The sequence below is a fragment of the Mucilaginibacter robiniae genome, from assembly GCF_012849215.1.
In the GTDB taxonomy this organism is placed as follows: domain Bacteria; phylum Bacteroidota; class Bacteroidia; order Sphingobacteriales; family Sphingobacteriaceae; genus Mucilaginibacter; species Mucilaginibacter robiniae.
The window spans coordinates 1,787,024-1,902,366 of sequence record NZ_CP051682.1 but is presented as its reverse complement, the minus strand read 5'-3'; the positions used below and the strand labels follow the sequence as shown (position 1 = coordinate 1,902,366).

Sequence of the window (115,343 nt, the reverse complement as noted above, 5' to 3'; positions counted from 1 at the left end):
AAACCTGGCCGCGCGAGCAGGTGGGTACCGCCACTGCGCTATTTGGTTTGGGTGCGGTAGTAGGCCCAACAGTAGGGCCAACCATTGGTGGTTGGATTACCGATAACTACTCATGGCCCTGGATATTTTATGTAAACTTACCGGTAGGTGCTTTAGCAGCTTTCTTTACCTATACGTTTGTGAAGGCTACGCCTAAAACAGGTCGTGGGCAACCTATTGACTGGTGGGGCATCCTGCTGCTGGCCGTTGCGGTAGGGAGCTTACAAACCATTTTGGAAAAAGGTGAAGAAAAAGACTGGTTTGCCGAACCTTACATTGTAGTACTTACTGTTACTGCCATATTGGGTATCCTGCTGTTTATTTGGCGAGAGATGAGCACCGAGTTCCCTATTGTGAACTTTAGTATCATGCGGCACCGAAGTTTTTCGGTGGGGATGTTTACTTCGTTTGTATTAGGCTTTGGCTTGTACGGTTCGGTATTCGTATTCCCGATATTTTGCCAGAGCTTGCTAGGGTTTTCCGCACAGCAAACTGGTGAGTTATTGTTTCCAGGTGGTTTGTTTACCATATTCATGATGCCGTTTGTAGGTAAAATGCTGAACAAAGGCATACCGGCCCAGTTTATGGCTACCATTGGTATGTTCCTGTTCTTCGTATTTACCCACATGCTGGCTAATTCAACGCTGGAAACCGGTGAAAATGATTTCTTCTGGCCATTGGCTATCCGCGGTATTGGTATGGCCCTGTTGTTTATCCCGTTAACTACCTTAGCTATTGCCGACCTGAAAGGGCCTGAAGTAGGGCAAGGTACCGGTTTAAATAATATGATGCGCCAGTTGGGTGGTTCGTTTGGTATTGCGGCTTTAACTACGCTGATACACATTCGTGAAGGCGTACACCGTAATAACCTGCTTACTAATATAACGCAGTATAACCCGGTGTTAACCCAACGCATACAAGGCAGTATTGCTAACTTTATGGCCCATGGCCGCAGCATGCTGGATGCTACCCGAATGGCTTATGCCGCTGTAGAAGGTACTGTTGCCCGGCAAAGTATGTTGCTCACTTTTGATGACGCATATTGGCTTACCGGTTTAGTAATGCTGTTTTCCATACCCTTGCTATACCTGCAGCCTTTCCGTAAAAATATGAAAGTAGCAGCCGATGCACACTAAAATAAATAAAGCCGCTCCGGTTTGCCCGGAACGGCTTTCAAGTAAAAAATAACAATTAAAAACAAAAGTAACTTTTAAACTCAGCACCTAGTCACTACAAAAGGTGCTGTATGCCTGAAAGCGTGTTTAATCTTTGCTATAAAACTAATGTTTTTAAATTAAACAAGGTAAATAAATTTAATTTACGCCAAAAATAAAGGCCATTAACACGTGTTAATGGCCTTTTATGTTGATAACATTATTAGCTGAAAGCCTTAAAAAATAACTTTCCCGGTTGCTGTTACCAAGGAGGCAATACGTACAGCATCAAAAATACGTTCTTCGGTAGTGCCTAATTTAATCAGGGAATCTTCATGGGCATTTACGCACATTTCGCAACCATTTACGGCAGATATAGCCAGGCTCATCAACTCAAAAAACTCTTTACCGGTTACCGGTTTCATCATCAGCTGCATACGTATGCGGGCTGGTATTTGGGTATATTTTTCCTTCTGGGTAAAATGCCTGAAACGGTAAAATACGTTGTTGGAAGCCAATAAAGAAGCGCAGCCGGCAGCTTCAGCTATATCAGCAGCAGTAGCACCCTGTTGCTCGGCATATTGAGTATAATATTGCGTTAAGGGCTTGTTGTTGTTGTTAATAGCCGTAGTTAAGCCTAACAAAGCACATTCCTTTTCGCTTAAGTGGGCAGAAGTTAATGTACTAGAAAAATTCAATTTCAAATCGCGTAGGTAGCGTGATTCGCCTTTTTCCAGCAGGGTAAGGCTTTCAGTACGATAATTTTTATCAACGCCAACGCTTTCCAGTAGTTCTTGTATTATTTCGGTGCTTTCGCTCATGGTAATAGTCTGATTTTTATGAAAATTTAACAATAAAAAATCCCTGCAGAAAGATCTACAGGGATTATATATATAAAGAATAAATTAGGCGTTGATAGTTTCCTGACCTTTTTCCCAGTTACATGGACAAAGCTCATCGGTTTGCAAGCCGTCCAGTACACGTAAAACTTCTTTTACGTTACGACCTACGTTCAAATCATTAACGCAAACCCAACGTACTACACCTTGTGGGTCAATGATGAAAGTAGCGCGGTAAGCAATTTTTTCAGTTGGTTCCAGGATACCCAAATCTTCAGCTAATGATTTTGAAGTATCAGCCAGCATCGGGAATTTCAAATCACGCAGATCGTCATGATTTTTTCTCCAGGCAGCGTGTACAAACTCAGAATCGGTAGAAGCACCAATAAGGCGGGTATCACGATCACGGAATTCACCATAGTTTTTGTTGAACTCAGCAATTTCGGTAGGGCAAACAAAAGTGAAATCTTTTGGCCACCAAAACATAACCGTCCAAACGTTATCTTCATTTACCAGGAAGTCGGAAGTAATGTCTTCAAACTCTTTACCTTTCTCTATACTAACTACAGCTTTTTTATTAAAAGCCGGAAATTTTTCACCAACTGTTATCATAATGTTTTTTCTATTAGGATTATTACAAAGATAAGTATTCCGTTTAGGAATGTAAATCGAAAAAAGTGATAGTACATCAATAAAATCTATGATGTAAATCACAAAACGCAGTACGGTACTATAAGGAGATATGATTGGATGCTACACCAGTAATAATTATATTGCTAAAGTAGTTACTATTTAACAACCCCTCTGCTATTAAAGCAAAACACGAGTAAAACCGGATGCCACTATTTGTAGTTAATTAACTACTTAAAATGGAAATTACCGAATTAACTGCATTAAAGCAGCAATATAAGCCCGAACGTATTCAGCTTTTGTTTATAGCCGATGGCCGGCCTGTAAACAATAAATATTTTTATCTAAAAAATTCCAACATGTACAAGGCGGTAAAAGCGGCCTTTACACAGGTATTTGGCGAGTTTAATAATGATGAAGAATTTTTACAATTCTTCAAAGAGATGGGTTGCTACTTTGAAAACCTGAGTGCCGCACCTATCAAGAATTTACCTCCACCTGAGCAAAAAGCCGAGCGCACAAAAGGAGTTCAGCCTTTAGCGGAACGCATTGCTGAGCATCAGCCTCGTTTAGTGATTATATCCCTGAAAGTAATTGAAAAGTACGCCCGCGAAGCAATCAGTCTTTCCGGCGTATCCACCATTGAAAATGTAGTGGTTACCCCATTTCCGGTTAAAAGCTTAACCAACGTGAATAACTGTATTAACGGGATTGTAGCCGCATTACGGTCAATTGATTGGGGAATATAATAGGCTTACCACTTACAATATTCTATAAAATATTAAGTAAATCATGGTTAAGTTGAAACCTGCATGCGCCATCATAGCACCGAAAATAGAACCTGACTTTACCTTGCACGCATAAAATAATCGGCTACAAAGAAACATACTGAGTACCCACAAAATACTAGGTATGAAAAGAAACTTCCATACGCCTGCTATATACACAATACCAAAATGAGCCAGGTGTGTTAACCCAAAAGCTAAGCTATCATATATTGATGCTTTGTTTTCACCTTGTTCGGCAACAAAGCATTGATGAACAATACCGCGGTAAAACAACTCTTCCCCAATAGGACTGAAGGTCATGCTGGTTACTGCATAAATGATAAAGTATATTAACCTGTTGCTGGCATTTAGCTGACCGATTGTTGCGCTGTAAGATTTTGCAATATATACAAAACAGTTATGGTAAGTTTTTCCAAAGCTTATATCGCCAATAACAAAAAGAATAAAGCATGCGATAGCACCAATTAAAAACGAGTATAGCAAACTTAAGTAGCTACTCGGCTTTTTAATGCCGATGGTTCTCCGGCCTTGTTTGTTTAGTAGTAAAAAAGGAGCCAACCACATGCACAGAAACACAATAGAAACTGGCGAGTAATTGCCGGTTACATTAGCATGCAAAACAATAATAAACCTGGGTATGCCCAATAATAAAATCAGGACAATACCTAGTGTACTATTGAGTTTAGTTAGCTTGGCCCAGTAGGGTCTTAATAGCTGCGGCCCACTAACAACAGGAGTTTTTTTGAGCATGATAAGGATTATGGCTAAACAGGGTTGATTATTGCTTCAAGGTTTCTTCAAACAGTTTGTAAATACGTTTATACTCATCTGCCCAGCTGCTGGGTTGTACAAAGCCATGATCTTCTACCGGGTAGGAAGCCAGCGTCCAGTTATCTTTATGTAGCTCTATCAACTTCTGCTCTAAACGAACAATGTCCTGATAATTCACATTCTGGTCAACCATGCCGTGGCATAGCAACAGCTTGCCTTTTAAACCGTTGGCAAAATAGATAGGGGAGCTTAGTTTGTAAGCCTTCTCGTCATTATAAGGTTCATTCAAAATGTCGGATGTATAACCATGATTGTAGTGTGCCCAGTCGGTTACTGAGCGTAGGGCCGCACCAGCCGCAAATACATCAGGCGTGGTAAACATGGCCATCAGCGTCATGAAACCGCCGTATGAGCCACCATAAATACCGATATGCTTTGGGTTTACCCCATATTTTTCCACCAATAGTTTAGCGCCATCTACTTGGTCGTCCAAATCTTTGCCGCCCATGTGGCGGTAAATGCCGGTACGCCAGTTGCGGCCATAGCCTGCGCTACCTGTATAATCAATATCCAGTACGGTATAGCCTTTATCGGCCAGCAGGTTATGGAACATATACTCGTGCGAGTAGGAACTCCACCAGTAATGTACGTTTTGCAGGTAACCGGCACCATGTACAAATATTACAGCAGGTTTAGCCGGGTCGGCCTGCTTAGGCACGTACAAACGGGCATAAACTGTACTGCCGTAGCGGTTTTTAAAGGTAATTACCTCAGGTGCCCGCCAAGGGTACGATTCAAATTCGGCTGTAGTAGAATGTGTAATTTGAGTAGCACGAGCTTTGGCCTTGTTGGGTTGTAAATAAAGCTCCCAAGGCTTATTGGAATAGGAGTAACGTATAGCCAGCCATTTTTCATCGGACGATAAGCTTACCTCGTTACCGCCTTTCATACCCGTTAGTTGAACGGGTGTACCACCAGTAACCGGCAATCGGTAAAAATGAGTAATACCCGGATGCTCTAGGTTGGCGGTGAAGTAAAAGGTCTTTTTATCGTTAGATAGTTGCAACGTTTGTACTTCCCAATTGCCGCTGGTAATTTGCTTTTTAGCGCCCGTGGTTACATCGGCTACATAAATGTGCGAATAGCCACTGGCTTCGCTCTGGTAATAAAAGTGAGTGTTATCCAGCCAACCGATGTTGCCGCCGCTATAACCGCCGCCAATACCAGGGCCAGCAATCCAAGCTTCATCCCGTTGCCGGTCTAGTAAGGCTAACTGGCCGGTTTGTGCATCCAGGCGCATCATCCAACGGTCTTTATTATCTTGAGAAGATACTACAGCAACGGCATTCTTTCCATCTTCACTCCAATAAGGCCCTTGTACCACTACCTGGCGGTTTTCATTACGGTGGGTACGTTCTTCCAGTTGTTGCGGATAATCTTTTACATAGTCAGGCAAATCTTTAATGCCCTGAATATTAGCAGTTGTTATAGCATATACCGTATACCGTATCACGCTGCCTATCGAAAATAAATGTTTGTGAGGTGGTTTGCGGTCCGCCTACTTTAGCACGGTTTGCAATATCCTCCGTATAGCCCGATGCGGTTACATAATTGGGTACAATGGTCGATTTGGCTCCATCGGCTGGTTTAACTAACCGATAAGTTATATAGCGACCACTAGGGCTTAATTGCACAAAGCTTAAGTACTGGTCGCCAATGGCAATTTCTTTCAGGCGCTTGGGTTGTAATTCGCGGCGTTCAGTGGTATTCAGGCGTTCGTTTTTAGCTTGGTCGCGTATTACTTCAAATAATTCCGTTTGCTCGTTGCGCAACCAACGGTCTTGCGCATTGCCTCCACCTTGTGCTCCAGTGTTGCTGTTTTGCTGAGCATTACCCTGCCGACCGGCATTGCGGCCTCCACGCTGACCAGCACCCCCTGTTGCCACTGGCAAACTAATAGCTGACTGAGTAAAGTTAGTGAGCTGTGTAAGTTGCCCGTTGTTTAAACTGAGGGCGTATAAATTATCATTGCGTAGAAAAACAACCTGGGTTTCATTCCCACTAAACGCCGGATTACTTTCCCGTTCGGTAGTGCTCGTGAGTTGCGTTGTTCGGTGAGTATTTAGGTTAAATAGAAAAATATCACCATTGTGTTCAAATACTTTTATCGTATGCTTTTTATTCCAATCGCCGTTGCTAGGTAGGTTACGTCTTTCTTCCAACGTAGCTGGTTGCGGAACTGTACTGCCGGGTATAAGACTGTACAACGAGTTGCGCCCGGTATGCTGCGGATCCCAATCAAAATATACTTTTTTGCTATCATCGCTCCACCTAACGTTTTCGGGCGAGGTTCCCATCCATTTAGGGTCGCTCATTATTTTTTCAATCGTCAAGGTTTCCAGCTTTTGTGCCGATGCATAGCTGGCAGCGGTGATGAGGAGTAGCGTAAAAGTTTTTTTCATATCTTGTACAGGTAAGCGCGTGGCTATAAATATACCAGCATTTTATAGAACCCGATAGGCGAATACTATTTTAGCTACTTAACTCTTATCCTAATGAAAATTCAGGGATCAACTTTCACATTGCGTGAGTGGCACTGGGAAGATGCTTTGCCTTTGCAACATCATGCCAACAATTCTTTGATTACCGATTGCCTGACGGATCGGTTTCCAAACCCATACACCCTGGAAGATGCCGTAAAGTGGATTGCTGCCCGGCAGAACCAAGACCCCATGATAAATTTTGCTATAGCTGACCTGGATAGTGATAAAGTAATAGGCGGTATTGGCCTGGAACTACAACAAGATATTTACCGCCAAACGCCTTTACTAGGTTACTGGCTAGGCGAAGAGTATTGGGGGCGAGGTATTGTAACTGAAGCTACCCGGTTATTAACCGCTTATGCTTTTGATACCCTGGAGGCTATTTGTGTACAGGCGCGTGTATTAAGTAAAAACCCGGCTTCGATGCGGGTGCTTGAAAAAGCCGGTTACGTAAAGCAAGGCGTTTTGCAACACTCGGTTGTTAAAGCCGGTAAAATTTTAGATGAGCACTTGTATGCTATATGGAAATGAAAAAAGCATTCTTGTATGTAGAATGCTTTTATAAAAATGCTTAGCAGCTGAATGCTGCCTATAAGCTGCAGTAGTTAATTAAAACTGGTTAAGTTAATACTAAACACCAGCACAGAATTTGCCGGAATTTTAGTTTGAGCCACGTTGCCGTAACCATAGGCTGATGGAATAAATAAGATAATTTGACCACCAGAGTTTATATAAGGTACACCAATCTGCCATCCAGCAATAAGCCTGTTTAAAGGATTGTTGGTGATGGTGCCGCTATCAAAAGTGGTACCATCCAGCAGTTTGCCGGTATAAGTGGCGGTGATAGAGGAACTAAGGGTAGGGTAAGTGCCTGTTCCTTGCTTTACAATAGAGTAATATACGCCTGAAGGGTCTTTTGTAGCGGTGATGTTAGCTGCTTTAATGGCCGCTTGTATAAGAGCATCGTCGGTAGCGGCTTGTGCACTGGTATCGGTGCCCGTAGTATGGTCTTTCAGGCAACTGGTAAAGCTTACAATAATGGTAAATAGTAAAAGTACTAGCGAATATTTTTTCATGAATAAGGATGAGCAAATAGGTAGTTATGCAGCTAATGCTTAAAGCAAGCTGCATAACTAATAGGATATACATAAGGTTGTTAAACCTAAAAGCAGCTTTTATTTAAAGCCAATCAGATCGATGGTAAATACCAGTACCGAGTTGGCCGGTATATTATCTTGCTTGGCAGTGCCATAGCCAAGTGCTGAGGGTACCAGCAGTAAAATACGGCCACCTACATTAATGTGAGGAATACCAATTTGCCAGCCTTGTATCAAACCTGATAACGGTGAATAGCTTAAGCTACTGGTTTCAAAAACGGTACCATCCAGCAGTTTGCCGGTATAGTTTACGCTAACGTTCGAGTTAGAATTAGGGTAATTGCCCGTTCCCGGCGTAATTATCTGGTAATACAAGCCCGAGGCATCTTTGGTAGCCTTGATGTTGTTGGCTTTGATGTAAGCCTGGATTTTAGCATCATCATCGGTAGCTTGTTCTGTAGTACTTTCGTCTTTTTTACAGCCGGAAAAAATGAGCGTGATAAAGCAGCAAATTAGGGTGATTTGTTTCATATAACCGCTAAACGTTTTTTATGCTTAATTCTTGTAACTGAGCCTCAGAAATTTTTGAAGGCGAATCGATCATCACGTCACGGCCCGAATTGTTTTTTGGGAAAGCAATTACATCACGGATAGAATCCAGCCCGGCAAAGATGGAACACAAGCGGTCGAACCCTAAAGCAATACCTCCATGCGGTGGCGCGCCATATTCAAAAGCATCCATCAAAAAGCCAAATTGTTTTTGTGCTTCTTCTGGCGAAAAGCCTAGGTGCTGGAACATTAAAGCCTGCAATTTACGGTCGTGAATACGGATAGAGCCACCACCAACTTCAATACCGTTAATCACCATATCGTAAGCATTGGCGCGTACATCATCAGGGTTCGTGTCTAGCAAGGTAATATCTTCCGGTTTTGGTGAAGTAAACGGGTGGTGCATGGCATGATGGCGCTGTGTTTCTTCATTCCACTCCAGCAACGGAAAATCAAGTACCCATAATGGTGCAAACTGATCTTTGTTGCGCAGCCCTAAACGGGTACCCATTTCCAAGCGCAGTTCGTTCATCTGCTTGCGCACTTTATCTTTAGCACCAGCTAATACCAAAACTAAATCGCCTGGTTTGGTATCCATTGCTGCCGACCATTTTTTCAGTTCCTCTTCGTTGTAAAACTTATCAACCGACGATTTTAATGAGCCATCATCATTATGGCGTAGGTAAATTAAACCGGTAGCGCCAATTTGCGGACGTTTCAGCCACTCGGTTAATTCATCCAGTTGTTTACGGGTGTAGCCGGCGCTGCCTTTGGCATTGATAGCAACTATTAATTCGGCATTATCAAATACACCAAAGTTTTTGCCTTTTACAATGTCGTTCAGTTCTACAAACTCCATCCCGAAGCGTACATCTGGTTTATCAGAACCATACAAACGCATAGCATCAGCATATTGCATCCGCGGAAAGGTATCCAGCTCAATACCTTTAATGGTTTTGAACAAGTGGCGGGCCATACCTTCAAATATATTCAGAATGTCTTCTTGGGTAATAAACGACATCTCGCAGTCAATCTGCGTAAACTCCGGCTGACGGTCAGCCCGCAAGTCTTCATCTCTAAAACATTTAACAATCTGGAAATAACGGTCAAACCCACTTACCATCAGCAATTGCTTAAAGGTTTGCGGCGATTGCGGTAGTGCATAAAACTCACCCTGGTTCATGCGGCTGGGCACCACAAAGTCGCGGGCACCTTCCGGGGTCGATTTAATCAGCACCGGCGTTTCCACTTCAATAAAGTTTAGTTCGTCTAAGTACTTACGGATTTCCTGAGCTATTTTGTGACGCAGCAATAGGTTGTTGCGTATTGGGTTACGACGTAAATCCAGGTAGCGGTATTTGGCCCGCAGTTCCTCACCACCGTCAGTTTCGTCTTCAATCAAAAACGGCGGAATTTTGGCTTCGTTCAGTATTTCCAGGCTTTCTACGCCAATTTCAATATCGCCGGTAGGTATTTTAGGGTTCTTGTTAAAACGCTCCAGTACTTTGCCGCTTACTTTAATTACAAATTCGCGGCCCAGGTTACGGCCGGCTTCGCGCAAAGAGGCATCCGTGTCGGTGTTTAATACCAGTTGTGTCAGGCCATAGCGGTCGCGCACATCAATAAACGTAGTTCCGCCTAAGTCGCGTGATTTTTGTACCCATCCGCACAATGTAACCGACTGGCCTAAATGGCTCATATTTAATTCGCCGCAAGTATGTGTTCTTAACATAAGTACCCTTTATATAAATTCTGCAAAAGTAGGAATTTAGTCGGTAAGTGGTAAGTGGATAAGCCAGAAAGATGAGTGAATAACTAAATATGTTACAGGAATAAGGATTTTAAAGAATGAGCGTGCTAGCTGTTAACTTGCTTTTTACTTTAAAACATAGTATTTCACCACCTGTTATTAGCCCAGCGTCAAGCTTACAGGAATATGAAAATAAAAGGATTTTTGCTGTTGTTATTAACGGGTTTTGGAAGTTACCATACTACTCATGCGCAAACGAAACAGGCAGATGCACGCTTAGTGCAGGTGTATCAGTCAACCCTAATGTGGAACGGTATTGTTACTAGCCCTGATGGGCGGGCTTTTGTTTGCTTTCCGCATGTAGAAGGGGTGCCTGCTGTAAGTATTGCTGAAATAAAGCCCAGTAGTCAAACGGCTCCTTATCCTGACGTAGCTTGGAATGTTTGGAAAAAAGGAAGCAACGCTCAGCATGCTTTTGTAAGAACCAATTCACTTCGATTTGGCCCGGATGGTAACCTTTGGATTATTGATACAGGTCAGCCTAAACAAGGTGAATCCGTAGTAAAAGACGGACCTAAGCTGGTATCAATTAATACCAAGCTGAACAAAGTAGTTCGAATCATCCCATTAGGTGGCGTGGTAAAGCAGAAAAGCTTTCTGGATGATTTTCGTTTCAATGGCGAACACTTGTACATTACTGATGCTGGTGAACCGGGTTTGATTGTGCTTGATTTAAAAACCGGCAAAGGCCGGCGAGTATTGGATAATGACCGTTCTACCACCGATCAGCGACCGATGATGGCTGAGGGGAAAGTAATGGTAAAAGCCAACGGCAAACAAGAGCGCCTGCATGCCGACCAATTGGAGTTATCGCCTGACGGTCAGATATTATACTTTCAGCCGGCATCTGGACCTATGTGGCGCATTGAAACCCGTTTGCTGGATAACCCAGCTATGTTATCTGCTCAACTTGCTAAACAGGTAAAATTGTTTTATAATACACCTACCACCGGAGGTACTTGTATTGATGCTGAGGGTAACTTGTATGTAACGGATGCTAACCAATTACGCATTTTAAAAATTACACCTCAAGGTCAAGCCTCAACCTTGATACGCGATCCGCGTTTGCTGTGGGCTGATGCTTTATGGATTGACGATCAAGGATATTTGTGGATACCAACCAATCAGCAAAACCGTAGTGCTAATTACAAAACTTCTGTAAAAGCTAAATACCCGGTTTACATTTACAAAATGAAGCTAGGGGCAAAGCCTGTCAGAAGATAACGCGAAGCTATGAAGCGTAGGAGTTAAAACTGGTAATGCTTGCTCATAGCTTAGCTTTATAAAAGCAAGGTAAGGGAGATACTATTTCAAAAACTTTCCTGACTTTTACCGTGATGAATAACCTGCCGCCATTAGCCGAACGCATGCGCCCCAAAACGCTCGATGATTATGTAGGGCAAAAACATTTGGTGGGGCCGGGTGCCGTGTTGCGTAAAGCTATTGAATCAGGCAACTTACCTTCCATGATTTTTTGGGGACCGCCGGGTGTAGGTAAAACCACGCTGGCGTATATCATTTCACAAAGCCTGAACCGGCCGTTTTTTGCATTGAGCGCCATTAATTCGGGCGTGAAAGATGTGCGTGAGGTAATTGAACGGGCATCGTTGCTGAAACAAGGCGGACAAACATTGCCGGTGCTGTTTATTGATGAGATACATCGTTTCTCCAAATCACAGCAAGACTCGCTGCTGGGTGCGGTAGAGCGGGGCATTGTAACGCTGATTGGCGCCACTACCGAAAACCCATCATTTGAGGTAATTTCGGCTTTGCTGTCGCGATGCCAGGTCTATATTTTACAGCATTTGCATGAGGATGATTTGATTAACCTGCTGCAAAAAGCCATGCAAGATGATGAAGTGCTTCAGCAAAAAAATATTACCATCCGCGATTACGAAGCACTGCTGCGCCTATCAGGAGGTGATGCCCGCAAGCTGCTGAATATTTTTGAGTTGCTGATTAATGCCATAGATAGCCCCGAGATTATAGTAACCAACGAGGCCGTGCTGGAAAACGTGCAGCAAAATATGGCCTTGTACGATAAAGCCGGCGAGCAGCATTACGATATTATTTCGGCTTTCATTAAATCTATGCGGGGTAGTGACCCGAATGGGGCGGTGTACTGGCTGGCCCGAATGCTGGTTGGCGGCGAAGACCCGCTGTTTATTGCCCGGCGTATGCTCATCCTAGCCTCTGAAGATATTGGCAATGCCAACCCTAATGCCCTATTGCTGGCGCAAAGCTGCTTTGAAGCCGTTAATGTAATTGGTATGCCGGAGGCGCGTATTATTCTGTCGCAAACAGCCGTTTACCTGGCTACCTCAGCCAAAAGCAATGCTAGCTATATGGCTATTGATACAGCCATGGCTTTGGTAAAACAAACCGGCGATTTGCCCATACCGCTACATTTACGTAATGCGCCAACCAAGCTGATGAAAAACATAGGTTACGGTAAAGATTATAAATATGCCCATAGCTACGAAGGCAACTTTACCGATCAGGATTTTTTGCCCGATGCTATTAAAGGTACCCAGTTGTACGAACCAGGCAATAACGCCCGCGAAAATGAAGCTCGTGAAAAGCTGAAAAAACTGTGGGGCAACCGGTATAAGTACTAATTGCCGATAGGTTAATTACGAACGTTAGTTGTTCGCAATCGTACAGTTAAAGTTTTGGTTTGTGTGCTATTGTGCTGATAGTTAAGCCACTACTTGTATGGCATAGATTTCATGGTGGGTAAACGGACTTTTAATTTTTATCCTCATGATTAAAAATTACTTTAAAACCGCATGGCGCAGCTTGTGGAAGAACAAAGCCTTTTCAGCATTAAATATTGCGGGCCTGACTATAGGTATGGTTGGTGCCTTGTTGATATTTGCCTGGGTACAAAATGAGTTAAGCTACGATCAGTTTCATGCCAATAAGGCCACTTTGTACAAAGTATGGAACCGTACCAGGAAAACGGGCAATAACCCCATAGGTTGCTGGGATGTTACTACAGGTGCTATTGGACCAGCCTTACAACAGGAATTTCCGGAGGTGAAATCTGTTGCCCGGGTTTACTGGCCTACCAACCGGCTGTTTAACTATGCCGATAAAGCCATTATGGCTACAGGGCTTGATGTAGATAAGCCTTTCTTAACCATGTTCAGTTTTCCGCTACTAGAGGGAAATGCCAGTCATGTTTTAGACGATGTAAATGGTATTGTATTAACAGAAACACTAGCCAGAAAAATATTTGGCAGCGCCGACCCTGTTAATAAAATGGTAAAAATCAATAACCAGAGTAGTTACAAAGTTACCGGTGTTCTAAAAGATCTACCCAACAATACACAATTTGATTTTGAATACCTTGTATCGTCAGCCAGCAATCAGCAGTTTAAGTACGATGAAGCACGCTGGAACACGAACAGCTATAACACGTATGTGCAGTTACAGCCCGGTACAAACCTAAACCGCTTTAATGCTAAAATTAAAAACTTAGTAATCAAGCATGATTCCAGCACCAACACAGAACTGTTTTTGCATCCTATCAGCCAATGGCATTTGTATTCGCGTTTTGAGAATGGCAAAGTAGCCGGTGGACAGATTGAATCTGTAAGGCTTATATTTACCATTGCCTGCCTGATTCTGCTGATTGCTTGTATCAACTTTATGAACCTGAGTACGGCCCGAAGTGAGAAGCGGGCTAAAGAAGTAGGGGTGCGTAAAGTAATCGGAGCTAGCCGGATAGCCCTGATTAGGCAGTTTTTAGCAGAGTCTTGGTTAATTGCAGCAGTGGCGGGTGTAATGGCCTTGCTTTTAGTGCAACTTTGCCTGCCGGGCTTCAATCAACTTACTAATAAAAAGTTGTTTATCAATTATAGTAGTCCGGCATTGTGGCTGTTCTTGATGGGTTTTATTACCATTACCGGTTTGCTGGCGGGTAGTTACCCGGCTTTTTTCCTGTCTTCATTCCGGCCGGTGAAAGTACTTAAAGGTGCTTTTAAAGAGCATAATGCTATCTTTTCGCCTCGAAAGTTGCTGGTGGTTATCCAGTTTACGGTGGCCATTGTTTTAATCGTATCTACCTTGGTTATTTACCGGCAAGTAAAGTATGTACAGGAACGTGACAACGGCTACGCAGCAAATAACCTGGTTGAACATCCCATTAATGGTGATATTGGCAAAAACTACGAAGTCATAAAAAACGAATTAATCAATAGCGGTGCGGCAGTTGGGGTATGTAAAACCAGTTTATCAGTTACTGTTGATGGCAGTAGCACCAGCGGCATACAATGGGGCGATATGAGCCCCGACCACATGCAAGTCAACTTTAGTCAATTTGCCACCACAGGCGATTTCGTAAAAACTGTTGGTTTAAAATTATTAGCAGGACGCGATATCAACTTAACGCAGCACCCGGGCGATACGGCCAGTGTGGTTATCAATGAGGCTGCTGCTAAAGCAATAGGTTACAAGAACCCCATTGGCCAAGCTATATATTACAGTAAAGTGCCTGTTACAATAGTAGGTGTAATTAAAGATTTTATCATCAATTCACCTTATCAGCCTGTAGGGCCTATGCTGGTGTTCGGTTCAAAAACGTGGTGGTATAACACGGTTTCTTTCCGACTTAATCCGCATAAACCAGTGTCAAAAAGTTTGGATTTAGCCGGGCAGATTTTTAGAAAGTACAACCCGGCCTATCCTTTTCAGTACTACTTTGTGGATGAAGAGTACAACGAGAAGTTTAAAGATGCAGAACGCACTGGCGCATTAGCAGCTGTGTTTGCCGGTTTAACCATTGTGATATCTTGCTTGGGGTTGTTCGGGTTGGCTGCTTACATGGCCGAAAGCCGATCAAAAGAAATTGGTATACGCAAAGTTTTGGGTGCCAGTGTGCAAAGCATTATCCAACTGCTTACCCGTGAGTTTGCTATGCTGGTGATTATTGCCATTGTGATTGCAACACCAATTGGTTGGTATGCCATGAACAAGTGGCTGCAAGATTACCAATATCGTATCAGCATCAATTGGAGCCTATTTGCCCTAGCCGGATCAGTGGCTGTTGTTATTGCCATGATTACGGTAAGCTCACAGGCGCTTAAAGCAGCCATGATTAACCCGGTAAAAAGCATTAAGGCCGAGTGAAGCTAGGTAATGTTTGATATATTGCGTTAAGTTTAAAATGCAATGCATATCATTCAACAAGCTACACCTGCTGACGCGGCCACTATAGTACAATTAGCCGAGCAAATCTGGTGGCCTACGTATAGTGAAATACTATCGCCCGAGCAAATTGCTTATATGCTGAACTTTATTTATGATGAAGCAAAAATCAGCGAGCAGATAGCAACGGGTAGTCAAACTTATTTATTACTGATAGAAGATAACCAGCCGGTGGCTTTTGCGGCTTACTCACCGCGTGAAGAAGATGCGGCTATTTACAAACTGCATAAGCTATACTGCCTGCCGCAAACGCAAGGTAAAGGCTATGGCAAGTTGCTGATTGATACAGTGGCACAACAAATACAACAAGCGGGCCCTCATGCGTTGGAGCTGAATGTAAATCGATATAACAAAGCCCTGCATTTTTATGAAAAGCAGGGCTTTGCTGTTGTTTATGAAGAGAACATTGCTATCGGCCCTTACTGGATGAATGATTATGTGATGCGGAAGGAGTTGTGAAGCCCTTTTCCTATTATGCCGAATTTGTTTCGGCATGCACGTAGTTTGTCTGCCTATTGTAGTTGCCTTACAAACTCTTCCATGGCATAGCCAGGGTAGCGGTGCTTCATAAAGTTTTCACCAATCAGAAAACCATTAAAACCGGCAGCTTTTAATTCTTTAATCGTTTCCGGGTTGCTGATGGCACTTTCGGATACTTTCAAAAACTGATCGGGAATGTGTTCAACCAACCGGAAAGAAGTTTCTACCGAAGTAGTAAAATCAGCTAAATTACGGTTATTTACACCAACGGCATCCACGTTATCATCCAGGCTGCGTTCCAGCTCTTCCTGATTGTGCACTTCCAGCAATACATTCAAACCCACACTTTTGGCAGTAGTGGCAAAGTGTTTAATCTGTTCAGGCGTTAATATGGCGGCAATCAGCAGAATAACATCAGCACCCAGGGTTTTGGCTTCAACAATTTGATATTCATCAATCATGAAATCTTTGCGCAAAATCGGGATGTGGTTTACCTTGCGGGCTTCCAGTAAATCCATTTTACGGCCGCCAAAAAAATGCCGGTCGGTTAGTACCGATAGGGCAGAGGCTCCGGCCGAATTGTAACCCATAGTTACATCGGCAACTTTGGCCTCATCGTTAATTACACCTTTAGATGGCGACCTGCGTTTAAACTCGGCAATGATGCCGGTACGGGCAGGGTTTAGCAAAAAATCACGAAAGGAAAGCGTATCGCGCAAAAACATCTCGCGTTCTTCCAATTGGGTATAAGAAGTGACCATTTTGGCAGCAGCTACTTCTTTTTTCTTTTTTAATACAATGTTATCTAAAATCGTCATAAATCCCCCAGCCTCCTCATGGGGCATAGTTATCAAGTTCGTATATAGAATATACTGTTATCTCTCCACTTAGTTTGCTGATGGCATTTCACTATTGTCAGATCGGGCAGTCAGCCAGTTGTGTAGCATTTCTTTGCCGTACTCAGTTAATACTGATTCAGGGTGAAATTGTACACCGCGCACATCTAGCGTTTTGTGCCGCAAAGCCATAATGGAGTTATCCGCTTCATCAATAGCAGTAATAGTTAGTTCTTCCGGCAAACCATTTTCGGCTACTACCCACGAATGATAACGGCCTACTTTAATCTGTTCAGGCAAGCCGTTAAACAACGGTTCTGCGCTGTCGGTTACTTTTACCGGCGTAGCAATGCCATGCATCGGTCGGCTTAAGTTGTATAGTTGCCCGCCAAAAGCTTCGGCAATGGCCTGCTGACCCAAGCAAACACCAAATATACTTTTGGTAGGTGCATAGGTTTTAATAACATCCAGCAGCAAACCTGCTTCAGAAGGTATGCCCGGTCCTGGCGATAGAATAATTTTATCAAACTGTGCTACATCTTCCAGTTTGAACTGATCGTTTCGCCAAACTTCGCAGGTTAAGCCCAACTCATTCACCAGGTGTACCAGGTTGTACGTGAACGAATCGTAATTATCAATAATTAAAATTTTACCTTCCTGCTTTTGGGCTGGTGTACTTTCCATGCTGTTATGATTTCCCAAACTTTCCATCTCTCAAAACCTTCTTTAATGTTTTTCTATACTTTTCTCGCCGTTGTCTGTGTCTTCGCAGACAACACACCTATGTGCTATTTAAAAGTTGTTTGTGAAGACACAAACAACGGTGGTGAAATGATACAGACAAGGGTAATAATCAATAATAATTTACCTTTACCATTCACTACTCACCATTATATTTCTTCTGCCATTTCCATAGCCTTACGCAACGCAGCAATCTTGTTGTTTACTTCCTGCAACTCGCTTTCAGGTATCGAATCAGCCACAATACCTGCGCCAGCCTGGTAATGTAATACGTTGTTTTTACTTAAAAACGAACGAATCATGATGGCATGGTTAAAATCGCCGTTAAAGCCCAGGTAGCCAATAGCACCGCTGTAAAAGCTGCGCTTGATGTTCTCGTTCTCGTCAATAATTTCCATAGCCCGGTACTTGGGGGCGCCACTTAATGTACCAGCCGGGAAAGTATCAGCTACAATTTTAAATGAAGATACATCGGGCCTTAGCTTACCGCTTACATGCGATACCAAATGGATTAAATGCGAGTAGTACTGTACCTGCTTGAATGATTTTACCGCTACCTGCTCGCAATGGCGGCTCAGGTCATTACGGGCCAAATCAACCAGCATTACGTGTTCGGCCGATTCTTTCGGGTCGTTTTCCAATGCGCGTGCTGCCTCGGCATCTTTTTCATCATCACCGCTGCGCCTGAATGTGCCGGCAATCGGGTAAATGCTGGCTATGCGGTTTTTGATGGTAATCTGCGCTTCGGGCGAGGAGCCGAAAATGCGGAAACTGCCATAATCAAAATAAAACAAATAGGGCGATGGGTTAATGGAGCGTAGTGCCCGATATACATTAAATTCATCACCTAAAAAGCTGCGCGAAAAGGCTCTGGAAGGCACAATCTGGAATACATCACCCCGGTACACATGCTGTTTTACCTTTTCCACCAGGGCTATAAAACCTTCATCAGTCAGGTTGGATTGCTCATTACCCTGGCTTTGAAAATGGTACTCCGGAAAATCTTTGTTCTGAATCAGGTACTCAATTTTTTCAGTGCCTTTCACTTCAGTATCACCTTCAACCTGGTTATGGAAAATATACAGTTCGTTCTTGAAGTGGTCAATCGCTATGATGTAGCGGTAAATATGATACTGCATTTCGGGTATCTGCCGTATATCTTCAGCTACCTGTTTTAAGCGGATCGTTTCAAAATGCTCCACCGCTTCATGGGTAAAGTAGCCGAATAAACCGTTGGTTGGAATTTTAAGCGGCAGCGTATCAGTAGCAAAGCGTTTTAAAAATTCATCTATGCAATTAATCAGGCTAAACGTGCCGGGCTGGTCGGTTTCCTTGCTGCCATCGGGGTAGTAGCGGGTCAGTGTTCCCTTATTCAGCAGCAAGCCACTGATAGGTTCGCAGCAGATAAAACTCAGGCTGTTATCACGGCTATGGTAGTCCGAACTTTCCAGCAGCAGCGAGTTGGGGAAAACATCACGCAAACGCAGGTAAATACTTACTGGCGTGGTGGTATCGGCCAGTAGCTTTTTATACGTTGTAACCAGTTTGTAGGTGTGCATAGTCATATTCTTAAAACAAAAAAACCCGACGTAATTGGCGCCGGGTTCTCAAATCAGGTTTATAATTGTTTTAATCTTTACAAATCAATAAACTAACCGGCTGCCTGTTTAATCAGGTGCCACCAAGTTAGGTTATGTGCTTTAATTATCATATAACAAGAGCAAATATATAAAGAAATATGATAATGCAAATTATTTGTTAAATATATATTAACCCGTAATACCGAAAAATGGACGGTGGCTCATGGCAATAGCTGCAACCACTATTACAACGGCTAAAATATAGAAAATGGCAATAGCACGATGCTTTGCTTCGGGCAGTACGGCTTTCTTAGATTTGCTGTGACCAATGGTAATCAGGATGATCGCTACAATCATCATGGTAATATGTTCGGCAGTCCAGTAACGGGTGCTGGGTTCTTGCATAGCAGCATGGTTAAACTGCACAAATGGGCTCACAAAATATAACGCCAAACCAATCAACAACTGCACATGGGCCGAAATCATGGCGAATAGGTTTAGCTTGCGGTTGCCTTGGGTATAAGCTTTTTTGCCCATCCAGCCTGATATAGCTTGGATAATAGCTACTAAAATTAATACCAATACTACAAATCTGAAACCCGAATGCAAGTATTTAAGAATGCTGTATGAATTCATAAAACTAAATTTTTGCGAATATAAGTAAAAAAATATCCTTGGCTGCTATAACGCAACAGGTGTATTTCATAACAGATAAGCCCATAAGTAGGGAGTAAATGATGGAGTATTGAGGTGTTATTTCAGGTTAAGAGTGAGAAAAGCGGTGTAGTAAACGCTTTGTAAGGGTAAATTGTTGTAACAAATGCATTATTCTTAAAGATATTAAGCTGTTTAAACCGAATCTTTAAATATTTTAGGGCAAAACTTTAAAACTGCAAAATGAAAAAACTTTTACTTGCTTGTTTTGCCCTTGCTGTAACCCATTTTAGCCATGCACAGGAAACTTTTCCGGTAAATGGCGCTTGGGATGTGCGTCCGGGGCAGTATGCTTTCACCAATGCGACCATTGTGGTGAGTCCGGAGCAAACCATTACCAATGGTACGCTGCTGGTTAAAGATCGCGTAATTGAAGCCGTCGGTTCAGGCGTTAACGTGCGCAAAGGTTACGTAACGGTTGATTTGAAAGGGAAATACATTTACCCCGGCTTAATTGATGCCTTTACTACCTATGGTATGCCCGAAGCTCCGCGCCAAGCCATGACGCCTATGGCTTTCGGTGGTCGTTCATCTAACCCGGTATCTACCAAGCCTGGCGCTTATGGCTGGAACGAAGCCATCCGTGCCGATGTAAATGCTAAAAACTTGTTCCACGTTAACAGCGTTCGGGCCGAAGAGTATAAAAGAAACGGTTTCGGTACGGTGCAAACTCTGGTGCAGGATGGTATTGTGCGCGGTGTTTCGGCTGTAGTAAGTTTAGGTAACGAGCGTGATAACGAAGTTATGCTGAACGATCAGGCTGCAGCTAACTATTCTTTCAACAAAGGTACAGCAGCTACCAATTACCCTTCATCACTGATGGGTACCATAGCCCTGATACGCCAAACCTATTATGATGCGCAGTGGTACAAAACCCAGAAAAGCGAGTACAATATATCATTAGCCGAGTTTAACCGAACACAAACCCTGCCGCAAATTTTTGAAGTAAGCGACATGCAAAGCCTTTTGCGTGCTGATAAAATAGCCAAAGAGTTCGGCAAGCAGTACATCATGAAAACCAATGGTAAGGAATACCAGAACATTGCCGCCGTAAAAGCTACCGGCAGCAGCCTGATTGTACCGCTTGATTTTCCGGCTCCGTATGATGTAGAAGACCCATTGGATGCCCGCAGTGTAAGCTATGAACAACTGAAAGACTGGGAACTGGCACCCACTAACCCGGCAGCTTTAGAAAAAGCAGGTGTACGCTTTGCCATTACCTCTTTCGGTTTAGCTAATACCCGCGATTTCTGGATTAACCTGCGTAGTGCCATAACTAACGGCCTTACCGAAAAGCAAGCCTTAACGGCTTTAACCACCACACCTGCCGAAATGCTAGGCGTGGCTGATCGGGTAGGTACACTGACCAAAGGTAAAATGGCCAATTTTATCATTACCTCAAACGGTTTGTTTAAACCTGATAATATCATTTTTGAGAACTGGGTAGAAGGCCGGCCATTTGTGGTGACCAAAATGGACGTAGCTGACCTGCGCGGAACATACGCCTTTAACAGCAGTGTGTTAAGCGGTGCTACCTTGGCCATCAGTGGTACTACGGCTGTTTACTCGGTTAATGTAGGCCGTAGTGGTGCAGATAGTGTACGTGCTACCGGTACCATTACCCGCAATGGCGATTTGGTAAGTATTTACTTTACCTCACGCAACCAGCCTTCAGGCGTAATTCGTTTGAGTGGTTATGTTTCAGGTAGCTCACCTGCATCCCTAAGCGGTACAGGTACAGCGCCTGATGGCAGTGTATTTAACTGGACGGCTACCTACAGCGGACCAGCTCCGGCTGCTAATGCAGGTGGTCGTGGTGGTTTTGGAGGTATGGGCAATGGTATGGCTGGTACTAACGGCCAACGCCCGGCAAGCCCGGTTGGTCCGGTAGTGTACCCGTTTGCGGCTTATGGTTTTACCGAAGTGCCTAAAGCGCAAACCGTATTATTTAAAAACGCTACCGTTTGGACGAACGAGAAAGATGGCATCCTGAAAAATACGGATGTGCTGATTGAAAACGGTAAAATTAAAGCCGTAGGTAAAAACCTGTCGGCTGGCAATGCGCGTGTAATTGACGCCACCGGCAAACATATTTCGCCGGGAATTATTGACGAGCACTCGCACATTGCAGCTACTGGCGGCATTAACGAAGGTACTCAAGCCGTAACCTCAGAGGTGCGCATTGGCGATGTACTGGATGCTACTGATGTTGAATTATACCGGCAATTGGCTGGCGGAGTTACTATTTCGCATATTCTGCATGGTTCGGCTAATCCGGTGGGTGGCCAAACCTACATTATTAAACACCGTTGGGGCGTAACACCTGAGCAAATGAAGTTTGAAGGTGCGCCGCAATTTATCAAGTTTGCTTTAGGGGAAAACGTAAAACAAAGCAACTCGCCGCAGCAATTCGGCAATCCAAACACGCGTTTCCCGCAAACCCGTATGGGCGTTGAGGAAGTTTATGTTGATGCCTTTACCCGTGCTAAAGAATACAAAGCAGCTCGTGCGGTTAAAAACAACAACGTACGCCGTGATCTGGAACTGGAAGCGCTAGCCGAAATTCTAGATGATACCCGCCATATTACCTGCCACTCTTACGTACAATCAGAAATCAATATGCTGATGCACGTGGCCGATAGCCTGGGTTTCAAAATCAACACCTTTACCCACATTCTGGAAGGGTACAAAGTGGCTGATAAAATGAAAGCGCATGGTATTGCCGCTTCTACTTTCTCAGACTGGTGGGCTTACAAAATGGAAGTGCAAGATGCTATTCCATACAATGCCAACATCATGACCGAAGTAGGTATTCCGGTAGCTATCAACTCGGATGATGCCGAGATGGCCCGCCGCCTGAACCAGGAAGCTGGTAAATCAGTAACTTATGGTAAAATGAGCGAAGAGGAAGCCTTAAAAATGGTAACCTTGAACCCGGCCAAAATGCTGCACATTGACAATCGCGTAGGCAGTATCAAACCGGGTAAAGATGCCGACGTGGTACTATGGTCAGCAGATCCGCTTTCTATTTACGCCGTATGCGAAAAAACCTTTGTGGATGGCGTACCTTACTGGGAGTATGATAAAGATGCCCAACGTCAGAAAGAAATGAAAGCGGAAGAAGGCCGCATCATCCAAAAAATGATTCAGGCTAAAAATGCGGGTGCGGTTACGCAACGTGGTGCAATGCCACGTCGTCGCCAGTTGTACACCTGCGATGATATTGAAGATGCCGCTTATGTAGTTGCCGATGCTTACAACAACATGCAGCAGCTGGATAGAAACGGCAACATGGTTCAGGTTCAGCAGGCAGGTCAAGATAAAAAGTAATCCTTCATTCAATAATTACACATGAAAAAGAAATTCATATTAAGTATCGGGGGATTGCTGTTTAGTGCAGCCCTCACTTTCGGGCAGGCTACTATATCGCCAGGCAAACCACAGGCTGGCCCTATCGTTATTACAGGTGCAACTATACATATTGGCAATGGCCAGGTCATCAATAATGGCTATATAGCTTTCAATAAAGGTAAAATTACCGCTGTAGGCGAAGGCTCGGCACCAAATACTGCTGGCGCTACCGTGGTGGATGCTGCCGGCAAACAAGTATATCCGGGTTTTATTTGCCCCATTACCAGTTTAGGTTTGGTAGAGATTGAAGAAGGCGCACGCGGTACGGTAGATGATAGTGAAACCGGCGATCTGAACCCGCATGTGCGTTCACTGATTGCGTTCAATACCGATTCAAAGGTTATTCCTACTGTTCGGGCTAACGGTATTGTGCTGGCGCAGCCTACCCCTGAAGGTGGTCGCGTTTCAGGCGAATCATCTGTGATGATGCTGGATGGTTGGAACTGGGAAGATGCCGCTTATAAAAAAGACATCGGCATTCACCTTACCTGGCCGGTAGCCCGCGCGGCACGTGGCCGTCGTGGTGGGTTCCAGTTGCCGGGAGCTGGTCCGCAAGAATCGCCTGCCGAAATTGCACAACGCGCTATTGATGATTTAACCAGCTTGTTCACCCAGGCGCAAGGCTATGCTGCCGAAAGCCGGCATACTACTACCAACATCCGGTTGGAAGCTATGCGTGGCTTGTTTAACGGTACCAAAAAGCTGTTTATCAATGCCGATGGTGCTAAAGAGATAGCACAAGCCGTAAGCTTTGCCAAAAGGTTTAAGCTGCAAGCGGTTATTGTGGGCGGTAAAGATGCCTACCTGGTAGCTGATATTTTAAAACAGAACAACGTTCCGGTTATTCTGAAAGAAACCCAAACTTTACCCGAGCGTGATGACGATGATGTATATCAACCTTATAAAATGCCGTATTTATTACAGCAGGCCGGCGTATTGTACGGCTTAACGGGTATTGGTTTCTGGCGCCAGCGTAACTTGCCTTTTGAGGCGGGTGAGGCCGTAGGTTATGGTTTAACCAAAGAACAAGCCGTATCCATGATTACCTTGAACAACGCCAAAATTTTAGGTATCGATAAAACTACCGGTACGCTGGAAGTGGGCAAAGATGCCAACCTGTTCATCTCGAACGGAGATGCGCTGGATATGCTGACCCTGGATGTCACCAACGAATACATTCAAGGCCGTAGTGTAAACCTCGACACTTGGCACAAGCAGTTGTACAAAAAGTTCAGCGACAAGTATGGTGTACCTACCAAAATGTAATTACTTTTTTTAGAAGTTTGTTAAGCCGCTGGAGATTGTCCAGCGGCTTTTTTATTTGAGTAGGTAGAACATTAAGCAGGAAAGCTAAATTTCCCCATCAACACGGCCGGATTACTGCCAATAGTTATCGGCTCACCCACCAATGCTTCATTCGCCAGTAAAGCAAATAAGATGGCTTCTTTTGCATCGGCATCAATCCCGATGCTGTCAGTATTATCCAGTGCAATGCCGGGGAGGTGCTGTTGCAGGTAGTGCTGGATAAACTCATTTTTAGCTCCGCCGCCACTGAGTAATAGACGATGTATCGGAGCAGGAATATGATTACGAATAAACCGTACAATAGCTTCTGCCGTAAAGGCACTTAGGGCGCTAACTAAATCTTGCGGCGAAATGTTAGTGGCATTTACCTTTTGTTGGGCTTGTTCAACATAGGCTTGGCTAAACAATTCGGGGCCGGTGGTTTTAGGTGCCGGTTGCTGGAAAAATGGGTGACTTAGTAATTTGTTCAATAAAGACTGGTGCACCTGTCCGCTAAAGGCGATGCGTCCGCCATCATCATAAGGTTGGTTAAAGTAAGTCTGGCAAGCCGCATCAATCAACGTATTACCCGGACCCAAATCGGTGCAGATAATATTTCGTGCATCGGCAGGCAAATAGGTGAGGTTGGCTATGCCGCCAATGTTCAGTAAAATACGGTTTTCGGCAGGGTGGCTGCCCAGCAATACATCGCCATACAAAGCTAAAGGTGCGCCCTCACCACCTGCTGCAATGTGCTTTTGCCGGAAATCGCTGATGGTGATAATGCCGGTTTGTACCGCCAAGTGGTCAGCATCACCAATTTGCAGCGTAGCATTGGGGTAATCCGCTTGGCTATGCAAGCGTTGTGGTGCATGGTAAATGGTTTGCCCATGACTAGCTATCGCATCAATCTGCTGCGGTTGGTAACCCCATTGATTTAGTGCCTGCAATACCAGGCTGGCGTGTAAACGTCCAATCTGCGCATTCAATAAACACACCTTTTCTAAACTGGCTTGCTGGCGGGCAAATACCTGTTTAATTTCCTGCCGGAAAGTTTCTTCATAAGGCAAAGTTATAAACTCCAGTAAGGTAAAGCGGGTGTTAAAACCATGACCGGTAAAGCGGCAAAGTGCAATATCCAATCCATCTAACGAAGTGCCCGACATAAGGCCGATAATGAGCCGTTCGGGCTTTTGAGCAATGGTGAACAGTCGGCTTAAGTTGGTGTTGAATGCAGGCATGCGCTAAAAATAAAAAATCTTATAAAAACGTTTAGGATAATGGTACATCAATTATCTTTATAGGGTTCAACCTGACCGTATGTCTTCTAATACTTTACAGCGACGACTTCTATCACTTGATTTCTTTCGCGGCTTTACTGTAGCTGCCATGATACTGGTTAACAATCCCGGCGACTGGGGCCACATTTTCCCTCCGCTGGAACATGCAGCCTGGAACGGCTGCACCCTGGCCGATTTAATTTTTCCGTTTTTCCTGTTCATCATGGGCGTTTCGATAGTGTATGCCCTGGAAAGTAAAAAGGCTGATGCCACTAACCACAAGGCGTTAATGTTAAAAGTGCTTCGCCGAAGCTGCATTATATTGGCTATAGGGCTGTTCCGGTCTATTTACTGGTTTTGGGATATTCATACCGTACGTATTCCGGGCGTATTGCAGCGCATTGCGGTAGTGTATTTGGTAATTGGCTTTATCTACATCAAAACCAATTACCGGGTGCAAGCGGCTTTGCTGCTAATCATTCTGGTTGGTTATTATCTGCTTTTAACACAGGTGCCGGTTCCGGGCATAGGGCATGCCAGCTTGCAGGCCGAAACTAATTTGGGTGCCTGGTTAGATCGTACCCTGTTCGGTACGGCGCATTTATGGCAAGCCTCTAAAACCTGGGATCCGGAAGGTTTACTAAGTTCTTTACCTGCTGTTGGTACAGGTATGTTGGGCCTGCTGACTGGTACCTGGCTGAAACGATCAGATCAACCTAATACCATTAAAGTATATGCCTTACTAGTTGCAGGCTTGGTGCTGGTCATTGCCGGTTTGCTGTGGAATTATAGTTTTCCGCTGAATAAATCTATCTGGACCAGTTCGTTCGTGCTGTTTACCGGTGGCTTAGCTATGTGGAGCCTGACGCTTTGTTATTGGTTGATTGATATTCAAGGTTACCGGCGGTTTACCAAACCTATGGTGGTATATGGCGTGAATGCTATTTTAGTGTATGTATCTTCAGAACTGATAGCCCGTACGATGGATAGGCTAAAAGTAGATTACCAGGGTGAAAGCGTGAGCTTGAAAGAAGCTTTGTATGATGCTTTTTTTGATTCTTACTTTGTGCCGGGCGTGGCTTCCTTTTTATGGTCGTTGTGTTTTGTATTAGTATGGTTAATCATTTTGTGGACGATGTATAACCGGAAAATCTTTATCAAGATTTAATCTTTTTTAATCACGCTTAACTCGCCGCTGGTTTCCATGTAAATCTCTTTAATCTTATCTAAGTTGTTTACATGGCCTTTCAGGCGCAAATCGCCCATTACTTCTTTTTCGCTCAACAGGCTTTTGGCTATGTTTTCTTCATCCAGCTTGCCATTGCGGTACAGCGGAATGCTGTCACCTTTAAGTACGCGGCTGATAAATTCATTTTTTACACTGAGCCAAGCTAGTAAGCGGTGTAATAATACCAGTACCAGGCAGCTGACCACCGTAGGTACAAACGCTGAAGCGCCTACCACCGCCCGGCTTAAAATAGCGCCTAAAATGATGGCCAATGTATTATCAAAAGCTGAATGTTTACCAAACGTACGCCTGCCCGAAAGCCTTACCATAATGAGCGCAATAAAAAATATCACTACAGCCCGGCAGCACATTTGTAGGGTTGATAAGTCTTTGCCCTCACCAAATATTTGCAGAATAATTTCCATGCGTAATGTTTTGTTAACTTAACGTTAAACATTCCTTAACATGATGTACAGTTGCCGATAAAAAAGTGTTTACTGAAATGTCAGGAATTTTTCCACAAAAAAGACCTACAGTCAGCAGTTATAGCAAACATTTAAGTTGTAGCAAGAATAAAGAAGATAAATAAAATGGAAAACTTCAAGATAGGTTATAAGCACTAGTCTGCCATATAAAGCAGATAAGCTACAAGCCGTAAAAAAGTGATAATAAGTTTAGGTTTATAATTGGTGATGCAAATATAATAAGATTAATAATACAATCGATTGTATTAATAGGTTCATAGCAGGAATGTTACTTTAATGTGAAATTAAGGTAAACAATGAGAAATTGTCTCAATTGAACCTGATTAAAATTTCGAATTTATGTAATTGTAAAAGTTTGATTATCAGAAATTTATGAGAAGTAAGAATTATGCATTTTAACTAATATGATAAAAATATATTTCTCCTGAGTTTTACCCCACGTTTAGGTCATACAGCGCGTATTGGTAAGTAAAAGGTCTTGTCACACTTAGTTACCTGTACGCCATGAAATTATCTGTAAAAGCTTTAAAGAAAAAGTTTCCGGTTGATCAGTTCTTTTTCCGTAGGTCATATTCTCAAGAAGGGGAGGACATGATTTACCACTCATTTTTTGAAGGCCGTAAAAAATACAAAGGCTTTTACGTGGATGTAGGCGCTCATCACCCATTCCGATACTCCAATACGCTGCACTTTTATCAGCAAGGTTGGAAGGGCATTAATATTGAACCTACGCCTGGTGCCATCAAGCTTTTCCAAATGTTCCGTAAGCGGGATATTAACTTGAATGTAGGTATTCATACCCAGGAAGGGACTTTGCCTTTTTATTGTTTTAATGAACCGGCCTTAAACAGTTTTAACCAGGAAGCGTCGGAATATAAATCGGCCACCACGCGGTATTTTATCAAAAAAATTATACCTGTACCTACCGTGCCTTTAGCCCAGGTATTAGATCAGCATTTACCACCTGGACAAACCATTGATTTTTTAAACATTGATGCCGAGGGCGTTGACTTGGCGGTGCTGCAATCTAATGACTGGAGCCGCTATCAGCCCTTGTTTATTATGGTGGAAGCCAGCATCGACATTCAGCAGTTAACCAATGCCGACGTGTACCAGTTTTTAATGGCACGTGGTTATAAGCTGGTGGCTAAAACCATGCGTACGCTATTTTTTAAATTGCAACAGTAAGTTACTTAATGTTGTAACGTACCCCGATTTGAATAGTACGGTAACGCTGCTGATAGTTGCCCAAACCCGTATTTACTTTATAAGGCGTTAGGTTCTGCAACAATCGGCCATCTATATAAAAAGAACCACTTACACGCACACTAATGCCGGCTGCTATACCTACACTTACTTTATTGTTAAGCGAGTTGCGTTTAAAAGCCGAGTCAATGCTGCTGGTATGCCCCAAGGTATCCCGGCGGTTGGCAATAGTGCCCAGTTTAGTACTAACGCTGCCCTGATGGGTAACAAAGCTAAGTTGGGGTTCGGCATACAGGCTGATCCTGTCGGTGAGCTGATAAGTAAGCCGAACAGGAATCGATAAAGTAGTAATTTTCCGTGTGTCTGTTATGGTAAAGGCGGTAGAATCTTGAGTGCCATAGTTATAACTATGCTGGCCCGATAAGGCTCGCGCAGCATCCAGCCGCAAACCGGTACCAATAAGCCATTGTTTCCCAATTTGATAAGAGCCAAAAGCACCCGCGTAAAAGCTTTTGCCTAAACTGGCAGTATTTAATCCACCCTCCAAGCCAAAGTGGAAATTAGACTGACTGCTTTGCTTAGGTAGCTTATTCTTATCCGTTTTATTTTTTGTAGAGGAGGCAACGGTCTTAAGCTTTTTACTGTTTTCCCTTAATTGCGCGTCCGCTTTGCTATTCTGCTGAGCCGTTGTATTGTTAGTTAATGCAGAGCCTACCACTGCCATTGGTGCTGTATTATTTGTACCAGTAGGTTGCTGTGCGGTAGTATAATCAACCGAACTACCGGTTACACGCGGCTGTGTCTTATGGCTGCTGGCTGATGATGACATAAACAAAGCCGATGTAACCTGCGGCTGTACGTTGGCAGATGGTTTAAGCGTATGCTGATTATGGCTAAGCGAACCTGTAGTAGTACGGCCTGACAACCCGCTTCTTTTTCGCAACAAGGCGGATGGTGTATAAACCTGATTTGGGGTAGTGCCAACAGGAGCATTCATTCCTGCAATTGGATTTCCCTTAGGAGTGCCGGAAAGAGTAGGCAAACTATTGTTCTGAGGTGTAGTTATCGCATTTTCATCATTACCTGTCGCCCTAATCGAATCTGATTGTTGAGCTTGAAACATAGCCGAACTATCTGCCGGGTTAGTTAGTGTATCTTGAATGCTATTAATGCTATCGTTGCTGATGACCTCATGTGGTTTGTGCTGGTAATGCGTAGGCTTTACCTTGACAGGTTTGGTTTTGGATATGATGGTAGTGTGGCTGGCCAGGTAAGTACCGGCGCCTACCATAGCAGCTGCAGGTACAATATAGCCCAGTAAAGAAATTAGCTTGGTGCCGAAAGGCTTAACTAGTTTATTGCCGGCACCGGTATTTGCCGCAGGCAGGTGCTCATCCAGCAGCTTGCTCATGTCGGCCCAGGCTGAGTCAGCATTGTTCTGAACCGGCAGGCTATCCAGCTTTTTGCGCCAAAGTTTATGATACCATGCTGACTTTTTCATAAGGCCTCGTTAGGGTTTACAGTTGGATCATTGGTGCTGGGGTTAGCCGGTTGCAGCATATTACGCAGCAGTTTTTTAGCTTGCGATAAATGCCACCTTGAAGTACCCTCACTAATTTGAAGCTGTTCGCCAATTTCCTGGTGGTTATAGCCTTCAATTACCGAAAGGTTAAACACCAGTTGCGTAGCGGTTGGTAACTGGCGTATGGCCTTTACCAAATCCTGCACGTATAGTTTGTTTAGCACTTCGGGGGCAATAAAAGCGGCGTGGGCATCTTCTGCAAGGTCGGTAGCTTCTATAAATTTAGCTTCTTTACGGTTTAAATCAATACAGGTTCTAACAATAATGGTTTTTATCCAGGTGCCTAGTTCGCCCTTTTGCTGGTCAAAGCTGTTAATGTTCTGGAACACCTTCAAAAAACCCATATTCAGGGCCTCAGCAGCTAACTCATCCGATTTCAGGTAACGGTAGCATAGCCTGAGCATATCGGCATAGAACAGTTTGTACAAACCCTCCTGCGCCGAACGTTCGTTAGCCTTGCAACCTGCAATAAGCTGATGATGTGGCTTACTCCTGAACAGGCTCATTAAAGGTATTAGAGGTTTGGGTACACATAGTTCTCCTGTATGCATTACGCAGCTGCAAGTTAAAACGTTGGGATGAAATTTAACTTTTTTTAATCTGCGCCAATCTGCATAGCTATTGCCGGGGTATAAGCTGACCAATCATCCATAAGTGTAACAGCTACACAAAGGTGTGCTATCGTGAACGTATTCAAAAATAGGAGTTGGAAAGCTTTTATAAGACTGCTATCTTTCTGCAAATAACCAATTATACCAATGGTATCTTGTAACCTTATTAATGATTTGTGATGAATGCGCCAAATGATACCCTGTTTCAAATGTTGTTTAACCATCTGTCCGAACCCCGGATAGTGATTAAAGCCGATGCGCCGCGTTATACTATAGTAGCTTGTAATGAGCTGTATAAGATGGTGAGCAACACCGTTGGGCAAGATTTAATTGGCAAAGGTATTAAAGACCTGACTGACTCCAGCCGCAGCAGTAAGGAGAGTGAAGCCGTGATTCAGCAGGCCATTGAGCGGGCCATTCGCAACAATGAAGTAGTAAAGCTGGCCGCCGTAAGGTACGATATGCCCAGCGCAAACGGGCAGGCTACAGAGGCTGCCTGGTGGCAAACCGAATATGTGCCTATTGTGGGTGCAGATGGGCATGTACAATATCTGATGTGCACTACACATAATATTACACATCATATTTTGATAAATGAGGTAAAGAAAGCCGCCACCGAACGGGCAGACGCCTTAACGCGCGAACAGATGACCAACGAGGAGCTCACTGCGGTTAACGAGGAGTTGGCGCTGGCCAACCAGGAGCTGTACCATGCGCAGGAAACGCTGCGAAAGTTAAATGAAGACCTTGAAGAACGCATAAAAAGCCGCACCAAAGAGCTTTCTGAAAGTGAGGTGCGCTTTCGGGCTATGGCCGAGGGTACCGATGTTTTAATTGCAGTAAGTGATATTACCCGTAATACGGTGTACTGTAACAAGGCCTGGATAACCCTGACCGGCCAACCCCGGCAAGATTTGCTGGGCTTCGGGTGGATTAAGGTGGTGCACCCTGATGATATGGAACGGCACCTGAACAGTTGCTTATCGGCCTTTAAAGAACGGTTGCCTTATACCGACGAGATACGGATTGTTAACCACCAGGGTAGCTACCGCTGGCTGCTGGCTAAGGGCACACCGCTTTTTGACAGCAACGATAACTTTACCGGCTACATCAGTTCGTTTATTGATATTCATGAACGCAAGCAGGATGAGCAGCGCAAAAACGATTTTATCGGCATGGTAAGCCATGAGTTGAAAACACCGCTTACCTCGCTGAACGGGTATATACAAATGCTGCTGGCTAAAGCTAACAAGGCCGAAGATACGTTTACAGCCGGCGCACTAACCAAAGCCGTAAATCAGATAAAGAAAATGACGGCCCTGATTAACGGCTTTTTAAATGTATCGCGATTGGAATCAGGCAAGATACAGGTAAACAAGCAAACTTTCCTGATGGATGAGCTGGTGAAAGAAATGACCGAAGAAGCCGCGCTGATTCAATCTACACACAAAATTGTTTTTTTACCCTGCAACCCAGTAAGCGTGCTGGCCGACCGTGATAAGATTGGCAGTGTAATATCGAACCTGCTGAGTAATGCCATTAAATATTCGCCCAGGGGCAAGCAGATTGAGGTGAAATGCGAGGAGATGGGCAATGAGGTGCAGGTAAGCGTGAAAGACGAAGGCATGGGCATTAAGCCCGAGAATGTAGAAAAACTGTTCGACCGTTATTATCGCATTGAGAGTAAGCATACGCAAAACATATCGGGCTTTGGTATTGGCTTATACCTGTGTGCTGAAATTGTGCAGCGCCATAACGGTAAAATATGGGTGGAAAGCCAGATTGGCAAAGGTTCCACCTTTTACTTTAGCTTACCGCTGCAAGGTTAGGTGTTCGGCAGAAATAACTTCAGCAAGTCGCGGTTTTTAAATGATAACGCCATCCGTTAAAACGTTTCCGTTTAAACCGTTCCTCAGGCAGGTGTCTGCATGGATGTAACCCATCAGCAAGCAACCCTGGCAACAGGTAGAATCAGGGCCAATCAGCGTTGGTTTGTAGCTTTAGCATATAACGTAACAGCTTTCTTACACATTTTCCGGTTTAGGTAAGTGATGGAAAAAGTCAGTAAAATGGTTGTTTTCTATTTGAATGTTTAAACAACTATAGGTTTCGTTATTAATAAAATAACTATGCATGCATAGTATTAATGACATTGCAAATCGCATTTAAGCAAGGGAAATAGTGCAACTTTTCAAGCTATGCATCGTCTTATATACGTGTACTACGAAGTACAATGGAAATATAAAGACAATGAAAAATTTTAAACTTTTTGCTTTAGCAGTAGCCTTGGTAATTACCTCTTTTGTAGCTAAAGCAGACGGCCCGAATGCCGCCAGATTAACAAGAGAAGATGCAATTGATGTTTATATCAATGCCATGAGCCAGGGAAAAACGCAAGGCTTAAATGACGTGATTGATGAGTCGGCTAAGTTCAGAACGGTACGCAACCAGAAAATAGTAAGTATGGATAAAGCGGACATTATGAGTTTTGTAGATGCGAATGCCGGCGTAGTGCAAGATTGCTCGGTAAATACCGAAGTGGTAGAAAGCAACACTGACATGAGTATTGTAAAGGTAGATATGCAGTACAACAATTTTGTACGCTCCAACTACGTAACCCTAACCAATACCGGCGAAGGTTGGAAAATTACCGACGTATATTCCGTATTCAAATAATTTTAGTAAGTGAGTTGATAGTGAAGAGCCCGCCACCGTGCGGGCTTTTTTATGGGTGTCCGTCTTCCAGAATGGCTGCTAGTAAAGGTAGGTATTGGCACTAGCTTAAGCCCCAACGCAGGGTCCTCTAGCGAGAGACCCTGCTAAGACGGAGGTAAAATATTTTTGCTGTGATTAAAGTTTGAAGACTTCGGATAGTGGTATTATACCTTTATTTTTAAAAAAAAAACAGCTATGCAAATAAAATGTTGTATATTTAAAATATTACAATTAGTTTTGTAACGCCCTGTCAAAGTGAAGGCCCACGTTCCACGTGGGAGCTTTTGTAGCTTAGATGGGGTTTTTTATTTAAATTTAGTTTCATCTATGCGATGGCTCTTCGGCACAAAGTTCCAATGTCGATAAGCATCAGTCCATCTACTTTCATAAATGCCGCCGGTGCTAACTCCAATATTGAAATTATGAATTAAATCTCTTATGTGCGCTAATATGTGTTTATAAAGTTTTTCCTTTGCTATTGTTCTTTTTCCCCTTGTTCTAGAGCCGGCTGGTTTAATTTTATGCATGTTATTTAACCGGAAAGCCATTGAGCCTAGTATAATATCCATACCTTGTAGTATAACGTGCTTACTTGAATCGACATCCACTATATCTTCTCTGCGGATGAGGATTTTAGCTCTGATAAACTGATTCAAGGATTGGATACCATATATTTTGCTTTTAAATTCTTCACATCTTAATTTATTATCAGGCAATTCATCAAAGAAAATTCTTAAATGCTTCATTTCCTTTGATTCAGCTTCAGGAATATTCATAAAACCAAAAGCATGTTTAATAAATTGATAGTACAATAAGAAGAATCCATTGTCCTTTTGCTGTTCTGTTAGGTTAATAGCTTCATAAGCAGATTGCCTAAACATAATTCTTATTTTGAGTTTACCATCCTTTATAAACTCAAAGTACATATCTATCAAAGCTTTATATTTTTCAAGATAGTTGTCGGTAACCTTATTCCATTTTACTTCCTTCAATAAATTAAGCTCTATTTTTTTATCTTCTAAGTTTCTAACTATTTGATCGTAGAATGTTGATTCGACCAAAGCACCACCGTAAAAATCTGAATAGTATTGGCCGTTCTCTACAGATTCGTCACAATAAAGGAAATACTCTTTAGCCATTCATCAAAGATAAAAGATAATAATTATTGTTTAATAAACAAGTATTAATATTGAAAGCTAAGATAAGCAATAAATAACATTTTGCTTGTCTCCTCAAGTCCTTCCGAGGGAGACCATATATTGCTAGCACTAGCTCAGCCCCGATGCAAGATCCTCTAACGAGAGGCCCTGCTAAGACAGTATGATTTACAGGTAATTAAATAATACAATAATGAATCTAAAACAAATTTGCATTTTACTGTTGCTCTCAATTCTTTCTTTTAAAGCGATAGCCCAGGTACATAATGACCTGAACACCGAGCAGATTGATGAACGTGTTGCTAGTTGCCTCGCTAAATTTTATCAACCAGACAATAAAGCACTAAAGTCATTATGTCGCAGAGGGTGTATTTTTATCAAATTCAATATTAGTACTCAGGGGAAAGTAGTTAATCTTGTATTTAGTAAAGATTCAGTAACAATCATACAGGATGCTTTGGTTCACGCTATTCATGCTCTGGAACAGGATAACATATTAATGAACACCCTCAGGAAGTACAAGAAAACTTACATTAAACCCTTCATCTATGACTATCAATTAGGCTGTAAGTTTGATTTTGGGGGAGTGAAAGCAGCCACTGGAAATACTCTATTGAATTATTATAAAATACGTGACGACATGGAGCATTATGGTGAAACTATATTTCACATGTTAAATTTTGATGGTAAAGCATCACAAGCAGCAGAATGCCTGCTGTTGACACCATCTAGAGTTGGAGCTGCTTACGATTAAACAACTCCCATTTGGCGCAAGTATGTAGGAATAAGCAGAGTAAAGGTTACTTGTGCCTAACCAAACCCAATAACTCTACTGACAAAACAGTGCCACCACTGCCAATGGTTTGACAGTGTTTCATGGTGTTACAGGTGTTACACACTGAAACATGTAACACCTGTAACACTTCGGCATCCTCGTTAAAGCGGGAGTGAGCAGGGCTATTCTACGCCTTCGCTTTCCAGTATGTTGCCGGGTTGCTTGAAGTTGCTGCGTACAAAGTGGCACCAGTCGCAGTCTTTTTTACCACAGCCAATGGCAAACTCATGGTTCATGATTTTGTGGTAGGTTTCGGTGAGCTGGGTAGTTACCAAAGCTTCATCGTCGGGCGTAATCACAATTTTTTCTTTGTGGTACTCATGGCCATCAATGGGTTCCACAAAATCAAATACGGTGCTGGCTACTTGCCAGTCTTTACTGCGGTCGTTATCAATCAGCATCTTGTAAAAAACCGCTTGCCGCCAGTAGTCGCCACCGTTGGGCTGGTTGGTAGTAGGGCGCATCAGCTTTTCTTTGGCATACTTGAGCTTGCCGGTTTTGTAATCTACAATGGTGGCCTGCTTGCCATAAAACTCCACCTTATCCAGGTGCCCTTTTACGGGTACGCCGTTAATCACAATGTTGCGTACCGGCATTTCTACGCGTACTACCTTGTTCCAGTGGTTTACATTCTGCTGGTAAAAGGCCGGGAGTATCTTATCGCCGTAATCCATCCGTAGCTTAAACTCATCATGGCTAAAGGCATCGCGGTTGCGGTACATAAACCACCGGAACTCGCGGATAAAATCATCTAACGGCGGGAAATGGTTATCCTGCTTGCTCATGCGGTCAAACAACTTATACAAAGCATGGTGCACCGCCGACCCAAACGCCATCGCCGGACTCTTACCCGCCGGTACCCGAATCAAATTTTGGAAGTAGAACTTCAGCGGGCAATCTAAATAACTATTCAGGTGCGTAACCGACAGTACATAGTTTTGCAGCAACTGGCTGATGTAATTTTTATCCAGCAGTTCTACCACCGGCTTATCTGCCTCGCTGAACTGCGTAGCCAGGTAGCCCATCATGGCCTCATCCGTTACCTGCGGATAGTTTACCTGCAAGTGGGTAGTGGCTAAAATTTCGCCCACAAACTGCGAGGCTTCCTGATCTTTGCCGTTACGGTCATGCGAGGCATACGAGATCACCAAACACTGCTTGGCCCGTGTAAGCGCCACATAAAACAATCGCCTTGACTCTTCCTGCTGCCCCGTTTCATCCCCCGCCGATTGCATCAGTGTATCCGGAAAGCTAAAACCGGTGTTGCGGCCTTTGGCATCCCAGATCTTTTTGGTGCATCCCAGCAAAAACACATGCTCATACTCCAACCCTTTAGAGCCATGCGCGGTAATGAAATTAATACCGTTTTCGGCGCCAATCATCTTGGTAAGCTCCAGCCGGATGTTGTTCTTCTGCATCAAATCCACCGTCGTGATAATGTCTTTCAGCTTGCCTTCGGGGCTTTTGCGGGCTTCATCACGCACAAAGTTGAACAGGGTAGTTAATACCTCCATGTGCCAGCCTTTATCGGGCTGCTGCATTACATACTTCAAAATACCCAAACAGGTAATTACCTGCTGAAACAGCTGCTGCATGCTCAGGCTTACCGAGGCTTTCAGTAAAAAGTTAATGTCGGTAACCAGCTGCTTCATGGCTACGTTTTTCGGTTCCTCAAACAAGGTGGCCTGCGCCGCCGTCTGCATCTCGCTCACATAACGCCTGATGGAAGTTTTAGTCTCATCGGCCGCTATGCTGTAGTTGGCTTTAGACACCGCAATGCTGGCCTTGGCAATCTCGATAGGCGGAATGTCGAAAAAGTCATAGTGCATAATTTCAAACAGCAGCTCATCCCCACTAAACGGCGAATCCAGCTCCATAGCCAGGTAGCGCAAAATATTTATAATCTTTTCGCCAAAGGGCAGCGCCAGAATGTCAATTTTACGTTTGGTATTTACCGCTATTTGCTTGGCATCCAAGTAGTGTATCAATTCTTCTACCTGGTTGTGGTTGCGGTAAATAACCGCTATTTCGGCCGGTTCGGTGCCTCTAGCTATCAGCTGTTCCATCTGCCGGGCAATATCCACCAGCTCCTGGTCGGGGTTCACGTACTCGTTAATTACCGGTTCTACCATATTCCTGTCAAAACGCGGGTGTGCCGCCTTTAAGTTTTTATCCAACCTCAGCTGACTGGTTAAACGTTCGTTATTATTGTTGATAAGCGCTTTCGATATATCCAGAATCACCTGGTTAGAGCGGTAATTTTGTTTCAGTACCACGGTGTACAGGGTGCTTACATAATCGCCGGCAAAATCCAGTATATTTTTCATGTTGGCCCCCTGAAAACGGAAGATGGACTGGTCGTCATCTCCTACTACAAACACGTTGGGCGTTTCCCAGTAGCACAGCAAAAACTTCAGCAATTCATTCTGCGAACCGCTGGTATCCTGAAATTCATCCACCAAAATGTACTGGTGACGTTCCTGGTAGCGGCGCAGCAGGTTTTCATCTTCGCGGAAAGCACGCAGTACCCAGATAATCATGTCGTCATAATCATACCGGCTGCGCTCCTTCATCTTCACCTCATAGTTCTGGAACTCCTTACAGGCGCACAGCAGCTTATCCATAATGGTTTTGGCCTCATCAATCTCCTTCTGCTTTACATCACCTTTTTTGATGCCTTTAGCGGCATTGGGGCGTTTATAAATAAACTCCTCACGGTTGGGTAAGTCATCCAGGTACTCGGTAATGGCTTGTTCAATCAGCGGTAGTTCCCAGTTCTCACGCTTCATGGTACTGAACAGGCTTTTCAGGCGCGGTACAACATAGTAAATATCGCCGGTAAAGCGTTTCAGCAGGTGGTCTTTATCAAACTCATCTACCAGCTCCCGAAAAAGCATAGCCGATTCCAGATCAGTTAAAGGTTCCAGGCTCAGCTTGCCAAAATACTCCAGGTTCTCCTGAATAATATCGTTACAAAAAGCATGAAAAGTATAAATGTTAATGCGGTAAGCATCAGGGCCAATAAACTCAAACAAACGCTTACGCATGGCTACGGCACCGGCATCAGTGTAGGTTAAGCACAGTATCTCGTTGGGCTGAGCATCGGTTTCCAACAGTATCTTGCCGATACGGGCCGCCAGTATCTGGGTTTTGCCTGTACCAGGGCCGGCTACCACCAATACCGGGCCATCCAACTTGTTTACCGCGGCTTGCTGCTCAGTATTCAGGCTGGATAATATTTCGTCAAATTTCTGATTATATTTTTCGGAAGAAGGCTGCATTACTCAAAGATAAATCAGAATTACAGAATTAAAGCATGCCTCCATTTTTTTGATAATAGGCTTATAAAACCTGTAAATAGTTTCACAAGCTGGATTGATTTTAGGCTTGTAATTGGATCATTCATCCATAAAAAACTTATAAATAACATGTAGTTAACTATAAACTTACCCTAATTCATGCTCATCTACTTACATACTTTTTACCTACTTTTGTAAGTTTAATTGTGTGAATGAAAACTTACTTTCGGTTACTTTCCTTTGCTAAACCCATTGAGAAGTTTGCAATACCCTACTTTATAGCCACCACGCTTTCCGTTATATTCAATACGCTAAATTTAGCGCTATTGATTCCGTTGTTGCAAACGTTGTTTTTTAAAAATAATGATTGTACAGGTATTGCAACCCGAACAGCTGCTTCTAAGCCATCATTGTTGGATATGAGTGCAACGTTTAACTATTATGTTGATTTAATTGTCAGTAAATATGGTTCTTGGGGGGCTTTGCAGTTTGTTTGTGGTACCATAATAGTATCTGTATTCTTAAGCAACTTATTCCGTTATCTGTCACAACGCACTATGGAAAACATGCGAGCCCATACTTTGCTTAATTTGCGGAGGGCTGTTTTTGGTAACGTGCTGGATTTACACCTAGGCTACTTTAGCAACGAGCGTAAAGGCGATATCATCTCCAAAATAGCTTCGGATGTGCAGATTGTACAATACTCGGTTACCGGCACTTTGCAGGTGATATTTAAAGAGCCTTTACAAATCATATTCTATGTAGGCTTCCTGTTTGCCACATCCGTTAAGCTTACGGTCTATTCCATGCTGATTATTCCCATATCAGCTCTATTGATTTCTCGCATTGTAAAGCGCCTGAAACAACAGGCGGTTGCTTCGCAAAAAAGCTATGGTGTTATGATTAGCTACCTGGATGAAGCCTTATCGGGTATCAAAGTAATCAAAGCTTTTAATGCTGCTAGTTATACTAAACAGCGCTTTGATGAAGAAAACGTTAAATATACCAACCTGGTAAAATCAATGGCTCGCAGGCAACAGGCAGCCTCTCCGGTTTCTGAAGCTTTAGGGGTTACCATGATTGCTTGTTTGGTGTTATATGGAGGTTACTTGATCTTAAATAATCAATCTACTACTTTAAGTGCAGCAGCCTTTATTGGGTATATTGCCATGTTCTCGCAAGTAACAAGACCAGCTAAGGCTATTTCTGATTCGTTCAGCAGTATTCATTCCGGTATAGCTGCCGGCGAGCGGGTACTGCAACTTATTGACGAGAAACCGCTGATTACCGATGCACCTAATGCAATCACCTTAACAGGTTTTGAAAAGGGTATGCAGTTCAACAACGTGTCTTTTGCTTACGGCGATAAGGAGGTGCTGCATAATATTAGCCTGAATATTCCGAAAGGAAAAACGGTGGCCTTGGTAGGTCCATCAGGCGGGGGTAAATCTACCTTAATGGATATGATACCACGTTTTATTGAGCCGCAAAGCGGAACGATTACTGTGGATGGATATGACATTAATGCTGTTACTATGGATTCGTTACGTAGCCTGATGGGCATTGTAAACCAGGAATCTATTTTGTTTAATGATAGCATTTACAACAACATTGCCTTCGGTAAACCAGGAGCTACACCTGATGAGGTAGAAGCCGCTGCCCGTATTGCTAATGCGCATAATTTTATTCTGAGTACGGAAGAAGGTTATCAAACTAACGTAGGCGACCGTGGTACCAAATTATCTGGAGGCCAAAAACAGCGTATCTGCATTGCCCGTGCGGTGTTAAGTAATCCGCCTATTATGCTGCTGGATGAAGCTACTTCAGCGCTGGATACTGAATCGGAAAAGTTGGTGCAAGATGCGTTGAACAACCTAATGAAGAACCGTACCTCGCTCATTATTGCGCACCGCCTGAGTACTATACAAAATGCTGATTTGATAGTTGTACTGGAAGCAGGCTGCGTGGTGGAGCAGGGTACACATACCGAATTGCTGCAAAACAACGGCTTATACCGCAAGTTGATTGATATGCAAACCTTTCAGACTGCCTAACCTATGGCCTATCAAACCCAATCAGCCGTATTGTTTATTGTTTTTAAACGGCCTGATACCACAGCAAGAGTATTTAATCAAATTCGAGCTGCCCAGCCTAAACGTTTATATGTTGCCGCTGATGGTCCCCGGTATAACAAGCCTGACGAAGCTCAGCTTTGTAAGCAGGTACGTTTAATTTGTGAGCAGATAGATTGGGAATGTGAAGTGAAAAAGTTCTACCACAATGAAAACTATGGGTGTAAAGAAGCTGTTTCATCGGCCATTACTTGGTTTTTTGAACACGAGGAAGAAGGGATTATTCTGGAAGATGATTGCCTGCCCGCTGAAAGCTTTTTTAAATACTGCGATACCTTACTGGAAAAGTATCGATATGATACCCGTATTCGGCATATAGGTGGCGCTAATTTACAACAAGGTAAAATATGGGGTGATGGTAGTTACTACTATTCTAATTTAACTCACGTATGGGGCTGGGCAGGTTGGCGTAGAGTTTGGGAGCAATATGATAAAGAGTTAAAGTTGTATGAAGCCAGTGAAGTAAGAACGCAATTAGCTAAAATATTTACAGACCACTTGATTTTGGATAGTTGGGAAATAATATTCAATGACGTAAAGGCTGGTAAAGTTAATACCTGGGACTACCAACTTACTTTTTTAAATTTTTTTAATAACGGATTGTCAGTTATCCCGAACAGCAATCTAATTAGTAATATTGGTTTTGGTAGTGGTAGTACCCATGATATGGATGATATTAACAGCTATGCAGCTATACAACTACAAGAAATAAATGAAATAATAGCTCCTCAGTATATTTTACCTGAAAAGCAAGCTGATTTATTAACCCTTTCGTATGAATTTAATTTAGTCGAACGCTATAGGAAGCATAATAAATTAAGTCGACGGTTTAAAAGATGGATAAATGTAAAAAGTATCTAAAACAGATTTATACTAGCTTTTAAGATTAATTGCCTACAATTCTTTTAATCCATGTTTTATTAATCAGCATAACCAAACCCCAGGTAATTCCATAAACCAGTACAAAAGAGAATAGCTTAAATGCTAACAAAGCTATTAAAGACATGGTCATTACGTCAAGGTGTAACGGTCTGAAAATTTCAGGAATGGCATAGGTCACCAAAATAAAATGTATCAGATAGATACCAAAGGTAGTATCACGTGGTTTCAGATAATTTAGCCAGCTAAACCTTTTCACTTTAAGCAATAAAGCGAACATGGCTAATGAGTATAGTACATTACTGAAACGAATGGTATTGTAAGGGTCAAGGCTGTGGTTAGCTTTCAATATTACCGTTTCAAAAATTGAAACAGCGTAAGTAAGCAATACAAAACCAATCAGAACGGGGTACGATACCATTTGTATGCGGGTTTCGGTAATTACCCAATGTTTGCGAAGTTGTGCGCCTAGCCATAAGAAGAATACAAAGCCTAATATAGCTATGGTATGGCTAGGATCTACCCATTCATAATGAATGTTAATACAGTAAAATGTGGTGAAGGAGAGCAGCAGCAAACCAAATTTAGGGTTGTACAAGTAATTTTTGAAAATGAGCAGCAAGGTTATGCTCACCATAAAATTAATGATGAACCAATAATTGGTGTACAGGTAAGTAACACGAACACCTTCCAGAATATTGGTTAGATTAAAGCGCCCATCATGATACATGTTTTCTTTAACATGCAGGTTGATGATGAAACACAAAATGTACACTACCGACCAGAATAGCCACGGACCAAAGGTGTTGGAAAAACGACGTTTAAGGTACTGGCCCGGTGTATAATCCGTAAACTTGTCGCCTATTAAAAAACCTGCCAGCAAAAAGAAGGCAATGGTGCCAAATTTACTAATCTGTGTAAGCAACAGGTAAGCCCAGTACTTGGCTGAATTATTGGGGAAAACATAAGAATTTAAACTATGCTCGGCTACAATAGCCATCATGGCTAAGCACCTGATATGGTCAACAAAATCGTAATTTTTACGTTGAGGCTTGTCATTAATCAGGTTCTCTTCAGCGGGCATAAATTGTATTTAGTACAGTAATAGTGCAATAATATCAAATATTAACATCATAACCGGGTATTTGGTATGCAGCAGGTATAAAAGCCATAATAAAAAAGCCATCTGTTTGTTAAACAGATGGCCATACATACATAAAACTAACCTATTTACTACAATTTGAAGGCTAAACCAACTTGCCAAACCTGGTTACGGTAGGCCGGAATACCTGAACTGCCATTCGGATTGTTCTCTCTGAAATCAATGGTGTAGTTACCACGAAGCTCTACATTTTTGTTCAGGTCAATACCTACACCAAAGTTTCCGTCAACAAAGCTTTTATCACCATAGTAATTATAACGGCTCTCGTAATCAACAATATTGCCGGTGTAATTAGTATTGCGTGTAGTTGTCAGGAATGAAAACTGCGGACCAGCATAAATATTCAATACCGGAGCCACTTTAATTTTTAATAAGATAGGCACATCAATAAAGTTGGCGCGTTGAGTAAACCGGCTACCATCAGTAAAGCTGGCGCGATAACCTTTTTGTGAGTACAACACTTCTGGAACGATAGATAGCGGGTAAGCAATTGGAATATCCACAAACAAACCTGCATTAAAACCGGTTTTGGTGTTGGTGCTGAAGTCTGGGTTATCTGAACTTACCGTATTGGCAAAGTTTAACCCGCCGGTAAGTCCTACACGTACCTGGTAATAATCGTCAGAACGCTCTTGCGGACGGTACCAGCGGTGTTGTGCGTTAACCGATCCGGCTATCATTAGCACTAGGGCTAAAAAGAATAATTTTTTCATCATCTCAATAAGTTTTAATTAAACTGAATTGATTTTTAGATGATAACTTAGCCCATAGGTTTATTCAGTATCGAAAAAAAATTACATAAACGTTTAAAGGTGCATTTTGCACACTTAAACTATACTTTTACAAGGGTAGTTTACCCATTCCTTTATGAAGCAATCTGTTGTTAAAATTGTTGCCGTGATAATGCTGGCAGGCGTGTTTAGTTGTGCGCATGCGCAATCGCCAACTTATATTCAATCTTTAGATAAGCAAAATCATTGGGTTGATTCGGTTTTTAGCAAATTGAATCGCAAGCATAAAGTGTCGCAATTGTTTTTCATTCGCGCACATACCAACAAAGGGCAGGCTTATGCCGATTCAGTAGCTAAAGTAATTAAATGCCAACAACCAGGAGGATTGGTTTTTTTTCAGGGTGGACCTATGCGGCAAGCCATGTTAACTAATCAGTATCAAAAATTAGCGCAAATACCCTTACTGGTTGCTATGGATGGTGAGTGGGGGCTGGGTATGCGCCTGGATTCAGTAATATCTTACCCTTACCAAATGGCATTAGGTGCTATTCGTGATAATACACTGATTACCGAAATGGGTAGGCAGGTGGCTTATGATTTTAAGCGTTTAGGAATGCAGATGAATTTTGCGCCGGTTATGGATGTAAATAACAATCCGAATAACCCGGTTATTAATTACCGGTCGTTCGGTGATGATAAGTACAACGTAGCACAAAAGGCCATTGCCTATATGCAGGGTATGCAACAGGGAGGCTTATTAACTACCGCCAAACACTTTCCCGGTCATGGTGATACCAATGTGGATTCGCATTTTGATTTGCCACAGCTAAATTTTACACGCACAAGGCTGGACACCTTGGAAGAGTATCCATTTAAACAAGCTATCGCGGCAGGTATCAGTGGTATTATGGTAGCCCACATGAACATCCCGGCGCTGGATACCACACAGCATCTGCCATCAACCCTATCTCGGCCTATTGTGACCAACTTATTGCAAGATACGCTGGGCTTTAAAGGCTTGGTCGTTTCCGATGCGTTGGAGATGAAAGGCGTAACCAAGTATTTTCCGGCAGGGGAAGCTGATTTGCGGGCGTTTATAGCTGGAAATGATATTTTAGAATTATCAGAAAACTCAGCATTAGCTATCAAAAAAATTAAAAAAGCTGTTCGTAAAGGTGTCGTGCTTGAGGCAGAACTGGATGCCAAGGTTAAGAAAGTACTGGCTGCTAAATATTGGGCAGGCTTAAACCATTACCAACCGGCAGATACTACACATTTAATAGCCGACCTGAACCGTACTCAAAGTAAAACCTTAGTGCAACAGTTAAGCAATGCAGCTATAACCGTATTAAGAGGCGATACCTTGCTGCAATATCTTGACCCAACTAAAGCTACGGCTTTGGTAAGTATTGGGGTAGAAACGCCTACGGTTTACCAGCAGGAACTAGCCAGATACTTTACAGCCGGCCGTATGTTTCAGGTGAGTAAGGGAGCTTCTGCTAATCAGATGAGTGCATTACTTACTAATTTAAAAAGCTACGAGCAGATCATCATTGGCATACATGATACCCGACTTCGCCCGCAAAGCCAATTAGATTATACGGCTGGGTTAAAACAATTTATAGCCCGCTTGGCGGCTTATCCAAATACCGTGGTTAGTTTGTTTGCTAATCCGTATACGCTGGATACACTGCCGGGTATTGAGCAAAGCGGTGCATTACTGGTAGGTTACCAGAAAGATGAAGGTATGCAACGCGCCGCAGTAGGGGTAATTACCAAACAGTTTAAAGCTACTGGTAAGTTACCAGTACATATTGGCCTTACACGAAGCTTGTAGTATTGATGTGTTGTAATGTGAATTCTGAGAACAACATGACGCATAAGAATACACATCCGTTAAGCTAGCGTAAACAATAGCAGGTAAGCGGTGTTAGAGGGCTGGTAAACCTGAATGGCTACTACCAGTAGCCAAGTACTAAGCGCCATCTTTGTTGCATTAAAATGGAAAATACATTAAAGAAGTTTTGCAGAATTAAACTGGACACTATAAAACTTCATTTAGATAAAGAACTTAAAAAAGAAATTACCGCTTCTAAACTCGACAAAAGCCACAAGTGCGATGAGGTGATAGAAAAAGTAATTACCGAGCAGTATACTGGCATATTACAGTATATGCTTAAAGACTATGCCCATAGTAAGGTTACTATCGACCAAAAAGCTGATATGATGTCGGAGTTTACACGTTCGGCACTCACCTTGGCTGATGATTTTAAAAAGCAGTATTTGAAGTAAATATTAAATATAATTTAGTTTTAAAATACTACTACGGCCTTGATGCTTGCTGTAAATTAGTTACTACTATTTTATAGCAAATAGCGATACATAGTTCCGACGGTAATAATAAGCCAAAAATAAATCGCCTACCAGCAATAATGCTCCTGATGTTAAGCCGCTGGGCGCTACTACTGCATGAAATAAAACGATATTAATCAGTATCGGAAAAATCACTACAACCGCCAGTGTAACAAAACGGCCAGTAACAAAAGCTAGTCCACAAAGTAATTCCAGCACCTTCACAATGTTCATGATACCTACAACGGCCAAGCCATCGTTATACACTTTAGCCTGACCTGTTGCCTGCGGCATAGGCATCAGCTTAAAGAAAAAACTAACGGACGCAAACAGTAACAAAAGCCCCATTAGCGTACGAACGATAATCATGATAATTTTCATATATTGGAGATTAAATGGAACAAACTACAAAATATTGGTAATAGATGCAAGAGGAACTTTGGGCTAAGTAACTCATACAGAATAATTAACTAATACCCTTCATCTATAAGTGTTTTGTTTTACATAATTTACTGATATGCCACATATTACTTATGGCAGTGTATAGTCCTAAAGCTATTATAATGCAATAGTTGAATTCTGGAAAACACGTTTACCTTCCAAAGTTTTTAGTTTTATAGGTAGCCTTGCATCTAAATTGCCTACGGGTAAAAGCATGCATATATTATAAAAGCGATACAGACTGTACGCAACTATGTAGGTTAAGGCAGAAGCTTGTAAGATATTAAATAAGCTTCCAATCTACTTTCAAGTGTAATTAAATGGTATGAAATTATTGAAGTTATTACTTATTCTAATGCTTGTTTTGCCTTTAATTGCAGCATTGTCTTACTCAATTTTCGTTTATTCTGGAGGAGATAAATTTCTTGTAGTTCTTGTTATGAATATTATCGAGGTTTTGCTTATAACAAGTATAGGATACATGGGATACGCATCATTGACTAAGCCCTATAAAACAGGATGGCACTTGGGATTGATAATTGTTGTTGTGGCTTTGTATGCTTTACCAGCATATATTTTCATAAAGAATGTTAAGATAAATGGTTCAAGAAATTACTTATTAATTATACCTACGATTTACATTATTATATTAATGCTGAACATTTTTGCTTACTGGCAATCTTTAATTAAGATTAAAAAATAAAAGTTATTTCTTGAATAATTTTATCTCAACAAAAAAGGGATTGATATCAATCCCTTTTTTGTTGATTCTGCAAATTTTGATTCAGAATCAAGTGCCGTATTCAGGCGTAGTTATTTCGCTTTCCTCAAACTCGTAATCGCTTAGCGGCGGGCAAGAACAGATTAGGGTACGATCGCCATAAGTATCATTTACCCGACCTACAGATGGCCAGAATTTATAATCGGCTACGTAAGGCAATGGGAAACCTGCTTTTTGGCGGGTGTATGGATGCTTCCAGTCATTACCGGTAATTACAGCAGCGGTATGCGGTGCATTTTTCAGCGGGTTATCAGTTTTGTCTAACAAGCCTTTCTGTACATCATCAATTTCATGACGAATAGAAATCATGGCATCGCAAAAACGATCCAGCTCATGTTTAGGCTCTGATTCAGTAGGCTCTACCATCACGGTACCAGCAACCGGGAAGGATACAGTTGGTGCGTGGAAGCCATAGTCCATTAAACGTTTGGCAATATCGGTTACCTCAACGCCAAAGTTTTTAAAGGCGCGGCAATCCAAAATCATTTCGTGTGCGCAACGGCCGTTGGTGCCGGTGTACAATACTGGATAATGACCTTCCAGACGTGCTTTAATGTAGTTAGCATTCAGGATAGCGTATTGAGTAGCATTGGTTAAACCTTCGCCGCCCATCATGGCGATATAAGCATGAGAAATCACCAAAATAGAAGCCGAACCCCAAGGTGCGGCAGATACTGCCGGAATAGATTTCCCTTGATCGATATTGACTACGGCATGGCCAGGCAGGTAAGGCACTAAGTGTTTAGCTACGCCAATCGGACCCATGCCAGGACCACCACCACCATGCGGAATACAGAAGGTTTTGTGCAGGTTCAGGTGGCAAACGTCGGCACCAATATTAGCCGGACTGGTTAAACCTACCTGAGCATTCATGTTAGCACCATCCATATATACCTGTCCGCCATTTTCGTGGATGATATTACAGATCTCGATAATAGATTCTTCAAATACGCCGTGAGTTGACGGATAAGTCACCATCAGGCATGATAAATCATCTTTATGCTGCTCGGCTTTGGCTTTCAGGTCGGCTACATCAATGTTGCCGTTCTCATCGCATTTTACCACGATAATTTTCATACCAGCCATAGCTGCCGAAGCCGGATTCGTACCATGTGCCGAAGCTGGAATCAAAGCCACATTACGATGATGATCGCCACGGTCGTTATGGTAAGCACGAATCACCATCAGACCGGCATACTCACCTTGTGCACCAGCATTAGGTTGCAAGCTCATAGCCGCAAAGCCGGTAATTTCACTTAACCACTGGTTCAATTCATCAAACAGTTGCATGTAGCCGCCGGTTTGGTCGGTTGGTGCAAACGGGTGCATTTTGCTGAACTCTGGCCAGGTAACTGGTACCATCTCAGTAGTGGCATTCAGTTTCATGGTGCAAGAACCCAGGGCAATCATCGAGTGGCACAAAGAAAGGTCTTTTGCTTCTAATGATTTGATATAGCGCAGCATCTCATGCTCAGAATGGTGCGAGTTGAAAACTGGGTGAGTTAAATAAGCTGACTGGCGCTGCAACTCGGTTGGAATAACTGTTTGCAGATTGCTTTTCAGCTCATCAAAGTTTACATCATTCAGGTTTTTGCCTTTTACTTTAGCAAAAAAGCGAATAATGGTTTTTACATCTTCTACCGAAGTAGTTTCATCCAGAGCAATAGTAACGACAGAACCGCTATAATGCAGGTTCATTTCGTTGTTCAAGGCTTCTGAATGAATAGAACCGGCCAGTTCGCCAACATCAAACTTCAGCGTATCAAAATAAGCTTCGTTTAATTGTGGGTAGCCTAACTGCTGTAAAGAATTAGCCAACAACACGGCTAAGCCATGAACGCGTTCAGTAATCAACTTTAAACCTTGCGGACCGTGATAAGCGGCATACATACCAGCCATAATAGCCAGCAATGCTTGGGCGGTACAGATGTTGGAAGTCGCTTTATCCCGGCGGATGTGCTGCTCGCGGGTTTGTAAAGCCATGCGCAGGGCATAGTTACCGGCACTATCAATAGTAACACCGATGATGCGGCCTGGCATAGAACGTTTATATTCTTCTTTCGTAGCAAAAAATGCAGCATGGGGGCCACCAAAGCCCATTGGTACGCCAAAACGCTGGCTGGTACCTACCACAATGTCTGCACCCCATTCTCCCGGAGGAGTGAGGAGTACTAAGCTCAGTAGGTCGGCTACTACAGTTAATTTAATATTTTTGGTATGGGCTTGTGCCGCAAAATCAGCATAGTTATATACCGCACCATTACCGGCAGGGTATTGCACAATAGCGCCAAACATGTCATCGGTCAGCTCTACGGTGCGGTGGTCGCCTACCAGTAGTTGAATGCCGTAAGGTTCTGAACGGGTTTTTAAAATATCTATAGTTTGCGGGAACAGTTCTTCCGACACAAAAAATACGTTGGCTTTCTGGTTTTTACGTAAGCTATACTGCATAAACATAGCTTCGGCAGCAGCCGTACCTTCATCTAATAAAGAAGCGTTTGCAATTTCCATCCCGGTCAGGTCAATAACCATAGTTTGGAAATTGAGCAAGGCTTGCAGACGGCCTTGGGCAATTTCAGCCTGGTAAGGCGTGTATTGAGTGTACCATCCTGGATTTTCCAGAATGTTGCGCTGTATTACGCCCGGTACAATTACATCATAATAACCCTGGCCGATGTACGATTTAAATACCTTGTTTTTAGAAGCGGTTTGCTTCAAGGTATTCAGGTAATCAAACTCGCTTTTGGCAACCGGCAAATTCAAAGGCTTTTTCAGCCTGATTTGATTCGGTATAGTTTGTTCAATCAGTTCATCTAATGAATTTACGCCAACGGTTTTCAGCATTTTGGCGGTATCAGCCGCGTTGGGTGCAATGTGGCGGGCCTGGAATTTTTCCTGATAATCAATATTCAGTTTCATGAAATAGGGAACCCTTTAGTTTGCCCGCAAAGGTACGTTTTTAACAGTTGATTAACAATTGATAAACACATACTGACAATGGTATTGCTTTAAACAAAAACAGGGCTATTCAGCCCTGTGTAAACGTATTATATATAAATAATTGATGTGCTCAGATTATACTTCGCCTTTTACCGGAATTTCTTCATTGCCTGTTGGTATGTTCGATAATCTTTGCAGATACATTTGTATGGTGTTTTCCAAGCCATAGTATAAGGCATCACAAACCAGGGCATGACCAATGCTTACTTCCTGTAAGCCGGGTATATTGCGGGCGAAGTATTGCAAGTTATTCAAATCCAAATCATGACCGGCATTAAGGCCTAAACCCACTTTTTGAGCCATTTCGGCAGCTTGTATATAAGGAGCGGCAGCCAGCTCAATGCCTTGGTGATAATGGGAGGCGTAGGCTTCGGTATATAGCTCAACGCGGTCGGTACCGGTTGCGGCGGCAGCTTCTACCATTTCGGGCAGCGGGTCAACAAATAAGGATACTCGTATGCCTTCATCCTGAAAAGCTTTAACCACATCGGTTAAATAGCGTTTGTTTTCAATCGTGTTCCAACCGTGGTTGGAGGTAAGCTGGCCTCGGGCATCAGGTACCAGTGTAACCTGGTGCGGTTTTACGGCTAGTACCAAATCCATGAACTTTTCCTCGTCGCAATTACCTTCAATGTTAAATTCGGCAGTCACAATTTCTTTCAAAGCGTAAACATCATCATACCGTATATGGCGTTCATCTGGCCTGGGGTGTACAGTAATGCCTTGTGCACCAAAAGCTTCACAATCTTTGGCTACCTGAATTAAATCTGGGTTGTTGCCACCGCGTGAATTACGAAGTGTGGCTATTTTATTAATGTTGACAGATAAACGAGTCATAGCTAAATGTAAATTTGAGGGCTAAATATCTGATACCTCAATTATACTACAAACATTTTTATAGCTTAATTGATTTGCAAACCTATCATGAAGTTTCTGTTTACTTGTTTTATTGCCTTAACCTTGCTGGTTTTAACAACAATTAAAGTTTCAGCACAAGCCAATTACCTGCACATACAAAACTATAAAGTGTATTATGGTTGGGCTAAGCACTATCCGCAAGATTGGATAATACTGCGGCAGTTTAGTAACGCAGGTAAAACATACCTCTTGCTGGTAAACCCGCAAACACTAGAAACCAAGATTGATGAGCCTAGCTTTTATCAAATACAATCTTTAACGCTCAATCAGGTGCGGGATGTGTTTAAGAAAACTCCTTACGAGAAAGCTTTACGGCAGGCCGAAAACCAATCCGTAATGGTGCAGGATGCCGGCATTGAACGGGGCTTGCCAAAAGAAACCGGCATTAGCTTGACGGCTGATTTATGCCCATCGCACCGGCCGCTCGATAAACGCATTTTTACCGATATGTTTCAGGCTTTTCAGCAAGTAGAACGGCCTGTACCTATTGCCTTATCAGTTACCGGCATCTGGATGCGGCAGCACCCGCAAGATTTGGCGTGGCTGAAGCAACAACAGCAAAAGCAGGAAATATATGTTACTTGGGTTAACCATTCCTTTAATCATCGGGTAAGCAAAAACTTGCCGCTGAAAGAAAATTTTTTACTGGAACCCAGTACCAACATCAGCTATGAAGTACTGGAAACCGAAAAAGCTATGCTGAAAAATGGTTTACTGCCTTCGGTATTCTTCCGTTTTCCGGGCTTGGTGTCTGACCAGCAACTGGTTTATAAAATTACTGATTTTGGTTTAATACCTATTGGTACCGATGCTTGGCTGGCTAAGGGACAGCAACCGCAATCTGGCAGTATTGTGCTGATACATGGCAACGGCAACGAGCCAGTAGGCGTACAAGATTTTATTCAACTGCTCCGTTCCAAAACACAGGCTATTGCCAAAAAGCAGTGGTTGTTATATGATTTACGCGAAACCGTAGATGCAGAATTTGAAGGAAGCAAGTAACCATAAAGCCCTTGAACTGTACATATCTATATAAATATTAACTGCGTGCTACCATGAGTTTAACCTTTAATGAGCAAAACTATCATCAACTATGCGATCAGTTGGCGCAGGCAGATGCTGATTTTGCAGCAGTTATTCAGGCTTATGGTTACCCACCATACTGGTCGCGGGCGAATACCTTTGAATCGTTAGTGCACATTATTTTGGAGCAGCAGGTGTCATTAGCTTCGGCGTTGTCGGCATTGAATAAGTTGAAAGAACGTGTACAGCAAATTACACCTAGCCGGGTGCTCATGCTAACCGATGAAGAATTGAAAGCTTGTTACTTTAGCAGGCAGAAAGCTACTTATACCAAGTATTTGGCTGGAGCTTTACTAGGTGGAAAGCTCAATTTAGAGGAGTTAGAACAATTGCCGGATCAGGAAGTGCGTGCCCGGCTTACTGCTTTAAAAGGTATCGGTAACTGGACAACTGACATTTACCTGCTTATGGTGTTGCACCGTACTGATGTTTTTCCAATAGGAGATTTAGCTATTATCAATGCCCTAAAACGCCTGAAGCAGTTGCCTTCCACTACCACTAAAGAAGAATTGCTTGCTAGGGCCGAAACATGGCGGCCTTACCGCAGTATAGCGGCCATGTTGCTATGGCACTACTATTTAGGCCATAGGCGATAAATAATAAGTAGCAGTAACGGATGATAATACCCGATACTGCTACTAGGATTGTACTACTTTGCCGACGGCGCTCGTTCACGATCCTGATGATTCTGAATAATTTCGATAGCATTATCTACCGCGTCGCTTAGGGTAGTGATGAAAGTGCCGGGACGTGCCAGGTTAATGGCATAAGCAATAGCATCAGTTTCATCTTCCAAAAGCTCATAGCTTATGTCGGGTTTTACTTCCTTAAGACCTTCTACCATCAATCCTAGAATGTTTTCGCGGGTACGGCCACGCAGGTGATGTTCCTGGCGTAACAGAACATGGTCAAACATTTGGGCGGAGATGCGGCCTAATTCACGTATATCTTCATCGCGCCGATCGCCGGTACCGGCAATTAAACCAATTTTATAAGGTGAATCTACTGTTTTCAGAAACTCTTTAATGCCGTTGTAGCCATCTGGGTTATGGGCAAAATCTACCATAAATTTAAAGTCCCGGAACTCAAAAATATTCATGCGTCCAGGGGTTTGTACAACTGATGGGATGAAACTTTGCAGTGGTGTTCTGATATCTTCTGTTTTGATGCCCCACAGGTAAGCGGCCAGCGTGGCGGCCATTACGTTTTCAATCATGAAGTTCACCGTGCCGCCAAAAGTAAGTGGTATCTGACTGGTACGCTGTACCCGTATTTTCCAATCGCCTTTTTTAATGGTGATAAAGCCATTCTCGCAAACACAGGCTATACCACCTTTCTGGCAATGCGTCTTAATAACCGGGTTGTTCTCATTGCGGCTAAAATAAGCTATGTTGCAATCCGCCTGTTTACCGATGCGTACACAATGCTCATTATCCGCATTTAATACACCCCAACCGTCTTTCTTTACCGATTTAATAATCACGCTTTTTACCCGTGCCAAATCGTCTAAGGTATGTATGTCAGAGATGCCTAAATGGTCGGGCTGTATGTTAGTAATTACCCCAATATCACAGCGGCCAAAACCCAAGCCGGAACGTAAAATACCACCACGGGCAGTTTCCAACACGGCAAACTCTACGGTAGGGTCTTTCAAAATAAATTCGGTACTGGCCGGACCTGTAGTGTCACCTTCCAGCATCATGGTATTTTGTACGTAAATACCATCTGAAGTGGTGAAACCTACACGATAGCCATTGTTTTTGATGATGTGGGCAATTAATCGTGTAGTGGTAGTTTTACCGTTAGTACCAGTAGTTGCAATAATGGGTATGCGGGCCGATTTTCCCGGCGGATACAGCATGTCTAATACATGGCCGGCCACGTTGCGGGGTAAGCCTTCGCTTGGGGCAATATGCATCCGGAAACCTGGCGCGGCATTTACTTCCAGTATTACACCGCCGGTTTCGGTAAGCGGCTCGGTTAAGTTTTCGGCCATGATGTCGATACCACAAATATCCAGGCCAATAACGCGCGATATACGCTCGCAAATAAATACATTTTGCGGGTGTACCTGGTCGGTTACATCAATGGAAGTGCCGCCGGTACTCAGGTTGGCGGTTGATTTTAGAAATACTGTTTCATCTGCCGGCGGTACAGTTTCCAAACCATATCCTTTTTTACTGAGTAAATCCATCGTATCCCGGTCAATGGTGATATGGGTAAGCACATTTTCATGTCCATAACCCCGGCGTGGGTCAGTATTTTCAATATCAATAAGCTGTTGAACGTTATGTTCGCCATCGCCTTTTACATGAGCCGGTACACGCAAGGCAGCAGCTACCATTTTATTATCAATCACCAGCACCCGGAAATCGTAGCCGGTAATAAATTTTTCTACAATAACCCGGCGCGATATTTTAGCGGCATGTTCAAAAGCGGCTACCGCTTCTTCTTCCGTTTTAACGTTGATCGTAGCGCCCCGGCCATGATTGCCATCCAGCGGCTTAAACACCAGCGGGAAGCCCACTTTACGGATAGCTTCCTTAACCTGCGCAGTCGAAGTAATGGTTATGCCTTTGGCTACCGGAATAGCCTGTTCCTGCAAAATGCGCTTGGTTTCATCCTTGTTACCAGCTAAATCAACTGCTATACTGCTGGTTTTTTCCGTCATGGTAGCCCGTATGCGTACCTGGTTTTTACCATACCCCAATTGCACTAACGATTGGTTGTTCAGCCTGATCCACGGAATATCACGGGCAATAGCCTCTTCCACAATCGAGCCTGTACTAGGGCCTAATCGGGTATTTTCACGTATTTCACGCATCTGCTGAATGTCAGCCTCCAAAGGGTAGTCATCACCCTTAATCAAAGCTTCTGCAATGCGTACGGCTGCTTCGGCGGCAAAAACGCCTACTTTTTCTTCCAGGTAGTTAAATACTACGTTGTAGGTACCGGGTGTTTTGGTTTCGCGGGTTCGGCCAAAACCGGTATCCATGCCAGCTAAGGTTTGTATTTCAAGAGCAATGTGTTCAATAACGTGCCCCATCCAGGTACCTTTCTGCACACGCTGGAAAAAACCACCTTTTACACCCGGCGAACACCGGTGATCGTATAAACTAGGCAGTAGTTCTTTTAATCGTTCATAAAAACCTTCAATAGTATTGGTGGGTCGGTGCTCTAGTTCCTGCAAGTTCAACCGCATTTGAATGAGTTTTTTTCGGCTAACACTCCAGATATTAGGGCCACGAAGGACTTGGATATTTTCAATTTTCATAAATGCAGGTAGGGCTATATAGTTTGGCTTTAAGTTTTGTTATAAATTTAAGGTTTGTAACAACGTAATGCAATTTTTGATGCAGCATTGCGATTATTTTGATACATATTAAATAAAAAAGTACATTTTTATATTACTTTGTAATGGATCGATTAAAGAATAAGGATGAATACCCCAAAAGGAAAACTAATAATAATAGGTGGCGCAGTTGATTTAGGTACAAATGTGAGTGCGGAAGAGCATATCATGAAACCTGATTATATTAAATTTTTTGAGCGGGGTATTTTAAAACGTATTGTGCTGGAATCAGCCAAGCAGGAAGGTTCAAAAGTGGAAGTTATTACAACGGCTTCACAAATACCCGAACTGGTAGGACAGGAATATATTAAAGCATTTAATCAGTTGCAGGTAACGCATGTAAATGTGCTGGATATTCGCAGCCGTGAGGATGCCCTCCGCCCAGAATATATTGAGCGTATAAAGCAGGCGGATGTGGTGATGTTTAGCGGGGGTGATCAGCTGCGGCTGAGTTCTATCTTTGGCGGTACTGAATTTTTACAGATTTTAAAGCACCGGTATTGTTATGAAAACTTTATTGTGGCTGGTACTTCTGCCGGGGCGGCTGCTGCCAGTACCAATATGATTTACCGGGGTAGCAGCAATGAGGCACTGGTGAAAGGGGAGGTGCAGATTACTGCTGGCTTAGGCTTTATCGATCATGTCATTATTGATACGCACTTTGTACAGCGTGGGCGCATTGGTCGGTTGTTTTATGCTGTAGCCAGCAACCCTGGCATATTAGGTATTGGCCTGGGCGAAGATGCCGGTTTGCTGATTACCGAAGGCAGTATGATGGAGGCTATTGGTTCGGGCCTTACTATTGTGGTAGATGGTAAAAGCATGGTGCAAACCAATATTTACGAAGTAGAAATGGGTTCGCCGGTATCCATTGAAGGCTTAAAGGTGCACGTGATGTCGATATTTGATCGATACGACATGAATCAGCACCGCCTGATTATGAAGAAGAAGGTAAAGGTGGAAGATGGTGTATATTTGCAGGCACCGGATAAGGATTGAGGGGAGAGCCAAAAGTCAGGAACCAAGACATATAAAAATAAACCATCATTGCTGGGAATAAAGTAACCTCTATGAATTTACATTATTCATTAGAGATTATTATGCTATTTCGCACCATGATGGATCTGTAAAATAGAGCTTTTATGAAACTTATCATTCACGGCGGCTTCTTTAGTGAATCCAGCACCAACCAAGAGGTTAAACACGCCAAGCAACAAGCCTTAGCGAAAATTGTGCAGCAAGGTTATGATTACCTGCAAACTCATACCGCTACCGAAACGGTAGTGTACACCATCAGCTTACTGGAAGATTGCGACTTGTTTAATGCCGGTACCGGCTCGCAAATACAAAGCGATGGTAAAATAAAGTTGAGCGCGGCTTTAATGGACGGGCAAACCCTGCGTTTTTCGGGAGTAATTAATGTAGAGGATGTAAAAAACCCCATACAGGTGGCTGAAAAGCTGATGCCTTTCGATGATCGTGTACTAAGCGGTAGCGGTGCCCAACACTTTGCCCGCGAAAACGGCTTTGATTATTATAATCCCGAGATACCACAACGCCGTCAGGAATACGAAACAAAGCTGAATGATTCTATTCGCTTGGGTACGGTAGGTTGCGTAGCGTTAGATGCTAGCGGAAATTTAGCTGCCGGAACTTCAACCGGTGGCAAAGGGTATGAAATGCCGGGTCGGGTAAGTGATTCGGCTACTGTAGCAGGCAACTATGTAAATGCACATGCAGGCATATCCTGTACCGGTGTGGGCGAAGATATTGTAAGCGGCGCTATTGCCACTAAAATTGTTACCCGTGTAACTGATGGAATGACCTTGGAACAAGCCACCCGGAAAACATTGGAGGAGTTAAAGCCTTTTGATGGATTTGCCGGTGTTATCGGCCTTACCGCCAGCGGCGAATTATATTATGCCGACACCCACCCGTATATGGTTTGGGCTTTGCATAATGGCGAGGTAAAATATTTTAATTAATTTGCATCTTCTATCCAGCAATTACCGTAATAGCGGTATATTTACTTGCTAATTAATTAAATTAAACTCAAACAATAAAGAATCTCATGAAGGCACTTCTACTGCTCGTATTGTGTGGTGTTAGTTTTTCAGCTTCGGCACAATGGTGGCATTTTGGTAAAGCCAAACATGTTCCGCTTAATCTAGAAGCCAAAAGTTTAGCTTTTCAGTGGAAAGGTTTACCGCCTGCCAAGCCACAGTTAACTCGTGTTGAAATGGGCGCCAGTGAGTACGGGCTTGATTTATATCGGATAACGGTGATGAAAACTGCCCAGCACCAAATGCGTTTCCGGGAGTATGAAGATGCCAGCTACAGCTTTACCGAATTGGCTAAAGTGTATATTAAACAAAATAAAATGACCGAGGCCAAGTGGTTCTTCCTGCAAAGTAATAACCTATCGCGCCAGCAAAATAATGACCGCCTTACTATTGCCAATCTGGTTGATTTAGCTTGGGTGAAAACCAATATTGGTGACTATGCCTTGGCTCAGCAAGATTTAGAAGAAGCCCGCGATTTAGCTAATGCACACGGCTGGGCAGATGATGTAACTTTAACTCAAAAAAAGCTGAGTGATTTGCAGCATACCAAATTGGCTGCTTTAACACCTGCAGCTACTTATACCAGTGCAGTTGCTGGTACTTTTTAAAGGGTTAACACTTTAAACTTCAGGTTTGTACTAATAAAAATACTTTAAAATTGTAAGTATCATATAAAACATTATAACAATATCGTTATTTGTATACAAGAGACAGCTAAAATGCTGTCTCTTTTTATTTACTTTGGCGTACACACAATACAGGCATTAATATTGATGTTTAACATAGATACCGATTTAGAAAAGTTTAAAGACATGTTCAAAAAAATATACCTCCTTGCTGTACTTGGCGCTGCATTGGCCTGCAAGGCATCGCCTTCGGCAGCACCAGTAAATGTGCCGGGCTCTACCAATTTGCAGCCCGATCAGCAGCAGGGCTTGGTATGTAAAGAAGTAGCATCATTAATTACCAATTTCAATTATAAAAAAGTTAAGCTGAACGATTCGCTTTCAACAGAAGTGTATAACCGTTACATCAAAGCGCTGGATGAGAACCACAATTATTTGCTGGCGGCTGATGTAAAGGATATGGATCAGTACAAAACTGAGCTGGATGATGATTTGAAAACCGGCAACCTGGCACCTGCTTTTTATATATTCAATCTGTTTCAAAAACGTTATCTGGAAAGAATCAATTACTCGTTAACCCAGATTGACAAGAACTTTGATTATAATAAGAACGAAACTTTTACTTATGACCGCGATAACCTGCCATGGGTTACTTCAGAAGCAGCGATGAACACGCTGTGGACGCAACGGGTAAAATATGATTTGCTAAACCTGCGTTTAGCCAGCACCGATATGGCTAAAAACCGAACAACGCTACGTAAGCGCTATCAAGACCTGTTAAGCCAGGCTCGCAAGCTTTCTAATCAGGATGTGTTTCAAACGTTCATGAACGCGTTTACTGAAGCTGTTGACCCGCATACCGACTATTTTAATCCGGCTAATGCAGCTAACTTCAATATTGAAATGTCTCGCTCGCTGGAAGGTATTGGTGCTTCACTGCAATCACAAAATGAGTATATTACTATAAAAACTATAGTTCCGGGCGGTCCTGCTGATAAAAGCAAGCAAATCAATATTGATGACCGGATTATAGGGGTAGCTCAGGGCAAAAACGGTGAGTTTAAAGATGTAGTGGGCTGGCGTATTGAAAATGCCATTGCCTTAATACGGGGTACTAAAGGAACTGTAGTTCGCTTGAAATTGCTGCCTAAAGGTACCGGCGCTTCAGATAAGCCTCATTATGTAGAAATGGTGCGCGAAAAGATTGTTTTGAAAGACCAATTGGCTCGTAAAGAAATACGCACCTATAACAGCAATGGTAAAACCATGAAAATTGGTATCATCAACGTACCCGCATTTTACATTGATTTTAATGCTTACCGTGCTAAAGACCCGAACTACCAAAGCACTACCCGCGACGTAAGGTTGATATTAGATACTTTGAAACGCGAAAATGTAGATGGTGTGGTGTTAGACCTTCGTCAGAATGGCGGCGGTTCATTAATTGAAGCTATCGAACTAACCGGTTTATTCATTAAACAAGGTCCGGTAGTACAGGTGCGTGATACGCACAACCGGGTAGAGGTTAATGAAGATGAAGACCCATCAGTAGCTTATGCTGGTCCGCTGGCTATCATGACTGACCGCTTTAGTGCCTCTGCTTCTGAAATTTTTGCAGGTGCAATACAGGATTATGGTCGTGGTTTAATTATCGGTACACAAACTTATGGTAAAGGTACCGTACAAAGCGCCATTGATCTGGATGAAGTATTAAGTTCATCATTAGGTAATATGGTAAGCAAAATAACCGGTAAAAAACAGCAGGAAGGTACAGGTGCCGAAAGCCGTTATGGTCAGCTAAACTTAACTGTAGCTAAATTTTACCGTATTAGTGGTAGCTCAACCCAGCACAAAGGAGTAACACCGGATATTCAGTTCCCATCGGTAATTCCTTTAGATAAATATGGTGAAGATACCGAGCCTTCAGCTTTACCTTTTGATGTTATTGCTAAAAGCAACTATGTTAAGGTGGGTGATTTAAGCAGTGTAGTACCGCAGCTGGCTAAACTTCATCAGCAACGTATGGAAAGCAATGCTAGCTACAAATACTTGCTGGAAGATATTGCTGATTTCAAAAAACGTGAAAATGAAAAAAGCATCACATTGAATGAAAAGCAATTGAAAACACAACGGGATGCCGACGATCAGAAAAACTTTGAACGTGGTAACCTGCGCCGGGCAGCATTGGGCTTAACACCACTTAAAAAAGGCCAAACTGCTCCAAAAGGTGAAGATTTAGATTTCTTGAAATTTGAAGCAGGTCAAATCATGACTGATTATATCAATCTGGCTAAAGGCAATCAGTACACTGGTGTTATTAGTCAGCCACAATAATTTGTAATTCGATAGCCTAATCAACTAATTTCGAAGCGCCGGGCTAAAAAGCCGGCGCTTTTGGTTTGTAATCATTTTTTTAACTTACTTAGCTACTATTTTCTATCTATATGCCCGATAAACCTTTGCTAGAATTTACAGATAAAGGTATTTACTGCTCCAAAGGTCAGTTCTACATTGACCCATGGCAGCCGGTAGATGATGCAGTTATTACCCATGCACACAGCGACCATGCCTATGCAGGTCATAAACATTATTTAGCGCACAACCTCTCACGCGAGGTATTGTATTACCGCTTAGGCAGCGATATTAACTTAAGAACCGTTGCCTACGGTGAAACCGTACACAAAAACGGTGTACAAATATCTCTGCACCCAGCCGGACATGTTATTGGTTCGGCACAAATCAGGGTGGAAAGCCAGGGCGAAGTTTGGGTAGTATCTGGTGATTATAAAGTAGAAGACGATGGGGTTTGTACGCCTTTTGAGCCGGTACCCTGTCATCATTTTATATCTGAATGTACCTTTGGTTTGCCTATATACAAGTGGAAGCCTCAGGTTGATGTTTTTGCTGAGGTAAATGCCTGGTGGAAAAACAATCTGGAAAATGGTTTGGGTACCGTAATTGTTGGCTACTCGCTAGGTAAGGCACAGCGTATTTTGCAAAATCTGGATAGTTGTAATGGCCCCATTTTTACGCATGGCGTTATTGAAAATACCAATGAAGCTTTACGCCGCAATGGCATTGTACTGCAACCTACCCAACGCATCACGGCCGATACGCCTAAAGAAGCTATACGCAAAGGTATTGTAATAGCGCCACCATCGGCAGTAGGTACACCCTGGATGCGGAAATTTCAACCTTACAGCTTTGGTTACTGCTCGGGCTGGATGGCTTTGCGTGGCGCCAAACGCCGCCGGGCGGCCGATCGTGGAATTATTCTTTCTGACCATGCCGACTGGGATGGCTTGGTAAGTGCTATTGATGCCACCGGCTGCGAAAAGGTATATCTTACCCACGGCTATACAGCCAGCTTTGCCCGTTACTTGAGTGAAATCGGTTTTGATGCACACGAAGTGCATACTTTATACGGTGGTGAGGAAGAAGGAACTGTACAGCCGGAAAGTGAACCTGCACCAGAAAATGAGAACTCAAATACATCAGCTGATAATGAAAATTTAGAAGGAGTGGAGGATACAAAATGAAGGCCTTTGCACAACTATTCACTGCTTTAGATGAAACGAACAAAACCAACGATAAGGTTAAAGCACTGAAAGAATACTTGCTAAGTGTGCCTGATACGGATAAAATGCACATGCTGGCTTTATTTACCGGACGAAGCCCTAAGCGGCAAATTAATGCCACGCAATTTCGCACCTGGGCTATTGAGGCTTCTAATATTCCGGCTTGGTTGTTTGAAGAAAGTTACCATGTAGTAGGTGATTTAGCCGAAGCTGTCGCCTTAATGTTGCCCGATTATAGCAATGCCAGTAACAAAACATTAACAGAGTGGATAGCTGAGATTAATGCGCTGAATAATCAGCCTGAAGTAGAAAAGCATCATTGGCTTATGCAATCATGGGCAATGTTGGGCCGACAGGAGCGCTTTGTATTTAACAAGATATTGATGGGCAGTTTCCGGGTAGGTGTTTCACAGAATTTGGTGATTAAAGCTTTAGCTGATGTAGCCGGACTGGACACCGCCACTATTACGCACCGCTTAATGGGTAACTGGATGCCAGGTACCTATCAATATGAAGATTTAGTGCATACTGATACGGCTACAGAAGACGTATCAAGGCCATATCCTTTCTTTTTGGCTTACCCGGTGCAGGAAACTTCTGAAAAGCAGAAAACGCCAGAAGCACTACAAACTTTGTTGGGTGATGCTGCACAGTGGCAGGCGGAGTGGAAATGGGATGGCATTCGGGCACAACTCATCAAGCGCGATGGTGGCATCTACATTTGGAGCCGTGGTGAAGATTTAGCTACCGACAAGTTCCCGGAACTACATCCTTTTCTGCAACACTTACCGGATGGAACAGTAATAGATGGCGAAATATTAAGCTTCAAAGAGGGCCAGCCGTTACCTTTTGCTGTGTTACAAACCCGAATTGGTCGTAAAACACTGAACAAAAAAATACTGGAAGAAAGCCCTGTAGCCCTAATTGCTTATGACTGCTTAGAGTATAACGGGGAAGATATTCGTTATAAAACACAAGCAGAACGCCGCTTAGCATTAGAAAGCTTACAACAAACTACGCCGTTCCCAGAAATGTTCCGCATTTCGCCAATAATTACTTTTAACAGTTGGGAAGAACTGGCAGAAATTCGTGAACAATCGCGAGGCATGACAGCCGAAGGCATTATGCTGAAACGTAAGGAGGCACATTACCAGGTCGGTCGTCGGCGTGGCGATTGGTGGAAGTGGAAAATTGATCCGCTTTCTATTGATGCCGTTATGGTTTATGCGCAAAAAGGTCATGGGCGGAGAGCTGATTTATATACCGACTACACCTTTGCTGTATGGGATGGCGATAAGCTAGTACCTTTTGCCAAAGCCTATTCCGGGTTAACCGATACGGAAATTAACAAGGTAGATGCCTTTGTAAAACGCAATACGTTAGAGAAATTTGGTCCGGTACGTACTGTAAAGCCCGAACTGGTATTCGAAATAGGCTTTGAAGGAATCAATAAATCAACCCGCCACAAATCGGGCGTCGCCCTGCGCTTTCCCCGCATTTTACGCTGGCGGCATGATAAACCGAAAGAAGAGGCTGACACCATTGAAACATTAAAAGCCTTGTTAGGAGAGTAGCATTTAAGTAAACTTGCTTTAGGTTCTTTTGTGAAAATATAAAGAACCTGAAGCAAGTTTTTCTAGCTCCTTTGCTGTGCATAGTCTGATTTTACAAAGGCAGTATCAGGCAAGCTGTTCATTATTTTATGGTTAAGTAAAGGGTTCATATTAGTACAGAAATGGCTTCGTACCTCGCCATGACGCAGTTTAACGTTTAAAATTACAGAACCATAAATAATCTTTTTTGGCGGCATCAGGAATGTTGCGGGTAGCACTAAGTAGCCACAGTATTGCCTTAACCTATCCTTACGGAGGAACACAGAAAACCTAGCAAAGTCGTTGCACCTCTACCCAAATCCTCACTGCTTCTACCGCTTCCTTTACATCATGTACCCGCAAAATATTGGCACCTTTCATTAACGCTATGGTATTTACCACGGTAGTGCCATTCAAGGCTTCGGTAGCAGTGGTGTTTAATAAACCATAAATCATGCGTTTGCGCGATACGCCAACCAGCATAGGCAGTTCCAGCATATCAAAATCCTGCAAGCGGTTAAGCAAAGCGTAGCTATGTTCGGCCTTTTTGGCAAAGCCAAAGCCTGGGTCTAAAATCACATCATGTACCCCCAACGCACGTAGTTTCTCATAACGTTCTACAAAGTAATTAAACACTTCACTGAACACATCCTCATACTGGGCCAGCTGCACCATAGTTTGAGGGGTGCCTTTCATGTGCATCAAAATATAAGGTACTTGCAACCGGGCTACAGTAGCAAACATATCAGCATCCAATTGCCCGCCCGATATATCATTAATAAGGTGCGCTCCAGTCTTGATAGCAGCTTCGGCTACAGAAGCCCGAAAAGTATCAATAGATAAAATGGCTTGCGGATACGTTTGAACGATAGCTTCCACTACAGGCAGCAAGCGGTCGGTTTCTTCCTGTACCGAAATATCTGTAGCACCAGGGCGTGAAGAATAGGCACCTAAATCTAAAAAGGTAGCACCTTGTTGTAGCATGAATCCGGCTTGCTTTACCGCATCTTCAATAACAAGCTGACGGCTATCGGCATAAAAAGAATCGGGTGTGATATTGATAATGCCCATCACCTTTGGACGGGTTAAATCTATCAGTGTACCGCGGGCATTTAAGGTTGCCTTTTTCTGAAAAAACGTATCTTTAGCCATTTACCGGCGGCAGAGTTAATTGCCGTTCCTGAAACAAATATCGTACAAAATTTAAACACTACTGTTTTGAGCAATACATTAGCTGAATACGAGGCGGTTATTAAAGTCTGCAAAGAGCTGTTCATCAAAAAAACGCGCGATTATGGCACCGCATGGCGTATTTTGCGACCATCATCTATTACCGATCAGATTTTTATTAAAGCGCAGCGTATCCGCACACTGGAAGAAAAAAAGGTTTCAAAAGTAGGAGATGATATTATAGGCGAATATATCGGCATTGTAAACTACTGCCTAATTGCCTTAATGCAACTGGAAAGCGGACCGGATACGCCAACAGAGTTATCGCCCGAACATGTAAGTCAGTTGTTTGATGAACACTCGATTGCTACCCGCGAACTGATGCTGGCTAAAAATCATGATTATGGCGAGGCTTGGCGCGATATGCGTATCAGTTCATTAACCGATTTAATTTTGATGAAGTTACTGCGTGTAAAGCAAATTGAAGACAACCAAGGGCAAACTGTAGCTTCGGAAGGGGTAAAAGCCAACTATCAGGATATGCTGAATTACGCTGTGTTTGCCTTGATAAAAATGGGAATAAAATGAAAAATGCGCTAATCTGGTTTTGCCGTATTGCCGTTGGGCTGCTGTTCATCTTTTCAGGACTGATTAAGGCTAATGACCCACTGGGCTTTTCGTACAAGCTACAGGAGTATTTTGAGGTATTTCACGTAACTTTTTTAAACGGCTTAGCTTTAACGTTGGCTATTGTACTATGCGCGTTGGAAATGATTTTAGGCTTTGCTCTGCTATTAGGCTTACGCATCAGTTCGGTAACTTGGGGACTGTTGCTGCTCATTATATTTTTTGGTTTCCTGACATTTTATTCGGCTTATTTTAAAGTTGTACAAACCTGTGGCTGCTTTGGCGATGCTATTCCGCTAACCCCTTGGCAATCGTTCGAGAAGGATATGGTGCTGCTGGCCTTAGTACTGGTGGTATTTTCAAATCGGAGCAGATTACAGCCGCTGGTGAGTGCACAAACGGAAACTCGCTGGTTGGTTTTTGCTGTAGTGGTAGCTTTAGGCGTAGGTGTGTACACCTATAACTTTTTGCCGGTAATTGACTTTCTGCCTTATAAAGTAGGCGCTAATCTGCCCGATGAAATGAAAACGCCTCCCGGCGCTCAGCCCGACGAATATGAACTAACGTATAATCTGAAAAATAAAAATACGGGCGCTACTAAAAACATTACCGACAAAGAATATCTGAAAAGCGGCATCTGGAAAGATAACAGCTGGCAGATACAAGGCGACCCGGAACGCCGGTTGGTAAAGCAAGGGTTTACCCCGAAAATACGCGACTTGGCTATTCATGATGCGCAGGGTAATGATTATACACAGGAACTGCTGGCTAACCCATTTTATAACCTGATTGTGGTAGCCTATAATTTACAGGATATTAATGAAGCGGCTATAGGAGAACTGAATGCCTTAGCCATAAACCTGGTTCAGAACTATAATATTCGTACGGTACTGCTTACTGCTAATTCGGTACCCGATGCGCAGGCTTTTGCCAAAGCACACCATTGGGCCGGTGAAATATTTTATGCTGATGGCGTGCCGCTGAAAACTATGGTACGGTCTAATCCGGGCATTTTGCTCATGAAGAACGGAACAGTGATCAACAAATGGCATTTCCATACGATGCCCGATTACAATAGGCTAGTAAAACAATATCTGCAAAAACGTTAAACTGATGTTGACTTACCTGCTCCGCAAAACCCTTTATGGACTAGCTGTAATGCTGGGCATTGTGGTAGTGGTATTCTTTTTATTCAACATTTTGCCGGTTGACCCGGCTCGTATGACGCAGGGGCAGCGTGCCGACGTGCAATCTTTGGAGGCTGTACGTAAAGAGTTCGGTTTAGATAAATCCTTGCCTGTTCAGTTTGCTTATTACCTGAACGATCTTTCACCTATTGGTCTGCATGAGCGTACCACTGAAGAGCAGCAGAAATACCATTATGTTCGGCTCTTTCCCGTTTCAGCCCATAAGGTATTAGCTTTGAAATGGCCTTATTTACGCCGTTCATATCAAACGCATAAAGAAGTAGCGGCTATTCTGCTGGAGGTGATTCCAAATACACTGATATTGGCGGTTTGCGCTATGCTGCTGGCTATTGTACTAGGCATATTCTTGGGCGTACTCAGCGCTGTACATCAAAACTCGTGGATTGACCGCTTGGCCGTAGGCTTTTCGGTACTGGGTATTTCGGCTCCCTCATTTTTTGCCGGTATTTTGATAGCCTGGTTGTTTGGCTTTGTACTAAGCCGATATACTGGGCTGGACATGACGGGTAGTCTGCATACTTACGATCCGTTTAAAGGAGAGGTTACTATCTGGCACAACCTGGTACTACCGGCTCTTACGCTGGGGCTACGCCCGCTAGCTATTATTGTGCAGCTTACCCGCAACTCCATGCTTGAGGTACTAAGCCAAGATTACATTCGTACAGCTAAAGCTAAAGGATTAAGCCGAAATGCTATTGTATATCGCCATGCGCTGCCTAATGCACTGAACCCGGTTATTACAGCTATTGCCAACTGGTTCGCCTCGTTGCTGGCCGGAGCCTTTTTTGTAGAGTATATATTCGGTTACAATGGACTGGGTAAAGTAACGGTAGATGCACTGGAGATGTCGGATTTCCCGGTGATTATTGGCTCTATCTTGTTCATTGCTTTTATTTTTGTAATCATTAATATCTTGGTCGATATTATTTACGTGTGGATAGACCCAAGAGTGAAACTGAATTAAAAGTTACCGTGATTACTGGTTCCATACGCCTCATATTAATCAATTATAAATTAGTTAGCTGATGAACATTGAAGAAATACGCGACTATTGTCTGCTTAAACCAGCGGTAACCGAAAGCTTTCCGTTTGGCGATGATACCTTGGTGTTTAAAGCTGCCGATAAAGTATTTTTATTGATAGGACTAAAGGCGAGTAACCGTTTTAACGTAAAATGCAACCCTGAGAGGGCTATAGAGTTGCGGGAGCAATATACAGAGGTGCAACCCGGCTTTCACATGAATAAAGTACATTGGAATACTGTTTATACCGATGGCCAGCTTACACGCCAGCAATTGTGCGACATGATTGATCATTCATATACCTTAATTGTACAAAGCTTACCTAAAAAGGTACGTGCTTCTTTTACTAATAATGTTGAATAGGTACTGTGGCAAGGTTGGAAAATAAAAAAAGAGGCTGTCTTACTTAAAGACAGCCTCTTTTTTTATATAACTGTAATTACAGTGCTGTATCTCTTCTGAGGAAGCCCAGAATTAAGGATATGATAGCAATAACTAATAATATATGTATTAATCCGCCAACTGAATAAACGAATGCACCTAATATCCAGCCAATAATTAAAATAACTGCGATAATATACAATAAGGATCTCATGATAGTATTTTTTAAGGTAAATGAATAATAATTAATAACATATAATACTTTACAATAGATATGCCATAATTCAGCTCTTGCATAATTTGGAAGATTTATCGTAAAGAAAATAAATTATTGGATAGTTAATGAGACACTGTGTTGCTTTTGTCATGCGAATGTCTACGCTATAGCTATACAATTAGCTTTTGCTGGAAGTAATGATGATGTTAAACTGCTGGTGCGTATGTAACATTCTTCTGCACGCTTCTAAAAGTAATTGGAAATAGTTTGTATGTTCGCGCCAAAAAGCATCTTATGACACATGATGAGTACGAGAAGTTTGTTGAGAAGTCAATACTTTATCGCGGAAAGATTTTACACGATATAACTATTCTGGAGCAAGTGCTGAACTTTTACATTGCAAAACATTTTTGCGGTGATGACCAAAAGAAGAACTACGATATGCAGTTGCTCCTGTTAAATGACGACCGGATGAACTTCAACCACAAAACGCCTGTTTTTCAATATATAGCTGTAAACTATGATGAGAAATGGTATAAAAGCTATAAATCTATTAGGGCTACAACCCCTGGTAATGCAGCTTATACCTTAAGTCAGGATTTGGCTTATGCTATAGAACAGAGAAATATTTTTGCTCACCGGGTTTTAAACGGTGATGATTATAGCTCTAATCAACCTCCAAGTGCAACTATTAAGTTCATCAGGTTTAATAATGAAATTCAGATTATCGAGTATTCGGATGCTAAATTTATAGAACTATCTAACCTGATTAATTCCATGACTGATTACATAGGTCAAAAGATGTAATTTAAATATATCATCTGCTGGCAATATACTTTGAAGACTATTTGGTAGCAGATGATTTGTTTTACTTGCGTAACCTATTTAAGCGTATGCTCTGGCGCAAGAAAGTCTACTCCATTACCAGCTCGTTCTCAACTTTAGCCGGGTGTAGTTTATCAATAGCAGGTAATAGCTTTCCCGCTTCCTGCTTAGGTGTTTTGCCTAGCAAAGTAACTACTTGTTGTTCAACACGGGCTTCTACAGCCGGGTAATCAGCCAATACGCTATCAACTGCTAGTTTAAGCGTGTAATCATTGTCTAAAAGTACAGAGCCTACCTTAATTTGATTATTAACGCCTTTGATAATGTTGATACTTTTGACGGTATGCTCAACAGCTTCTTTGGTTTTTTGAGCGGGCGATGTGCCGGTAAGTGTAACTATACCCTGATCTACCGTATAGTTTACCCCAACAAAGTTTACATCGGTTTTGGCCTTGATGGTAATATCAGCCTTAATTTCTTTATCTTTTTTTTGCTGACTACAACCTGCTATGCTACTTAAGGCTGCGACCACGGCAACAGTGGTAAACATTTTTTGTACAGGTGCAATTACATAAAGCTTTACTAAACCACCTTTAATAAACGCACTAATCTCACGGTCCACTCTTCTGTTCATGATGGAATAATTTAAACAAAGTACTCTTTACAAAAGCGTAAAAGCGTGCAGGTGTTTTGTTTAAATACAATTAGATACACCCATTTCAATTAATGAAGAAGGTACCTCTAAATTATCATAAACTTAGTTCCAGCAGTACAGGGCAATGGTCGGAGTGGCGGGCTTCGGGTAAAATAGCTGCACGGGCAATATGGTTTTGCAGGTCAGTAGTTACCATGTTGTAATCAATACGCCAGCCCAGGTTTTTGTTACGGGCACCGGCTCTAAAGCTCCACCAAGTGTAGTTGTGCGGCTCTTTGTTCAGGTATCTGAAACTATCTACAAAGCCTGAAGCTACAAACTCATCCATCCACGCCCGTTCTTCCGGTAAAAAGCCTGATGAGTTAGCGTTAGATTTAGGATTATGAATATCAATAGGTTTGTGGCAGATGTTGTAATCGCCGGATACTACCAGTTTGGGGTAAGCCCATTTCAGTTGGTTAAGGTATTCGCCAAACTCGTCCAGAAAACGGTATTTAAAGCCCTGCCGTTCATCGCCGCTTGATCCTGACGGAAAATATACGCTCATGACGGATATATCATCAAAATCCACCCGGATATTACGGCCCTCACGATCAAAATCAGGAATGCCACAGCCATAAGCTATATGGTTGGGCGTCTGTTTGGTAAAGATAGCCGTACCGCTATAGCCTTTCTTTTCGGCCGGAAACCAATAGTGCTGATAGCCCATTTGTTCTACCAGAAACAAATCGGTCAGTACATCAGGCGTTGCCTTGATTTCTTGTAAACAAATTACATCTGCATCTGTAGCCTGTAACCAAGATAGCCAGTTCTTGCTCATGGCCGACCGGATACCATTAACATTGTAAGTAATAATTTTCATATACTTATGCTGCATGCCTGATTAAAGAATGCAACTCGTGTTTTATGTTATTTAAGAATTAATATGAAGCAACTGATCCAGTTGCTTGCATTCTTTTTTACTCAGTAGTTCAACCTGCATCGGAACGTCATGTAATGGGCGGTCGCGTGGGTCTTTAGCTACAGCGGCAATGCGGTCAACCATATCCAGACCGCTTACCACTTCGCCATAAACCGTGTAGTTCTGGTCCAGGTGAGGTACACCACCTACCGATTTATACCACTCGCGCTGCCAGGCGGGTATTTTGCGGCCTTTGAGGCGGGTTTGTTCTAAAGTATCCAACCTGCCATCGGTAAAGCGACGGCCTTCCACAATATAAAATTGGCATCCGCTGGAAGCTTTGCTGGGGTTCACATTGTCGCCTTCGCGTGCTGCTGCCAGTACGCCCCGCTTATGGAACAAGCTGTCGCGAAACTCAGCCGGTATAGTATATTTCACATCGCCATTACCCAGCTCAGCACCTGGCTGTGCTTTTTTCGAATCTGGGTCGCCACCCTGAATCATAAAGTTTTGTATTACCCTATGAAACAGCGTACCGTTGTAGAAGCCCTGTTTAGTAAGTTTAACAAAGTTATCGCGGTGCTTAGGCGTTTCGTTATACAAACGGATAATGCATTCGCCATAAGTGGTTTTAATGCGTACATACTGATTACGTGGAGCTTTGGCCAGCAAACCAGTAGCTAAAAACAGGAAGCAAAAAGTAAGCAGCTTTTTCATATCAGCCTTCCAGCTCGTCAAAATAAGTAATAATAAGCGATTTCATCACCATTTCCTGCTCCAGTAAAGTATAGCTGGGAATAGGTTTAACCAGTTTCCAATGCGGCCAGCCATCCTGATCGGCGCCTTCCAGTTCATAAAAGCCCATTTGACTGAACAGCTTGCAATTGGCGATGTGCATTAATTCTTCTTTTTGGCGCTTGCTGAACTTTTTAGGCCCTTGCCCCAGTTCCTGCACGCCAATCAAAAACAGCATAACTTTGATATCCGGTAAGTCGGTATCAAAATTTTCGGCAATGCGTTCCTGCAAAGCTTTCCAACGGGTATTAATTTCGGCAGGCTTCATTTTATATTAGAATCAAGAACCAAGAGTCAGGAATTAAGACAAGATGGCAAACTGTTAAAATTATTGGTTGCTTAAAAGATTTACAATATCGGTTTGTGATAGCTTTTGCTGGTCGCCGGTTTGCATGTTTTTAAAAGTAAGCTGACCGCTTTGCACTTCATCACTACCAATTACAACAACGTAAGGAATGTTCTTGTTATTGGCGTAATCAAACTGCTTTTTAATTTTAGCACCAGCCGGATAAAGCTCGACATTAATGTTGGCATTACGCAGTTGTTGTAACAGTGGTAATGCAAACACTTCACCTTCTTTATCAAAAGTAGAAATAAGCACCTGTGTTGTTTGATTGCTGGCTGCGGGGAATAGCTTTAGCTCTTCCAGTACATCATAAATACGGTCGGCCCCAAAAGATATGCCGGCACCAGTTAAGCCTTTCAAGCCGAACATGCCGGTCAGGTCATCATAACGGCCACCACCGCCAATACTGCCCATCAATGCTTCGTTGGTTTTTACCTCGAATATAGCGCCGGTGTAGTAGTTTAAACCACGAGCTAAAGTAATATCCAGCTCAACGGTAGCTTTTTGTAAGGTGAAGCTTTGCAGGTAAGTAAAAATGGTTTCCAGTTCTTCAATGCCTTTCAAGCCTGTGGCTGATGAAGCTAGGATCGCTTTCAGTTGATCCAGCTTTTCGACATTAGAACCTTGCAACAGAATAACCGGCTCTAGTTGGTCAATATCAGCTTGGGTAAAGCCTTTGGTTAATAGTTCGGCTACTACGCCATCTAAACCAATTTTATCCAGCTTATCAATAGCTACAGTCATGTCCACAATTAGCTCCGGCTTGCCAATAATTTCGGCTATGCCCGATAGTATTTTGCGGTTGTTAATTTTAATGGTAAAGTCCTGTAAACCTAAGCGGCTCAGGGCTTCGTCATAAATAAGGATAAATTCGGCTTCGTTTAATAAAGAATCGGAACCTACCACATCGGCATCGCATTGGTAAAATTCGCGGTAACGCCCTTTTTGCGGCCTATCAGCCCGCCAAACAGGTTGTACCTGAAAGCGCTTGAAAGGAAACGTAATTTCGTTTTGGTGCTGTACTACATAGCGAGCAAAGGGAACGGTTAAGTCGTAACGCAGCGCTTTTTCGGAAATTTGGGCGGTGAGTTGCGAGTTGCGGGCAGCTAGTTGTTCAGGAGTAACTTTGGCTAGATAATCTCCACTATTTAAAATCCGGAATATTAATTTATCGCCTTCCTCACCATATTTACCCATCAGGGTTGAAGAGTTTTCCATCGTCGGCGTTTCAATTTGCTGATAGCCATATTTGCGGAAAACTGATTTTATTGTATCAAATATATAGTTGCGTTTTACCATTTCGGCGGGCGAGAAATCGCGCGTGCCTTTAGGTACCGAGGGTTTTACCAATGCCATGCCGCAAAGGTAATCAAATCTGTAAAACCAGAACAGCGAAGTAAGACTTGCTTACTCGCTGTACTCGTGTATGATATCCTTACAACCACCTTCAATCAACTTAAACACAGGTTCAAACTGGGTGTTGTCGTAATAAGGGTCGGGCACTTCTTTATCGGTAAGCAGTAGCTTTACTTTGGCAGCGTCCTGCTCGGTACGGGCTTGAGCTAAAACATCGGTCAAGTTGTTTTTATCCATTACCAAAATCAGGTCGAAGTTGTCGAAATCGCCAGGTTTGAATTGACGGCATACCTGTTTGCTGATATCAATGCCAAACTGCCGGGCTGTTCTGACCGAACGATGGTCTGGCCCTTCACCAATGTGCCAGTTGCCCGTTCCGGCCGAATCAATTTGCCAGTTTAAGCCTTGTTCATCAGCCAGGTGCTGCATAATGCCTTCGGCCAGCGGCGAACGGCATATATTACCCAGGCAAACCATTAATATTTTCATGATTGTTCATTAAATAAAAAGGCCGGAGAAAAAAGGATTGAGGACCGTTATCTGACACTGTCTGGTATCTTCCGTCCTGAACCTTACACCTCCGGTTTCTAAAAGTATTATCCAAAAATCTGGTTCAGCAAACCGGCTAAATGTACGCCTGCTTTCAGGAGCTGTTGGTTTACGACTGCTAAATATTTGAAAGTGTAACGGAAGCCCAAATTTTCATCAGGCCTAACGTCAGCATAAATTTTCTCTGAAATCTGGCTTGACTCAAACAGCCATTTGCTGATGGGCTCTTTTTGCCATTCAGCGCGTTGTGCGGCTGTAGTGTGGTTAATAGCCGCGGCATATTCGGTATAGCTTAATTGCTGTGCATCAATAAGTTTACTATCCCAAACCGCATGCAGGTTGGTAGGTTCGCCAGCCCAGTTTACTTTAATATCGTTACCGCCTTTATCCTGCGTATGGGCAGTGTGCATAGGCTGATGAATGTCTTCGGTAATGTGAATCAGCATACGCAGATAAAGCAGCTTTTTTTCTTGAGGCTGATTTTTCTTTTTTAGTTCAGCCATTAAAAAGTTCAGCTTGGTATAAGCATCTACACTGGTATCCTGTTTCAGGAAAGCCTGCATTTCAGGATAGGTATAAGGCTTGTCAAAATCAATATAATGCCAGGATGATAAATAGCTATAGTTCGGGTCAGATTTAATAAAATCAGCCCAGTTGCTGGTCATGGCGATAGATTCATAGCCCAGAATAGCTTTTACAGCCGCACGGGCTTTCGGGGTTAAATAACTATCGGCAATCTGACCGGATATACGGTGGCCCTGGGTTCCCCAAGCCATGCTGTGCAGGGGCGCATACAACAAGGCTGCACCAACGAGCATTTTTTTAAAAAAGTTCATTATTGTAGGGGTTTGGGATGGCATGTAGCCCGTTTAATCAATTGTAAATGAATAGGTACAACGTTAGATGTGCTGGTTAATTGTAAGGCAGAATCAGTTTTGGAGCCAACTTTAAAAACTTCATCATAGATGCCCGAACGGAAACAGCCACCTTGTCTTTTTAAGCTGTTGTTGGCGGTAGTAAAATAGCCTTTCAGGCGTAAGGTGTCATTTTGCTGATAGTACACGCCTTTGGCATACTCTACCCAGTGGCCGCTGCGCATACAGGTATCAGCACCAGAGTTTACATGGCTGAACGATTGCATTTGTACATAAAATGAATCGCAGCTGAATTTAAGATGGTAAAGCGAATAAGTAATCAGCTTTTGATGTATAGCTTCTTTTTGCTGTTGCCACTCGCCTTGTAAGTAGGCTTGTCCTGGTTCTTGTATGCTGGCGTTGGGATGACATGAAGAGAGTGCCGCACACATAGCGGCAAAAGCCAGAAGCCAGAAATTAAGAAAACAAGTACGAAAGTTATACAGCATATAAATAAAAAGCCCTCCCCAGTTGGGGAGGGTTAGGGAGGAGTGGTTTACTATTTTAAACTTCCAATCATATCTTCAGGGCGTACCCACTGATCGAACTGCTCGTTGGTTAACAGTTCCAGTTCAATAGCGGCTTCACGCAATGATTTGTTTTCTTTCAGTGCTTTTTTAGCAATTTTGGCAGCGTTCTCGTAACCAATATGCGGGTTCAGGGCAGTTACCAGCATCAAAGAGTTTTCCAGGTGCTTTTTGATACCATCATAGTTAGGCTCAATACCATCTGAACAATGTTCAGTGAACGATACACAAGCATCGCCAATTAAACGGGCAGATTGCAGGAAGTTAGCTGCCATTACTGGTTTAAATACATTTAGTTCATAATGACCATTTGAGCCGCCTACGGCTATAGCTACATCATTACCCATTACCTGTGCTGCAACCATAGTAACGGCCTCATTTTGGGTTGGGTTAACTTTACCCGGCATAATAGATGAACCTGGTTCGTTATCCGGTATATGAATTTCGCCAATACCTGAACGCGGACCAGAAGCCAGCATCCGAATATCGTTAGCAATCTTCATCAGGGATACAGCAATTTGTTTTAGAGCACCGTGGCTTTCTACAATGGCATCGTGTGCAGCTAACGCTTCAAATTTATTTTCGGCAGTGATGAATGGTAAGCCAGTGAACTGTGCAATGTATTCGGCTACTTTAACATCATAACCTTTAGGGGTGTTAATGCCGGTACCTACAGCAGTACCACCTAAAGCCAGCTCAGAAAGGTGAGCCAGGGTGTTGCGCAGTGCACGCAAACCATGATCCAGCTGTGATACATAGCCTGAAAACTCCTGACCTAAGGTTAATGGTGTAGCATCCATCAGGTGGGTACGGCCAATTTTAACCACGTCTTTAAAGGCTTCTGATTTTCTTTTCAATGAATCGCGCAGCTTTTCTACACCAGGGATAGTTACATCCACCAGGATTTTGTAAGCCGCAATGTGCATAGCCGTTGGATAGGTATCGTTTGAAGATTGTGATTTGTTCACATCATCATTCGGGTGGATGAAAGGTTTGCCTTCGCCCAATGGGTTACCTTGCAATACATGAGAACGGTTAGATACCACTTCATTTACGTTCATGTTTGATTGCGTGCCCGAACCGGTTTGCCAGATAACCAATGGAAATTCACTATCCAGTGTACCAGCTAAAATTTCGTCACATACCTGAGCAATCAAGTCGCGTTTTTCGGCAGGCAGTACGCCTAAATCGGTGTTGGTGTAAGCGGCTGCTTTTTTCAAGTAAGCAAAAGCGGCAATAATTTCCTTTGGCATAGAAGCCTCAGGGCCAATTTTGAAGTTGTTACGAGAGCGCTCGGTTTGTGCGCCCCAGTATTTATCGGCCGGTACCTGTACCGCGCCCATGGTGTCATACTCGGTTCTGAAACTCATACGTTTGATGTGTTTTTTGCAGCCGCAAAGTTAGGGAATAGAACCAAGAAATAAGAGGCAAGAACTAAGAGATTTTAGCAGGACTAGCGAGTGCCTGATATTTAATATTGTGTTAGTGCAAAACTAACAAATATCGAGTATGGATAGCACGCGCATCACTGCGCGTTTAATACTACTGCTTTGGCTCATCATGCGGATAATGCCGGCCACGGTCGGCTCTGAGTCCACGAGAATCATGCCGTAGAAAGCAACTATTGAGTAAGGTGGTTAAAATAAGGCTTAATGCAGCTGCGGTTAGTTTGCGTTTCATGATTTATACATCTTAAAATAGCTAAAACATGTTTTCAGCAATTCTTGCTCTAAACTTACAAACATATTTTTTAACTTTTTAGTACTTTGTTAGAGGGCGACATGATACTACTTGTATTTATAGCTTACTGACAAAACAGTGCCACCACTGCCAATGGTTTGACAGTGTTTCATGGTGTTACAGGTGTTACACACTGAAACATGTAACACCTGTGAAACACTAAACCATTCTTTTAAAAATAATACTATTGCTTATTGAAATAATTGATTCTCTACTCAATCCTGCTCCTCATTTAAATAGCGTTGGTCAATCTGCTTGTTGGTTTTGGCGCCCAGCTTTTTAATTTTTTCGGCAGTAACCAGCAAGTTACCCCGACCATCACTTAATTTATTCATCGCTTTATCGTACGCATCCTGGCTTTGTTTTAAGCTTCTTTGAATGCCTTCCATATCTTCCATAAAGCCGGCAAACTTGTTGTACATTTCACCACTCAGACGGGCTATTTCCATTACGTTGCGGTTTTGGCGTTCTTGCTTCCACATACTAGCAATGGTGCGCAGGGTAGCCAGCAAGGTTGAAGGGCTTACAATTACCACACGCTTATCCCAGGCATCATTAAATAAATCGGCGTCTAACTGTACTGCAAAACTGAACGATGATTCAATAGGCACAAATAGCAGTACAAAATCGGGCGAATTAATTTTCTGTAAATCGTGGTAGTTTTTAGCTGATAAACCTTGCACATGACTACGTAATGATTCTACGTGAGCTTTAGCATGTAAGCGACGCTCATCTTCCGTTTCGCAGTTCACTAAACGCTCATAAGCAATCAAGGATACTTTCGAGTCAATAATCAAGTGTTTATCATCCGGCAAATCAATCACCACATCGGGCTGAAAGCGGTTGCCATCATGTGCCTGGTAGCTAGCCTGTATCCGGTACTCACGGTCGCGCTGCAAACCTGAACGCTCCAATACTTTTTCCAAAATGAACTCGCCCCAGTTACCTTGCTTTTTAGTATCGCCTTTTAGCGCTTTAGTCAAGTTTTGCGCTTCGCTGCTAATTTGCTTGTTCAAGTCCATTAATTGAGTAATGGCGCCTTTCAACTGGTTACGGTCGGCAGCTTCCATGTTGTATACCTTTTCTACTTTGTCCTCAAATGCCTTGATGTTTTCTTTTAATGGATTTAGAATGTGGTCAAGATTGGTTTTATTCACATCCAGGAACTCGCGCGACTTTTCTTTCAGCAACTTTTCAGCTACGTTTTCAAACTCACGCTGAAAATGCTGACGGGTTTGCTCGATCTCAGCCTTTTGTTCCTGTAGCTTTTCCTGCTGTGCCTGGTAGTATGAGCGAGTGCTTTGCAAATCCTGGTTAGCTTCGGCCAGCTCCTGACGCTCAAAAACTAGCTGGTCTTCTAGTTTATGTTTTTCTTCTTTCAGTAGTTGAGTAATGCTTTCTTTTTCGGCATAGGCACTTTTAACCTTTTCTTCGGCTACGCTAAGTTTAATTTGCAGTTGCTCGTTCTCGGTTTTTAACTGATTAAATTCATCAATAGATGGGGTACCTACGCCGCTTTTAGGTTTATTTACAAACAAGAATACGGCTACTAACAAAATCACCACCGCTATAACCAAAATGCCTATACTCATATTGATAAAATATTTAGCAAAATAAAGCAGGATTTTTCAGGAATGCTAATTTATTTTAAAGCATGGGCATAATCTGAGCTTTAGATGAAAATTATAAAAAAGAAAACCTTTCCGGAAGCAGGAAAGGTTTTCTTTTTAACTACCAAGTAATTGGCAGTCACAGTTAAGAACTAACTATAAAACTATTTCTTAGTGGTATCGCTTAAGCCAGTAGCCGTACCATCAGCTTTCACACCCGTACCGGATGGGTCAAGGTTTTTCATACTGGAATCAGACACCGTAGCTGAATCGCCAGTGCCGGCACCTTGCGAAGTGTTGTTCCCTTTGCAAGAGGCTAAACTTACGCCAGCGGCTGCCAATAAAATGAATGCTAATTTTTTCATAACGAGTTGTTTTTGTTATTGAAGCAACGTTATGATAAACTAATAGTTTAAAATATTAAATGTTTAAGGATTGCTGCGCTTGCCTGAATCAACGGTTGGGTTAGCTACGCCACCGCCGGTAGTGCTGGTATCTGTGCCACCGGTAGATGTACCTGCAGGTGCTCCAGTACCGGTGCCAATGGATGAATCAGTCGGCCCCGAGTTGCCATGACTGGCGCTGGAATCGCGCGCGGCACCGCCTGTTTTATTGGTTGCTCCATTGCAGGCACTCAAAGCAGTAGCCGCAATTATTAGTGAAATGTAAGCCAGCTTTTTCATCGTTGTAGTGTTTAATAAAATGAACGGGACAACTGGGGAAGAGTTTTAAATAATAAAGAATACCAGCCGCTGTTACTTTGCTTGTAACAACGGCTGGTATTTACTTATTCTGCTTTTTCTACCCGTAAGCCAACATCGCTGATGGCGTGTAGTGGGTTATCACGCATATTCTGCTCCAACTCAAAGTGGTATTTGCCCTTAGCCGGAAAGCGGTACTGTGTTTTGAATGGAATCTGGTAACTGTACATGCTGCCCGAGCCTTTACCCAGCCATTCGCCGCTGGAACTGGCTAATTTAAACTCAAAGCGGGTAGCTTTGGGTTTAGTAAAAGTGGTGCCACTTTCGTAAAGTATTACAAATATGTTTGAGTACTTATAGTCGGCTGTTACCCGCAGGTTAAAGTACAAGTTGTATTCAGTATTCGCATCTTCTACCGGTACATCAAACTTAAGCTTGTTGCCGTATTGCCAATTGTTGTTGGCAATTTCGGCACTCTCATCCAACACCGCTTTTGGATCAGTGCAGCCAACCAAGCTTGACAGGGTACTCAGCAAAACCAATACTCCTAATAATGGGCCAGTTAATTTCATAACTTAATTATCACTGGGCTGCTGTGGGTTATTATTCGGGTTGTTGCCCCGGTTTTGCTGATGCCGGTTGCGGTTCCTATTCCGGTTACGCTTAGCATTCTGACTACCTTCGGTTTTTACAACTACTTCGGTAGTAGTTACCTGAACCGTTTCCTGAATAATAGTAACTTGCTGAACAGGCGGTTGTTTTGGTTGTTGTTGTTGCTTGTTTTGCTGCGGCTTATTTTGTGGCTGCTGCGGCTTAGCATTTTGTGGTTGTGGTTTTTTATCCACTACCTCGCGGCCATCAGGCTTTTTGTTCTTTTTCTTTTTGTTATTACGATTGTTACTGCGTTCGTCTAATCGGGTTAAACTATCCTGGCCCACCACGTTTTCATAATCCAGTACTTTAGCAACCGGAGCTTGTTCCTGAATAGCTTCACCTAAATCTTCCGGCAGTACACCTTCTTTATTTAATTTTTGAATTTCCTTAACGCGGTTAATAGGCAATGGTATCCAGTTTTCAGCACCAGGCAGGCTAAACCACATAACTCGCTTAAAAATATCGGTTTTTTGTAAACGCGCATCACCTTTTTCAGTACGCAATATGTTTACATTATCCGGAATATGTTTTAAGGCATCCATGTACCCATCTAACTCATAGTTTAAGCAGCATTTAAGTTTGCCGCACTGACCAGCCAGTTTCAGGGTATTTAAGGATAAATTTTGATAGCGTGCTGCCGAGGTGGATACCGTTTTAAAATCAGTTAACCAGGTAGAGCAGCATAACTCGCGCCCACATGAGCCTATGCCGCCCAAACGGCTAGCTTCCTGGCGCATTCCAATTTGCCGCATTTCAATACGAATACGAAATGCCTCGGCCATTTTTTTAATCAGTTCCCGAAAATCTACCCGTCCTTCGGCCGTATAGTAAAAAGTGGCTTTGGTTTTATCGCCTTGGTAATCCACATCGCTGATCTTCATGGATAAGTTTAAATCAAGCGCCAATTTACGGGCCCGGTGCATGGTTTCCCATTCCAGGTCTTTCGCCAGTTTCCACTTATCTACATCAGCAGGTGTTGCCCTGCGGTATATTTTCTTGGTTACGTCGGCCTCTTTAACATGGCGTTTGGTCATCTGCATGCGTACCAGTTCGCCGGTAAGCGATACGTGCCCTACATCGTAGCCACCCGTAGGCGTTTCTACCACTACTAATTCACCCGATTCTATGTATATATTATCAACGTTCAGGTAAAAGTCCTTACGTGATCCTTTAAATTTTATTTCAACAACCTGGAAAGGCTTGTAATTGGCAGGCATATCCATATGTGCCAGCCAGTCGTACACATCCAGCTTGCTGCAGCCATTGGTCATACATGACCCATTGCTTTTGCAACCCGCCGGTGTACATCCACCTCCGGTTGAACAACTTCCACATCCCATTTCAGTTCATATATTGAGTCCCTTGCGGGAGCATTTTGTAATGTAATATTTTTATAATCTGCAAAGATACATCTAAAAACAAAATTTTAGGGTTAGCATTGCGTTCCACATGGTAGTAGGCCTTCTCCAGTTCGGCACTAATGCCTTCGCCCATATCCAGCGTCATAACGGCCGCCATTTTTTGCGCGGTTTCTTTTTCTACAGCTGGTAAATGTACCAGCTCGGCTGCACCGCTTAATATCAAGCAGCATTCACGTATGTAGCTGATGCCATAATGCAAAAAGTTTTTCTGGTTTTCACGCCCTGCTTTAGCTACCTGTTCTACAAAGGCCATAATTTCTAAGCCTTTATTGCTGTAGCATTTGCGTAGCCAGTTTAAAAACGCTTCATGATGGCTTTTGGTGTCCTGTTGCAGCATAGCCAATGCTTCTGTCAGGTTGCCGCAACTCAGGTAGGCTGCTTCCTCAGCAGTTTGTACCGGCTGCCCCTTTTGCTGTATCAAGTAATTCTTTACATCCTCATATCCCAACGTCGGTATTTTCACCAGTTGCGTACGCGATAGAATGGTATTCAGTATCTGATCCTGATTTTGCGCTACCAGCAGGAATAGTGTATTAGGCTGTGGCTCCTCGATAATTTTCAGCAGTGTGTTACCTTCTTTATCTAAATATTCCGGCAGCCATAGAATTAAAATCTTGTATTCCGATTCAAACGGCTTTAAACTTAGCTTTTTGATAATCTGGTGGCACTCGGCTATGTTGATATTGGCTTGTTTGTTGTCAGCTTCCAAGTAGCTACGCCATATATCCAGACTCAAATAAGGATGCGTTAACAAAGCTTCACGCCACTCTTCAATAAAGCTAAGTGCGGTATCGTCCTTGTGCTTGGCAAAAAACGGATAAGAAAAATGCAGATCAGGGTGCACCAGTTTTTCATACTTACGGCAGGAAGCACATACGCCACATGAGTCATCAGCTTGCTTATCCTCGCATGATAAATATTGTGCATACGCCAATGCCAGCGCCAAACTACCAGAGCCTTCAGGCCCCAAAAATAATTGAGCATGGCTTACCCTGTTTTCCCGAACGGTGTTCAGTAAACGTTGCTTCACGCCTTGTTGCCCCACTATTTGCTTAAACTGCATTGGTGCAATATATAAATTTTTTCTGTTGCAGGAAGCCGGTAGCCTATGGCCTGCTGTTTTTATGATAAATAGATTAACTTTGTTCAGCATTTATGCTAAGTAATATCGGCCTGCGGGCCACTCACTTCTGAATACTAATTATGCCCCGAGTAATGGCTTTTGATTATGGTACCAAGCGCATTGGCGTGGCCGTAACCGACCCCCTGCAAATGATTGCCACCGGCCTGGATACTATTCATCCGAACCAGATTATCGACTTTCTGAAAAAGTATCTGCAAACCGAACAGGTAGAAACTTTTGTGGTAGGCGAGCCTAAGCAGATGGATAACACGCCCTCTCAATCTGCCATACATGTCAAAGGCTTTGTAAACCTACTGCAAAAAACTTTTTCTGATATACCTATTGAATTATTGGATGAACGCTTTACCTCTAAAATGGCTTCTGCAGCCATACTAGCTGGAGGGGTGAAAAAAGCCGGGCGGCAGAATAAGGCGCTGGTGGATACTGTTTCGGCTGTTATTCTGCTGCAATCATGGATGGAGCGGAAAGCGTTTAGGTAATAACTTTTATTATTTAGAACTTATTTTTCCTAGTAGAATGTTCTTGTAGGTTTTCATGAGGATAGTTAAAGTGCTGTATTTAGGTTAGTGGATGTACTTTCTTTTTTATACAAAAAAGAAAGATACCAAAGAAAAAACTTGCGGCTACGTTATATTGCTTTGAAAGGCAATGCTGTGGCTACTTAGTGCTACCCACAACATTTCTGATGTCACTGAAAAAGATTATTTATGGTTCTGTAATTTTAAACGTTAAACTGTGTCATGGCGAGGTACGAAGCCATCTCTGTATTGATAGGGATAGGATAAAGATAGAATTGCTAATCATAATTAAAGGAGCAATGTGCCTAATACTCGCCTTTGATAAAGAGAAAGGAAAAATAATGCATTTAGCTCACGTGCTAACTATAAAAGTTCCATTTTTGTATAGCACCGTTTATTAATCGTTAACATGATGCCTTTAGATTTTACCGTTACCGATCGCTTTTTGCGTTACGTAACTATTGATACACAATCAGACCCTGAATCTACCACTTACCCTTCTACTGAGAAACAGAAAAACTTGGGTAAGATTTTAGTAAAAGAATTATTAGAGATGGGCATTGCCGATGCCCACTTGGATGAATATGGCTATGTGTATGCTACGTTGCCACCCAATACAGATAAGACTGATGTGCCGGTTATTTGTTTCTGCTCGCACATGGATACTTCGCCGGATTGTAGCGGTGAGGGGGTGAAACCCATCATTCACCATAATTATCAAGGGCAGGATTTAGTACTGCCTGATGATACTGCACAGGTGTTGCGAATGGCAGAACACCCTGAGCTGAAGAATCAATTAGGCAATGATATTATTACAGCCAGCGGCACTACGCTACTTGGGGTAGATAATAAAGCCGGTGTAGCTGAAATTATGGATGCTTGCTACCAGTTAATCCATCACCCGGAAATTAAACATGGTACTATTAAAGTACTGTTTACCCCTGATGAAGAAATTGGTCGTGGTGTAGACAAGATAGATTTACAGAAAGTTGGCGCTTTTGCCGGTTACACCATTGATGGTGAAACCGCTGGCAATATGGAGAATGAAACCTTTTCGGCTGATGGTGCCAAGCTGATTATTCATGGCGTTAGTGCACATCCTGGTTTTGCCAAAGGTAAAATGGAAAGTGCTATCAAAATTGCAGGGCAGATAGTAGCTGCATTACCTGCCGATCTATCGCCCGAAGGCACAGAGGATAAGCAGGGCTTTGTACACCCGGTTGGCATTACCGGCCATGTAGAGCAAGCTACCATCGAATTTATTATTCGCGATTTTGAAAAAGATAAATTGAAACAGCATGCAACGGTAATTGAGCAGATTGCTCAGCAGGTGTTGAATAATTATCCAAACTCTTCTTACCAATTGCAGGTAAAACCGCAATATCGCAACATGAAGCAGGTGCTGGATCAGCATCCGCAAATTACTGATTACGGTATGGAAGCTATACGACGTGCCGGATTGGATGCCCGTTTATGCAGCATTCGGGGTGGTACAGATGGTTCACGATTATCATTCATGGGGTTACCTTGCCCAAACATTTTTGCCGGCGAACATGCCTTTCATGGGCGGCAGGAATGGGTATCGGTTCAGGATATGCAAAAAGCGGTGGAAACCATTATGCACCTGTGTGCGGTTTGGGAAGAACGCAGTTAATACCCAAGTGAGTTGTGGCAAAAGAAGGTCAATATTGGGCTTTGTTTTGCCACGCTGTTTTTAAATTCATTTTAGTTTCTTTGTAGTTTACATGAGCAACGAACTCACCGACCGTAAATTTTGGGCTAATTATTGGGAATCCAAGAAGGGACTAGCTTTTGCCGTGCCACCCACTTATACTTTTCATCAGTTGTTTAAAAAGCTGTTGGGCAATTCATCCATCAAAACGGCTATTGAACTAGGAGGCTTTCCAGGCTACTATGCTATTTTCCTGAAAAAGTATTTTGGCCTGAACACTACCTTATTCGATTTTTATGTACATCAACCAGTACTAAAGCAGGTATTATCGGCTAATGGGTTAACTAATCAGGATGTTCAGGTAATTGAAGGTGATTTGTTTAAGTATCAACCACAACAACAGTATGATTTGGTGCTATCCTGCGGGTTGATTGAGCATTTTAATGATACTAAAGATATTATTAACCGCCATTTGCAGTTTTTGAAACCTGGCGGCACATTGTTCATTACACTGCCTAATTTTACCGGTGTAAATGGTTGGGTACAACGTAATTATGATATGGATAATTACAGCAAGCACAACATCAGCAGCATGAACCCGTCTTTACTGGCGGAGTACTGCAAGCAGTTGGGTTTGCAAAATGTAGAAGCTTACTACTATGGGCATTTTTCAGTATGGTTGGAAAATCGAGATCAGCAAAGTGCTGCAACTAAAGCTTTTTTAAAAACGTTGTGGCTAACCGGTAAAGTAGCCACTAAGCTTGTTCCGGTAGAAAGCAAAGCGCTATCGCCCTATATTGTGGTAAAAGCAGTAAAAGCATAGCATAACGTAAAAAAAGTATTTAGCCTGCTGTTATAAAAAGAGAATTGAAGATTTTTAACTTATTTCATCAATTTATCCCACTTTCGCAGCAATCATTTCCTGTATTTGCTTTAGCAGCGCATCAGCTGGCTGACCATTGGGTTCAATAGGCGGGAGTATTTCAAAGGTTAAATGCTCAAAGGTGCTGAGTGGGTAAATGCCATAGCGTACCATTTTCCAGGAATTATTGATAGCAATAGGAACTAACAAAGCATTAGGGCATTTTTTCAGGATGGTAGCCACCCCAGCTGATTGAAAGGCTTTAACCCGTCCATCTTTAGAGCGTGTACCTTCCGGAAAAATAACGGTCGACCAGTTATTGTCTTTCATGCGGGTAGCTAATTTTACCAGTTCGGTAATGGATTGCCGCGGGTCTTTACGGTCAATATTGGCGCCGCCACCTACTTTCAGGTTGTATGAGATAGACGGAATACCTTTGGTGAGCAGTTCAATTTTAGATATAAATTTAGCATGATATTTCCGCAGGTGGTAAATCAATGGTGGTATATCATACATGCTTTGGTGGTTCGCAATAAAAATAATAGGACGGTTAAAAGGTAGCTGTTGCCGATTGGTGAAGCTGACCCGGTTGCCCAATAAATAGTAAGTACTGGTTAAACATCCATTCAGTATATCAACTACGCGTTTATGCGGCCCATAGCCGCCCAGCCGGTAACATAACCATTGTATCGGCTGGAAAATACCCAGAAACAAGCCAAAAGCCAGATAATGAAAAGCCGATAGAATATAACCTAAAAGTTTTCTCATAAATTCATTTAAGTCCCTCATCCTTTCAAAAGGAGAGTGCAAAAATAGGCTTTAACTAACAAGATACTAAGCCGGTAAGTACTAAATTTTGCCTTCCAGTATCATAAGTTGTACGCGCAATACTGCAGCTACTGTCATGGAGTCGGTTATCTCACTGTTGCATACCATACGGTACACTTCGCTAAATGGCACTTTACGCACTTGCAATTCTTCAGTTTCTTCCGGCTCAGCTTCAAATTGTTCCAAGCCACGTGCTAAATAGATTTGTCCGAACTCATTACCTACCGAATTAGATAAATGAAAATCGTGAAGTTTGGTCCATTCGCGGGCTTTTAAGCCGGTTTCTTCTAGTAGTTCCCGTTTGGCCGCATCCAAGGGATCAGTGCCTAAAGGGCCGCCACCTTCCGGCATTTCCCAGCTGTATTGGTTGAGTACAAAACGGTATTGTCCTACTAAGTAAGTATTCAGTTCGTCATCTAAAGGAAGTACGCCTATAGCCCAATTCTTATAATGTACTTTTCCATAAATACCTGCGTTGCCTGACGGGTTGATAACCTCATGGTGAATAAGGCTAATCCAGGGGTTATCATATATTGTTTTTTTAGAAACTATCTGCCAAGGGTTTTCAGTTGATTGCATAGCCACAAAAATAAATAATTTTACCTGTGCAAAAACTGCTTGGTATTTTGCCTGATATACCTTGAGCTAAGAGGACTGGCTTTGAGATATATTGTTAGAAGGTAAAAACTTAGGCATGAATATAAATTGTAAAACCACCATATACAAATTACCTAACTTTGCCGCATGGAGATTTTAGATCCGCAATTGCAAGCTTATTTAGATACGCACTGCGACCCGGAACCTGAGGCGTTACGTGAAATAAACCGCGAAACCTACTTGAAGCAGCTAAAGCCCAATATGCTGTCGGGACACTATCAGGGTCGGCTATTAAGTATGCTGAGCAAGATAGTGCAGCCTAAGCTGATTTTGGAGGTGGGCGCATTTACTGGTTATGCTACCATTTGCCTGGCTGAAGGGTTGGCCGAAGGAGGTAAAGTGCACACTATTGAAGTGAACCGCGAGCAGGAAGAAACCTTGCGAAAAAACTACCAATTAGCTGGTGTTGACGACCGAATTGAGCTGCATATTGGTGATGCACAGCAAATTATATTTGCAATTCCGGAAAATAATTTTGATCTTAGTTTTATTGACGCAGATAAGAAGAGCAATTTGACTTATTTTGAGTTAATTATAAATAAAACGAAACCGGGAGGTTTAATAATAATTGATAATGTTTTGTGGAAAGGAAAGGTGTACGGCGAGGCAAAAGATGTCGATACACAACTTTTCAGAAAACTAAATGACCAGATTGCTGTTAACACACAGGTTGAAAAACTGATATTACCTGTGCGCGACGGCGTACTCGTCATCAGGAAAAAATAAATTATGAAGAAAATCCTACTGATTACCTGTTTACTAATCTCAACATTTGCTGCTTCAGCACAGACCACTTCCAAATCCTATATTGATAAGTTCAAAGATAATGCCATTCGCATTATGCACGAGAGCGGTGTACCTGCCAGTATCATTTTAGCTATTGCTATGCACGAATCAGCTAGCGGAAACAGCAAACTGGCTCGTACACAGAACAATCACTTTGGTATGAAAGGTACCAGCCCTGTATCATATACCGGACGCAAGCATGTACACTCATCCTATAAACAGTACGATTCTGCATTCGATTCTTTTCAGGATTTTGCCCGGGTAATGACTGAACGTAAACAGTTTAGCCGCTTGGCTGATCAGCTATCTCATTATGATTATAAAGGTTGGGTAAAAGGTATTCAGCACAGCGGCTATGCCAGTAGCCATCAATGGGGTTCGCAGGTATTGGGTCTTATCCACAAATATGAACTGCACGCCTTTGATGAAGAACCCGATTCTACTCAGGCTGCGCCTAAACAGCACTAAGAAAAGCTAACAAAAGTAATTTCCACGTCGTTATAAGGTACAAAGCAATCTTTGCACAGGCATAGCGTTTATGCAATTGGCAAAGGTAGTACAAGTACTTTGTAACGACGTTTTTATTCATAATAGCTCCCCTGAAATTTAACTGTGATGAAAAAAATAGTAGTACTGCTGATGGCTGCTGCCTTGTTATCGGCTTGTTCTTCTCGTAAAAATCTGGTGAAATCCAGCTCCGCAACTACTGCTACAGCTTATAGTGGTATCTCGAAAGAAGAAGCCCGCCGCAATAATGAGCTCATCCGGAATGAAAACCAGCAGGCTATTACGGCTTATAGCTCATACACCGTTACCCAATACATTGAACATTTTAAAAAAATAGCTATACAGGAAATGAACCTGTATGGCATACCCGCCAGTATCACCCTGGCACAAGGCCTTTTTGAATCTGGTTTTGGCAATGGCGAACTGGCTAGAGTAGCTAACAATCATTTCGGTATTAAAAACACCAGCGATTGGAAAGGGCGTGTTTATTACAAAGATGATGACCGGCCTAATGATGCCTTTCGGGTATATAATAACCCAGAAGATTCTTACCGCGACCATTCGGAGTTTTTAAAGCGTAAACGCTACGCCCATTTGTTTGAACTAGATAAGAACGATTATCAAAGTTGGGCTTACGGGTTAAAAGAGGCAGGTTATGCCACTAACCCTAATTATCCGCAGTTGCTGATTAATGCTATCCAGAAGTATCAGTTAGATCAGTATGATCGTCCTGAAGGTGAAATACAGAAAATTAAACGCGAAGACCGGGTGCTGGCGCAAATCAACCAAAATATCGGTAAAGCCGTAAAAGATTCCCTTATTCTTAATGCCCCTACTAATAAATTATATACGGTAGGCACCGGCGATACACTATACAATATATCCAAACGTTTTGGATTGACGATAGAGGAGTTAAAAACGCTAAACAATATGGCCGATAATGATATTAAAATAGGGCAGAAGCTGGTAGTATCACGTTAGTTTGGTTAAATTGTGTTAAATGGCGTTAACTCCTTAAGCTTTAGGCTAACTTTGCGGATTAATGAAGATTGTGTTGTTGTTTTTGCTGGGCCTTGTATGGGCGATTGCAGGTTTTTCGCAAGAAAAGCCCGTGTCGGGCATTGTGTTTAGCAAAACCACACAAGAGCGTATAGCCAAAGTAAGTATTCATAATACGCGCAGTGGCGAAACAGTGTACAATACCCTAAAAGCCGATTTTAAAATCAACGCTCGAGCTGGCGATTTGCTGGTATTTAACAAGCAGGGCTACTTTGCCGATACATTAAAGTTACAGAATACAGCCGATTTAGCCGTTTACATTAAACCTATGGCTATTATGCTAAAAGATGTAAACATCAGAGATACACTGATGAGTCCGCAGCAAAGGCTGGCTTTAATTAAGCAGCAATATAATAAAGCTTACGGCGTGTTAAGCAATAGAGATATACTCAGCACATCGCCAGGCTTTGGTGCCGGTATCAGTATTGATGCCATCTGGAATATGTTGAGCCGAAGTGGTCGTAATGCTGCCCGTTTGCGGGAAGAGATTGATCGTGATTATCGTCAAAATGTGATTGATTATCGGTTTAACAAAGTTTTTGTACAGCAAATTACCGGCTTGCAGGATCCGCAGCTTACCAACTTTATGACGAGTTACCGGCCCAGTTATTACATGGTTACTACGGCTAACGATTATGACTTTATAACTTACATTAAATCTAACGTGAAACGGTTTTTACGATACCCATCACGTACCACAGCTTTGGTTCCCTTTAAATTAACAGAAGAAAAATAAGTATGCCTTATCCGGTAATGGTGGTTCGGCGGCTTAAGGTAAGCGGAATGGCGGTGTACCCTTTCATTCTGGTGCAAAAGCCGACTGATGCACATGATCCGGTAATCATCCGGCATGAAACCATCCACATGAAGCAGGCTGAAGAGTTGTTCATTATCCCATTTTATCTGCTTTACCTGTTGAATTACCTTTTCAATCTATATAAGTATCGTAACCACGATCAGGCTTATTTAAATATCGTTTTCGAGAGAGAAGCATACCGATGCGAAAGGGATAGTACTTACTTACAGCACCGTCGCTTGTGGGCTTGGCGTTTCTATTTTAAATAGTTCAGATCAAACTTTTCTTAAATACAACTCCATTATTCTATTCTTGATATTTTCACTTTGTTATCAGCTTACAGGTAAGCTTCTTTTGGGTAAATAAATTAAGATACCCATTTGCAATAGCTTGATAAAGTTGGTAAAATAGTATAGTGAATTTTAGCTATGTTGTTATAGCTGCTATTTATCTTTAAAGAAACCTACATATACAATGATTGATTAGAATAGAGATTTTACAAAAGGTGTAACTACAAAATGCCTTGTAGTGTGTTACTCTTTATAAGAATAACATGATACTATGGCAACTACACCATCTAATGAAAAACCACAAAATAGTTTCTTTGAGCAATTTTCTAATCGGGTAACCGCTTGGACTGGTAGTTCAAGTGCATTTATATTGGCTTGTTTGGCGGTTATTGTTTGGGGAGCTACAGGGCCAGTATTTCATTACTCTGAAACCTGGCAGTTGGTAATAAACACAGGTACTACAATTATCACTTTCCTGATGGTATTCCTAATTCAGAAGGCCCAGAATAAAGAATCTAAAGCTATTCAACTTAAATTGAATGAACTAATTGCTGCCAACAGGTTTACCAGTAACCGGATGGTAGATATTGAAGATTTAACGGAAAGAGAGTTGGATGATTTGCGTAAGTTTTACGCCAAGCTATCGGATATGGCAGAAGAGGATGGTGATATTCATAGATCACACTCTATTGATGCCGCAGAAGATTTGCAGGAAAAGAAAGAGAAAATCAAGGAAGCAACCAACAAACGTAAATCTGACGATAAAATTGATAAAGATTAAAGAAGACAAGCATTAAGGTTGCAGTGTTTAACGGCACGGTACTGGTACTTTTAAATTTTGGCTTTTTACAAACAAATTATTTAATTAACAATAAAGCATATGGCTCAGCAAAATGGTTTACAACGGTTCATCGACGCACAAAAGTCAGATTACGATACCGCCTTGGCAGAAGTAAAACAAGGCCACAAAAGAAGCCATTGGATGTGGTATATATTTCCGCAAATTCAAGGTTTAGGATTTAGTGAAGCTTCCAGGTATTATGGTATAAAAGACATTAATGAGGCAGAAGCTTATTATAAAAACCCGGTATTAGGTAGCCGACTGGTTCAAATTTGTGAAGAATTGCTGAAGTTGCCTAGCAGTAGTGCGCATCAAATACTCGGCAGCCCGGATGATTTAAAATTAAGATCGTGCATAACCTTATTTGCTGCTTTACCAGACGCCTCTTCGGTTTTCAAAGAGTTGCTGCGTAAATTTTTTAGCGGCCAACCAGATGCTCAAACCTTAAAGATTATTGGAAAGAAATTGTAAAGGTGTACATTAAAGTGCTACCAGGTTGAAAAGTGAAAAATGCTTTTACGTTTATTTTAAAAGATAAATTTTTTTAACAAGGTGTTTTTTGCTTTTTTTGTTTTCTATGTTGAAAGCTGGCCTCGCATTATTTTTTATACTACTGCTAACTTCTTCCGTGCTGATGGCCCAACAAACTGATAGTTTACGCCGTGATAGCTTGCGGCGCTTGGCCTTCAGTCGTGATAGCCTGCAAAAAGATAGTTTGAAGCTTGACAGCATTCGCCGGGCCAGCATTATAGTAGATACTAACCTGCTTAATCAGTATCGTATTGAGCCACGGCGTAATGCTTTGCCCCGGTTATTACCGGCTGTGCAGGTACGGCCTGAACAAATACCTGTAACCATGCTGGATTATAAGGTGAGCTACTGGCATAAAAATGTAATCTTCGGGTTAAATTTCAGTCAATCGCAATTTAGTAACAACTGGAGCGCGGGTGGGGTGAACTCTTTTGCACTGAACGGTAACCTGGATTATAAACTGGAATACAACAAGTCTCCACTGGATTATACTTCTGAACTGATTTTGCAATACGGACGGTCGAAAAACAAAGACCAAATGTCGCGCAAAACTAACGACCGTATTTTCTGGGACAACAAAATAGCTACTCAATTATCTAAAAAGTGGTATTTCTTTGCCTCTGTAGACTTTGAATCGCAGTTTGATAAAGGTTTCCAGTATAATGATCCGGATCCTCCTATACTTATTTCCCGTTTTATGGCGCCTGGTTACATTACCGAATCTGTCGGTTTTGAGTACAAGCCTAACAAAGCTTTTGATTTACGTATTGGTACCGGTACTGCTCGTCAAACATTCGTTTTAGATACCACGATTCTGCCTAAGGATACTACCTACTACGGTATTCGTCGACATAGTACTTTCAAAAATGAGATTGCCTTCCAAGTAGTATCTACTTATGATAAAGACATTGCAACCAACCTGCACCTAAACACCCGTTATGCATTGTTCATTCCTTACGGACGTAGCCTAGTATATATTGATCATCGTTTGGATGCAACCCTATCAGCCAAAGTAAACCGTTGGGTAAGTGTTTCTATTACCGGCACAGGCTTGTATGATTATGATACTTCACATAAAATACAAGGAACAGAAAATCTGACTTTTGGTATATTGTACAAGTTCCCGTAAAACAAGACAGCCATTCATCTGCTGTAAGTTGCCGTTGGGTTAGGTTTTTGAATTCAAATTGAAAGTGGGTTGCTAATTCAATACAACTCAAGAAATACAGGTTGCTAATTTATTGCATAAACTAAGAAATAAGGTCTTTTCAATTTAGCCTGAATAACTTATCTGTCAATTTCTTAACTTTGGTGTTTTAAAGTAAAACAGAAGAAAACAACATGTTTGAAAATCTTTCCGACAAGCTCGACAGGGCGTTTAAAGTACTGAAGGGGCAAGGAAGCATTACCGAAATTAACGTGGCCGAAACCATGAAGGAAATTAGAAAAGCCTTACTGGATGCCGACGTAAACTATAAAACCGCCAAAAGCTTCACCGATGAGGTTAAGCAAAAGGCATTGGGCGAAAATGTACTCACCACCATTTCGCCGGGGCAATTGCTCACCAAAATTATGAATGATGAGCTGACTGCCCTGATGGGTGGCAGCACTAGCGAACTGAATTTTCCGGCTACGCCAACCGTTATCTTGATTGCAGGTTTGAACGGTGCGGGTAAAACCACTTTCAGTGGTAAGCTGGCTAACTTCCTGAAAACACAGAAAAACAAAAAACCTTTACTGGTAGCTGATGACATATACCGCCCTGCGGCGATTAACCAGTTGCAGGTATTGGGCGAGCAAATCGGTATTCCGGTGTATGCTAACCTGGAATCGAAAGATCCGGTGGCTATTGCACGCGAGGGTATTGCGCAGGCTAAGCAAAACGGCAACAACGTGGTCATTATTGATACCGCCGGTCGTTTGGCTATTGACGAAGCCATGATGCGCGAGATTGAGCAGGTGAAAGCTGCCGTAAATCCACACGAGATTTTGTTTGTGGTAGATGCCATGACCGGTCAGGATGCGGTGAATACGGCTAAGGTGTTCAACGAGCGTTTAGACTTTACCGGTGCGGTATTAACCAAGCTGGACGGTGATACCCGCGGTGGTGCGGCGCTGTCGATTAAATCGGTAGTGAACAAGCCAATTAAGTTTATTGGTACGGGCGAAAAGATGGAAGCGCTGGATGTTTTCCACCCTGATCGTATGGCTTCCCGTATTTTGGGTATGGGTGACGTAGTATCGTTGGTAGAACGTGCCCAGCAACAGTTCGACGAGAAAGAAGCGGCAGAGCTGCAAAAGAAAATACGCAAGAACAAGTTCGATTTTAACGATTTTTACAGCCAGATACAGCAGATCAAGAAAATGGGTAACATGAAAGATCTGATGGGTATGATACCGGGCGTAGGTAAAATGATGAAAGATGTAGAAATTGGCGATGATGCTTTTAAAGGCATTGAGGCCATTATCCAATCTATGACGCCTTATGAAAAATCAAACCCGGATAGCATCAACCAAAGTCGCCGTAACCGTATTGCTCAAGGCTCAGGTACCAAACTTGAAGAGGTAAACCGCCTGATTAAGCAGTTTGAAGATATGCGTAAAGTGATGAAGCAGGTAAGCAATCCTGCTGCTATGGCCAACTTAATGCGCCGCATGCCTAAAATGTAGGCTTTAGAGCCAAGAGTATAGAGTCAGGAATCAAGACTTTCTAAAATATAAAACCGCTATGCTGATTTTTGGCATGGCGGTTTTTGCGTTTGTAGAGCTTGTGTTTTGTAGCGAAGTCTGGGAACTCCGACAATCACTGTTAATACTTAAATTCATTTTAGTTGTTTTTTAATAAAATGTATATTTACTTATAACATAAGAGGATACAAGTATGCCATTGTCATTTGCAGATACTTTAGTCGTTGGTATTTCGACTCGTGCACTGTTTGATTTGGAAGCAGAGAATAAATTGTTTCAAGAACAGGGTATAGTGGAATACAGGAAATATCAAAAAGATAGGGAAGGGATTATATTAGAAAAAGGTACAGGGTTCTATTTAGTTAATGCTTTATTAAACCTAAACTCTTTAGCTCCACAAGGAACTCGATTAGTTGAAGTTATTGTTATGTCACGTAATAGTCCTGAAACTGGGATCAGGGTGCTGAACTCAATAAAATATTATGGTTTAGATATAACCAGATCTGCATTTACTGGAGGTGAATCATTATATGATTATATTGAGGCTTTTGATGTAGATTTATTTTTATCTAAGGATGAAGTAGATGTGCAGAAAATTATTGATTCAGGAATAGCTGCAGCAGCATTAATTTATGAGCCACCGCAAGGCTTTATTCCTGAAACAACAACAGTTAGAATTGCTTTTGATGCAGATGCAGTCGTTTTTTCAGATGATTCAGAACAAATTTATAAAGCAGAAGGTATTGAAGCATTTCATGAAAATGAGAGTACTAATTCTATTGTACCACTAAATGAAGGGCCTTATGCTAAATTATTGAAGACTTTATCTAAAATTCAAAGAAAAATGGAAACAGGCGTAGAACTCTCTCCGTTGAGGATTGCTATTGTTACAGCACGTAATAGCCCTTCTCATATGCGAGTGTTGAATACCTTACGAGAATGGGATGTGTACGTTGATGAAGCATTTTTTTTGGGTGGGCTTTCAAAAGATAAAGTTTTAAAAGCGTTTAAAGCTCATATCTTTTTTGATGATCAAGATACCCATTTAATACCAGCAAAATCCGTAGTACCATCGGCTAAGGTCCCGTATAGATCAACATCGCCTCTGTTCGTGAAAAATGATGAATTAACAATTATTGATCCTGAAGTATTAAATAAAAGAGAAATTAAAAAGATTTCTTCAAGTAGTAAATGAGTTTTAGCTACTAATATGTAGTTAATAGCTAATTAGTTAAAATAAAATATTTTTTGAAAACCAAAATCCAAAATTTAATATTGTATTAACATACAAATATAGTTTAAAAACCATGCTTGTGATGTACTAAACCAACTATAATTTTAACTTAATCTTTTTTGCCATGATTAGCCAGTATCAAACCCTCTACGTAAAGCTGCATCGGTGGATTGTTAAAAACTTCGGACAAGGCGAAATACCGCAGCCTAAAACCTTGTTCAATATTAGCTTCTTGTTTATTGTATTGTTAACCGGTGCCATGCTGATTTTGCAGGTTATTTTAAATTCAGGTATTGGGCATTTGAATGCGGCAGGAGCTACTGCTATGCTGCTGGGTATGGTGCTTTTTATGCTGTGTAACTATTTTGTATTGCTTAATAACCAGTGGATGACTGCCCTGAACAGCCGCTTGGCTATATTAAGCCGTAACAATAAAAATATATGGTCGGTTATATTGCTTATTAATGTAATTGCCGTGTGCATATTATCGGTCGCTATCGGCAAATAAGCAGCATAACTCTTTTGAAAAATATTTAACTAACGCAGTGGTATTTTACTGCGTTAGTTCTGTTTAAGTGTTCTCATTCATCTACTAATAGCTGTTCTGCATTCACTAACTACGCTCTTCTTGATCTGCAGCCCGCTGTAGGATTCTATTTACCTGCTTAGGTTTCCTGTAAAATCGTTTAATCATACGAGTACCTTCATAAAAGAAACATGCTATTTCCTACATATTTCTAAGTTGCCATTCTGTGTCATTTATTTCTTTTCATAGTTATCACTATTTCTCGTCGGCTTACAAAGTTTTCGCATTTAGTAGGCATTTTGCGGTACAATCTGTGCTTTAAGTTGCTGGTCAGTACAGGGGTTATCTAATTTTAGGGCATATAAAGCAAGTAAATAGCTTAAAAGCAGTTGTTTACAATCTTCCTAAATAATAAGTAATATGTCACGAAAAATTACCCTTATTGTAGCCGTTGTGCTGTTTGCGGCTGCCTTATTCCTGAATAGTTGTAAAAGTTATGATGTGGCTTCCCGTTATAATTCACAATACATTAAAACCAGCACAGGTAAAGTATCGGCTGAGGTACCCGAGGTTTTTGAGCTAGGTTATGCTATGCTGGCCCTTACCGATTTAGCACAGCAGGATACCACCATTATTAACCATAACACACCTTACTATCAAGATTTGATAGCCCGCTTTGGCAAATACAAAAACCATAAAGGGGTAATGCGCCTGAATGCCGACCTAAGCCGTAATCCTAAAAGAATTAAAAATTATCTGGATGGCTTATACGCTTTGCAGGTAAAGTACAATCGGGTAAGTTTAAAAAGCAACTATCGTATTGATTTAAATAAAGTTGATTTTAAAGGATATGCACTGCTACTGCAAAACTTTTATAAGCAAACCAATTTTCACGAGTTTTATACCCAGCACGAAGACCTATACCACGAAATGGTGCAAAACGCTAATAGCTTATTCACCTTTGCCGAAGTACAAAAAAGCCTGAACACCAATGTGAAAGGTTACCAGATAATCTTGTCGCCATTAACTAAGGCTTATGCCGGCACTATGGAAATAAAAGGACGTGGTTATAGTGAGTGCATTATCTTTCCGCCACTGGCAACAGCTCAGGGTACCCGTTACATGATGTCAGATATGATGGCGCTGAACAAACCTACCGAGTAATACAAGTTCTGATTAATAAGTGATTGGCTGCCTGTATCAGGCAGCCTTTTTTATGCGCTGGAGCTTTAATGATGTGTATAGGTGTGTAATTATGTGCAATAATGTGTTGAGTAAATGCTACACTTGTCGCAACAAGATACTAGTTCAACACTTTTATTAAGCGCTGGATTCCAAATAATAATTGATGATAAACTACTTAATAGGAGGTTAATAAGCTATTTTCATTATCAATTTGCCTTATTATTTCTGTAAAACGGCTCTTTTAGCGGTTATAACATGTATTAGGTGGTTTCACGGCATACAACTTGCCTGATTTGTTGCAGATAATTAGTTTACAACAACCACTTACACTTTCAACAATATGTCACGCCGTTTAACCTCCGCCATAGCCTTAGTGCTGTCTGCAGCCACTTTAATGCTAGGTAGCTGCCAGAGTTATAATGTGGCTTCCCGCTATACTTCCAGGTACATTAATGCCAATTCCGGTAAAGTATCGGCTGAAGTGCCGGAAACCTTCGAGTTGGGATATGCCATGCTGGCCCTTACCGATCTAGCCCAGAAAGACACCGCTATCATTAATCGCAATACGCCTTACTACCAGGATCTAATGGCTTGGTTTAGCAAATACAAAGATCATAAAGGCGTTGCCCGTCTGAATGCCGATTTAAGCCGCAATCCGAGAATGATTAAATGCTATCTGGATGGCTTGTACGCTTTTCAGCTAAATCATGGTCGGGTGGTATTAAAAGAAAACTATCGTATCGACTTGAACAAGGTAGATTTTAAACGTTATGCTCCGTTGCTGCAAAGCTTCTATAAGGAAACTAACTTTAACGAGTTTTACAATCATCACCAAATATTATACAGCGAAATGATACAACAGGCTAATAGCCTGTTCACCTTTGCAGAAGCACAAAAAAAGGTGAACAATAAGGTAGATAGCTACCAGCTTGTTTTATCGCCGCTAACTAAGGCTTATGCAGGTACTATGGAAATTAAAGGGCATGCCTATAGTGAATGTATCATTTTTCCTCGCCTTTCTGCCAAAGGTATCAGCTATGCCATGAATGGTACAGCTACTGGTAGGCAGTCGGTAGAATAAACAATAATTAGGTTAAATATTTAAAAGGGCCACCTTATTCAAGGTGGCCTTTTGTATTTGCAATCATGTCGAAGTGTTGAATGCCATCAACACGGTTTTCCCGTGTATAATATTGGGTTAGTCTTCCTTGTTTGCTTCTAGGGTTTCATCTACCAGTTCCACTTTCTGGTGTTGGTACGGAATTTCTACATGGGCAAAGCCAGCATCCTGAACGCGCTTGGCAAACTTTTGCTGAACTTCGTATTCGCCATGTACCAGAAATACTTTTTTTACTTCCGCTGGGTTCTGGCACGACAGGAACTTTAATAAATCTTCATAATCGCCGTGTGCACTCATAGATTGTACTACATGTACTTGGGCATGCACCTCGTACGGGTCTCCAAAAATGTACACCTGCTTATCACCCCGGCTCAGGTGACCACCTAATGAGTTAGGCTCACAATAACCTACTATCATGATGGCATTTTTTTCGTTGCCGATGTTGTTTTTGATGTGATGCCTTACCCGGCCAGCCTCGGCCATACCCGACGAAGATATAATAACACAAGGCCGCGGATCGCTGTTCAAGGCTATTGATTCTTCGGTGGATTGGATGAACTGTAAACCTTTAAAGGCAAACGGATCATGATCTACCTTCAAAACTTCATTAACCTGATCGTTATATACCTCCGGATGATCTTTAATGACCTGGGTAGCTTTTTCAGATAATGGGCTATCCACATAGTAAGGTACATCAGGCAACACACCTTTTAGTTCCAAGGCATTTAGTGCATAGAGTAATTCTTGCGTACGGCCTACGCTGAAAGCGGGAATGATTACCTTGCCATTGTTGCGCAAGCAGGTTTGCTCAATTATTTCACGCAAGGTATCTTCAATAGGGTCAACCTCTGTATGTAATGAATCACCGTAGGTAGATTCTAGAATGATATAATCCGACTGCGGGAATTTCTGCGGGCTGCGCAGCAATAAATCACTGTATTGGCCTACATCGCCGCTAAAGGTAAGATGCGTGTATTTGCCTTCTTCCAGCAGGCTTAAATGAACGGCGGCGCTGCCTATCATGTGTCCGGCATCTGTAAAACAAAATTTAATGCGGGGCGTAATTTCATAATCTTCGTTATAATCTACAATTTTAAACAGGCGCAGGGCATCAATAGCTTGTTCTTCGGTATATAAGGTGCTGCTGCTTTTCTCATTATCGTTCTTATGGTGCCTGTTTACGTAATCAGCATCCTGCTGCTGTATGCGGGCCGAATCCATCATGAGTATGCGGGCCAGTTCCATAGTAGGGGCGGTACAAAAAATCTGCCCGTCAAAACCTTCGGTTACCAGTTTAGGTATCAGCCCACAATGGTCAATGTGCGCGTGTGATAATATCATGTAATCCACTTTAGCCGGGTTAAAGCCAAAGTGCTCATTCATGTTTTCGGTTTTCTCGCCTAAACCCTGAAACATGCCGCAGTCGAGCAATAGGGTAGTGCCATCATTTAATTGTACAATATGTTTGCTGCCGGTTACATTGCGGGCAGCACCATGAAACGTAATATGCATAGGAACAGGTTTATAATGATTACAAAACTACCGGCGTTCGCAAAAGTTCGGGTACTATAAAATAATTTGTGCACTAAAAAATTAGTTGTAGCTTTATAAACAATGTATTTAGTTTGCGCCGTTATAACGGTTAAGCATTTAAATAAAGAACTTACTTATGGAAATTAAAGAACTGACCCGGGCCGAAGAACAGCTCATGCAGGTGCTTTGGCAAATAAAAAAGGGTTACGTGAAAGATGTAATTGATTTACTGCCTGAGCCTAAGCCGGCTTACAATACCGTATCTACTATTATTCGCATATTAGAAACTAAAGGGTTTGTGTCTCATACAGCTTATGGCAAGAGTCATGAATACCATCCCATTATCAGCAAAGAACAATACCAAACCTTTGCTGCCGATAAGCTGCTTAACGGCTATTTTGATAATTCGGTAAAGCGGATGTTCTCATTTTTTGTGCAGAAAGAAAAAATTAATGTGAAAGAGGCAGACGAGATCATGAAGCTGATTGAAAAGTTTAAGGATAAATAATTACCTGTTGTGTTATGACCTGGTGGCATTACTTACTGCTGTGTAACCTGTACCTGATTTTGTTTTTCGGGTTTTATGCTTTGCTGTTGCGTCGCGAAACGTTTTTTCAGCTCAACCGTGCCTACCTGGTAGGCTCGGCGCTGTTATCATTCCTGATTCCGCTTATACAATCAGCATGGGTGCGGCAGTGGTTTATTACCCAAAAGGTACACCAAACCATTTACAGCGCTGGTCCGGCAGTAGTAATTTACCAGTTTAAACCTGTACAAAGCCAGCAAATTACATTGGGTGAGATTATGACCTGGGTTTATATAGGCGGTATTGTGATACTTAGCTTACGACTGTTGTGGCAATTGTTAATTCTAAGCCGGGTTGTAAAACGGGGTACAGGTATTGCGGCCTGGTCTTTCTTTAAAAAAATTAAGGTTGATGAGCAGCTGCCTAATCGGGATGTAATATTAGCGCACGAAGAAGTGCACGCCCGCCAATGGCATTCTGCCGATGTATTGCTCATTGAAACCATCATGATTTTGAACTGGTTTAACCCGGTAGTGTATTGGTACCGTAATGCCATTAAGCATATTCATGAGTTCATTGCCGATGAAACTGCGGTAAAAGCTGGTGCCAGCAAAGCTGAATATGCTATGCTGTTGCTCAACCAAACTTTTGATGCACCTGTGCATAAGCTACTAAATCCGTTTTTTAGCCATAGTGTATTAAAGCAGCGCATTGTTATGCTGCAAAAAAATAAATCACATTACAGTGCATTAATCAAATACGGTTTTTCGGCTCCTTTATTTGCTTTGATGCTGGCTTTATCATCTGCTACTATCAACAATAGCAGCATCATGAAAACAGTACATACCGAAGCAGCACAGGTGCTGGCTAAACCAGCCGAGCAGCTGGTTGTGCAAAGCATTCCACCACCGCCGCCGCCTGCAAAAGATTCGTTGGCAGAACAAGCTTTGCCGGTGATTGAACAGCAGAACCCGGCTTTAAATAATATAGAAACGAATGCAGGGCAATCTGCTACTACAACCGAGCTTGCAGTACCTGAAGCCAATACCTCTGCTGGTGAAGCAGACCCGCATAACGAACTTTTTACGGCTGTTGAAGTAGCACCGGAGTTTCCGGGCGGAATGGAAAGCTTTTACACGCTTTTATCCAAAACGATACGTTACCCTGCCGAAGCCCGCGACCATAATGTACAAGGCCGGGTTATTGTTACCTTCGTGGTAGAAAAAGATGGTAGCCTGAGCGATGTAAAAGCTTTACGTGGCCCCGGTAGCGGCTTGGATGAAGAGGCTGTACGGGCAGTAACGGCTTCGCCAAAATGGGTGCCTGGGCATCAAAATGGTAAGTCTGTCCGTGTGCAATATACCGTTCCGGTTTTGTTCACTTTACAAGATGTTGAGTCACCTAAAAAGGTTGTAGATACTACAAAGCATGTAGCTAAAGTATCGTATACCCACCTTATCTACAATATACCAGCAACACCAGAGAAGAAGGTAGATTCTGGCTCTGTTGTAGGTTATGGGCGTAGTATTTCACAAAAGTTCATGAATGTGACCCCCAAGTATTACTATGTGACTCTGAATGCTAAAACAGCTACTAATAATCAATCATCGCCTGTTTTTCTGGTAGACGGCAAAGTAGTAGACAATTCATTGCAGCATAGTTTGCCACCTTCTGACCGGATTTTACGTATAAATGTAGTTAAACATTCCTCTTTGGCTGCTGTAAAAAATCAAAGCCGTGATACTATATTTGTTGTTACTAAAAAGTAAATAAGGGTAGTAGCTGATAGTATAACTATACTAATACTTGAAGCTTACGGCCTAATATTTCTTAATACAGCGGAGTATTTTTGGGTTATTTGTGTTGGTTATTTAATATTGAAAAATAAATATTTTTCTTCAGGTTTAAATTATTCTCCAGCTTAGAACTTATCTCTAGCTTGCCAGTTGGCCCTACCCATAAAGGGGTAGATCGAAATTTTTATAAAATCTTTTTTTGAATAAATGCCCTTTACGATAGCTGTTTGTGGTTGTTGTGCCTTGTGATGCTTATTTGCTAATTATATTCTTTTGTGTACTATTTACACCTGTAAAACACCAAGAGTGTTTTAACCACACTTAATTGCTCCCCAAGCGTGGTTTTTCAGCAGCTGAAAGTCTGTTTTATTTGCTCTTAAGTTAAAGATTATTAGTAAGTTTTGATTAAAGAAGATGTAACTCTATGGGTTAAGTTTGCGTAAAAGACGCCTGAACAAGAGCCACTTTATCATAATTTATTAACAACATTAAACTACATGTCACTTTCGGCAGATAATAATGCTTAATAGTTATTTATATCTCGCCAATGATATTCGAAATAGCAAATATTTAACCCTTACTTAATTATATTTATGAAGCAAAACTTTACCTGCATTATGCTGGCGGGTATTCTTGCGTTTACCTCCTGCAAAAAAGACCAGGGGCAAAGCACGCAAACCTCCAGTAACAAAATTGCCCCCGACGGCTTTAACTTTGCAACCAGCAAGAATGTAAACCTGAATGTTACCTTGCAAGCCAACAACAACACGGCTTTAGCAGGCGTTATGGTAAGCGTTTATTTGCCTACCAGCACCTCTGATGTGATTTTTAAAGGTATTACTGATAAAAATGGCGTGTTGCAAGGTACTGTTACTGTGCCCGCTTCAACTACCAGACTGATTATCGATCCATCATATATTGGTTTAATCCGTAACGCGCAAGCTGTAATTTCTTCATCAAACAGTATTACTGCTACCATTGGTGGTAAAAATGGTTTCAGCGGCGATATTGTACCTGAAGATGTAAGTACTAATATGGCTACCTACGTAACGGCTTCGTCAAATCTGCAAACTACCGGTACATCAAGCACAGACTATGCGTATTTGCCAGGCTATACCGCTGATAATGCTTTTGTGGATACCAAAACTTATCCGAAGAGCTTAGGTCGCCCGTCTTACTTGCTTGCACCGGATGTAATTGATGCAACCATGTTAAGCTACGTAAATTCATCGTTGCCAGAAAGTCAGGCTTTAACTACCACTCACCCTGAGTACTTAGCCAGTGCAGCTATTCCTGACTTGAACATTACTGCAAAGGCCGATGTGTGGATTACCTTCGTATCTGAAGGTGCTGGTAACAAGAATGCCTTAGGTTTTTACACTTACAAAACCGGGCATCCGCCTACCAGTAATACTGGTGGTACTGCTAATGGTGGTATTGATAGTGTTACTTATATTTTCCCTAATGCATCAGCTTACGGTTCAGGTGGTGGTTTACAAGGGGGAGATAAAGTACATTTAGGTGTATTTCAGCCTGGTACATCAATCGGCTTCGTGTTGATCTCTAGCGGATGGAGTGGCAGTGGTGTATATACCGGTAGTAGCATCACCAAATTCTATTCTACTACTGCACTGAACCCTGAAACTACTGCAGCTACTAAAAAGCACACCGTATTATTGTATGATGATGTGCACAAAGTATATCTGATTGGTTTTGAAGACAAGAACCGTCAAACTGGTACTTCAGATAATGACTTTAACGACGTTGTGGTATATGCAACCTCGAACCCTATAACTGCTATTTCGCATGATGGGGTGGCAAGTGTAGATAAAGGTGTGGGTGACTCGGATAGTGATGGTGTGCCTGATGATGTAGATCAGTTCCCTAATGATCCAAAACGAGCTTACATTAACTACTATCCGTCTCAAAATACCTTTGCTAACATTGGTTTTGAAGATCACTGGCCTGATAAAGGTGACTATGACTTGAATGATTTGGTAGTAAACTATCGTTATACTTATGTTAACAATGCGCAAAACCAAGTAGTTGATTTAACAGGTGAGTACAATGTAGCTGCTGCAGGTGCTGCTTACAAAAATGGTTTTGGTGTACAATTGCCTATCACTGCTTCAGCTGTAGCTTCAGTAACTGGTCAAAAAACAATCAGCAAGTATATTTCATTTGCTAGCAATGGCGTAGAGGCCGGACAAAGCAAAGCGGTAATTATTCCGTTTGATAACCATGAAGCATTAGCAAAAAATCCTGATGGATCAAATTTGGTGAATACAGTAGCTGATAAAGCTAAAGTAACTAGCAGTACAGCTACAGTAAAGCTGAGCTTAACAACGCCTATTGCTCAAACACAGTTGCAGGCAGCCTCTTTCAACCCATTCCTGATCAGTAATCTGCGCAGAGGGTATGAGGTGCACTTACCAGGCTTTGCGCCAACAGATAAAGTAGATACCAAGTTATTTAGTACGGGTGATGATTCATCGGTGCCAGCCAGCAACAGATATTATGTATCTAAATACAACTGGCCTTGGGCTATTCAATTTACTGGTGGCTACAATTACCCTGTTGAAGGTGTGAGCATTGATAAATCATTCTTACACTTCTCAGATTGGGCATCTTCAGGTGGTAGCTCTTTCACCGATTGGTATAGCAATACTGTGTCAGGCTATCGTAATATCCTTAATATTTACAACAAGTAGTTTAATTAATAAAACAGAAAAGCCGCTTATTTAAGCGGCTTTTCTGTTTTATTTTATTTATAAGCAAATTGTCAATAATCATGCCTTCTCATAATAGAAACAATTTGTTTCACGTAACGTATAATATCACCACAATATTATACACTTTGGGAATTGGGTTCCCCACATTAAGGAGGCATGGAAATGAATTTATTTAGATAACTACTTGAAAATCAATTATATAAATAATTGGAAGGCTATTTGCCTATCAGAAAAACGAAAACAAACTTTTAAACAATTTAATTATCATATGAAACAAAACTTAACTTATGTTTTGTTAGCAGGTATCCTAGCCTTTTCATCATGCAAGAAGGATAAAAATCAAGATACCAGTGCTACCAGTAAAATTGCTCCTGACGGATTTACCTATGTCACCAGCAAAAATGTAAAATTAAACCTTACGTTGCAAGCCAACAACAGCGAACCTTTAGCAGGCGTTGTAGTAAGCGTTTACTTACCAACCAATACTACCGATGTTATTTTCAAAGGCGTAACTGATAAAAGTGGTGTATTGCAAGCTACGTTAAACGTACCGGCTTCTACTTCTACATTGGTTATTGACCCTGCTTACGTTGGTTTAATTCGTGACGCACAAGCTGTAATTTCTTCATCAAACAGCATTACTGCTACTATTGGTGGTAAAACCGGCTTCAGCGGCGATATCCAGGCTCAAGATATAACTACTACAGCTAATGGTACTGCCTTAAGCACTAACAGAACTACATCGGCAACTAGCAGCCCTACTATTGTTTACCCAAGCCCATACACATCATCATCACAAGCTGTGGTAAACACCAGTACTTATCCGTTTAAATTAGGAAGACCAGTTTATCTGGAAAGCACTCCGGATGTAATTGATGCTTCATTGTTATCATACATCAATGCTTCTTTACCAGAAGGTAGCCCGTTAACCAAAACTCACCCAGAGTATTTGAGTACCAGCGCTACGCCTAACCTGAACGTTACTGCAACATCAGACGTGTGGATTACCTTTGTATCTGAAGGTGCAGGTTTAGTAAGCAGCTTAGGTTATTATACTTATACAACCGGCAATCCGCCAACCAGTACTGCTGATATCGATAAAATTACTTTAATTTTCCCTAATGCTTCTGCAGTGGGTTCAGCCGGGGGCTTAAACTCTGGTGATAAAGTAAAATTAGGCCGTTTCAGTGCAGGTACTTCTATCGGTTTTGTACTGTTGCAAAACTCTTGGAGCACCACCAGTGGTGTAATTACCAATACTGTTAAGTTCTATTCAGATTATGCACTGAATCCTGAAACTACTACAGCTACTAAAAAGCATACAGTAACGCTTTATGATGATGTGCATAAAGTATTTTTGATAGGCTTTGAGGATTTAAACAGACAAACTGAGTCAGATAATGATTTTAACGATGTTGTAATTTATGCTTCATCTAATCCGGTAAGTGGTATATCAACTAATGGTGTATCTACAGTGGACAAAGCTGGTGACAGCGATGGTGACGGTGTTTTAGATGCACAAGATGCCTTCCCTAATGATGCTACCCGTGCTTATATCAGCTACTATCCATCAGCAAGCACTTATGCTAACATTGCTTTTGAAGATAACTGGCCATTAAAAGGCGATTATGACTTGAATGACTTGGTGGTAAACTATCGTTACACTTTCGAAAATAATGCAAGCAACAAGGTAGTTGACTTTAAAGGTGAATATAGCATTGCTGCTGCAGGTGCTTCTTTCCATAACGGTTTTGGTGTACAATTGCCTATTGCTGCCTCAGCTGTATCTTCAGTAACAGGTCAGAAAGCTATCAGCAACTATATCACTATGGCTAGCAATGGTGTTGAATCTGGTCAAAGCAAAGCAGTAATCATTCCGTTTGATAACCACGAAGCTTTAATCAAAAACCCTGACGGTTCATACCTGATTAATACTTTAGCTTCAAAAGATAAAGTAACCAGTGATGTGGCAACTGTACAAGTTAACCTGACTTCACCTGTTGATCAAGCCAGCTTATTGCCAGCCTCTTTCAACCCATTCCTGATCAGCAACTTGCGCAGAGGGTATGAGGTGCACTTACCAGGTTTTGCACCAACAGACAAAGCTACCACTAAGCTGTTTGGTACTGATGATGACTCATCTGTTCCGTCAAGCAGCAAATACTATATTTCAAAAGAAAACTGGCCTTGGGCTATTCAATTTACTAGTACCTTTAACTATCCATACGAAGGTGTTAGTATAGATAAAGCCTTCCTGCACTTCTCAGACTGGGCAGGTATAGGTGGTACCTCTTACACTGACTGGTACAGCAACACTGCTGCCGGTTACCGTGACGCTAGCAAAATTTATTCAAAATAAATTTTATAGCTATAAAATAAAAAGAGCCTGCTGTTCACAGCAGGCTCTTTTTATTTGTTCTGGTTTGTGCCTATGTTAAGCTTTTATCCAGCCATGTAAATGTTTAATATACAGGTTTATTTAAATCGGCTTACGATATCAGGCGTAGTACCAGGCAGCTTAATTTTATAACGTATTAAACCGCCAGCCACGTCTTCTTCTTTAAGCATTTCATGCGATTTCTTGCTGATCCAGAAGGTTTGCGTATATGGGGCGCCATTGGGCATTTTACCTTCATAAAAAAGCTTCCAGCAATCTACCTTCTGGTTGTCCAATAGTATCAGCGGTTCGCTGCCTTGTACTTGGTAAATAACGTATTCTGGTGTACCTATGCCAGCATCGTAAAAATTGATGGCAAACGTTTTACCGGCGGCTAAAGGAAGCATCTCAAACGTTTCCATATCCAAATTCCAATTAAAATTAGGAACCTTGAAGTTTAACGAGAAGCTTTTGGCTGCATTGTTCATTACAGTATCGGCTCCGCTCATGCTGGCTGCATTCCAATTGTAAGCTTTAGTGATGCCTTTTACCGTTTCGGCATGATAGATTGGCGCAAAATTGTCGGCCTGATTCACCGAAGTAACCGTGCGATAATTAAGCGTGTCATTCCCGTACCAGTGCTGTTGAATAACAAATACTTTTTTGTGCTGCCGGGTTTGTACCTGTACATCACGCACCCAGTAGCCTAAGCCAAGTGTTTTATGCCGCAATGGGTTTTGTGTGTAAACTAAATACTGTTTTAAGCCAGGTGTAAGATAAGCTGTGTTTAACCGGCGGTTGCTGAAATTGATGGTGTCAGTTTGTGCGTACGCTACCGTTGTGGCCAGCAAAAGCGTGGCTATTAAATAAAAATGATAATAGGGCTTTAACATAATGATAAGTTGTTGAATACATGTTGGACATGGCATACATTCAAAATGTTACATCATTATTAAAGCGAAAATGGAATTACTTATTACAATAATAAAATAAACCTTTAGTTTAGATAAGAGTCTGATTATTAAATAAAAGCAAGGAGAGGTATGACTATTGTGCAGCTATATTGGAGCTATCATTTTTCCAGCATGGAAAATTTGAGAGCTAAAGCCTGTAAGGCAAGAATATATTAAGAGATGTTCCGGATGCCGGATTTACCTATAAAAAAATGGAGGTTTAATCAAACCTCCATTTTTTTGAACTGAATGTTTAGTGGTTATTCAACTACCGTAACTTTCAGCATATTGGTTTTGCCTTGATTAGCAATTGGCACGGCAGCAGTGTTGATGACTACATCGCCAATTTCAACCAGGTTTTCTGCTTTCAGAATGTTATTTACATCGCTGATGGTTTTATCAGTGCTTTCCAGTTCGTCGTAGTAAAAAGCTTTTACACCCCAAAGCAGGCTTAATGCATTTAGTAAGTTTCTGTTTGAAGTAAAGATGTAAGTGTTAGCCTTAGGGCGGTGACTAGATATTTGAAATGCTGTGTAACCAGAGAAAGTCATGGATACAATACCTATCGCATTTGAATGCTCAGCTAAGTGAACGGCTGATTCACATACCGCATCGCTCAGGTAGTTAGGTGATGATGGGTCGGTAAGAGAATGCTTTGGTGTATTAAACGGATAACCGCGTTCTTCCACATTACGCACAATTTTAGCCATAGTTTCAATTACAATTACCGGAAACTCACCTACTGAAGTTTCGCCGCTTAGCATTACAGCATCAGCGCCATCCAGTACAGAGTTGGCAACGTCGTTCACTTCAGCACGGGTAGGGCGTGGTGTAGTTATCATGCTTTCCAGCATCTGGGTAGCTACAATTACCGGTTTAGAAGCAGCGCGGCATTTACGAGCAATCATTTTTTGCAGTAAAGGCACTTCTTCAAGCGGCATTTCAACACCCAAGTCACCACGGGCCACCATTACGCCATCTGTAGCGGCAACAATGGCGTCAATATTTTCAATAGCCTCCGGTTTCTCAATTTTAGCAATTACTCTAGATGCTTTACCACTGCGACTGATGATGCGTTTCAGTTCCACAATATCTTCACCGGTACGTACGAATGATAAACCGATCCACTCTACATCATTTTGCAGGGCAAATTGCAGGTTTACTAAATCTTCTTCAGTTAAGCTAGGGATAGATACTTTAGTGTTAGGTAGGTTCACACCTTTACGTGAGGTTAAAATACCACCGTGTATAACTTCACACTCTACTTTATCTTTACGGTTAGTTTCAATTACTTTCAATTGCAGCTTTCCGTCGTCTAACAAAATAATTTCGTTGGCCTGTACATCTTGCGGAAAGGTGTCGTAAGTAATATAAATCTGGTTGTCATCGCCAATACACTCATTGGTGGTCATGGTAATGTGCTTGCCATTTACCAAATGAATGCCACCATCTTTTACCAAACCGATACGGATTTTGGGGCCTTGCAAATCGGCCAGAATGCTGATGTTGGTTTTATATTGTTCGTTAAGCTCACGAATCAAATCAATCGTTTTCTGGTGGTCCTCAGGCCGGCCGTGCGAAAAGTTTAAGCGGCATACGTTAACACCGGCTTTAATCATCGCCAGCAATACATCTTTTTTTGCAGATGCAGGGCCCATGGTAGCCACAATTTTAGTACGGTTGTAAGATAATTTCATATATCGGGATGTTATATGTCCTGTCTAGTGTATCAATAACACTATGGCAGTTATGTTTTAAAAATTGTGCTAAAATAAAAGATTTTCGTGTGATTTTATTTTTTTAGGTTCAATCTTTACTGCGGTAATAATTTCCTGTATGCGGTTAAGCGCCGAGAGTAAATAATTCAGGTCGCCTTCATCGATATAGTTACGTATCATCAAAAAATAATCAATCTCGCGCATTTCTGGTATCAGCAAGCCTTCGGTGCCTTTGTTGGCTATAAAGTAAAAATCAGTTTCGGTAGTTTCCCACTGATAATGGTAAATAGAAAAAAAGGCAGGCTCTGTAGTGCTTTGATAAATATCAACAGCCAGGTCAGGTATTTTTTTAAGGTTGAATCTGAGATACTTATTGATAAAATAGCATACACGATAATCTTTCAATGACGTCGTGATGGCAACGAGGACAAAGTCAAGGTCTATCTCAAATTTTAAAACCTTCTTGGTCAAAGCAATTTATTTGGGCTGTAAAATTACAAACTGAAACTGTAGCCATGAAATTTTGTTACAACAAAGCATAAGATTTTAGATTTGATATTTAACAGAATTTATTTTTCTTTGCACTGAAAATTTATTAATCATTAAACATAAGATTATGTCTGATATCGCTTCAAGAGTAAAAGCTATCATCGTAGAAAAATTAGGTGTTGACGAGAGTGAAGTAACACCTGAAGCTAGTTTCACAAATGATCTAGGCGCTGACTCTTTAGACACCGTAGAGCTGATCATGGAGTTTGAAAAAGAATTTAACGTAGCTATTCCTGACGATCAGGCAGAAACTATCGGTACAGTAGGCCAGGCAATTGCCTACCTTGAAAAAAACGTTAAATAAGAACTCCCGGGTACCAAATAAATGGAGTTTAAACGAGTTGTAGTAACCGGGCTTGGTGCGCTTACTCCAATTGGGAATTCCGTTCCTGAATATTGGGACGGGTTGTTGAATGGAGTGAGTGGTGCTGCCTTGATTAAGAGTTTTGATACCACCAATTTCAAAACCAAATTTGCGTGCGAGGTAAAGAACTTTGATGCCGATGCTTTTTTGGGCCGTAAAGATGCCCGTAAGCTCGACCCCTTTGTTCAATACGCTCTGTATGCTGTTGATGAGGCTGTAAAAGATGCTGAGCTGGACTTTGATAAGCTGGATACCAATCGTATCGGGGTTATCTGGGGTTCAGGTATTGGTGGTTTAAAAACCTTTCTGGACGAAGTAGTAAACTTTGCCAAAGGGGATGGTTCGCCGCGCTTTAATCCTTTCTTTATTCCTAAAATGATAGCTGATATTGCTCCAGGGCATATTTCTATCAAATATGGTTTGCGTGGTCCTAACTTTACCACTGTTTCGGCTTGTGCGTCGTCCAACAACTCACTTATCGATGCTTTTAATTACCTGCGTTTAGGTAAAGCCAATATGTTTATCAGTGGCGGCTCAGAGGCTATCATTAACGAGGCGGGTATTGGTGGCTTTAATGCTATGCACGCCCTGTCAACCCGTAATGATGACCCAGCTACAGCTTCACGCCCGTTTGATCTGGACCGAGACGGCTTTGTGGCCGGTGAAGGTGCCGGAACCATCATACTGGAAGAACTGGAGCACGCTAAAGCCCGTGGTGCTAAAATTTATGCTGAAATGGTAGGCGGCGGCATGAGTGCCGATGCTTATCACATGACGGCTCCGCACCCTGAAGGTTTAGGCGCTACCCTGGTAATGAAAGCGGCGCTGGAAGATGCCGGTTTAACACCTGCCGACATTGACTATGTGAACGTACATGGTACATCAACCCCACTGGGCGACCCTCAGGAGATAAAAGCTATACAGCAGGCGTATGGTGATGAGATTTATCGTATCAACATCAGTTCAACCAAATCCATGACAGGCCACTTGCTGGGTGCTGCTGGTGCAGTTGAAGCTATTGCAGCTATTTTGGCTGTAAAAAATGATGTGATACCGCCAACTATCAACCACTTTACGGATGATCCGGCTTTTGATCCGCGTATTAACTTTACCTTTAATAAAGCACAGCAAAGGGAAGTACGCGCAGCACAAAGTAATGGATTTGGCTTTGGTGGCCATAATGCTTCGGTTATATTCAAAAAATACGAAGAATAATTGGTAATCTGAATGCCTGTTAGCCGGTTATATAAGTTATACTTATCTCCTCACCGTAAATACGTCAGAACTTTAAAAAATTTGCTCGGCTTCGTGCCGGGCAATTTGTCTTTATACCGTTTGGCTTTCCGGCACAAGTCAGTAGCTAAATCCGTAAAGCAAGGCGTTAAAAACAGTAACGAGCGGTTGGAGTTTTTGGGTGATGCCGTACTGGGCAGCGTTGTAGCCGAGGTATTATTTAAAATGTACCCGTATAAAGACGAGGGCTTTTTAACCGAGCTGCGCTCCAAAATGGTAAACCGTAACAACCTGAACCAACTAGGCCGCAAGCTAGGCTTTGAACAATTGGTGGAGTATGATAACCGCATGATTAATGCGACCCGCCAGGGTTCATTAATGGGCGATGCCTTTGAGGCGCTGGTAGGTGCCGTATATCTGGATAAAGGATACGATTTTACCAAGAACTTCTTGATTAATCACATCATCAAATCGCATATTGATATTCATACGCTTGAGCAAACCGAAACTAATTTCAAGAGTAAATTAATTGAGTGGTGCCAGCGTCATGGTAAAGATGTGTTGTTTGAAGTGGCTCAAAATCAAGATGGGGAAAGTAATAAATTGTTTACCGTACAGGTAAATATTGATGGCGAAGTAGTAGGGCAAGGAAAAGAATTCAGTAAAAAGAATGCTGAAAAACTAGCTGCCGAAAAGGCTTGCGAAGCTTTAGGGATTTAAAAAACTACTCAACTACTTTATTTAATCATGATTTTGGCGCTTCAGAAGCTGACGGTAGTTTAGGCAGAGGTTTTAAACCTGAAGGCGTTTTGAAGCTAACCACCGATTTTTTGATAAACTGAATTAAATCATAATCACTCCATTTAGTGATTTCTTCCGGCGTAGGGCGGTAGGCCTCTACCAGTTGCTGGGCTTCTTCATCATTTAGGTTAGTTACCCGTTTTACCAACTCTTTATTGTAGCGCCGGTTAATAGCAGTTTGTTCATTCTCCCGCTTAATATAGTTGCTGAAATGGCGTGCCTGCCTTGGGCCTTTGCCAAACAATTCATACAAAGCAGTAGCTGGTGAACCTAGTCCGGCCAAAAGCGGCGGCTTCCCATCAAAATAAATACCCTTGCTGCGGTACACATCCATCGTTTGCTGCTGTTCCTGCCTTTTAGAGGTAGATTTAATGATAACATCCGCTAACTGCGTAACTGGTATCAACGAAATCATTAAATCTTGCGTGCTTTTTACAGCTATCTTCTGTTCAGTAAATCCTGCTTTAAAAATCATTAAGCTATCGCCTATAGCAGCCTGAATGCTGAACTCGCCCAGGTTATTGGTGGTAGCATAAGTTTGGTTGTGCCGGTTAGCTATAGTAACCTGAGCCAACCTTACGGCCGAGCTTTGGTTAAAAACCAGCCCTTTCACCGTAATTGGCGCTTGTGCAAGAGCTATACTGGTTAGTAAGCTTAGGCACAATACAATTAATAAGGTTCTGGTTAATATTAGCATAAACATGTTTCCTGCAAAGATAGGCATTCTGAAAAAGTAGAGTTGTTAAAATAAGTTAAGGAAAGCTGATGTATTAATTAATAGCATTATAGATAGATGCCGAACGTTGGCAGTAGTAAATCAGCTTTCAATAAAACTTGAGCAATAAATATTAATCTTATAACGCACTTCATAACTATTTTATGGCCTTCATAGCCAACAGAATCACCTATTTTCTAACTAATCACAAAAATCTCTATCTTTGCACATGATAAAATCCATGACAGGGTATGGAATTGCTGTATTTGATTCGGGCAGCACCAAATACACCGTTGAGATCAAATCGCTGAACAGCAAATTTCTGGAGCTGTCATTGCGTATTCCCAAAGCTTTTTCCGAAAAAGAGTTTCAATTGCGCACCGAGTGCAGCAAACAGGTGGAACGCGGTAAAGTAAATCTGTCTATACATACCGAGCAAACCGGTTCGGCTGTTAAAGCAGCTGGTATTGATACGGCCTTGCTGAAACACTATTACGAACAATTACAGGCAGTAAGCACCGAACTTAATGAGCCTGCCGGTAACCTGTTACAACTAGCGCTGGGCTTACCCGAAGTAGTAAAATATAGTGAAGATACTATTACTGAAGAGGAATGGAAGCTGGTAGAAAAAACCTTTCAGCAGGCATTAGCAGCTTTTCAGCAGTTCAGAGCCGATGAAGGTAAAGTATTGCAGCAGGATCTAACCCATCGTATAGGTTTAATATTGTCTAATCTGGAACAAGTAGAAGTTGAAGATCCTAAACGCATCCCACTAATACGCGAACGCCTGAACCAATATTTGGCTGATGCTGCAGGTAGCGAAAATATTGATAAGAACCGCTTTGAACAGGAGCTGATCTATTATATTGATAAGCTAGATATTACAGAAGAGAAAGTTCGCCTGAAAACCCATTGCCAATACTTTATGGAAACCCTGAAAAGTGCTGATGCAAATGGTAAAAAACTAGGCTTTATCTCGCAGGAAATTGGTCGTGAAATTAACACCCTGGGTTCTAAAGCAAACGATGCTGCCATACAAAAGCTGGTAGTAGGCATGAAAGAAGAACTGGAAAAAATAAAAGAACAACTATTGAACGTACTGTAGTGCGGCTACTATGTTATTAGGTTATGAAATTATTTGTATAGCAATAATTTAAGTAACCAATAATACATACCCTAATAATTTAATAATTAACATGAGTAAACTGCTTATATTTTCTGCTCCCTCGGGTGCCGGCAAAACCACTATTGTACATCATTTGCTTACCAAGTTCCCGGAACTGGAATTTTCTATATCAGCCACTACTCGCGAAGCTAGGGGAGATGAGAAAAACGGCTCAGACTATTACTTTATCAGCAAAGAAGAATTTTTGCACCGTATTGCCAAAAAACAGTTTGTAGAATTTGAAGAAGTATATTCGGGCACGTTTTACGGAACGCTACGTCAGGAAATTGAACGGATCTGGAAAAACGGTAAAGTCGTGATTTTTGATATTGATGTAGAAGGCGGTCTGCACTTAAAACGTAAATATCAAGATCAAGCGCTGGCTATATTTGTACAGCCACCATCATTAGAAGTATTGATGGAACGCCTGACCGGCCGGGGTACCGACAGTGA

The 115,343-nt window shown here is 42.2% G+C and carries 106 protein-coding genes (2 of these 106 running past the window's edge); 57 read left to right on the top strand and 49 right to left on the bottom strand.

What is annotated here, in order from left to right:
* Positions 1-1,175, top strand: partial view of a DHA2 family efflux MFS transporter permease subunit gene (locus HH214_RS08355; protein WP_169606890.1) — the 3' portion only. The gene continues 373 nt to the left of window position 1, outside the view; only the last 1,175 of its 1,548 coding nucleotides appear in the window; its start codon lies beyond the left edge, outside the window; it ends in the stop codon at positions 1,173-1,175.
* Between the two features lie 254 nt (positions 1,176-1,429).
* Here the strand turns inward: HH214_RS08355 and HH214_RS08350 are convergent, their stop codons facing one another.
* Together HH214_RS08350 and HH214_RS08345 are read right to left on the bottom strand one after the other, a co-directional pair.
* Complete coding sequence (locus HH214_RS08350; RefSeq protein ID WP_169606889.1) at positions 1,430-2,014, bottom strand: carboxymuconolactone decarboxylase family protein; 585 nt, start codon at positions 2,012-2,014, stop codon at positions 1,430-1,432.
* 84 nt (positions 2,015-2,098) lie between these two features.
* Positions 2,099-2,644 (bottom strand): peroxiredoxin, encoded by a 546-nt coding sequence (locus tag HH214_RS08345; protein ID WP_169606888.1) that lies wholly within the window; start codon positions 2,642-2,644, stop codon positions 2,099-2,101.
* Positions 2,645-2,901: 257 nt separating this feature from the next.
* Here HH214_RS08345 and HH214_RS08340 point away from each other — a divergent pair, with 257 nt between their 5' ends.
* Complete coding sequence (locus tag HH214_RS08340; protein WP_169606887.1) at positions 2,902-3,411, top strand: hypothetical protein; 510 nt, start codon at positions 2,902-2,904, stop codon at positions 3,409-3,411.
* A gap of 12 nt (positions 3,412-3,423) precedes the next feature.
* Here the strand turns inward: HH214_RS08340 and HH214_RS08335 are convergent, their stop codons facing one another.
* The 3 genes from HH214_RS08335 to HH214_RS22070 are packed head-to-tail and all read right to left on the bottom strand — an operon-like array spanning position 3,424 to position 6,683.
* On the bottom strand, positions 3,424-4,200 hold the full coding sequence (locus tag HH214_RS08335) for a CPBP family intramembrane glutamic endopeptidase (RefSeq protein WP_169606886.1): 777 nt from the start codon (positions 4,198-4,200) through the stop codon (positions 3,424-3,426).
* A gap of 28 nt (positions 4,201-4,228) precedes the next feature.
* Positions 4,229-5,734 carry a S9 family peptidase gene (locus tag HH214_RS22075; protein ID WP_248282238.1) on the bottom strand — a complete coding sequence of 502 codons (1,506 nt, stop codon included), beginning with the start codon at positions 5,732-5,734 and terminating at the stop codon, positions 4,229-4,231.
* Positions 5,697-6,683, bottom strand: a complete 987-nt coding sequence (locus HH214_RS22070; protein WP_248282237.1) for a DPP IV N-terminal domain-containing protein — start codon at positions 6,681-6,683, stop codon at positions 5,697-5,699. Before HH214_RS22070 ends, HH214_RS22075 begins: the two co-directional genes overlap by 38 nt.
* A 93-nt stretch (positions 6,684-6,776) precedes the next feature.
* Between HH214_RS22070 and HH214_RS08325 the strand changes: the two genes are divergently transcribed.
* A complete protein-coding gene (locus HH214_RS08325; protein WP_169606885.1) occupies positions 6,777-7,295 on the top strand; it encodes a GNAT family N-acetyltransferase in 519 nt (172 codons plus the stop codon).
* Positions 7,296-7,369: 74 nt separating this feature from the next.
* Here HH214_RS08325 and HH214_RS08320 read toward each other — a convergent pair whose 3' ends face one another.
* The 3 genes from HH214_RS08320 to aspS all read right to left on the bottom strand — a co-directional run bounded on the left by HH214_RS08320 (position 7,370) and on the right by aspS (position 10,142).
* Entirely contained in the window at positions 7,370-7,840 is a 471-nt protein-coding gene (locus HH214_RS08320; RefSeq protein ID WP_169606884.1) for an FKBP-type peptidyl-prolyl cis-trans isomerase, read from the bottom strand.
* Positions 7,841-7,939: 99 nt separating this feature from the next.
* Positions 7,940-8,392, bottom strand: coding sequence for an FKBP-type peptidyl-prolyl cis-trans isomerase (locus HH214_RS08315; protein WP_169606883.1), 453 nt, complete (start codon positions 8,390-8,392; stop codon positions 7,940-7,942).
* Between the two features lie 7 nt (positions 8,393-8,399).
* Positions 8,400-10,142, bottom strand: a complete 1,743-nt coding sequence (gene aspS, locus HH214_RS08310; protein ID WP_169606882.1) for an aspartate--tRNA ligase — start codon at positions 10,140-10,142, stop codon at positions 8,400-8,402.
* A gap of 204 nt (positions 10,143-10,346) precedes the next feature.
* Here aspS and HH214_RS08305 point away from each other — a divergent pair, with 204 nt between their 5' ends.
* The 4 genes from HH214_RS08305 to HH214_RS08290 all read left to right on the top strand — a co-directional run bounded on the left by HH214_RS08305 (position 10,347) and on the right by HH214_RS08290 (position 15,890).
* Positions 10,347-11,444, top strand: a complete 1,098-nt coding sequence (locus tag HH214_RS08305) for an SMP-30/gluconolactonase/LRE family protein (protein ID WP_169606881.1) — start codon at positions 10,347-10,349, stop codon at positions 11,442-11,444.
* A gap of 113 nt (positions 11,445-11,557) precedes the next feature.
* Positions 11,558-12,838, top strand: coding sequence for a replication-associated recombination protein A (locus HH214_RS08300; RefSeq protein WP_169606880.1), 1,281 nt, complete (start codon positions 11,558-11,560; stop codon positions 12,836-12,838).
* Between the two features lie 145 nt (positions 12,839-12,983).
* Positions 12,984-15,353, top strand: a complete 2,370-nt coding sequence (locus HH214_RS08295) for an ABC transporter permease (protein WP_169606879.1) — start codon at positions 12,984-12,986, stop codon at positions 15,351-15,353.
* Between the two features lie 42 nt (positions 15,354-15,395).
* Positions 15,396-15,890: a GNAT family N-acetyltransferase gene (locus HH214_RS08290; RefSeq protein WP_169606878.1), complete on the top strand. Its 495-nt coding sequence runs from the start codon at positions 15,396-15,398 to the stop codon at positions 15,888-15,890.
* A 53-nt stretch (positions 15,891-15,943) separates the two neighbouring features.
* On the opposite strand, the gene trpC is transcribed toward HH214_RS08290, so the two are convergent.
* From trpC to HH214_RS08270, 4 genes are all read right to left on the bottom strand, one after another.
* Entirely contained in the window at positions 15,944-16,729 is a 786-nt protein-coding gene (gene trpC, locus HH214_RS08285) for an indole-3-glycerol phosphate synthase TrpC (RefSeq protein ID WP_169606877.1), read from the bottom strand.
* Positions 16,730-16,798: 69 nt separating this feature from the next.
* Complete coding sequence (locus HH214_RS08280) at positions 16,799-17,458, bottom strand: anthranilate synthase component II (protein ID WP_248282236.1); 660 nt, start codon at positions 17,456-17,458, stop codon at positions 16,799-16,801.
* Between the two features lie 179 nt (positions 17,459-17,637).
* Positions 17,638-19,047 carry an anthranilate synthase component I family protein gene (locus HH214_RS08275; RefSeq protein WP_169606876.1) on the bottom strand — a complete coding sequence of 470 codons (1,410 nt, stop codon included), beginning with the start codon at positions 19,045-19,047 and terminating at the stop codon, positions 17,638-17,640.
* Positions 19,048-19,257: 210 nt separating this feature from the next.
* Positions 19,258-19,704, bottom strand: a complete 447-nt coding sequence (locus tag HH214_RS08270) for a cytochrome B (protein WP_169606875.1) — start codon at positions 19,702-19,704, stop codon at positions 19,258-19,260.
* Between the two features lie 261 nt (positions 19,705-19,965).
* Here HH214_RS08270 and HH214_RS08265 point away from each other — a divergent pair, with 261 nt between their 5' ends.
* A complete protein-coding gene (locus tag HH214_RS08265) occupies positions 19,966-23,112 on the top strand; it encodes an amidohydrolase family protein (RefSeq protein WP_169606874.1) in 3,147 nt (1,048 codons plus the stop codon).
* Between the two features lie 21 nt (positions 23,113-23,133).
* Positions 23,134-24,459 (top strand): amidohydrolase family protein, encoded by a 1,326-nt coding sequence (locus HH214_RS08260; protein ID WP_169606873.1) that lies wholly within the window; start codon positions 23,134-23,136, stop codon positions 24,457-24,459.
* Between the two features lie 71 nt (positions 24,460-24,530).
* On the opposite strand, the gene HH214_RS08255 is transcribed toward HH214_RS08260, so the two are convergent.
* Positions 24,531-25,718: an anhydro-N-acetylmuramic acid kinase gene (locus HH214_RS08255; RefSeq protein WP_169606872.1), complete on the bottom strand. Its 1,188-nt coding sequence runs from the start codon at positions 25,716-25,718 to the stop codon at positions 24,531-24,533.
* 79 nt (positions 25,719-25,797) lie between these two features.
* Between HH214_RS08255 and HH214_RS08250 the strand changes: the two genes are divergently transcribed.
* On the top strand, positions 25,798-26,925 hold the full coding sequence (locus HH214_RS08250; protein WP_169606871.1) for an acyltransferase family protein: 1,128 nt from the start codon (positions 25,798-25,800) through the stop codon (positions 26,923-26,925).
* Here HH214_RS08250 and HH214_RS08245 read toward each other — a convergent pair.
* The gene (locus HH214_RS08245; protein ID WP_169606870.1) at positions 26,922-27,410 is read right to left on the bottom strand and encodes a DUF421 domain-containing protein; all 489 of its coding nucleotides are present in this window, start codon (positions 27,408-27,410) and stop codon (positions 26,922-26,924) included. The genes HH214_RS08250 and HH214_RS08245 overlap by 4 nt on opposite strands.
* 564 nt (positions 27,411-27,974) lie before the next feature.
* On the opposite strand from HH214_RS08245, the gene HH214_RS08240 reads away from it, so the two are divergent.
* Entirely contained in the window at positions 27,975-28,658 is a 684-nt protein-coding gene (locus HH214_RS08240) for an FkbM family methyltransferase (protein WP_169606869.1), read from the top strand.
* A 1-nt stretch (position 28,659) separates the two neighbouring features.
* Here HH214_RS08240 and HH214_RS08235 read toward each other — a convergent pair whose 3' ends face one another.
* Positions 28,660-30,177, bottom strand: coding sequence for a porin family protein (locus HH214_RS08235; protein ID WP_169606868.1), 1,518 nt, complete (start codon positions 30,175-30,177; stop codon positions 28,660-28,662).
* A complete protein-coding gene (locus HH214_RS08230; RefSeq protein WP_248282235.1) occupies positions 30,174-30,809 on the bottom strand; it encodes an RNA polymerase sigma factor in 636 nt (211 codons plus the stop codon). Before HH214_RS08230 ends, HH214_RS08235 begins: the two co-directional genes overlap by 4 nt.
* Before the next feature lie 239 nt (positions 30,810-31,048).
* Between HH214_RS08230 and HH214_RS08225 the strand changes: the two genes are divergently transcribed.
* Together HH214_RS08225 and HH214_RS08220 are read left to right on the top strand one after the other, a co-directional pair.
* A complete protein-coding gene (locus HH214_RS08225) occupies positions 31,049-32,698 on the top strand; it encodes a sensor histidine kinase (protein ID WP_169606867.1) in 1,650 nt (549 codons plus the stop codon).
* A 421-nt stretch (positions 32,699-33,119) separates the two neighbouring features.
* Entirely contained in the window at positions 33,120-33,545 is a 426-nt protein-coding gene (locus HH214_RS08220; RefSeq protein WP_169606866.1) for a nuclear transport factor 2 family protein, read from the top strand.
* Positions 33,546-33,889: 344 nt separating this feature from the next.
* Here HH214_RS08220 and HH214_RS08215 read toward each other — a convergent pair whose 3' ends face one another.
* The gene (locus HH214_RS08215) at positions 33,890-34,723 is read right to left on the bottom strand and encodes a DUF3800 domain-containing protein (protein WP_169606865.1); all 834 of its coding nucleotides are present in this window, start codon (positions 34,721-34,723) and stop codon (positions 33,890-33,892) included.
* A 211-nt stretch (positions 34,724-34,934) separates the two neighbouring features.
* Here HH214_RS08215 and HH214_RS08210 point away from each other — a divergent pair, with 211 nt between their 5' ends.
* Entirely contained in the window at positions 34,935-35,495 is a 561-nt protein-coding gene (locus HH214_RS08210; RefSeq protein ID WP_169606864.1) for a hypothetical protein, read from the top strand.
* A gap of 203 nt (positions 35,496-35,698) precedes the next feature.
* On the opposite strand, the gene HH214_RS08205 is transcribed toward HH214_RS08210, so the two are convergent.
* The gene (locus HH214_RS08205) at positions 35,699-38,857 is read right to left on the bottom strand and encodes an ATP-dependent helicase (protein WP_169606863.1); all 3,159 of its coding nucleotides are present in this window, start codon (positions 38,855-38,857) and stop codon (positions 35,699-35,701) included.
* Positions 38,858-39,087: 230 nt separating this feature from the next.
* On the opposite strand from HH214_RS08205, the gene HH214_RS08200 reads away from it, so the two are divergent.
* Positions 39,088-40,929 carry an ABC transporter ATP-binding protein gene (locus HH214_RS08200; protein WP_169606862.1) on the top strand — a complete coding sequence of 614 codons (1,842 nt, stop codon included), beginning with the start codon at positions 39,088-39,090 and terminating at the stop codon, positions 40,927-40,929.
* Positions 40,930-40,932: 3 nt separating this feature from the next.
* On the top strand, positions 40,933-41,868 hold the full coding sequence (locus HH214_RS08195; RefSeq protein WP_169606861.1) for a nucleotide-diphospho-sugar transferase: 936 nt from the start codon (positions 40,933-40,935) through the stop codon (positions 41,866-41,868).
* A gap of 25 nt (positions 41,869-41,893) precedes the next feature.
* Here HH214_RS08195 and HH214_RS08190 read toward each other — a convergent pair whose 3' ends face one another.
* Both HH214_RS08190 and HH214_RS08185 read right to left on the bottom strand, forming a co-directional pair.
* A complete protein-coding gene (locus HH214_RS08190; protein ID WP_169606860.1) occupies positions 41,894-42,970 on the bottom strand; it encodes an acyltransferase in 1,077 nt (358 codons plus the stop codon).
* A gap of 149 nt (positions 42,971-43,119) precedes the next feature.
* Positions 43,120-43,764 (bottom strand): porin family protein, encoded by a 645-nt coding sequence (locus tag HH214_RS08185; RefSeq protein WP_169606859.1) that lies wholly within the window; start codon positions 43,762-43,764, stop codon positions 43,120-43,122.
* Positions 43,765-43,915: 151 nt separating this feature from the next.
* Between HH214_RS08185 and HH214_RS08180 the strand changes: the two genes are divergently transcribed.
* Positions 43,916-45,616 carry a glycoside hydrolase family 3 protein gene (locus HH214_RS08180; protein WP_169606858.1) on the top strand — a complete coding sequence of 567 codons (1,701 nt, stop codon included), beginning with the start codon at positions 43,916-43,918 and terminating at the stop codon, positions 45,614-45,616.
* 164 nt (positions 45,617-45,780) lie between these two features.
* The gene (locus HH214_RS08175) at positions 45,781-46,071 is read left to right on the top strand and encodes a hypothetical protein (protein ID WP_169606857.1); all 291 of its coding nucleotides are present in this window, start codon (positions 45,781-45,783) and stop codon (positions 46,069-46,071) included.
* 66 nt (positions 46,072-46,137) lie between these two features.
* Here the strand turns inward: HH214_RS08175 and HH214_RS08170 are convergent, their stop codons facing one another.
* Complete coding sequence (locus tag HH214_RS08170; protein WP_169606856.1) at positions 46,138-46,512, bottom strand: DoxX family protein; 375 nt, start codon at positions 46,510-46,512, stop codon at positions 46,138-46,140.
* A 385-nt stretch (positions 46,513-46,897) separates the two neighbouring features.
* Here HH214_RS08170 and HH214_RS08165 point away from each other — a divergent pair, with 385 nt between their 5' ends.
* The gene (locus HH214_RS08165; protein WP_169606855.1) at positions 46,898-47,275 is read left to right on the top strand and encodes a hypothetical protein; all 378 of its coding nucleotides are present in this window, start codon (positions 46,898-46,900) and stop codon (positions 47,273-47,275) included.
* A gap of 87 nt (positions 47,276-47,362) precedes the next feature.
* Here HH214_RS08165 and gcvP read toward each other — a convergent pair whose 3' ends face one another.
* Both gcvP and HH214_RS08155 read right to left on the bottom strand, forming a co-directional pair.
* Positions 47,363-50,272: an aminomethyl-transferring glycine dehydrogenase gene (gene gcvP / locus HH214_RS08160; RefSeq protein ID WP_169606854.1), complete on the bottom strand. Its 2,910-nt coding sequence runs from the start codon at positions 50,270-50,272 to the stop codon at positions 47,363-47,365.
* A gap of 156 nt (positions 50,273-50,428) precedes the next feature.
* Positions 50,429-51,190 (bottom strand): pyridoxine 5'-phosphate synthase, encoded by a 762-nt coding sequence (locus HH214_RS08155; RefSeq protein WP_169606853.1) that lies wholly within the window; start codon positions 51,188-51,190, stop codon positions 50,429-50,431.
* Positions 51,191-51,277: 87 nt separating this feature from the next.
* On the opposite strand from HH214_RS08155, the gene HH214_RS08150 reads away from it, so the two are divergent.
* Together HH214_RS08150 and HH214_RS08145 are read left to right on the top strand one after the other, a co-directional pair.
* Positions 51,278-52,273, top strand: coding sequence for a polysaccharide deacetylase family protein (locus HH214_RS08150; RefSeq protein WP_169606852.1), 996 nt, complete (start codon positions 51,278-51,280; stop codon positions 52,271-52,273).
* A 53-nt stretch (positions 52,274-52,326) separates the two neighbouring features.
* Positions 52,327-52,950, top strand: coding sequence for a DNA-3-methyladenine glycosylase family protein (locus tag HH214_RS08145; protein ID WP_169606851.1), 624 nt, complete (start codon positions 52,327-52,329; stop codon positions 52,948-52,950).
* 53 nt (positions 52,951-53,003) lie between these two features.
* Here HH214_RS08145 and cphA read toward each other — a convergent pair whose 3' ends face one another.
* Positions 53,004-55,628 carry a cyanophycin synthetase gene (gene cphA, locus HH214_RS08140; protein ID WP_169606850.1) on the bottom strand — a complete coding sequence of 875 codons (2,625 nt, stop codon included), beginning with the start codon at positions 55,626-55,628 and terminating at the stop codon, positions 53,004-53,006.
* Between the two features lie 165 nt (positions 55,629-55,793).
* Between cphA and HH214_RS08135 the strand changes: the two genes are divergently transcribed.
* The 6 genes from HH214_RS08135 (at position 55,794) to HH214_RS08110 (ending at position 63,547) form a co-directional block, all read left to right on the top strand.
* On the top strand, positions 55,794-56,705 hold the full coding sequence (locus HH214_RS08135; protein ID WP_169606849.1) for a cyanophycinase: 912 nt from the start codon (positions 55,794-55,796) through the stop codon (positions 56,703-56,705).
* 143 nt (positions 56,706-56,848) lie between these two features.
* Entirely contained in the window at positions 56,849-57,691 is an 843-nt protein-coding gene (locus HH214_RS08130; RefSeq protein WP_169606848.1) for an isoaspartyl peptidase/L-asparaginase, read from the top strand.
* 86 nt (positions 57,692-57,777) lie between these two features.
* Positions 57,778-58,377, top strand: coding sequence for a hypothetical protein (locus HH214_RS08125; protein ID WP_169606847.1), 600 nt, complete (start codon positions 57,778-57,780; stop codon positions 58,375-58,377).
* A 165-nt stretch (positions 58,378-58,542) separates the two neighbouring features.
* Positions 58,543-60,729, top strand: a complete 2,187-nt coding sequence (locus tag HH214_RS08120; protein ID WP_248282234.1) for a carboxy terminal-processing peptidase — start codon at positions 58,543-58,545, stop codon at positions 60,727-60,729.
* A gap of 110 nt (positions 60,730-60,839) precedes the next feature.
* A complete protein-coding gene (locus HH214_RS08115; protein ID WP_169606846.1) occupies positions 60,840-61,934 on the top strand; it encodes a ligase-associated DNA damage response exonuclease in 1,095 nt (364 codons plus the stop codon).
* Positions 61,931-63,547: an ATP-dependent DNA ligase gene (locus HH214_RS08110; RefSeq protein WP_169606845.1), complete on the top strand. Its 1,617-nt coding sequence runs from the start codon at positions 61,931-61,933 to the stop codon at positions 63,545-63,547. Before HH214_RS08115 ends, HH214_RS08110 begins: the two co-directional genes overlap by 4 nt.
* 309 nt (positions 63,548-63,856) lie before the next feature.
* On the opposite strand, the gene folP is transcribed toward HH214_RS08110, so the two are convergent.
* Positions 63,857-64,717 carry a dihydropteroate synthase gene (folP, locus tag HH214_RS08105; RefSeq protein ID WP_169606844.1) on the bottom strand — a complete coding sequence of 287 codons (861 nt, stop codon included), beginning with the start codon at positions 64,715-64,717 and terminating at the stop codon, positions 63,857-63,859.
* Positions 64,718-64,783: 66 nt separating this feature from the next.
* Between folP and HH214_RS08100 the strand changes: the two genes are divergently transcribed.
* From HH214_RS08100 to HH214_RS08085, 4 genes are all read left to right on the top strand, one after another.
* Complete coding sequence (locus tag HH214_RS08100; RefSeq protein ID WP_169606843.1) at positions 64,784-65,323, top strand: DUF1599 domain-containing protein; 540 nt, start codon at positions 64,784-64,786, stop codon at positions 65,321-65,323.
* Complete coding sequence (locus tag HH214_RS08095; protein WP_169606842.1) at positions 65,320-66,471, top strand: BT_3928 family protein; 1,152 nt, start codon at positions 65,320-65,322, stop codon at positions 66,469-66,471. The genes HH214_RS08100 and HH214_RS08095 overlap by 4 nt, the downstream gene beginning before the upstream one ends.
* Before the next feature lie 4 nt (positions 66,472-66,475).
* Positions 66,476-67,534, top strand: a complete 1,059-nt coding sequence (locus HH214_RS08090; protein ID WP_169606841.1) for an ABC transporter permease — start codon at positions 66,476-66,478, stop codon at positions 67,532-67,534.
* A 61-nt stretch (positions 67,535-67,595) separates the two neighbouring features.
* On the top strand, positions 67,596-67,955 hold the full coding sequence (locus HH214_RS08085) for an MmcQ/YjbR family DNA-binding protein (protein WP_169606840.1): 360 nt from the start codon (positions 67,596-67,598) through the stop codon (positions 67,953-67,955).
* 76 nt (positions 67,956-68,031) lie between these two features.
* Here HH214_RS08085 and HH214_RS08080 read toward each other — a convergent pair whose 3' ends face one another.
* Entirely contained in the window at positions 68,032-68,187 is a 156-nt protein-coding gene (locus tag HH214_RS08080) for a lmo0937 family membrane protein (protein ID WP_169606839.1), read from the bottom strand.
* A gap of 297 nt (positions 68,188-68,484) precedes the next feature.
* Here HH214_RS08080 and HH214_RS08075 point away from each other — a divergent pair, with 297 nt between their 5' ends.
* On the top strand, positions 68,485-68,997 hold the full coding sequence (locus HH214_RS08075) for a hypothetical protein (RefSeq protein ID WP_169606838.1): 513 nt from the start codon (positions 68,485-68,487) through the stop codon (positions 68,995-68,997).
* A 106-nt stretch (positions 68,998-69,103) separates the two neighbouring features.
* On the opposite strand, the gene HH214_RS08070 is transcribed toward HH214_RS08075, so the two are convergent.
* The 16 genes from HH214_RS08070 to HH214_RS07995 all read right to left on the bottom strand — a co-directional run bounded on the left by HH214_RS08070 (position 69,104) and on the right by HH214_RS07995 (position 82,247).
* A complete protein-coding gene (locus HH214_RS08070; protein ID WP_169606837.1) occupies positions 69,104-69,649 on the bottom strand; it encodes a BON domain-containing protein in 546 nt (181 codons plus the stop codon).
* A gap of 115 nt (positions 69,650-69,764) precedes the next feature.
* Entirely contained in the window at positions 69,765-70,532 is a 768-nt protein-coding gene (locus HH214_RS08065) for an exodeoxyribonuclease III (protein WP_169606836.1), read from the bottom strand.
* Positions 70,533-70,583: 51 nt separating this feature from the next.
* The gene (locus HH214_RS08060) at positions 70,584-71,288 is read right to left on the bottom strand and encodes a peptidylprolyl isomerase (RefSeq protein WP_169606835.1); all 705 of its coding nucleotides are present in this window, start codon (positions 71,286-71,288) and stop codon (positions 70,584-70,586) included.
* A gap of 1 nt (position 71,289) precedes the next feature.
* Positions 71,290-71,634 (bottom strand): hypothetical protein, encoded by a 345-nt coding sequence (locus HH214_RS08055; RefSeq protein ID WP_169606834.1) that lies wholly within the window; start codon positions 71,632-71,634, stop codon positions 71,290-71,292.
* Positions 71,635-71,694: 60 nt separating this feature from the next.
* Positions 71,695-73,068, bottom strand: a complete 1,374-nt coding sequence (hisS, locus tag HH214_RS08050; RefSeq protein WP_169606833.1) for a histidine--tRNA ligase — start codon at positions 73,066-73,068, stop codon at positions 71,695-71,697.
* 51 nt (positions 73,069-73,119) lie between these two features.
* Positions 73,120-73,557, bottom strand: coding sequence for a low molecular weight protein-tyrosine-phosphatase (locus HH214_RS08045; protein ID WP_169606832.1), 438 nt, complete (start codon positions 73,555-73,557; stop codon positions 73,120-73,122).
* A gap of 107 nt (positions 73,558-73,664) precedes the next feature.
* Complete coding sequence (locus HH214_RS08040) at positions 73,665-74,453, bottom strand: S1/P1 nuclease (protein WP_169606831.1); 789 nt, start codon at positions 74,451-74,453, stop codon at positions 73,665-73,667.
* Positions 74,453-74,980: a fumarate hydratase gene (locus HH214_RS08035; protein WP_211166330.1), complete on the bottom strand. Its 528-nt coding sequence runs from the start codon at positions 74,978-74,980 to the stop codon at positions 74,453-74,455. Before HH214_RS08035 ends, HH214_RS08040 begins: the two co-directional genes overlap by 1 nt.
* A gap of 50 nt (positions 74,981-75,030) precedes the next feature.
* Positions 75,031-76,428, bottom strand: a complete 1,398-nt coding sequence (fumC, locus tag HH214_RS08030; RefSeq protein WP_169606829.1) for a class II fumarate hydratase — start codon at positions 76,426-76,428, stop codon at positions 75,031-75,033.
* A 172-nt stretch (positions 76,429-76,600) separates the two neighbouring features.
* Positions 76,601-76,738: a hypothetical protein gene (locus tag HH214_RS08025; RefSeq protein ID WP_169606828.1), complete on the bottom strand. Its 138-nt coding sequence runs from the start codon at positions 76,736-76,738 to the stop codon at positions 76,601-76,603.
* A 275-nt stretch (positions 76,739-77,013) separates the two neighbouring features.
* Positions 77,014-78,390, bottom strand: a complete 1,377-nt coding sequence (gene rmuC, locus HH214_RS08020) for a DNA recombination protein RmuC (protein WP_169606827.1) — start codon at positions 78,388-78,390, stop codon at positions 77,014-77,016.
* A 182-nt stretch (positions 78,391-78,572) separates the two neighbouring features.
* On the bottom strand, positions 78,573-78,773 hold the full coding sequence (locus HH214_RS08015; RefSeq protein WP_169606826.1) for a hypothetical protein: 201 nt from the start codon (positions 78,771-78,773) through the stop codon (positions 78,573-78,575).
* A 63-nt stretch (positions 78,774-78,836) separates the two neighbouring features.
* The gene (locus HH214_RS08010) at positions 78,837-79,091 is read right to left on the bottom strand and encodes a hypothetical protein (RefSeq protein WP_169606825.1); all 255 of its coding nucleotides are present in this window, start codon (positions 79,089-79,091) and stop codon (positions 78,837-78,839) included.
* A 104-nt stretch (positions 79,092-79,195) separates the two neighbouring features.
* On the bottom strand, positions 79,196-79,681 hold the full coding sequence (locus tag HH214_RS08005; protein WP_169606824.1) for a gliding motility lipoprotein GldH: 486 nt from the start codon (positions 79,679-79,681) through the stop codon (positions 79,196-79,198).
* 3 nt (positions 79,682-79,684) lie between these two features.
* Positions 79,685-81,103, bottom strand: a complete 1,419-nt coding sequence (locus HH214_RS08000) for a PSP1 domain-containing protein (protein WP_211166329.1) — start codon at positions 81,101-81,103, stop codon at positions 79,685-79,687.
* Between the two features lies 1 nt (position 81,104).
* Positions 81,105-82,247 (bottom strand): DNA polymerase III subunit, encoded by a 1,143-nt coding sequence (locus tag HH214_RS07995; RefSeq protein WP_169606822.1) that lies wholly within the window; start codon positions 82,245-82,247, stop codon positions 81,105-81,107.
* Between the two features lie 140 nt (positions 82,248-82,387).
* On the opposite strand from HH214_RS07995, the gene ruvX reads away from it, so the two are divergent.
* From ruvX to HH214_RS07980, 3 genes are all read left to right on the top strand, one after another.
* A complete protein-coding gene (gene ruvX, locus HH214_RS07990; protein WP_169606821.1) occupies positions 82,388-82,807 on the top strand; it encodes a Holliday junction resolvase RuvX in 420 nt (139 codons plus the stop codon).
* Between the two features lie 451 nt (positions 82,808-83,258).
* Positions 83,259-84,500, top strand: a complete 1,242-nt coding sequence (gene pepT, locus HH214_RS07985; RefSeq protein WP_169611082.1) for a peptidase T — start codon at positions 83,259-83,261, stop codon at positions 84,498-84,500.
* Between the two features lie 91 nt (positions 84,501-84,591).
* Complete coding sequence (locus HH214_RS07980) at positions 84,592-85,341, top strand: class I SAM-dependent methyltransferase (protein ID WP_169606820.1); 750 nt, start codon at positions 84,592-84,594, stop codon at positions 85,339-85,341.
* Between the two features lie 72 nt (positions 85,342-85,413).
* Here HH214_RS07980 and HH214_RS07975 read toward each other — a convergent pair whose 3' ends face one another.
* Together HH214_RS07975 and HH214_RS07970 are read right to left on the bottom strand one after the other, a co-directional pair.
* Positions 85,414-86,148 (bottom strand): lysophospholipid acyltransferase family protein, encoded by a 735-nt coding sequence (locus HH214_RS07975; RefSeq protein WP_169606819.1) that lies wholly within the window; start codon positions 86,146-86,148, stop codon positions 85,414-85,416.
* An 81-nt stretch (positions 86,149-86,229) separates the two neighbouring features.
* Positions 86,230-86,787, bottom strand: coding sequence for an NUDIX domain-containing protein (locus HH214_RS07970; protein ID WP_169606818.1), 558 nt, complete (start codon positions 86,785-86,787; stop codon positions 86,230-86,232).
* Between the two features lie 165 nt (positions 86,788-86,952).
* Between HH214_RS07970 and HH214_RS07965 the strand changes: the two genes are divergently transcribed.
* From HH214_RS07965 to HH214_RS07905, 13 genes are all read left to right on the top strand, one after another.
* On the top strand, positions 86,953-87,591 hold the full coding sequence (locus tag HH214_RS07965; protein WP_169606817.1) for an O-methyltransferase: 639 nt from the start codon (positions 86,953-86,955) through the stop codon (positions 87,589-87,591).
* A gap of 3 nt (positions 87,592-87,594) precedes the next feature.
* Complete coding sequence (locus HH214_RS07960; protein WP_169606816.1) at positions 87,595-88,119, top strand: glucosaminidase domain-containing protein; 525 nt, start codon at positions 87,595-87,597, stop codon at positions 88,117-88,119.
* 147 nt (positions 88,120-88,266) lie between these two features.
* Positions 88,267-89,139: a glucosaminidase domain-containing protein gene (locus tag HH214_RS07955; RefSeq protein WP_169606815.1), complete on the top strand. Its 873-nt coding sequence runs from the start codon at positions 88,267-88,269 to the stop codon at positions 89,137-89,139.
* Positions 89,140-89,200: 61 nt separating this feature from the next.
* Positions 89,201-89,953: a hypothetical protein gene (locus HH214_RS07950; RefSeq protein WP_169606814.1), complete on the top strand. Its 753-nt coding sequence runs from the start codon at positions 89,201-89,203 to the stop codon at positions 89,951-89,953.
* A 2-nt stretch (positions 89,954-89,955) separates the two neighbouring features.
* A complete protein-coding gene (locus HH214_RS07945) occupies positions 89,956-90,282 on the top strand; it encodes a hypothetical protein (protein WP_248282233.1) in 327 nt (108 codons plus the stop codon).
* A 292-nt stretch (positions 90,283-90,574) separates the two neighbouring features.
* Positions 90,575-91,084 (top strand): low affinity iron permease family protein, encoded by a 510-nt coding sequence (locus HH214_RS07940; protein ID WP_169606813.1) that lies wholly within the window; start codon positions 90,575-90,577, stop codon positions 91,082-91,084.
* Positions 91,085-91,183: 99 nt separating this feature from the next.
* Positions 91,184-91,615 (top strand): DUF1810 domain-containing protein, encoded by a 432-nt coding sequence (locus HH214_RS07935; protein ID WP_169606812.1) that lies wholly within the window; start codon positions 91,184-91,186, stop codon positions 91,613-91,615.
* Positions 91,616-91,778: 163 nt separating this feature from the next.
* Entirely contained in the window at positions 91,779-92,804 is a 1,026-nt protein-coding gene (locus HH214_RS07930) for a DUF3078 domain-containing protein (protein WP_169606811.1), read from the top strand.
* Positions 92,805-93,016: 212 nt separating this feature from the next.
* Positions 93,017-94,345, top strand: a complete 1,329-nt coding sequence (ffh, locus tag HH214_RS07925; RefSeq protein WP_169606810.1) for a signal recognition particle protein — start codon at positions 93,017-93,019, stop codon at positions 94,343-94,345.
* A 211-nt stretch (positions 94,346-94,556) separates the two neighbouring features.
* Complete coding sequence (locus HH214_RS07920; protein ID WP_169606809.1) at positions 94,557-95,558, top strand: 5'-nucleotidase; 1,002 nt, start codon at positions 94,557-94,559, stop codon at positions 95,556-95,558.
* A 163-nt stretch (positions 95,559-95,721) separates the two neighbouring features.
* Complete coding sequence (locus HH214_RS07915; RefSeq protein ID WP_169606808.1) at positions 95,722-96,105, top strand: hypothetical protein; 384 nt, start codon at positions 95,722-95,724, stop codon at positions 96,103-96,105.
* Positions 96,106-96,543: 438 nt separating this feature from the next.
* Positions 96,544-97,287, top strand: a complete 744-nt coding sequence (locus HH214_RS07910) for a DUF4932 domain-containing protein (RefSeq protein ID WP_169606807.1) — start codon at positions 96,544-96,546, stop codon at positions 97,285-97,287.
* Positions 97,288-97,648: 361 nt separating this feature from the next.
* Positions 97,649-98,389, top strand: coding sequence for a DUF4932 domain-containing protein (locus HH214_RS07905; RefSeq protein ID WP_169606806.1), 741 nt, complete (start codon positions 97,649-97,651; stop codon positions 98,387-98,389).
* 117 nt (positions 98,390-98,506) lie between these two features.
* Here the strand turns inward: HH214_RS07905 and HH214_RS07900 are convergent, their stop codons facing one another.
* The gene (locus tag HH214_RS07900) at positions 98,507-99,940 is read right to left on the bottom strand and encodes an MBL fold metallo-hydrolase RNA specificity domain-containing protein (protein ID WP_169606805.1); all 1,434 of its coding nucleotides are present in this window, start codon (positions 99,938-99,940) and stop codon (positions 98,507-98,509) included.
* Between the two features lie 157 nt (positions 99,941-100,097).
* Between HH214_RS07900 and HH214_RS07895 the strand changes: the two genes are divergently transcribed.
* The 4 genes from HH214_RS07895 to HH214_RS07880 all read left to right on the top strand — a co-directional run bounded on the left by HH214_RS07895 (position 100,098) and on the right by HH214_RS07880 (position 107,374).
* Positions 100,098-100,469, top strand: coding sequence for a BlaI/MecI/CopY family transcriptional regulator (locus HH214_RS07895; RefSeq protein WP_169606804.1), 372 nt, complete (start codon positions 100,098-100,100; stop codon positions 100,467-100,469).
* A gap of 14 nt (positions 100,470-100,483) precedes the next feature.
* Entirely contained in the window at positions 100,484-102,256 is a 1,773-nt protein-coding gene (locus tag HH214_RS22065; RefSeq protein ID WP_169606803.1) for a TonB family protein, read from the top strand.
* 620 nt (positions 102,257-102,876) lie between these two features.
* Positions 102,877-104,994, top strand: coding sequence for an LruC domain-containing protein (locus tag HH214_RS07885; protein WP_169606802.1), 2,118 nt, complete (start codon positions 102,877-102,879; stop codon positions 104,992-104,994).
* Positions 104,995-105,283: 289 nt separating this feature from the next.
* Complete coding sequence (locus HH214_RS07880; protein WP_169606801.1) at positions 105,284-107,374, top strand: LruC domain-containing protein; 2,091 nt, start codon at positions 105,284-105,286, stop codon at positions 107,372-107,374.
* A 116-nt stretch (positions 107,375-107,490) separates the two neighbouring features.
* Here HH214_RS07880 and HH214_RS07875 read toward each other — a convergent pair whose 3' ends face one another.
* The 3 genes from HH214_RS07875 to HH214_RS07865 form a co-directional block, all read right to left on the bottom strand.
* A complete protein-coding gene (locus tag HH214_RS07875) occupies positions 107,491-108,285 on the bottom strand; it encodes a DUF3108 domain-containing protein (protein WP_169606800.1) in 795 nt (264 codons plus the stop codon).
* 320 nt (positions 108,286-108,605) lie between these two features.
* A complete protein-coding gene (gene pyk / locus HH214_RS07870; RefSeq protein WP_169606799.1) occupies positions 108,606-110,042 on the bottom strand; it encodes a pyruvate kinase in 1,437 nt (478 codons plus the stop codon).
* 69 nt (positions 110,043-110,111) lie between these two features.
* Positions 110,112-110,534, bottom strand: coding sequence for an IPExxxVDY family protein (locus tag HH214_RS07865; RefSeq protein WP_169606798.1), 423 nt, complete (start codon positions 110,532-110,534; stop codon positions 110,112-110,114).
* A gap of 145 nt (positions 110,535-110,679) precedes the next feature.
* On the opposite strand from HH214_RS07865, the gene HH214_RS07860 reads away from it, so the two are divergent.
* The 3 genes from HH214_RS07860 to rnc are packed head-to-tail and all read left to right on the top strand — an operon-like array spanning position 110,680 to position 112,929.
* Positions 110,680-110,916 (top strand): acyl carrier protein, encoded by a 237-nt coding sequence (locus HH214_RS07860; protein ID WP_008508386.1) that lies wholly within the window; start codon positions 110,680-110,682, stop codon positions 110,914-110,916.
* Between the two features lie 21 nt (positions 110,917-110,937).
* Positions 110,938-112,191 carry a beta-ketoacyl-ACP synthase II gene (gene fabF / locus HH214_RS07855; RefSeq protein WP_169606797.1) on the top strand — a complete coding sequence of 418 codons (1,254 nt, stop codon included), beginning with the start codon at positions 110,938-110,940 and terminating at the stop codon, positions 112,189-112,191.
* Positions 112,192-112,203: 12 nt separating this feature from the next.
* Positions 112,204-112,929, top strand: a complete 726-nt coding sequence (rnc, locus tag HH214_RS07850; protein ID WP_169606796.1) for a ribonuclease III — start codon at positions 112,204-112,206, stop codon at positions 112,927-112,929.
* Between the two features lie 25 nt (positions 112,930-112,954).
* On the opposite strand, the gene HH214_RS07845 is transcribed toward rnc, so the two are convergent.
* The gene (locus tag HH214_RS07845) at positions 112,955-113,713 is read right to left on the bottom strand and encodes a hypothetical protein (protein WP_169606795.1); all 759 of its coding nucleotides are present in this window, start codon (positions 113,711-113,713) and stop codon (positions 112,955-112,957) included.
* 253 nt (positions 113,714-113,966) lie between these two features.
* Here HH214_RS07845 and HH214_RS07840 point away from each other — a divergent pair, with 253 nt between their 5' ends.
* Positions 113,967-114,830, top strand: coding sequence for a YicC/YloC family endoribonuclease (locus HH214_RS07840; RefSeq protein ID WP_169606794.1), 864 nt, complete (start codon positions 113,967-113,969; stop codon positions 114,828-114,830).
* A gap of 91 nt (positions 114,831-114,921) precedes the next feature.
* Positions 114,922-115,343, top strand: the 5' portion of a protein-coding gene (gmk, locus tag HH214_RS07835; RefSeq protein WP_390622377.1) for a guanylate kinase. 142 nt of this gene lie beyond the right edge of the window; 422 of the gene's 564 nt are visible here — the first part of the coding sequence; it begins with the start codon at positions 114,922-114,924; its stop codon lies beyond the right edge, outside the window.

Bases quoted from the DNA above. Each gene is read 5' to 3' on its own strand.
- HH214_RS08350 (WP_169606889.1), bottom strand. From the start codon at position 2,014: ATGAGCGAAAGCACCGAAATAATACAAGAACTACTGGAAAGCGTTGGC.
- HH214_RS08345 (WP_169606888.1), bottom strand. From the start codon at position 2,644: ATGATAACAGTTGGTGAAAAATTTCCGGCTTTTAATAAAAAAGCTGTA.
- HH214_RS08340 (WP_169606887.1), top strand. From the start codon at position 2,902: ATGGAAATTACCGAATTAACTGCATTAAAGCAGCAATATAAGCCCGAA.
- HH214_RS08335 (WP_169606886.1), bottom strand. From the start codon at position 4,200: ATGCTCAAAAAAACTCCTGTTGTTAGTGGGCCGCAGCTATTAAGACCC.
- HH214_RS22070 (WP_248282237.1), bottom strand. From the start codon at position 6,683: ATGAAAAAAACTTTTACGCTACTCCTCATCACCGCTGCCAGCTATGCA.
- HH214_RS08325 (WP_169606885.1), top strand. From the start codon at position 6,777: ATGAAAATTCAGGGATCAACTTTCACATTGCGTGAGTGGCACTGGGAA.
- HH214_RS08320 (WP_169606884.1), bottom strand. From the start codon at position 7,840: ATGAAAAAATATTCGCTAGTACTTTTACTATTTACCATTATTGTAAGC.
- HH214_RS08315 (WP_169606883.1), bottom strand. From the start codon at position 8,392: ATGAAACAAATCACCCTAATTTGCTGCTTTATCACGCTCATTTTTTCC.
- aspS (WP_169606882.1), bottom strand. From the start codon at position 10,142: ATGTTAAGAACACATACTTGCGGCGAATTAAATATGAGCCATTTAGGC.
- HH214_RS08305 (WP_169606881.1), top strand. From the start codon at position 10,347: ATGAAAATAAAAGGATTTTTGCTGTTGTTATTAACGGGTTTTGGAAGT.
- HH214_RS08300 (WP_169606880.1), top strand. From the start codon at position 11,558: ATGAATAACCTGCCGCCATTAGCCGAACGCATGCGCCCCAAAACGCTC.
- HH214_RS08295 (WP_169606879.1), top strand. From the start codon at position 12,984: ATGATTAAAAATTACTTTAAAACCGCATGGCGCAGCTTGTGGAAGAAC.
- HH214_RS08290 (WP_169606878.1), top strand. From the start codon at position 15,396: ATGCATATCATTCAACAAGCTACACCTGCTGACGCGGCCACTATAGTA.
- trpC (WP_169606877.1), bottom strand. From the start codon at position 16,729: ATGACGATTTTAGATAACATTGTATTAAAAAAGAAAAAAGAAGTAGCT.
- HH214_RS08280 (WP_248282236.1), bottom strand. From the start codon at position 17,458: ATGGAAAGTTTGGGAAATCATAACAGCATGGAAAGTACACCAGCCCAA.
- HH214_RS08275 (WP_169606876.1), bottom strand. From the start codon at position 19,047: ATGCACACCTACAAACTGGTTACAACGTATAAAAAGCTACTGGCCGAT.
- HH214_RS08270 (WP_169606875.1), bottom strand. From the start codon at position 19,704: ATGAATTCATACAGCATTCTTAAATACTTGCATTCGGGTTTCAGATTT.
- HH214_RS08265 (WP_169606874.1), top strand. From the start codon at position 19,966: ATGAAAAAACTTTTACTTGCTTGTTTTGCCCTTGCTGTAACCCATTTT.
- HH214_RS08260 (WP_169606873.1), top strand. From the start codon at position 23,134: ATGAAAAAGAAATTCATATTAAGTATCGGGGGATTGCTGTTTAGTGCA.
- HH214_RS08255 (WP_169606872.1), bottom strand. From the start codon at position 25,718: ATGCCTGCATTCAACACCAACTTAAGCCGACTGTTCACCATTGCTCAA.
- HH214_RS08250 (WP_169606871.1), top strand. From the start codon at position 25,798: ATGTCTTCTAATACTTTACAGCGACGACTTCTATCACTTGATTTCTTT.
- HH214_RS08245 (WP_169606870.1), bottom strand. From the start codon at position 27,410: ATGGAAATTATTCTGCAAATATTTGGTGAGGGCAAAGACTTATCAACC.
- HH214_RS08240 (WP_169606869.1), top strand. From the start codon at position 27,975: ATGAAATTATCTGTAAAAGCTTTAAAGAAAAAGTTTCCGGTTGATCAG.
- HH214_RS08235 (WP_169606868.1), bottom strand. From the start codon at position 30,177: ATGAAAAAGTCAGCATGGTATCATAAACTTTGGCGCAAAAAGCTGGAT.
- HH214_RS08230 (WP_248282235.1), bottom strand. From the start codon at position 30,809: ATGCATACAGGAGAACTATGTGTACCCAAACCTCTAATACCTTTAATG.
- HH214_RS08225 (WP_169606867.1), top strand. From the start codon at position 31,049: ATGAATGCGCCAAATGATACCCTGTTTCAAATGTTGTTTAACCATCTG.
- HH214_RS08220 (WP_169606866.1), top strand. From the start codon at position 33,120: ATGAAAAATTTTAAACTTTTTGCTTTAGCAGTAGCCTTGGTAATTACC.
- HH214_RS08215 (WP_169606865.1), bottom strand. From the start codon at position 34,723: ATGGCTAAAGAGTATTTCCTTTATTGTGACGAATCTGTAGAGAACGGC.
- HH214_RS08210 (WP_169606864.1), top strand. From the start codon at position 34,935: ATGAATCTAAAACAAATTTGCATTTTACTGTTGCTCTCAATTCTTTCT.
- HH214_RS08205 (WP_169606863.1), bottom strand. From the start codon at position 38,857: ATGCAGCCTTCTTCCGAAAAATATAATCAGAAATTTGACGAAATATTA.
- HH214_RS08200 (WP_169606862.1), top strand. From the start codon at position 39,088: ATGAAAACTTACTTTCGGTTACTTTCCTTTGCTAAACCCATTGAGAAG.
- HH214_RS08195 (WP_169606861.1), top strand. From the start codon at position 40,933: ATGGCCTATCAAACCCAATCAGCCGTATTGTTTATTGTTTTTAAACGG.
- HH214_RS08190 (WP_169606860.1), bottom strand. From the start codon at position 42,970: ATGCCCGCTGAAGAGAACCTGATTAATGACAAGCCTCAACGTAAAAAT.
- HH214_RS08185 (WP_169606859.1), bottom strand. From the start codon at position 43,764: ATGATGAAAAAATTATTCTTTTTAGCCCTAGTGCTAATGATAGCCGGA.
- HH214_RS08180 (WP_169606858.1), top strand. From the start codon at position 43,916: ATGAAGCAATCTGTTGTTAAAATTGTTGCCGTGATAATGCTGGCAGGC.
- HH214_RS08175 (WP_169606857.1), top strand. From the start codon at position 45,781: ATGGAAAATACATTAAAGAAGTTTTGCAGAATTAAACTGGACACTATA.
- HH214_RS08170 (WP_169606856.1), bottom strand. From the start codon at position 46,512: ATGAAAATTATCATGATTATCGTTCGTACGCTAATGGGGCTTTTGTTA.
- HH214_RS08165 (WP_169606855.1), top strand. From the start codon at position 46,898: ATGAAATTATTGAAGTTATTACTTATTCTAATGCTTGTTTTGCCTTTA.
- gcvP (WP_169606854.1), bottom strand. From the start codon at position 50,272: ATGAAACTGAATATTGATTATCAGGAAAAATTCCAGGCCCGCCACATT.
- HH214_RS08155 (WP_169606853.1), bottom strand. From the start codon at position 51,190: ATGACTCGTTTATCTGTCAACATTAATAAAATAGCCACACTTCGTAAT.
- HH214_RS08150 (WP_169606852.1), top strand. From the start codon at position 51,278: ATGAAGTTTCTGTTTACTTGTTTTATTGCCTTAACCTTGCTGGTTTTA.
- HH214_RS08145 (WP_169606851.1), top strand. From the start codon at position 52,327: ATGAGTTTAACCTTTAATGAGCAAAACTATCATCAACTATGCGATCAG.
- cphA (WP_169606850.1), bottom strand. From the start codon at position 55,628: ATGAAAATTGAAAATATCCAAGTCCTTCGTGGCCCTAATATCTGGAGT.
- HH214_RS08135 (WP_169606849.1), top strand. From the start codon at position 55,794: ATGAATACCCCAAAAGGAAAACTAATAATAATAGGTGGCGCAGTTGAT.
- HH214_RS08130 (WP_169606848.1), top strand. From the start codon at position 56,849: ATGAAACTTATCATTCACGGCGGCTTCTTTAGTGAATCCAGCACCAAC.
- HH214_RS08125 (WP_169606847.1), top strand. From the start codon at position 57,778: ATGAAGGCACTTCTACTGCTCGTATTGTGTGGTGTTAGTTTTTCAGCT.
- HH214_RS08120 (WP_248282234.1), top strand. From the start codon at position 58,543: ATGTTTAACATAGATACCGATTTAGAAAAGTTTAAAGACATGTTCAAA.
- HH214_RS08115 (WP_169606846.1), top strand. From the start codon at position 60,840: ATGCCCGATAAACCTTTGCTAGAATTTACAGATAAAGGTATTTACTGC.
- HH214_RS08110 (WP_169606845.1), top strand. From the start codon at position 61,931: ATGAAGGCCTTTGCACAACTATTCACTGCTTTAGATGAAACGAACAAA.
- folP (WP_169606844.1), bottom strand. From the start codon at position 64,717: ATGGCTAAAGATACGTTTTTTCAGAAAAAGGCAACCTTAAATGCCCGC.
- HH214_RS08095 (WP_169606842.1), top strand. From the start codon at position 65,320: ATGAAAAATGCGCTAATCTGGTTTTGCCGTATTGCCGTTGGGCTGCTG.
- HH214_RS08090 (WP_169606841.1), top strand. From the start codon at position 66,476: ATGTTGACTTACCTGCTCCGCAAAACCCTTTATGGACTAGCTGTAATG.
- HH214_RS08085 (WP_169606840.1), top strand. From the start codon at position 67,596: ATGAACATTGAAGAAATACGCGACTATTGTCTGCTTAAACCAGCGGTA.
- HH214_RS08080 (WP_169606839.1), bottom strand. From the start codon at position 68,187: ATGAGATCCTTATTGTATATTATCGCAGTTATTTTAATTATTGGCTGG.
- HH214_RS08075 (WP_169606838.1), top strand. From the start codon at position 68,485: ATGACACATGATGAGTACGAGAAGTTTGTTGAGAAGTCAATACTTTAT.
- HH214_RS08070 (WP_169606837.1), bottom strand. From the start codon at position 69,649: ATGAACAGAAGAGTGGACCGTGAGATTAGTGCGTTTATTAAAGGTGGT.
- HH214_RS08065 (WP_169606836.1), bottom strand. From the start codon at position 70,532: ATGAAAATTATTACTTACAATGTTAATGGTATCCGGTCGGCCATGAGC.
- HH214_RS08060 (WP_169606835.1), bottom strand. From the start codon at position 71,288: ATGAAAAAGCTGCTTACTTTTTGCTTCCTGTTTTTAGCTACTGGTTTG.
- HH214_RS08055 (WP_169606834.1), bottom strand. From the start codon at position 71,634: ATGAAGCCTGCCGAAATTAATACCCGTTGGAAAGCTTTGCAGGAACGC.
- hisS (WP_169606833.1), bottom strand. From the start codon at position 73,068: ATGGCATTGGTAAAACCCTCGGTACCTAAAGGCACGCGCGATTTCTCG.
- HH214_RS08045 (WP_169606832.1), bottom strand. From the start codon at position 73,557: ATGAAAATATTAATGGTTTGCCTGGGTAATATATGCCGTTCGCCGCTG.
- HH214_RS08040 (WP_169606831.1), bottom strand. From the start codon at position 74,453: ATGAACTTTTTTAAAAAAATGCTCGTTGGTGCAGCCTTGTTGTATGCG.
- HH214_RS08035 (WP_211166330.1), bottom strand. From the start codon at position 74,980: ATGCTGTATAACTTTCGTACTTGTTTTCTTAATTTCTGGCTTCTGGCT.
- fumC (WP_169606829.1), bottom strand. From the start codon at position 76,428: ATGAGTTTCAGAACCGAGTATGACACCATGGGCGCGGTACAGGTACCG.
- HH214_RS08025 (WP_169606828.1), bottom strand. From the start codon at position 76,738: ATGAAACGCAAACTAACCGCAGCTGCATTAAGCCTTATTTTAACCACC.
- rmuC (WP_169606827.1), bottom strand. From the start codon at position 78,390: ATGAGTATAGGCATTTTGGTTATAGCGGTGGTGATTTTGTTAGTAGCC.
- HH214_RS08015 (WP_169606826.1), bottom strand. From the start codon at position 78,773: ATGAAAAAATTAGCATTCATTTTATTGGCAGCCGCTGGCGTAAGTTTA.
- HH214_RS08010 (WP_169606825.1), bottom strand. From the start codon at position 79,091: ATGAAAAAGCTGGCTTACATTTCACTAATAATTGCGGCTACTGCTTTG.
- HH214_RS08005 (WP_169606824.1), bottom strand. From the start codon at position 79,681: ATGAAATTAACTGGCCCATTATTAGGAGTATTGGTTTTGCTGAGTACC.
- HH214_RS08000 (WP_211166329.1), bottom strand. From the start codon at position 81,103: ATGGGATGTGGAAGTTGTTCAACCGGAGGTGGATGTACACCGGCGGGT.
- HH214_RS07995 (WP_169606822.1), bottom strand. From the start codon at position 82,247: ATGCAGTTTAAGCAAATAGTGGGGCAACAAGGCGTGAAGCAACGTTTA.
- ruvX (WP_169606821.1), top strand. From the start codon at position 82,388: ATGCCCCGAGTAATGGCTTTTGATTATGGTACCAAGCGCATTGGCGTG.
- pepT (WP_169611082.1), top strand. From the start codon at position 83,259: ATGCCTTTAGATTTTACCGTTACCGATCGCTTTTTGCGTTACGTAACT.
- HH214_RS07980 (WP_169606820.1), top strand. From the start codon at position 84,592: ATGAGCAACGAACTCACCGACCGTAAATTTTGGGCTAATTATTGGGAA.
- HH214_RS07975 (WP_169606819.1), bottom strand. From the start codon at position 86,148: ATGAGAAAACTTTTAGGTTATATTCTATCGGCTTTTCATTATCTGGCT.
- HH214_RS07970 (WP_169606818.1), bottom strand. From the start codon at position 86,787: ATGCAATCAACTGAAAACCCTTGGCAGATAGTTTCTAAAAAAACAATA.
- HH214_RS07965 (WP_169606817.1), top strand. From the start codon at position 86,953: ATGGAGATTTTAGATCCGCAATTGCAAGCTTATTTAGATACGCACTGC.
- HH214_RS07960 (WP_169606816.1), top strand. From the start codon at position 87,595: ATGAAGAAAATCCTACTGATTACCTGTTTACTAATCTCAACATTTGCT.
- HH214_RS07955 (WP_169606815.1), top strand. From the start codon at position 88,267: ATGAAAAAAATAGTAGTACTGCTGATGGCTGCTGCCTTGTTATCGGCT.
- HH214_RS07950 (WP_169606814.1), top strand. From the start codon at position 89,201: ATGAAGATTGTGTTGTTGTTTTTGCTGGGCCTTGTATGGGCGATTGCA.
- HH214_RS07945 (WP_248282233.1), top strand. From the start codon at position 89,956: ATGCCTTATCCGGTAATGGTGGTTCGGCGGCTTAAGGTAAGCGGAATG.
- HH214_RS07940 (WP_169606813.1), top strand. From the start codon at position 90,575: ATGGCAACTACACCATCTAATGAAAAACCACAAAATAGTTTCTTTGAG.
- HH214_RS07935 (WP_169606812.1), top strand. From the start codon at position 91,184: ATGGCTCAGCAAAATGGTTTACAACGGTTCATCGACGCACAAAAGTCA.
- HH214_RS07930 (WP_169606811.1), top strand. From the start codon at position 91,779: ATGGCCCAACAAACTGATAGTTTACGCCGTGATAGCTTGCGGCGCTTG.
- ffh (WP_169606810.1), top strand. From the start codon at position 93,017: ATGTTTGAAAATCTTTCCGACAAGCTCGACAGGGCGTTTAAAGTACTG.
- HH214_RS07920 (WP_169606809.1), top strand. From the start codon at position 94,557: ATGCCATTGTCATTTGCAGATACTTTAGTCGTTGGTATTTCGACTCGT.
- HH214_RS07915 (WP_169606808.1), top strand. From the start codon at position 95,722: ATGATTAGCCAGTATCAAACCCTCTACGTAAAGCTGCATCGGTGGATT.
- HH214_RS07910 (WP_169606807.1), top strand. From the start codon at position 96,544: ATGTCACGAAAAATTACCCTTATTGTAGCCGTTGTGCTGTTTGCGGCT.
- HH214_RS07905 (WP_169606806.1), top strand. From the start codon at position 97,649: ATGTCACGCCGTTTAACCTCCGCCATAGCCTTAGTGCTGTCTGCAGCC.
- HH214_RS07900 (WP_169606805.1), bottom strand. From the start codon at position 99,940: ATGCATATTACGTTTCATGGTGCTGCCCGCAATGTAACCGGCAGCAAA.
- HH214_RS07895 (WP_169606804.1), top strand. From the start codon at position 100,098: ATGGAAATTAAAGAACTGACCCGGGCCGAAGAACAGCTCATGCAGGTG.
- HH214_RS22065 (WP_169606803.1), top strand. From the start codon at position 100,484: ATGACCTGGTGGCATTACTTACTGCTGTGTAACCTGTACCTGATTTTG.
- HH214_RS07885 (WP_169606802.1), top strand. From the start codon at position 102,877: ATGAAGCAAAACTTTACCTGCATTATGCTGGCGGGTATTCTTGCGTTT.
- HH214_RS07880 (WP_169606801.1), top strand. From the start codon at position 105,284: ATGAAACAAAACTTAACTTATGTTTTGTTAGCAGGTATCCTAGCCTTT.
- HH214_RS07875 (WP_169606800.1), bottom strand. From the start codon at position 108,285: ATGTTAAAGCCCTATTATCATTTTTATTTAATAGCCACGCTTTTGCTG.
- pyk (WP_169606799.1), bottom strand. From the start codon at position 110,042: ATGAAATTATCTTACAACCGTACTAAAATTGTGGCTACCATGGGCCCT.
- HH214_RS07860 (WP_008508386.1), top strand. From the start codon at position 110,680: ATGTCTGATATCGCTTCAAGAGTAAAAGCTATCATCGTAGAAAAATTA.
- fabF (WP_169606797.1), top strand. From the start codon at position 110,938: ATGGAGTTTAAACGAGTTGTAGTAACCGGGCTTGGTGCGCTTACTCCA.
- rnc (WP_169606796.1), top strand. From the start codon at position 112,204: ATGCCTGTTAGCCGGTTATATAAGTTATACTTATCTCCTCACCGTAAA.
- HH214_RS07845 (WP_169606795.1), bottom strand. From the start codon at position 113,713: ATGTTTATGCTAATATTAACCAGAACCTTATTAATTGTATTGTGCCTA.
- HH214_RS07840 (WP_169606794.1), top strand. From the start codon at position 113,967: ATGACAGGGTATGGAATTGCTGTATTTGATTCGGGCAGCACCAAATAC.